Genomic DNA, 115,343 nt, shown 5'->3' with positions numbered 1-115,343 from the left:
CGGCAAGCTCACCGCGCTGCGCTGGCCGGAGCGCGAACTGGTCGACGTACCGGCCGAGCGGGTCTGGTACGAGCCGCTGAAGCCGCTGCGCAGCGAGGCGCCCGGCGGGCACGACGGCCGCCCGCTGGACCTGGCGGACGTGCAGGGCCGCCGGGTCGTGGAGACCCGGTACCAGGGGCGCGTCGCGGTCCGCGAGGAGAACGCGGCGGCGGCCCTGGAGGTCATGAGCCGCTTCGCGGTGGACCCGCGGCTGCTGCCGTACCTGCCGCCGACCATGGCCCCGACGGCCACCAGTCACATCGACGGCTACCTGGAGCACCCGGCCGAGGCCTTCGCCCAGTACGAGCGGGACGGCGTCGCCCGGGTCGTGTGCGAGGAGAAGCACATGGGCTCGCGGGCGGTGGCCCTGGTGTGCCGCGACGCGGAGACGGCCCGCAAGCGCTTCGGCGCCGGGGACGGCTCCACCGGCTCCCTCTACACCCGCACCGGCCGTCCGTTCTTCGACGACGGCACGGTCACCGAGGAGATCCTCGGCCGGCTGCGCACGGCGGCCGGCGAGGCGGCCCTCTGGGCGGACCTGGACACGGACTGGCTGCTGCTCGACGCCGAGCTGATGCCCTGGTCGCTGAAGGCGTCCGGGCTGCTGCGGTCGCAGTACGCCGCCGTGGGCGCCGCCTCCGGCGCCGCGCTCCCGGACGCGCTGGCCGCGCTGCGGGGCGCCGCAAAGCGGGGCGTGGACGTCTCCGGCCTGCTGGCCCGCACCGGCGAACGGGCGGCCGACGCCGAGGCGTTCACGGCGGCCTACCGCCGCTACTGCTGGACCACCGACGGCCTGGACGGCGTGCGCCTGGCCCCGTTCCAGATCCTCGCGGTCCGGGGCCGCAGCCTTGCCGCGCTCCCGCACGACGAGCAGCTCGCCCTGCTCGACCGGCTCGTCGAGCACGACGGCAGCGGCCTGCTCCGGACCACCCGCCGCCTCTACGTCGACACCGGCGACCCCGAGTCGGTGCGCGCCGGCACCGACTGGTGGCTGGAGATGACCGGCCGGGGCGGCGAGGGCATGGTCGTCAAGCCGCTCGGCGCGCTCGTCCGCGACGGTCGGGGCCGCCTGGTCCAGCCCGGCATCAAGTGCCGGGGCCGCGAGTACCTGCGGATCATCTACGGCCCCGAGTACACCCGCCCGGAGAACCTGGCCCGTCTGCGCTCCCGGTTCCTCAACCACAAGCGCTCCCTGGCGATCCGCGAGTACGCACTGGGCCTGGAGGCGCTGGACCGCCTGGCGGAGGGCGAGCCGCTGTGGCGGGTGCACGAGGCGGTGTTCGCGGTGCTGGCGCTGGAGTCGGAGCCGGTGGATCCGAGGCTGTGACGATCGGTTCCGGTCGGGCGTCCCACCCCAGGGGTGCTCGACCGGACGGCCCCCGCTCCCGCACCGACCGCGCCTGCCGGCCGGATCGTCGAGCGGGCCGTGCCCGGACGGGGGCGGGCGACGCGCCGTCTGCCCGCGCGGCCCCGGCTGCTCCGGCCGCTGCCCGGCGGGTGACCCCGCGACGCGCCGTTGTCGTCAGGCCGACGCGAACAAGAGTGCGCGGAAACGTGCGAGGAGCGCGTCAAGACGGCCTCGGGTGGTCAGGATGGAGGCATGGCATACCACGTCCACTCCGAGGCCGGGCGGCTGCGCCGCGTCATCCTGCACCGGCCGGATCTCGAGCTCAAAAGGCTCACCCCCAGCAACAAGACCTCGCTGCTCTTCGACGACGTGCTGTGGGTGCGCAGGGCCCGTGCCGAGCACGACGGGTTCGCCGACGTGCTGCGCGACCGGGGCGTCACCGTCCACCTCTTCGGTGACCTGCTGGCCGAGACGCTGGAGTTCCCGCAGGCCAGATCCCTCGTCCTGGACCGGGTCTTCGACGAGAAGGAGTACGGCCCGCTGGCCACCGACCACCTCAGATCCGCCTTCGAGCACCTGCCCGGGCGGGAGCTGGCCGAGGTGCTGGTCGGCGGCATGACCAAACGCGAGTTCCTCGACGTGCACCCGGAGCCCGCCTCGGTGCGCTTCCACGTCATGGAGCTGGACGACTTCCTGCTGGGCCCGCTGCCCAACCACCTGTTCACCCGTGACACCTCCGCCTGGATCTACGACGGCGTCTCCATCAACGCCATGCGCTGGCCCGCCCGGCAGCGCGAGACCGTGCACTTCGAGGCGATCTACCGGCACCACCCGCTGTTCCGCGAGGAGGACTTCCACGTCTGGTCCGAGGGCCAGGCCGACTACCCGTCCACCATCGAGGGCGGGGACGTGCTGGTCATCGGCAACGGGGCCGTGCTCATCGGCATGAGCGAGCGGACCACCCCGCAGGCCGTGGAGATGCTCGCGCACAAGCTGTTCGCCGCCGGGTCCGCGCAGACGATCGTCGCCCTCGACATGCCGAAGCGGCGTGCCTTCATGCACCTGGACACCGTGATGACGATGGTCGACGGCGACACCTTCACCCAGTACGCGGGCCTCGGCATGCTCCGCTCGTACACCATCGAGCCGGGCGTCGGCGAGAAGGAGCTGAAGGTCACCGACCATCCGCCGGAGCACATGCACCGCGCGATCGCCGCCGCGCTCGGCCTGAGCGAGATCCGCGTGCTGACCGCGACCCAGGACGTGCACGCGGCCGAGCGCGAGCAGTGGGACGACGGCTGCAACGTCCTCGCGGTCGAACCGGGCGTCGTGGTCGCCTACGAGCGGAACGCCACCACCAACACCCATCTGCGCAAGCAGGGCATCGAGGTGATAGAGATCCCGGGCAGCGAGCTGGGCCGGGGCCGGGGCGGGCCGCGCTGCATGAGCTGCCCGGTCGAGCGCGACCCCGTGTGAGGCGGTCGGGGCTGCCAGGCCGGCCGCGGCTGCCGGACCCGCCCGGGTCGCCCGTATAGGCATGCTGAGTTTCGTATAGTATTCCAGCAGTCCGCGTCCCCGTATCCCTGGAGCGCCCCCATGGCGACAGTCCCGACCGCCCTCGCCGGCCGTCACCTCCTCAAGGAGCTGGACCTCACCGAGGAGGAGTTCCGCGGTCTGGTCGAGCTGGCCGCCGAGCTGAAGGCCGCCAAGAAGGCCGGGACCGAGACCCCGTACCTGCGCGGCCGGAACATCGCGCTGATCTTCGAGAAGACCTCCACCCGCACCCGCTGCGCGTTCGAGGTCGCGGCCGCCGACCAGGGTGCCTCGACCACGTACCTCGACCCCTCCGGCTCCCAGATCGGCCACAAGGAGTCGGTCAAGGACACCGCGCGGGTGCTGGGCCGGATGTACGACGCGATCGAGTACCGGGGCGACAGCCAGCACAAGGTGGAGGAGCTGGCCGCGTTCGCCGGGGTGCCGGTCTACAACGGGCTCACCGACGACTGGCACCCCACCCAGATGCTCGCCGACGTGCTGACCATGACCGAGCACTGCGCCAAGCCGCTGACCGAGATCGCCTTCGCCTACCTCGGCGACGCCCGCTTCAACATGGGCAACTCCTACCTGGTGACCGGCGCCCTGCTCGGCATGGACGTCCGGCTCGTCGCGCCGAAGGCCTACTGGCCCGCCGAGGAGGTCGTCGACCGGGCCCGCGCCCTCGCCGAGAGCAGCGGCGCCCGCATCACACTCACCGAGACCCTCGACGAGGGGGTGCGCGGCGCCGACTTCGTCGCCACCGACGTGTGGGTCTCCATGGGCGAGCCGAAGGAGGTCTGGGCCGAGCGCATCACCGCCCTCGCCCCGTACGCGGTGACCATGGACGTCCTGCGCGCCACCGGCAACCCGGACGTGAAGTTCCTGCACTGCCTGCCCGCCTTCCACGACCTCGGCACGAAGGTCGGCCGGGAGATCCACGCGGCCCACGGCCTGGAGTACCTGGAGGTCTCCGACGAGGTCTTCGAGTCGGCCCACTCGGTCGTCTTCGACGAGGCGGAGAACCGGATGCACACCATCAAGGCGGTCATGGTGGCGACCCTCGCCTGAACAGGCCGTGACAACCCTGGCCTGAACAGGCCGTGACAACCCTCGCCTGAACAGGCCGTGACAACCCTCGCCTGAACAGGCCTTATGCTGACCGGCGGCCCGGAGCCACCCGTACTCCGCGGCCGCCCGCGCGACACACCCGTCGCACTCCCGCACCACCAGAAACGAGCACCACCCGCATGCCCCGCTACAAGTCGTCCCGTCTGCTGGTGGCCGAATCCGGCGCCGACCGCGAAGGCCACGGCCTCAAGCGCACGATGGGCCTCTTCCAGCTCGTCTGCTTCGGCGTCGGCGCGATCGTCGGCACCGGCATCTTCGTCGGCCTGTCCGACTCGGTCGCCCAGGCCGGCCCGGCCGTCGTCGTCTCCTTCGTGCTGGCCGCGATCACCTGCGTCTTCACCGCGTTCGCCTTCGCCGAGCTGGGCGGCGCGATCCCGGTGTCCGGCTCCTCGTACTCCTTCGCCTACGCCGGACTCGGCGAGGGCACGGCCTTCCTCGTCGGCTGGTGCCTGCTGCTGGAGTACGGCGTGTCGGTGTCCGCCGTGGCGGTCGGCTGGAGCCAGTACGTCAACGAGCTGCTCGACAGCCTCGTCGGACTGCGCCTGCCCACGGCCCTGTCGGCGGGCCCGGCCGAGGGCGGGCTGATCAACCTGCCGGCCGTCGTCGTCATCGCCATGGCCGCCGTCCTCCTGGTGCGCGGGGTGCGCGAGAGCGCCCGGGCCACCGCCGCGATGGCCGTGCTGAAGATCGCCGTCCTCGTGGCGTTCCTCGCCATCGGCTTCACCGCCTTCCGGGACGGCAACCTCACCCCGTTCTCGCCGGCCGGCCTCGCCGGCATCGGTGCGGGCACCACCGCCGCCTTCTTCTCCTACATCGGCTTCGACGCGATCACCACGGCCGGCGAGGAGGCGAAGAACCCGCGCCGGGACATCCCCGTCGCGATCCTCGTCTGCATCGGCCTGGTCACCCTGCTCTACTGCGCGGTCGCGCTCGCCGCGATCGGGGCCATCGGCGGCGACGCGGTCGGCGGCCGCCCGGCGGCGCTCTCCTACGTCGTCGACCGGGTCACGGGCTCCGGGGTCGGCGGCGGTGTGATCGCCTTCGGCGCGGTCGTCGCCATCGCCTCGGTGGTGCTCGCCGTGATGTACGGCCAGACCCGGATCCTGATGTCCATGTCCCGCGACGGGCTGATCCCGCGGGTGTTCGAGAAGGTCTCCCCGAAGACCTCCACGCCCGTCGCCGGCACGCTGATCGTGGCGGTGGTCTTCGCGCTCCCCGCCGCCTTCGCGCCGCTGGACGCGGTGGTCAACCTGTGCACCATCGGCACGCTCGCCGTGATGGCCGTCGTCAACATCGCCGTGATCGCGCTGCGCCGCCGCGAGCCGGGCCTCGCCCGCACCTTCCGGGTGCCGCTCTACCCCGCCACCCCGCTGCTCGGCGTCGTCTTCTGCCTGTACCTGATGTACGAGACGGGCCCGGCGACCTGGATCCAGTTCGCGGTGTTCCTCGCGGCGGGCATCGCCCTGTACGCGTGCTACGGGCGCCGGAACTCCCGGCTCGCCCGGGTCACGCCGACGGACGCCGCTGAGCCGGAACCGCAGCCAGCCTGAACCACACCGCCTTGCCGGAGTCGGTGGGCCGGTGCCCGCACGAGGAGCTCAGGGCGCGGATCAGCAGCAGTCCGCGCCCGTGCTCCTGCCAGGGGTCGGGCGGCCCGCCGGCCGGACGGGTGAGATCGCCGGGCGGAGCCGGGTCGGTGTCGTGCACCTCGACCTGGCAGCCGGACGGCATCAGCTCCACCACCAGCTCTATCGGCTTCTCCCCGGAGGTGTGCTCCACGGCGTTGGCCACCAGCTCCGCCGTGAGCAGCTCCGCGGTGTCGCAGTCCGCCCCGTGCTCCAGCTCGGCCAGCGCCGTACGGACCAGGGCGCGGGCCACGGGCACCGCCGCTGTGGTGTGCGGCAGCGCGATGCGCCAGGAGGCGGGGGCTGAGGGGAGTTCGTACAAGGCGGGTCCGTTCCTGCAGCAGGACATCCTGCTTTCAACCTGATGAATGGTACGGCGCCGCTTTTCCGAGGCGTCCGAGGGGCACCGTCGGGGGCGCCCTCGCCCCCTCGCGGACGGCTTACCCAGGTGAACGCGGTGCCGCGCACAGCAGGTCCCGCCGTTACGTCCGTGTCGAGGATCTGTGACGGATGTGACCGGCCCGGGTCGGTCCGGTCCGCACCGGATTCCTACCCGGAGGGTCTATCGCGTACTCGTGACGACAGTCACGGATGAGTGATAGCTTCGTGGGGTAGAGCTCAGTGAGGCAGTGCCCGCCCGAGGAGGCCGCGCGTCATGAGTCCCTTCACCGGCTCCGCCACCCGCACCCCCAAGTGGGAGCACCTCCGCGTCGACCTCACCGACGGCGTCGCGACCGTCACCCTGGCCCGCCCCGAGAAGCTCAACGCGCTCACCTTCGGCGCCTACGCCGACCTGCGCGACCTGCTCGCGGAGCTGTCCCGGGAGCGCGCGGCACGGGCGCTGGTGCTGGCCGGCGAGGGCCGTGGCTTCTGCTCCGGCGGCGACGTCGACGAGATCATCGGCGCCACCCTCTCCCTGGACACCGCCCGGCTGCTCGACTTCAACCGGATGACCGGCCAGGTGGTCCGTGCGATCCGCGAGTGCCCGTTCCCGGTGATCGCCTCGCTGCACGGCGTGGCGGCGGGCGCCGGGGCGGTGCTGGCCCTGGCCGCCGACTTCCGCGTCGCCGACCCCAGCACGCGCTTCGCGTTCCTCTTCACCCGCGTCGGCCTGTCCGGCGGCGACATGGGCGCGGCCTATCTGCTGCCCCGGGTCGTCGGCCTGGGACACGCGACCCGCCTGCTGATGCTGGGCGATCCGGTCCGCGCCCCCGAGGCCGAGCGCATCGGCCTGATCAGCGAGCTGACGGAGGAGGGCCGGGCCGACGAGACCTCCCGGCGGCTGGCCCGGCGCCTGGCGGAGGGCCCGGCCCTCGCCCACGCCCAGACGAAGGCCCTGCTCACCGCCGAGCTGGACATGCCGCTGGCGGCCTCCGTGGAGCTGGACGCCTCCACGCAGGCCCTGCTGATGACCGGGGAGGACTACGCGGAGTTCCACGCGGCGTTCACCGAGAAGCGCCCTCCTCGATGGAGCGGACGGTGAGGGGATCGCCCTCGGGGGCGCGGCCGGCCGCCGACGGCCCGCACCCGCGGCCCGCGCCGGGCGGACCCCTGCGCGTCGCCGTCATCGGCGGCGGCCCCGGCGGCCTCTACGCCGCCGCCCTCCTCAAGCGCCTCGACCCCGCCCGTGACGTCACCGTCTGGGAGCGCAACGCCCCCGACGACACCTTCGGCTTCGGCGTGGTCCTCTCCGACGAGACCCTCGGCGGCATCGAGCACGCCGACCCGCAGGTCTACGCGGCCCTGCGGCGCGACTTCGTCCGCTGGGACGACATCGACATCGTCCACCGCGGCGTCCGCCACACCTCCGGCGGCCACGGCTTCGCCGCCCTCGGCCGCCGGCGCCTGCTGGAGATCCTGCACGCCCGCTGCCACGACCTCGGCGTGCGGCTGCGCTTTCGCACCGAGGCGCCGAAGGACCTCGCGCACACCCACGACCTGGTCGTCGCCGCCGACGGGATCCACAGCACCACCCGCGAGGCCCACGCGGACGTCTTCCGCCCCCGCGTCACCGCCCACCGCTGCCGCTACATCTGGCTCGCCGCCGACTTCCCCTTCGACTCCTTCCGCTTCGAGATCGCCGAGACCGAGCACGGCGTCATGCAGCTCCACGGCTACCCCTACGCGCCGGACGCCTCCACGGTGATCGTCGAGATGCGCGAGGAGGTGTGGCAGGCGGCCGGATTCGGCGACCTCGGCGAGGCCGAGTCCGTCGAACGCTGCGCCAAGATCTTCGCCGAGGCCCTGCGCGGCCGCCCCCTGAAGTCCAACAACTCCGCCTGGACGACCTTCCGCACCGTCGTCAACGACCGCTGGTCGCACGGCAACGTCGTCCTCCTCGGCGACGCCGCCCACACCGCCCACTTCTCCATCGGCTCCGGCACCAAGCTCGCCGTCGAGGACGCCCTCGCCCTCGCCGCCTGCCTGCGGGAACGCGACTCCCTGCCGGAAGCCCTGGCCGCCTACGAGACGGAACGGCGCCCCGTCGTCGCCTCCACCCAGCGCGCGGCCCGGGCCAGCCTGGAGTGGTTCGAGAACCTCGCCCTGTACCTGGACCAGCCGCCCCGCCAGTTCGCCTTCAACCTGCTCACCCGCAGCCGCCGTGTCACGCACGACAACCTGCGCCTGCGGGACGCCCGCTTCACGCAGGCGGTGGAGCGCGAGTTCGGCTGTCCGCCCGGCACGCCCCCGATGTTCACCCCGTTCCGGCTGCGCGGACTGACCCTGCGCAACCGGGTCGTCGTCTCGCCCATGGACATGTACTCGGCCGTCGACGGCGTCCCCGGCGACTTCCACCTCGTCCACCTGGGCGCACGGGCGCTGGGCGGGGCCGGGCTGGTCATGACCGAGATGGTCTGCGTCAGCGCGGCGGGCCGCATCACGCCCGGCTGCGCGGGCCTCTACACCGGACGGCAGGCCGAGGCGTGGAAGCGGATCACGGACTTCGTGCACGACCGGGCACCCGGCACCGCGGTCGGCGTCCAGCTCGGCCACAGCGGCCGCAAGGGCTCCACGAAACCGATGTGGGAGGGCATGGACGAACCGCTGGAGGAGGGCAACTGGCCCCTGGTGGCTGCCTCCGCGCTCCCCTACAAGGAGTCCGGCCGGATCCCGCGTGAGCTGTCCCGCGCCCAACTCACCGACCTGCGCGAGCAGTTCGCGGCAGCCGCCGGTCGTGCCGCCCGCGCCGGCTTCGACCTGCTGGAACTGCACTGCGCCCACGGCTACCTGCTCTCCGGCTTCCTCTCCCCGCTGACCAACCGGCGCACCGACGCCTACGGCGGCTCCTTGCGCCGGCGGCTCCGCTTCCCGCTGGAGGTCTTCGACGCCGTACGGTCCGTGTGGCCGGGGGAGCGGCCCATGACGGTCCGGATCTCCGCCACCGACTGGGCGGAGGGCGGCACCACGGCCGAGGACGCGGTCGAGATCGCCCGCGCCTTCGCCGCGCACGGCGCCGACGCGATCGACGTCTCGACGGGCCAGGTGGTGGCCGAGGAGCGGCCGGAGTTCGGACGGTCGTACCAGACCCCCTTCGCCGACCGGATCCGCCACGCCACCGGCGTCCCGGTCATCGCGGTCGGCGCGATCTCCTCCTGGGACGACGTCAACTCCCTGATCCTGGCGGGCCGTACGGACCTGTGCGCCCTGGCCCGCCCCCACCTCTACGACCCCCACTGGACCCTCCACGCGGCGGCCGAGCAGGAGTACACCGGCCCGGGCGCCGTCTGGCCGGCCCCCTACCGGGCGGGCAGCCGCCGCCCCCGGACGGGCCGCCTCGACGCCCCCAAACCACGGCTGAGCCTGTGACGCCGTGACGCCCTAGCGGTCGTCGGCCCGCGTGAACCCGGTCTCCTTCGTCGTGACGATCCGGGCGCCCATGTTGCGCTCCATCATCTCCAGCGCCGCCGAGGCCAGGTGCGGATGGATGGAGGCGACGGCGTCCCGGGGCACCGTGACCTCCAGGTGCCGGATGTGCGCGTCCAGCGCGGAGTAGAGGATGCACTGCTCGGTCACCTGGCCGGCCAGCACCACATGGCCGACCCCCAGGCTCCACAGGAGGTAGGCGAGGGGGGTCTCGTAGAAGACGGAGTGGCGTGCCTTCATCACGAACAGCGACTCCTCGTCGGGCCTGATCGGCTCGATCAGGTCGGCGCGCGGCCGGGCCAGCGCGGCCTCGACCAGCTCTCCGTGGTGGGAGCGCCACCGTCCGAAGTTGTCGTTCGCGTAGATCACCGGCACGTCCGCCTCCCGGGCGCGGGCGATCAGCTCCGCGACGACGGGCACGACCCGCTCGACGGACGGCACGAGCAGCTCGGCGTCCTGGTGGTCGTAGGTGTTGATCATGTCGACCACGATCAGAGCCGTCCGCCGCGGACCTTCCTGTCGTTCCATGCTCGTCTTCTCCGTGCCTCGCGTTTCCCGGGTGAGGCGTGTGGTGGGGGTCCGGGAACGCGCTGACGAGTACCCGGGGTGCCCGAGTGCCTAACCGGGGGCGGTGCGGCTCCGCTCCCGCCGCGTCACAGCCCCACGAAGGCCGCCCCGGCGTCCCGCAGCCGCTCGTGCAGTTCCCGGAACACCGCCGAGGAGCGGACGCCGGGCCAGTCCGGCGGCAGCAGCTCCGAGGGGAGCCCGGGGTCGGCGTAGGGCAGGTGGCGCCAGGAGTCGAGGGCGAGGAGGTAGTCGCGGTAGGCCTCCTCGGCGGGGGTGTCGTCCCGCTCGCGCCAGTCGTGCAGCACGCGCTCGTGACGGTCGAGGAACGCCTCGTGCTCCTTGGCGACGGCGGCCAGGTCCCACCAGCGGGCGACGGCCTCGGCGGTCGGGGCGAAGCCCAGGTGGTCGCCGCGGAAGAAGTCGACGTAGCCGTCGAGCCGCAGCCGCTGCAGGGTGTGCCGGGTCTCCTCGTAGAGGCGCGCGGGCGCGATCCACACGCCGGGGGCCGCCGTGCCGAAACCGAGGCCCGCCAGACGGGAGCGCAGCACGTGCCGCTTCTGGCGCTCCGACTCCGGCACCGAGAACACCGCCAGCACCCAGCCCTCGTCCCCGGGCGGCGCCGAGGCGTAGACGCGCCGGTCGCCGTCGTCGAGCAACTGGCGTGCGTCCGGCGACAGTTCGTACCCGGCCGCGCCCTGGGCGGTGCGGGCCGGCACGAGCAGTCCGCGTCTTTTCAGCCGCGACACCGAGGAGCGGACGGACGGGGCGTCCACGCCGACCGCGGCCAGCAGCCGGATCAGTTCGGCGACGGGCACGGGGCCCGGCACGAAGCGGCCGTACGCGCCGTAGAGCGTGACGATGAGAGACCGTGGTGCATGCTGGTCGGACACGTTGATCATCTTAGGTCGTACGGGTCAGTCCCGGTCGCCACCGGGGTCGCCGGCCGGAACTCCGCCTCCCGCGCGCAGCCTGAACCGCTGGAGCTTGCCGGTGGCCGTGCGCGGCAGCGCGTCCAGGAACACGAGCTCACGGGGGCACTTGTACGGGGCCAACTCGCCCTTGACGAAGGCGCGCAGTGCCTCCGCGTCCCGGCGCGCGCCCTCTTTCAGGACGGTGTAGGCGACCACCACCTGTCCGCGCGCCTCGTCCGGCCGCCCCACCACCGCCGCCTCCACCACGTCCGGGTGCCGCAGCAGCGCGTCCTCGACCTCCGGGCCGGCGATGTTGTACCCGGCCGAGATGATCATGTCGTCGGCGCGGGCGACGTACCGGAAGTACCCGTCGGGCTCGCGGACGTAGGTGTCGCCGGTGATGTTCCAGCCGCCGCGTACGTACTCCCGCTGCCGCGGGTCGGCGAGGTAGCGGCAGCCGACCGGGCCGCGCACGGCGAGCAGACCGGGTTCGCCGTCGGGCACCGGCTCGCCGTCCGCGTCCTGCACACGCGCCTGCCAGCCCGGTACGGGCAGGCCCGTCGTACCGGGCCGGATCCGCTCGTCGGCCGCCGAGATGAAGATGTGCAGCAGCTCGGTGGCGCCGATGCCGTTGATGACGCGCAGGCCGGTGCGGTCCCGCCAGGCCTGCCAGGTGGCCGCCGGCAGGTTCTCGCCGGCCGAGACGCAGCGGCGCAGGGACGAGACGTCGTGGCCGTCGAGCTCGTCGAGCATCGCGCGGTACGCCGTCGGGGCGGTGAACAGGACGGAGACCCGGTGCCGCGCGATGGCGGGCAGCAGCTGCCGGGGCCCGGCCTGCTCCAGCAGCAGCGCGCTCGCCCCGGCCCGCAGCGGGAACACCACGAGACCGCCGAGCCCGAAGGTGAAGCCGAGCGGAGGGCTGCCGGTGAAGACGTCGTCGGCGTGCGGGCGCAGCACGTGCCGGGAGAAGGTGTCGGCTATCGCCAGGACGTCCCGGTGGAAGTGCATGCAGCCCTTGGGGCGGCCGGTGGTGCCGGAGGTGAAGGCGATCAGCGCCACGTCGTCGGCCGCCGTCGGGACGGCCTCGTACGGTGTGCCGGGCGCCGGGCGGTGCAGCAGGTCGTCCGGGGCGTCACCGCCGTAGGCCGTGATCCGCAGGTCCGGTATCCCGGCCTTGGCGAGGTCGTCCACGACCCGGATGTCGCACAGGGCGTGCCGCACCCGCGCGATCTCGCACAGGGTGCTCAGCTCGTGCGGGCGCTGCTGGGCGAGGACCGTGACGGCCACGGCCCCCGCCTTCAGCACGGCCAGCCAACAGGCCGCGAGCCAGGGCGTGGTGGGGCCGCGCAGCAGCACGCGGTTGCCGGGGACGACACCGAGGTCGCCGGTGAGCAGGTGCGCGATGCGGTCGACGCGGGCGCGCAGATCGCCGTACGTCCACGGCGCACCGGCCGGAGTGAGGAAGGCGGGGCGGTCGTCCGGCGGGCCGCTCAGCAGCGCGGCGGCGCAGTTGAGCCGTTCCGGATAGCGCAGCTCCGGCAGATCGAAGCGGAGGTCGGGCCACTGCTCCGGGGGTGGCAGATGGTCCCGGGCGAAGGTGTCGACGTGGGCCGTGCCCCGTGGATGCATACGGTTCGCCCCCTCGGCGTGGTGGGCTCGCCCCTGGAGCGTATCGTGTTGGTGACGACAGTCAACGGTCCGCGATAGCCTCGGAGTGACCCGGCCGGAACGCAGGGTGGCGGAGAAGGGACCGGCGATGACCGCATTCTCGCTCGAACCGGCACAACTGGCCTGGTGCGCCGAGCTGCGCGCACTGGCCGCGGACCGGTTCCGCCCGCTGGCCGACCAGGGCGAACCCGGGCGCGTGAACCGGCCCCTGGTCGCCGAGCTCGGCCGGACGGGCCTGCTCCGGCGCCTGTTCGCCTCGGGCGCGCTCGACCTGTGCCTGATGCGCGAGTCCCTGGCCCACGGCTGCACGGAGGCGGAGACGGCCCTCGCCCTCCAGGGCCTCGGCGCCCACCCCGTCCACGCCCACGGCACCCGGGCCCAGCGCGCCCGCTGGCTGCCCCGGGTCTGCGACGGCACCGCGATCGCGGCCTTCGCGCTGAGCGAGCCGGGAGCGGGATCGGACGCGGCGGCCCTGGAACTCAGGGCGGAGCCCGCACCGGACCCGGCGGATCCGCCCGCCGCCCACCTGGACGCCACCCCCGACGGCCCCGCCCGCTGGCGGCTCACCGGCGAGAAGTGCTGGATCTCCAACGCCCCCGAGGCCGACTTCTACACCGTCTTCGCCCGGACCACCCCCGGCGCCGGGGCCCGGGGCGTCACCGCCTTCCTGGTCCCCGCCGACCGGCCGGGACTCACCGGCACGGGCCTCGACATGCTCTCCCCGCACCCCATCGGCGCCCTGGACTTCGACGCCGTACCGGTGACCGCCGACGACGTGCTCGGGGAGACCGACCGCGGCTTCCGGGTCGCGATGGGCACGCTCAACCTGTTCCGCCCCAGCGTCGGCGCCTTCGCGGTCGGCATGGCCCGGGCCGCTCTCGACGCGACCCTCGCCCACACCGCCGCCCGGGACGCCTTCGGGGGCAAGCTGAGGGACCTCCAGGCCGTCTCCCACCAGGTGGCCGAGATGGCCCTGCGCACGGAGGCGGCCCGGCTGATGGTCTACGCGGCGGCCACGGCGTACGACGAGAAGGCCCCGGACGTCCCCCGGCGCTCCGCCATGGCGAAACTGCTCGCCACGGAGACCGCCCAGTACGTCGTCGACACGGCCGTCCAGCTGCACGGCGCCCGGGCGCTGCGGCGCGGTCATCTGCTCGAACACCTCTACCGCGAGGTGCGCGCCCCGCGCGTCTACGAGGGCGCCAGCGAGGTGCAACGCGGCATCATCGCCAAGGAGTTGTACGCGAACCTGGAGGCCGAGTGAGCAGCGAGCGCGTCAACCCGCCCGGCCTCTCCCCGCCGGCGGGCTTCACCCACGCCGTCGTGGCCCGTGGCTCCCGGGTGGTGTTCCTGGCGGGGCAGACCGCCCTGGACGGCGAGGGCAAGGTGGTCGGGGAGAGCCTGCCGGAGCAGTTCGAGCGGGCCCTCGCCAATCTGCTGGCCGCCCTCACCGCCGCCGGCGGCACGGCAGCCGACCTCGCCCGCGTCACCGTCTACGCCACGGACGTCGCCGCCTACCGCGCGCACGCCCCCGAACTCGGCCGGGTGTGGCGGCGGCTGGCCGGCCGCGACTACCCCGCCATGGCGGTCGTCGGGGTCGTCCGGCTGTGGGACGAGGAGGCGCTGGTGGAGCTGGACGGCTTCGCGGTGCTGCCGTAGGGCCCTCAGGCCGCGGCGGCCAGTCGCGGTGCCGTCACCCGGTGGGGCTCCACCACGCGGCCGTCCGGGAGCAGTTCACCGGTGTCGTCGAAGGCGATCACCCCGTCGCAGCGCAGGTACCAGCCCTGCTCGGGGTGGGCGGCGACGACGTGCGCGCCGGGGGAGTCGTTCGCGGGGCACTGGGGCTCGTGGGCACACATGGCGCACCTCCACGTCGGTGGGACATCCGAAGGGTTCACAGGACTCCTACGGACCGACCATGCTCCCGTCTCGAACCCACCGGAACGGGCCTGCGTGAAGCGTGACACGCCCCGGACATTCCCGGGACCGTTCCACGACGGCCGGGGCGGACTCGCCACCGAAGGGGTGAGGGTCACGGGCGGCGGCCCGGAGGGCCGGTACGAGTGGGGTCCGGTCATTCCACTCCTTTCGGGAGGTTCCCCCCATGCGTGTACGTCCCCTTCTCGGCGCGGCGACCGGTGCCGCGCTGCTCCTGCTCACCGGCGCGGCAGCCGCCCCCGCCGGCGCGCACGCCCCCGCCGCGGCCCCCACCGAGGCCGTGACGATCGACGCCGTGGGCCGCATCGCCGCCGACGGCACCGTCACCCTGTCCGGCACCTACCGCTGTGCCGGCTCCAGCGGCCCGGTCTTCGTCAGCTCCTCCGTGAGCCAGGGCGCCTCCACCACCCGCCACGGCGTCGGCGACAGCCGCGCCGTGTGCGACGGCGCCGAGCACCGCTGGGTGAACACCGGCCGCACCGCGCCCGGCGCGCTCGTGGCCGGCGCCGCGCACGTCGAGGCGGCCCTGCTGGAGCTGCGCACCTTCAGCGGTCTGCCGCTGCCCAGCTTCCACGCCTCCTCGGCACGGGCGGTGACCCTGGTCCAGGGCTGAGACCCACGCCGAACGGACCGGCGGGCGCCCCGTCTTCACGGGGCGCCCGCCGGTCCGTTGCCCTGCCGGGACGTCAGTGGTCGTCCCAGTGACCGTCGTGGGCGGCGTGCCGGTGGCCGTCGTGCACGTAGTCCGTGTGGTCGCCGTGCCGTACGGCCAGATGGCCGCAGTCGTCGCCGTGCTGGTGGTCGTGGTTGCGGTGCGTGGTGTGACCGCTGTGCGCGCACTCGTCGACGTGGTCCCCGTGCATCCGGTGGATGTGGCCGTCGTGGGCGTAGTCCGTGTGGTCGCCGTGGGGGAACGCGACGTGGCCGCAGCCGTCGCCGTGGGCGTGCGCGTGACCGTCGTGGGTGATGTGCTCGGCGGTGGTCATGAGGGTGCTCCTCGCGTGCGGGGTGCTCGCCGCGGTGCCGGGGTCGGGCTGCCCTGACGGCACGGACGTACGGCGATCTCTGCGTCCATGGTCCGGCGGCCCGCCCCGGCCCACCACTCGGCGGCGCGGCGGGGTGAGACCCGGGGAGGGCTAGCGCACCGCCACGACCACGCAGCTGTCGCCGTACTGCCAGACCGGTCCCGCCTGGCTGAAGCCCGCCTCCCGGAGCAGGTCCAGATGGGCGGAGAGGGGGAGTTCGGCCGGGCGGGCGGCGTCGACGGGGCTGACGCGGCGGCGGCGCTCGGCGAGGAGGTCGGTCAGCTCGGGGTCCCGGGCGACGGCGGCCCACCAGGAACCCCAGTCCTCGTGCGTGAACACCCGCTGCCGGCCGGCGTGGCACCGCCCGACGTGGGCGGCGATCGCGGCCGGGCCCGTGTGGTCCTGGGGGAGGTGGTCGCCGTTGACGAGGACGCCCCCGGGGCGCAGCAGGACGGCGAGCTGCCGGTAGGTGCGCAGCAGGGTCTCGCGGTCCAGGTAGTGCAGGGCGGTGGTGGAGACGGCCGCGTCCAGGGGGCGGTCGAGGCCGAGGGTCCACACCCAGCCGGGTGCCCCGATCTCGGCGTCGACGTAGCGGGCCGCGTCGGGATGGTGGGTGCGGCCCAGCTCCAGCAGCAGCGGGTCCCGGTCGACGGCCACGATCTCCGCGTCCGGCAGCCGCCGGACCAGCCGGGCCGCCAGCGAGCCCGGCCCGCAGCCCAGGTCGACGACGAGGGGCGCGGCGGAGCGCCCGGCGGTGACGTGCTCGACGACGTCGGCGATCACCGTGAACCGCTCCTCGCGGTCGACGGCGTACCGCTGCTGCTGGAGCTCCCAGCGCTCCACCCATCGTTCCGCCGTCTCCAGACTCAGCCCCATCGGGTCGTGCCACCTTGCCGTCTCGCCCGTGAACTCCTGTCGGGCCCGAGCCTACAGGTGGAAACGGTTCCCATTACGCCCAGCGCGTGCGGTCACGAGAGTGATGTGAGAACGGACAGCAACCGGTCGACTTCCTCGACGGTGTTGTACACGTGCAGACTCACCCGCACCGAACCGGTCTTCTCGCCCGCGTCGCCCTGGCAGTGGTGGTCGGAGCGGACCATGAACCCGTGGCTGAACAGGATGAAGCCCAGGTCGCCCGAGTCGATGGCCCGGTGCCGCAGGGTGACGATGCCCTGCCGCCGCTGCACCGCCGAGCCGGCCGCCAGGCTGAGCGGGCAGCCGAGGACCTCGTAGGCGTCCAGCCGCCGCAGCCCGTCGGTGAGCCGGGACGCCAGATCGGCCGTCCACCGCTCGATGCGCTCCACACCGGCCGCGTCCAGCCAGTCGAGGGCCGCCTCCAGCGAGGCGATGCCCACGGTGTTCGGGGTGCCGCTCCACCCGCCGGGCGTGAACGCCGGACCGCGCGCCTGCCGTGCCCAGATCGCCCCCGAACCGGGCAGCGCCAGCGCCTTGTGCCCGGAGAAGACGACGAAGTCGACGTCCAGCTCGGCCACGGACACCGGCAGATGGCCTACGCTCTGCGCCGCGTCCAGACAGATCACCGCGTCCGGGCCGACGGCCTGCCGGATGCGGTGCACGTTCATGTCGCCGCCGTACACGTGGTGCACATGGGTGGTGGCCACGAACCGGGTGCGCGGCCCCGCCCGTTCCGCCAGCACCCGGTGGTCGTAGTCCCCGGAGCCGCTCTGGTACGGCATCGGCACCACCCGCACCCGCACACCCTGGCGGGCGAGCGACTGCCGGGCCTCCAGCCAGGGCACGATGTTGGCCTGGTGGTCGGCGTCGGGCACGACGATCTCGTCGCCGTCGCGCAGGAACCCCGGCAGCCAGTCACGGGCGATCGTGCGCAGTCCCTCGGTCGTGCCGCCGGTGAAGTGGACGGACCCGCCCTCCGCCCCGGGGTCCCCGAGGAACCGGGCGACCCGCCCGCGGGTGCGCTCGACCAGCTCGGTGGTGCGGTTGGCCCAGGTGTAGGTGCCGCGCGCGGAGTTGGCGTTGGACGTCGTCAGATACCTCTGCACGGCGTCCAGCACGGCCCGCGGCTTCTGCGCCGTGGCCGCGCTGTCCAGGTACGCCAGCTCCGGGTGCGCGGTGACGATGGGGAACTGCTCACGCAACTCCCGCTGCCAGGCGCTCAGTTCGTCGATCCCTGCCGGTGCGGTCATGGCGGTCAGTCCCGCACCAGGGGGGCGCCCGCGTCCCGCCAGGCGATGACGCCGCCGGCCAGACTGCGCACGTCCGGATGGCCCATGCGGGTCAGCAGCGCCGCGTACCGGGCGGACTGCTCGCCCACCGGGCACGCCAGCAGCACCGGCCGGCTCCGGCTGAACGGCAGCCCGCCCCGCACGAGTTCGGCGAACATCTCGTCGACGATGTTGACCGACCCGTCGATGTGCAGCGCCGCGTACGCGTACGGGCTGCGCAGGTCGACCACCAGCGGCCCGTCGGTGTCGATCCAGCGCCGGGCCTCGGCCACCGTGACCGACGGCGCCTGCGCGACCTCGGTGTCGGACAGGTCGGCCGGGGAGTTCTTCCGGGGCGGCCGGCCCAGCAGGTCGGGTCGCCGCTGCCGGACGTAGCTCAGATAGCTCTCCACCCGGTCGCAGACGATGAACACCGCCGTCCGCCGCTCGGGCGACTCCTCGTCCGGGGCGCTCAACTCCTCGTCCAGAGCGCGCAGATGACGCACCGCCCCGAAGTAGGCCGCCCCTCCCGTCGGCCCGCCGAGGATGCCGCAGCGGCGGTTCAGCGTCAGCATCCCCTCGATCGCCTCGTCGGCGCTCACCGACTCCATCACGTCGTACGTCTCCGGGTCGAACAGGCCGACCTCCTGCACCTCGTCGATGGTGCGGATCCCGGGGATGAAGTCGGACTTGGCCGCGACCAGCCCGACCACCCGCACGGAGGGGTCCTCCTCGCGCAGCGACCGGGCCACGCCCGTGGAGGAGCCGGCCGTGCCCACGCACGCCACGAACCAGTCCGGGACCCGGCCGTCCAGGTCCTTCACGATCTCCGGGCCGGTGCCGGTCAGATGGGCCTCGGTGTTGCGCGGGTTGAAGTACTGGTCGGTGTGCAGATAGGCGCTGCCGGAGGCGGACAGCGTCCGGTGGAAGAGGGTCAGCGGGTCGTCCGTCGCGGTCGGGTCCAGGCACTCGCTCTGGCCCGGCAGCTCCTCGATCTCCGCGCCGAGCAGCAGCAGGAGGTCCTTGATCTCCGGGACCCGCATCCGGTTGGTGACGCTCTTGAAGCGCAGGCCGTGCATGCCGGCGACCACCGCCAGCGCCTTCGCCGTGTTGCCGCTGGACAGCTCCACGACCTGGCTGCCCTGCCGCACCGCCTCGGGCAGCAGCGGGCCCGCCATGCTCCAGGCCGCCCGGTCCTTGACCGAGCCGAAGGGGTTGAGCATCTCCAGCTTGGCGTACAGGTCGATGTGGCGCAGACCGTGCACGGCCGGGTCGATCCGCACCAGCGGGGTGTTGCCTATCGCCTCGGTGACGCTGTCGTACCTCACTGAACTCCCCCCGAGGGCGTGATCGGCCAGAACTGCTCGTCGAGGCACCACCGCCAGCGGTCGCCGTCCTGCCAGGCGGCGACCTTGCGGGCGGCGGGCAGGTGCTGGGCGCCCGTGGCGTGGAAGTCCATCGCGTACCCGGCGGTGTTGGCGAAGACCAGCAGGTCGCCGGGGGCCGGGCGGCGCGGCAGGAACACCGTGCGCCGGGTGATCAGGTCGCTCTCCAGGCACAGGCTGCCGAAGAGGTGCACGGCGACGGGCCCGTCGTCCGGCCCACCTCCGCCTCCGCCTCTCGGGACGAGCACCGGGTCCATCAGCACGCCGTGGTCCTCCAGGGCGATGTCGTCGGCCTTCGCGGCCAGCCGTACCAGCAGCGCGCCGCCGGACGGCGGGCTGCGGACCTCCAGCACGCGGGCCAGCGTCAGCCCGCACTGGTCCAGCAGCGCACGGCCTGGCTCGGTGTGCAGGTCGTAGAGGTGCTCCAGCAGCAGCGCGGCCAGAGGGCGGCCGCCGAGGGAGGGGGCGGGCTGGGACAGCAGCTCGTCCAGGTAGGCGGCGCCGGCGACGGACCGGTGGGCGGGGTAGAGGCCGAGCGTGCCGCGCAGGGTGCCGGAGTCGTTGCGCAGCCCGTAGCCGTGCCCGCCCCACGTCAGCGGCGGGCGACGGCCCAGCACCGCCGAGGTCAGCTCGCTCGTGTACGTGTCCCACTGCTCCCGCTCGGCGAGGTAGCTGATGCCGAACCCGCCCCCCACGTCCACCGCGCGGGGCCGCAACCCCCGGCTCCGGCAGGCCTCCAGGGCCGCCAGGCACCCTTCCAGGGCGGTCGCCTTCTCCACGACGCTCGTGGTGTCCAGATGGAAGGCGACCCCGGTCAGATCGACCGCGTCGGCGTGCCGCTCGACCGCCTCCAGCAGCGGCTCCACCTCCCGCACCGGCGTGCCGAAACGGCTGCGCCGGCTCAGCACCCGCACCCCCGACGCCTCGAACCCCGACAGCCGCAGCAGGACCGGAACCCGGTCGAGCGTGTACTTGCGCACCAGCGCGGCGAGCTGGTCGAGTTCGCCCGGGCCGTCGACGCTGACCGTGACGCCCGTGCGGGCCGCCAGCCACAGGAACTCCGGGTTCTTCGGACCCGTGGCCGTGATCCGGCCGGCCGGGAAACCGGCGCCCAGCGCGTGCTGCAGCTCGCCCAGCGACGCGACGTCCACCCCCGCGTCCGTGGCCGCGAGCCGGCGCAGCAGCGCACTGGACCGGTTGGCCTTGTGGGCGTAGAAGACCTGCCCCGGCAAGTGGTGCGCGCGGTACACCGACCGGAACCGCTCCACGTTCTCCGCGATCTGGTCCGGCACCACCACGTGCAGCGGCGAACCGAGCGCGTCGGTGAGCGAGTGCACCGTCTCCGTCGCCGCCACGAGCGACCTCAGCCGTGGCTCCAGCCGCGGTTCGAGATACAAGGGCCGGCCGGCCATGCGCGCTCCTCCCCTGAAGCCGCTGCGCCCGGCATCCGGGCCCGTCGGAAACTCCCCGCGTTACGCCGTATAGCCCATATCCATTCTTCGGTCGCTTTACGCCCTGTACGGCCGCGTCCTGTTCCGCCCGGAGCGGGACGCCGACCGCGGACCGACCGGACGGAACGCGCCAGGGGGCGCGACCGCGGCCGTGGCCGCCCGAGCGGTCGGCACGGCCCGGAGCGAGGGACCACACCCCTGCGACCAGGGACGACGCCGTTCACGGCCCCTCGGCGGGCGGCGGTGCGGACACACCGGAGACAACCGGACGGCCACCGGGTCCCGGACCGCCTACGGGCCGCTCCGCCACCGTCCCCACAGCGTGCGGCGTCCAGTGTGCGCCCGCGCCCGGGTCCGCGCACCCCGCGCACCCCGTGCGCCCCACGCGCCCCGGCGGACGGTACGAAAGCGCCGTCACGGGTACCCGATGCCCCCGCGTGCGCGGCGGCGGGTGGCGTCCGCGGGCACCGTACGCCGCCGGTCCGCACCGCCGAGAGCGAGGAACCGCCATGCACAGCACCGCAGGGCCGCGCCCCAGCGCAGCGGCAGCCCCCGGCTCGCCCCTGCGGGGGCGCGTCGCCGTCGTCACGGGAGCCGCCCGGGGGATCGGCGAGGCCCTCGCACGGCGCCTGTCCGCCGCCGGCATGCACGTCGCGCTGCTCGGCCGCGAGGCACACACCCTGCACGCCGCCGCGTCGTCGCTCACCACCCCCAGCCTGTGCGTGGAGGCCGACGTCACCGACCAGGACGCACTCGACGAGGCCGCGCGGCAGGTGGCGGACCGCCTCGGCGACGCGTCCGTGGTCGTGGCCAACGCGGGCGTCGCCGCCGGCGGCCCCTTCCGGCTGACCGACGCGGACCTGTGGCGGCGCGTCGTCGACGTCAACCTGGTCGGCTCGGCCAACACCGCCCGCGCCTTCCTGCCCCAACTCGCCCGCACACGCGGCTACTTCCTGCAGGTCGCCTCCACCGCGGCCTTCGGGTCCGCGCCCATGATGAGCGCCTACTGCGCGTCCAAGGCGGGCGCGGAGTCCTTCGCCCAGGCCCTGCGCGGCGAGGTCGAACCCGACGGGATCGCGGTGGGCATCGCCTACCTGCACTGGACCGGCACCGACATGATCAACGACATCGACGACCACCCGGTGCTGCGCGCCCTGCGCAGCCACCAGCCCTGGTTCGCCCGCCGGGTGCACAGCCCCGACCAGGTCGCCGACTGGCTCGCCACCGGTGCCGAACGGCGCGCCGCGCACATCTACGCACCGCCCTGGCTGCGCTGGTGCCAGCCGCTGAGGCCGCTGTTCCCGGTCCTGGTCAGCCACGTCGCCCGCCGCGAGATGCGCCGCACACCGGCCGCCGACCTGGCGGCGGGCACGGGGGTGATGGGCGCGGGCGGGCGGGCTGACTGGGAGGCGTACACGTCGGTGGGGCGAGGCCGCACACCCCCGCCATCGCCGTAGCGCCACGCCCGGCCGGGGGGTCGACCGATTTCGATTTTTTACGTCGTCGGCGCGGCCCACTGCGGCCACCGTCCCCTTGCAGCGGTTGGGCGGACGCCCTCAGCGGTTGCGGCGGACGATCGAGGCGTTCAGCGCGGTCGCGAAACAGCACCAGGCCGCGTACGGCACGAGGGCCCGCGCCGCCGTGCGGTCGACGCGGGAGGTGCGCCGCAGCAGGTCGGCGTTGCTCAGATCGAGCAGCAGCGTGCCGGCCAGCCCGGCCCCGGGGCTGCGGCGGGCGAAGAAGAGCACGTTCCACCCCGCGTTCAGGGCGAGATTCGCCGCCAAGCTCCCCACGAGCGCCCTGCGCGCGGGCCCGGCCTCGACCCGGCCGAGCGCGTGTCCGGCCGCGTAGGCGATCGTCCCGTACAGAGGCGTCCAGACCGCGCCGAACGCCCAGGGCGGCGGCTGCCAGTCCGGCTTGCGCAGCGCGCGGTACCAGGCGCTGTCCGCGTCGACGGCACTGCCCCCGGCCACGGCGGCCGCTGCCACCGCCGCCGCGGCCGCACCGTAGCGCAGCCCGGCGCTGGGCCGGGGACGGTGGCTGATCGCCTCGGTGAGCCTCATGACCGACGAGTGCCCGTGCGGCCGCGTTCTTCACGCGTCCGCGCACCGGCCGGCTTTCCCCGTCAGATGTCCCGGAAGAGACCAGCGGACGCCGTGACCTGCCGCGATGACGGTCGTGCGTCGCCGACCTGCACGAATGGCCTTTCGACTGCTTCACGCTCGTACCCGTTGGTGTAGCCGGAAGTCCCAGAGAAGTCCCAGGGAACTCCGACTGTCCGTAGGAGCTCTCTCGGCTAGCGCAGGGCGTACGGGCGTGGTGTGGGCTGATGTCGTGCATCGGTGGTTCGCCCTGGATGAACGGCAACGCGCGCTCCTTGAACGGGTCGCGCCCAGTGAAGATGACGCGGCCGCGGAGCCGGGTGGCTGGCGGTCGGCTTATGCGACCGCGACCGTGGGCGGCAGGTGCTCTGGCGGGGGCGTGCGAGGTCATCGAGGCCGGCCGCTTCTGCCTTCGGCATGGCCGTCATCCCGACGACTCGACGTTTGCAGGCAGTGGCGACCAGGCGGTGTCCGCCGACACGGCGCCTTCGGCGGCAAGCGCCGGGTGGCGCGGTTCCGCAGAACGGCCGAGGCGCACTCGATGCCTTACAGCGAACGGCCTGTGCCCACTGCAGCCGGTCGCAGGAGCCGCACGTCGAGGGAAATGCGTTTGCTTGCGGTCGGTGACCTTGGCGAAGGAGGTGAAGCAGCGCGCTTGATGCGAGCGGAGCAGCGAGAGCGGCCGGGTACCCATGTGCAACTCGATGCGGAATTCACCGGAAACTATCCCCCTGGTTCGATTGGATGGCACTGCCAGCAGAGGCTTCTGGCAGGCGCAGGGCTGTGCACGAACGAGGGGGAACAGCCATGACATCGATGTGGGTTGCCGCGGAGTGCGACCGATTCAGGTCGGCCGTAATCGCCCTGACCCGGCGGCGAGTCGAGATCTACAGGGACGCGGGCGAGACATGGCGGTTCGCCGAGAGCCTCAAGTCCGTGAGCGAGGACACCGCCCAGGAGTACGAGGGCCGCACGATCCTCGAACTCGTCCAGAACGGCCATGACGCACTCGGTCAAGCCGCCCCGGGAAGGATCGCCGTCCTGGCGGTCACCCGTGAGGACGGCGGCGTCCTCTACGTCGCCAACGAGGGGGCCGTTTTCGCTGAGAAGAACTTCCGCGCCATCACCGAGCTGGCCCTGTCCAGTAAGACGGCGGGTGAGGGGATCGGCAACAAGGGCCTCGGTTTCCGCAGCGTGCTGCAACTGACGGACTGGCCGGAGATCTACTCGAAGTCCTCACCCGACTCCCAGGTATTCGACGGCTATTGCTTCCGCTTCGCCAGGCCCAAGGACGTGCGCACCCTGGTGGACGACCCGGCACTCGCGGCCCGGGTGATCGAGGACATCTCCCCGCTGGCACTACCGGTACCGGCCGACGTCACCGACCCCGTGCTCAAGGAATTCGCCGAGGACGGGTACTCCACGGTCGTACGGCTGCCGCTGCGCGACCGGCACGCCTGGGGACTCGCCGTGGCGCAGGCCGAGGGCGTGGTGAACGGCGAGGCGCCGCTCCTGCTCTTCCTCGACCGGGTGGCCGAACTCCTCGTCGAGGTGCGTGACGGCCCCGACACCGCTTTCCGGCAGGCCCTCTCGCGTACGGAGCGCACATCGGACCTGGTCACCGCAAGCGACGACGATTGGGTGCGGGAGGTCGATCTCGCCGGGGCGGGCCGTTACCTGCTGGCGCGTCGCACTCTCGATCCCGAGGCCCTGAAAGGAGCGATCAGCCGCAGCGTCCAGGCGCGCGAGATCGACGCCGCCTGGGAGAACTGGGACGCCGAGGCATGGGTGGCGGTCGCGCTGCGCCTCGACGTACCGCTCCCCAACGGCCGCATGTACACCTTCCTGCCGATGGCTGAGGGCGTCCACGCCCCGTTCCCTGGCCACGCCCATGCCCCGTTCTTCACCAGACTGGCCCGCCTCGACATCAGCGAGACGGTAGCCCTGAACGCCTTCCTCCTCGACCAGCTCGCGGTACTGACGGTGGAACTGAGCAGGCGTATCCGCTCGGAGGCCCCGCACCTTCTCGCCGCGGACCTCGTGCTTGACCTCATGTGCTGGGACGTACCGGACCGGCTCGAAGCGGCCCTGGACGGGAGGCTCGCCGCCGAACCGATCGTGCCCCTGCACGGCAGGGAGGCGTGGGGCTCGTTGCAGGACTCCTATGGATGGCCCGACGGCAAGCGCTCCTGGCGGGTAGTCACCACCGAGGCACTCACCAGGGCCGGAGCCGACCTGCTGACCCCGTTTGTCGGCCCTGTCCGCCACACGCGTCTGGACAAGCTGTGCCGAGCCGTCCTCTCCAGGCCCTTCCGTCCGTCGGCGCTGCTGGCCGCCGAGTGGGCCGAGATCGTCGCCCGGTCACTGCTCAGCGGTACGGAACCGGCAGGACAGGTATGGGCGGACTTCTACAGCGACCTGTCCCATGCGTTCGCCCGGGACCAAGGCGTGTTGCGGGGCCGACGCATCATCCTCGACCAGGACATGCGGCTGAGAAGCGCCCTCGGCGGCGGGACCGAGTCCGGTAGGCAGGACGCGACCGTCTTCTTCCACCCCGAGCCCGACGACATCACGGACGGCGCCGCCGCCACCCGGGTCCCGGGTGATCTCAAGGCACTCAGACGCCGTATCTCATTCACTCACCCGGCGATCGCCTGGGACAGCGCCGGGCGCGGATTCCTCGAGCGTAACGAGTTGGTGCGTCCCTACCAACTGGACCGCGTCTTCGACGCACTGGACGACCTGCTCTCCGGCCACCCTTCGGAGGCGCTCGGCCGCGACGCCCTTACTTTCGCCTTCCGGCAGTACCCGCTGCTCACCCAGGCCCAGCGCCAGCGGCTGGCCCGCATTCCCTTCCGGCTGCCGCTGGCTGACACTGGCCGGTGGGGCCGGGCCGCACGCTGCTCCTTCTCACCCACCTGGGGCACCGAAGGAGCGCGGCGGCTGGAGCGGTTCCTCGCCGAGGGAGGATCCCGGATCCCCGCGCTGGCCGCGCAGCGGGACCAGTGGATCAGTGGCCCAGACGACTGGCCGGCGCCGGTGCGAGACCGGGCGGCCTACACCGAGTTCCTGGAATCTCTCGGTGTGTGCGACGGCCTGAGGCCGGGGGCCGTCGGGGAGCGACTCGAAGCCCGCCAGGGACACGAACTGCGGCTCATGGGACTCGCCACGGGCTTCGGGTTGGGGGATGCGCTCACCGACGCCTGGTGTGCCGATGTCAGAAGCGGGTGGACCAGATTTCAGCACCCTTACACGCTCTACGAGTTCACCCACCCGCCTGCCCACCTGGCGGGAGCGACCGAGGTGGCCGGGCTCGGCCCCGCCGCCCGGCGTGAGTTCGCCGAGCTGTTGGTGCACGGACTGCGCACCTGGGGTGAGGAGGTCTTCACGGTCACCGTGCACAGGCCCACCTACTCCTTCAAGGACGCGCACACCTGGCCCACTCCTCTCGCCTCCTACCTCCGAGGCATGGCCTGGCTGCCCGTGGAGGAGCCGGATGGCCCGTCCTTCGTCGCACCCCAGCGGGCGTGGTTCAGCATCGACGGTGAACTCCCGGCCTTCGTGCCCGCGTTGCCCTTGTCGACGCGCCGTCTGCTCACCGACAGGGGTGTCGTCGAGCGGATGCTCCGGCTCGGCCTGCGCAGGTGGGACGATCCGCAGCACGCCGGGGCGGCGGTGAAACAGCTCGCTGACGTGCTCGACAAGGGCGACGTGCCCGAGTACCTCAGCGTCTCCTTCAAACGGCACTACGAACGGGCGTGGTCGAACATCGTGCGGACCGGTCAGTGGCCCTGGGCGCCCGATGAGGTGGCCCGTCTCGTGGTCAGCCGCACCAACGTGCTCGGCACCTTCAGCCCGTCGTCCGAGGAGGTGCCGGTCATCGTCTGCGACGAGGCGGATCCACTGAAGGAAGCGCTCATCGAGCCGGCAGGGCATCCTGTCCTCGTTGCCCCGGCGGAGTCCGGTGACGCCGTCGTCCGCCTGGCCGAGGCGAACGGGCTGAGGACGCAGCGCACGTCGGCCACCCACGTGCAGGTACGTCATCGTGGCGGGGCCTCCATCACGCCGTCGGGTCAGGCGGCGGTGTTCATCCGGGGGCGGGAGTGGTTGGTCACCGTGGTCGCGCTGGCCATGGAGCTCAAGTCCGGGGCGTTCGTGCGCCGCAGCGAGCGCGGTGTCCGTGCCGCGCTCGAACGACTTCGCGCTTTCCGCGTCGTACACGCCGACGATGTGGAGATCACCGTCTCCGGGACGCCGGCCGAACCGCCGTCGTCGACGCGAGCCCTGCCGCTGCCGGACCACGACAACCCCACGGTGGTCGTCTGGAGAAGCGACGAGGGTTGGGACGAGCTACAGGCGGCGACGCCCGCCGTCGCGCAGCTGCTGGACAGGCCGTGGTTGCAGGATGCGCTGGAACTGGTCCTCGTCAAACTCGAGCGGGCCTTCGGCGGTGGCAACCCGACGCTCGTCGACGACGGCGTCCTCGCCGCGGCTCTGGACACGACCGAGGCCAAGGTCGCCGAGATCCGGCGCAACCTCACCGGTGACGTGCAGGACACGGTGCGACTGCTCCGCCCGGTGCTGGCATGCCTGGCCGCCGACGCATGGAGCGAGGAGGCCGCCCACCTCCTCGGTCGTGCGGCCGGCGAGCGAGAACTTGTCGGGATCATGGACCGGCTCGCGCCCGGTCTGCCGCTGCCATCGGCCGAGCTGGTGGCCCTGGCCCGCTCCTGCACGAAACCGGCGGAGCTCAGGGACGAACTGGGACTCGACTTCCAGCAGTTCAACGCTGCATTGGTCGCCCTCGGGTATTCACCGGAGTACTACCCCGACCGCCACGAACAGGTCTTCGGTGACTTCGTACGTGCTCGCTTCGGAATCCTCCTCGACCGACTCCGCGAGCGATACGCCGTCGCCGCTCAGCAGGGTGAGGACATCTCCAGCTACGCCGCGGCCCGCGGTCTCCACGACCTTCAGCCGGACCCGGACTGGCTTCCCCGATTCATCACCCCGCCCGAGGATGCGATGCGCGACAGGGTGCGGGAATGGCTCCGGGCGCACGGAGCCGACGACGACCTCGAGCGGCCCACCGAACTCGAGGCCGTCGACCGGCTCCGGGAACACAACACGGCCGCACTGGACGCGCTCGTGCCGGCGCTGCCCCCACTGGTGACCGCCTGGTGCCGCCGTCACGGCGTCCAGGTGCCCGCGGGGTGGCACGGGGCGGTGCTGTTGGAATGCAGGAGTTTCATCGACGGAACCGGGCTGGGTGACCTGCTGCCGCTGAGCGAGGGCAGTCTGCTCGACGCGGTGGGACGCGCCGTGGGATGGCCTGCCGGAATGCCTCACTCCGCGGACCCTGCAGCGCTGGGCCTCACCGACAACGACTTCGCGCAGACGGCGACGCGCGCCCGGGATTCCGTTGTCTCCACCACCGTCGCTCCGCGCACGATCGCCATTGGGGATGCCGAGGTCAGGGTCGGAAGCGACCAGTTCGCCACCATCGCGGACATCGCATCGAAAACCATCGACGAGGCCTTCCTCGCCCAGTCGGGCAGGGTGCGCCTGGACACCGTGGCGGGTGTGCCCCGGCCACGAAGTGGAGGCGGACCCTCCGTCAAGCCGCGCATCGTCGTCGCAAAGACGAAGCGGACCACCGAGGACCAGCGCTCCGCCATCGGCCTCGTCGGGGAGGTGGCCGCGCGCGCCTGGCTTCAGCGCCACTACGCCGACGTGCGGTGGACCTCGGGTTACGCGGCCGTCGTCAACGGCGACGACGAGGCGTCCGACTCCCTGGGCTACGACTTCGAGGTCACCTGGCGTGACACCACCCGGCTGTACGAGGTGAAGGCACTGAGCGACCGGTGCGCCGAGCGGGTGGAGTTCGAACTCGCACCGTCCGAGGTGGAGGCGGCCCGACGCCATGGCCGGGGCAACCGCTACCGCATCCTGTTGATCACCTCGGCCCTGGTCCCGGAGGAGCGCCGCGTCTTCGACCTGCCGAACCCGTTCTCCGCCCAGGGGCGTGACCGCTTCAGGATGGTCAGCCGGGGGGTGCGGTATCAGTGCTCGCCCTTGGGGAGGGGGTAGCGCGTCCGATCCGCAGGGTGTGAGGCGGCCTTGCTCCACCGTGCTCATGAATCGTCATGAGCACGGGGTTGGAACTTGTAGATGTCGTACGACAGGGGCGACCCGCGGCTGCCGAGCGACCACGGCGGGGAAGTGGAAACCCGGAGGGCGGTGGCAAGGCCCGCGTCATTGGACGTTCGAGAAGCGTGTCGGCTCCGCCAGAACGGCGCCGGCACCGTCGAAGTCGGCGAGCCGCGCCGACAGGGTGGCCACGGCCAGCCACTGGGGGAGCGCCGCCGAGAACTTCAGACCACGCACTGCCCGCTGGTCGACATCGGGCAGGACGAGTGTCGGCCCGGCTGGTACGGCGTCCAACGCGGCGCGCCACATGTCCGGGCTCAGGTCCTCCCGCAGCCGCAGGTAGCAGTCCGTGGGCCGCTGAACCGGGTCCGCGACCGACGACAGTGTCGCGCCCAGCGTCGCGTTGGCCCGGTACCCCGCCCACGTCCACCATCGGACCTCGTTCCCGCGTCGTGCGATCAGCGTCCCGCCGGGGTGGACAAGGTGGGGGGCGTCCTCGTCACGCAACTCCTGGAGGCAGACCTGGGCTCGTGGGGTGAGCGAGACGTGCGGGTCGGCGCCCAGGAGGACGTCGCGCATGGCCCGGGTCAGCGCGTACGACAGTCCGGCGATCGCGCCTCCGGACCATTTGGCGATACCACCGCCTTCGACCGGCTCGACGAAGACCCGCTTGCGCCCCCAGTCGATGAACGTCACCTGCCAGCTGCGGCCTGCCAGCAGCAGCCGACGCGGACCCTGGCGTTCCTCGGTGAGGACGGACGGATCCATCCGTCCGATCTCGGTGCGGCCGGACAGGACGGTGAACTGCGGTGGTGCGGTGAAGGACGCGGTCAGCTCGATGAAGTGGCGCCGTCCGAAACGGCGTTCCGCCTCGGGGCCGATAAACAGCATGCCCCCGTCGGTGTCGAGGAAGCCTTCGTCCGTCAGATGGCGGAGGATCGGAGTGGCTGAACGGTCGAAGGGCGCCAGGTCGTTCCACTGCTCGGGCCATGTCTGATCGCCCAGCTTGTGCTCCTGCAGCGCGGCGGCCAGCAGTTGCTGCGCGACGAGGTGTCGTGGCTCGGGTGGTGCGACGACCGGTTCGACCCAGCCGCGTCCCCACAGGAGCAGCAACGCGGCGGCCTGCAACAGGGTGTCCTTCTGGGTGGCCAGGAACAGGCAGTTCCGGGTGCTTCCGGCGCGGCGCCCCGTCCGGCCGATGCGCTGGAGGAACGAGGCGACGGTCCCAGGAGCGTCGATCTGGATGACTCGGTCGAGGTCACCGACGTCGATGCCCAGTTCCAGGGTGGACGTGGCCACGATGACGCAGTCACGCGCCTCGGCGAACGCCTGCTCGGACCGGGCCCGTTCGTCGGCCGAGAGGGACGCGTGGGAGAGGAACACGGTGACGTCGCGTGCCCGCAGCGCCGCGCCCAGTTCCTCGACCTGCCGCCGGGAGTCGCAGAACACCAGTCGCTTCTCACCCTTGTGCAGGGCCGCGACGACCTTGGCGGCATTGGACAGGGAGCCGACGTAGTCGAGTTCGACCTCCCCCGGCGGAGGACCGGTCGTGTCGCTCGCAGGCACTCCAGCTGCTCCCGTCCGCGAGTACGCCGTGAGGTCCGGGGCGACGACTCGGCCCGGACGCCGGCCGGCACCGGACCCCTGCAGCCAGGTGAGCAGATGCCGTGGATTGCCGACCGTCGCCGACAGCCCGATCCGCTGAATGGGACGCTCGGTGACCCGTTGGAGGCGTTCGAGGACCGCGAGGAGGTGCCAGCCCCGGTCGTCGCCCGCGAAGGCGTGCACCTCGTCGGCGACGACGGCCCGGACACCGCCCAGCAGGTGCGCGTGATCCGTCTTCACGCCGATGAGCATCGCTTCCAGCGACTCGGGTGTCGTCAGCAGGATGTCCGGCCTGTCGGTACGGATGCGTTGACGCTGTGACTCCTGCGTGTCCCCGTGCCACAGGGCCGCACGCCGGCCCAGCCATTGCGCGTAACCGTCGACGCGGGGCACCAGGTTGTTGAGGAGCGCCTTGAGCGGGCAGAGGTAGAGGACCGAGATGCCGGTCCAGCTCTGCGCGGACATGGCCGACAGGATCGGCAGGCAGGCCGCCTCGGTCTTGCCGCCCGCGGTGGGAGCGAGCAGCACGACGTCCTCGCCGTCCATCACGGGGTCGATCGCGGCCCGCTGCAGCGGCCGCAGATCCGGCCAGCCGAGTGTGTTCACAACGTGGTGCAGGATGACGGGGTCGAGCCGCTCGACGGGGTCCGCGGGTGGCGCCATCACAGCTCCAGATCGATGTCGCCGGCCGATGTCGATGCGGATGCGTATGCGGTCAGGTTCCTTTCGACGTCGGTGAGTTCCTTGCTGTCCACGGTCAGGCGGTAGTGCTGCCGCGGGTCGAAGTCCGGGAACTGGTCGATGCGGTCGAGCACGTCTCCGATCAGCTTCTTGAGGAAGAGCCGGGGTGCCACGCCGACCTTCCCTCCGAGGGCTCCGCCCACCGCACGGGCGAGGTCGGCGATGTACGTGTCGTCGGCCAGTGTTTCGATCCGGCCGGGTGCGTCGGCCCCGGAGGCGTAGAGATCGCGGATGGTCACCCCGAGCCCGGTCAGCGACTCCAGGGTGAATCCCGGCAGGCGCACTTGGACCGCACGCGGGTTGTCGAAGCGCGGGTCGGTGGTGAAGTCGGTGGCGAGGCGCTGGGCGAGCGGTGGGAGCCGCTGCACGCCCTGCTGGCCGTCGTAGAAGGCGGGGGTTCCGGTGATGACCAGGTAGATGCCGGGGAACCGTCCGGAGTGGACTTCGTCGATCAGCTGCCGGAGCGCGTTGAGTGCCTTGTCGCGGGCGTCCGACCGCACTCTCTGCAGGGTTTCCACCTCGTCCAGCACGACGAACAGTCCCCGGTGGCCGGAGTCCCGCAGGACGGTGAGCAGCCCCTGCAGGAAGCCCAGGGCGCCGAAGTGGTCGAGGTCGCCACGCACTCCCGCCGCTCGACGGGCCGCTGCCGCCACGTGGGGCTGGCCGCCGAGCCAGGCGAGGACGGCCGCCGCCGTCGCTTCGTCGCCGTCGGCCAGCGCGGAACGGTATCCGCGCAGCGCCGCCGCGAAGGACGGGGCGTGCCGTGACACCTCGGTCAGGCGGGCGGCCAGCAACTGCTCCACCGCGCCGCTCAGGTCATCCTCGTCAGCTCCTGCCGCGAGGGCGTCCTCCTCCAGGGCGTAGAACCAGGCGTCCACGACGGGTCGCAGCGCGCTCGGAGGGAAGCTCGTCGTGGCCAGCCGTTCGGTGAGGCGACGGTAGACGGTCTCCAGTCTGTGCAGCGGCGTTTCCGTCTCCGAGACCTGGATCTCGGAGACGGCGAAGTTGCGCTGCTTGGCGCGTTCCCCGAGCCATCGGGTGAAGAACGTCTTGCCGGAGCCGTACTCGCCGCGCACGGCCTTGAAGACCGAGGCGCCGGAGGCGACCGCGTCGAGTTCCGCGTCGAGGGCGGACTCGAAACGGCCCAGTCCGGTGGCGAGGAGATCCAGGCCGCTCTCGGGCACGGCACCGCGGCGCAGCGCGTCGATGGCGGTGCGCCGCCGGGCGGCGGAGACGGGAGAGGGACGAGGGTCGATCACCTGCCCATTCTCCCATCCCCGCCCGGCCGCGGGCCCGCGCGCTGCAATCACCTGCGGTGGAGGCTGCCGTATCCCAGCTCAGTCGTGAGGTAGGTGACGAAGTCACTGCTCTTCGCAGTTTTATCGGGACCCGACCGCTGCCGCTGCTGGTAAGTGTCGAAGTGTTCCTGGAGCGACGTCCACAGCGACCGTAGGCGCGCGGGATTGGGGAAGACGTCCTCCCGGGCGGCGTTGTTCAGGGCTTCCGGCTTGCTGAAGATGCGGCCCACGAGGTCGACGGCGCCGAGCATGGCCAGGTGGAAGCGGAGGTTGGTGTGCAGCGACCGGGAGACGGGATCCGACGACGCCTGAAGGAACTCGTCCGCCTGGCGCTGCGCCTTGGCCAGCCACAGGTAGACGGCGAGTTCCGTCTTGTCCGAGAAGACGCGCCGGTAGTCCACGTCCGACTTCAGCAGGCTCGACGGACGGGCTCGGGCGTAGTCGGGCCGTCCCAGCGCCATCGCCATCACGGACTGGGCCAGCAGGGGGATGCTGACGATACGGTCGGTCGGCTTGCCCTGGTTGCGGTAGAAGTTCTTGCGCCGGTCGTAGAACCAGTCGTGTTCCAGAAAGTACGACTCGATCTGCCGCTGGATGTCGTCCGTGGCCCGCAGGGAGGCGACGGGCACGCTGGTCTGCCGGTTGGTGGCGCGGATGACGGAGTCACGGGCGGCCTGGTCCACGGTGACGAGGATGCGCACCTGCACCAGTCTGTCGAACACCGAGTCGGCAGGGTCGGTCACGTAACGGTCGCGCAGCGTCTCGTGCAGGGTGTAGGAGGTCTGCAGGCCGTTGACGATCTGGACGTCGGAGAGACTGAGCCGCTTGCCCACCGAGGTCGCCTGCGAGCACACGATGGTGATGCCGTTGTTGAGCCACCAGAACTCGGGCGCCTCCGGGTTCTGCAGGGAGCTTGTGATCTCCCGGTTCACCTCGACGTTGCCCTGGTAGTCGCGGACGTTCCAGTCGAAGATGTGGGACTTGATCGCCCCGGTCTCGTCGCTGAGGAAGTCGATGTACTCACCCAGGCCGACGAGCGCGATGTGGCTGGTGCCGTGGGTGATGCTCTCCCGGTAGGGGAGTTCCAGGGTGTACGAGGGAAGGGTGCTGGCACGCTTCCAGAGCTCCGCGGGGCCCAGGAACTCGACCTCGCCGTTGGAGATGGCGAAGGCGCTGGAGAACTGGCTCTCAAGGATCTTGGCCTTCGCCTGCACCTTGGGGTGCACCTCGCTCGCCGAGCCGCGTGTCACGTACGAGAATTTGATCAACACGGTGGGATGGCGGGTGAGGAGCTTCTTCAGGGCTTCCCTGAAGAGGCGGAAGCGGGCGAGGAGGTCCTCGCTGTACAGCAGGCCGACGGTGGCCTCGTCGGCCTCCATGTCCAGAAGGTTCTTACAGGTGGACGCCACCTTGTCGATGGCGACCTCGGAGAAGCCGGGGCTGGTCTTCGCCTGGACGAGCCAGAGCGTCAGCTGGGTTCCCTGCTCCACGTTCGCGACGGCGGACTGCTGCTGGAAGATCTCACTGTCCTCGTGCAGAAGACGCCCGCCGAGGAAGACGTAGGCCCCGTCGATGCCGCCGTCGTCCGCGCCGCCGATCACACCGCCTTCGATCTCCTCCTCGGAAAGGCCGAAGCCGTGCAGGGCGTGTTCACTGGCGAACCGCTCGAACTCCGCGTCGAACGAGAGAGGGACGGCGCGGGCGTTGCGCCGTTCCTCGATCATCTGGTTGATCAACACACGGTCGTTGGCGCTCATGGCTCCCGGCTCATCGGTATGGGATACGGCTGACCGTTCGTCAGCCCAGGTCGAACTGCATGCGGAGCAAGGCGAGATCGAGGCGGACGGTCCTGCCGTCCGGCAGCGTCTCCAGGACCTGCACTCCGTCGTAGTTGAGCAACTGGCGCAGGATCGCGGCGAACCCGTCGGCGCGGGTGGCCGGGTAGGACACACGCTGGGCGAGTGCCGTCACCGGAAGCGTGCCTCCAGCCTCGATCAGAGCCCGGATCGCGCCTTCCACCTTCTCCATCGGTGGTCTGCGCGCGAGCAGGCCGATCTGCCCCTGGAACGTCTCCGAGGCGAAGAGGGCTGTGACAAGGGCGTCGTCCGGGCTCACCGCGGCGGTGGTCACCAGAGTTCCGTCGTCCTCGGGCGAGGGGACCACGGCGACGTCGAACAACGCGTCGTGGGTGCGGGCGAGACGGGCCTGGGCCTTGGTCGGCCGCTGCCGGGCGGCCCGTTCGCCGGGGGCGGTGCGTTCGGGCGGGGCTGGGACGGCGTGCCGGGGAGTCGGGTCGTCCAGTGACCACCACGCCGGCCGCTGGTCGCCCAACTCGCGCCAGGACGAGGGAGGGGACGCTCCGAACGGCAGAAAGGCCAGGACGGGGATGGTGAACTCGGCCAGCGAGGCTCCGCCGTGGTAGCCGGCCTTGCGGGCGGTGTACCGGGAGTCGGCGTCCCAGAGGGCGACGATCGAGCCGCCCGGTTCCGGGGCGACCACGCGCGTGCCGTGCAGCTCCACCTCGGCAGGTCCCACCTCGCCCCCGGGCTCGCGATGGCGGGCGGACAGCGGTGAGCCGGTCTCCACCTTGGCACCGTGCCGGTCGACGACGTGTCCGTGGTCGCTGGTGATCACCACCGCCATGCCCTGCGAGGCGGCGATCCGCAGCAGGTCCGGCAGGCCCGGGATGTGCTCGGCCCGCCAGGCGCCGTCGCCCAGTTTCTGCTCCTTGGCCAGCCGGTCGTCGATCGCGTTGAGGACGACCGCCACATGCGTACGGCCGTCCATGAGCGCTTCGGTGAGCGCGGACCCGAAGGTGTCCCCGGCGCTGTCGGCCCGCAGGTCGTCCTTGTGGAACACGGCGGCGGGCGCCCCGCTCCACAGGGGCAGGGCGGGGAACAGCTGCGCCTCGTCCTTCTGCGAGCCCCGCATCAGCCTTCCCGCGAACAGCGACGTGCGCGAGACGGAGGTGAGGGTGGGCAGCGCCGCGGCCATGGCGCGACGCCGCGGAGCGCCCTCCGCGGCCAGGGGGTCGAACTCGGCCCAGGAGGAGCGCAGTTCCTCCGCCAGCTCGGTGGCGATGGCCGCGCTCATCCCGTCCAGGACGATCAGGAGCACGCGCCGGTCGTCGGCGTCCCGCACGACCGGCTTCACCACCCGCTCCAGGAACGTCTCCACCGTCAGCATGCCGCCGGGATCGGTGCCGGCCGCGGTCCAGGTCGCCAGGGTGCGGGCGAAGTCGCGGTCGATCCCGTGCCGCTGTCGGCGCACGCGCGCGGCCAGTGCGTCGTAGGCGGTCCTCAGCCGGTCGTCGGGGTCGCCGCCCGCTTCGATGTGCTCCACAGCGCGGTCGACCCAGGCGGTCTCCTCCATGTGGCGACTGATGGCCGCGCCGACGTGCGACACCTCGGCCGCCGGGTCGGTGGCCAGCCACTGAACGAGCCGCTGACCCATCCGGGCCCGTTCGATCCGGGCCCGCACCTCCGGCCCGTCGGCCCGCCGGTGCTCGCTCAGGGAACGGACGGCCGCGTCCAACCCTTCCGGGTCGCCGGCCGCGAGGGCCTCTCCGACCGTGGTGAACCTGGCGTCCAGGCCGGCCGGCAGCAGGGGACTGGTCCGGGCGGCTGCCTCGGCCCCGAACTGCCGGACCAGCGCCGAAGCGCGCTCCAGCACCGTGTCGCTCGTCCGGCGGGCCTCGCGAGCCTCCTCCGACACCGGGCTGCCGTCCCGCTTCGCCCCGGCGAGCAGCGTGCCGACGTAGTCCTCCGTGGCCCGGCCGAAGGCGGCGACCATGGCGTCGAGCTGTTCGCCCCGCATCGGGGGGCGGTCTCCGAACCATCGCTCCGCGCGGCCGCGCGCCGTGTATACGGCCGCGTCCGGCTCGGCATGGCACCACAGGGCCGCGCACAGCAGTCCGAAGGCCACCGCGTCCGGCCCGTGCTCGGCCTCGACCAGGGCGAGCAGGGCGCGTCCCGCGAGGCCGGCCTGGTCCTCCTCCCCGAGGAAATCCGCCAGGCCCGCGCGTTCGGGGCCGCGCAGCGCCAACAGCCGCTCCGGCCCCCCGGGGATCAAGGACCAGCCCAGCAGGGTGTGGGTGTCGAGCCGGTCGGCGGACGTGGCGTTGTCCTGGCGGGCCGTCTCGTCCTCGTACCGTCCCAGTCGCAGGCGGCGCAGCGCGAGCGCGGTCAGGGCGGTGCCACGGGAGAGCATGCCGCCGCCGAGCCGGGGCCAGCCCCCTCCCGGGGGCGCCGCCTCCAGGAGGGCCTCCGCGGCCCACTTGTCGTCCTTGAGCCTCGGGTCGACCTGATGGGCGCCGAAGGCGTCCCGTACGACATCCCAGGTGTCCACCGTGTCCACGCGCTGTTTGTGGGCGCGGGCCAGGATGGCGGGGTCCAGCTCGTTCTGCTCGCGGTCGGTGAGGACGACGAGCACGGCGGGTCCGGTGGCCGTTTCCGACAGGTGACCGAGCACCAGCTCGTGCACGGCGAGCGGGGAGGGCGCCGCCGCGATGCGGGCGGACTGCCCGTCGCCCCAGGAGTGTTCGGCCGGGCCGTCCCACCGGGGTGCGGAGCGCAGCAGCACGGCCCGTCGCCGGTCCCGGCCGGCCAGGGCGTCGGCCAGCGAGGTCTGGGCGGACAGGTACTGGGTGAGGGTGGCGAGGTTCAGCCGCACCGCCATCGCGCCGGTCGTCGCTGTGCTCATCCTTCGACGACCTGCCAGGTGATCTCGACCGTGGCGCCCGGTTCCCGGGCGGCCAGCTCCGCGATCTCCGCCTGGAGTTCGGCCACGGCCCTGGCGGCGGTCGTCCGCCCGCCGCCGGAGCGCTTCACCCGGCCCGGCGTGGACGGGCGCGTGCCGGGCGACTGCTCGGGCACGGGCGGGTGGCTGGACGGTGTGTCGAGAGGGACGTCACTCGGACGCGGGGCCGGGGGCGCGGGCGGCGCGGGCGGTGTCGCGCGGTTCCGCTTGACCAGGGCCAGCACCTCGCGCTGGGTCCGGGCCAGCGCCTCCTTGAGGTCGTTGGTCCGTTGGTCGCTCTGGGCGGCGTTGCGCAGGGAATCCAGCAGGGCCTCGCCCTCGGGGCCTTCCGAGGTGGCCAGGTCGAGCGTGGTCCACGACGTCGAGTCCAGTGCCTGCGCCACGGCTCGGGCCTGCTTGACCGAGGTCCCGAACCGGTCCGCGCCGACCTCGCCGAAGTCGAAGGCGGCCAGCGACTCGACGGTCTTCCTGGCGCCGGCGGCGCCCTGACCTGCGGACCGCGTCAGCTCCCGCAGCAGGTCGACGGCGCGGCGCGCGACGGCGAGGCGGCCGTTCTCGGCGGTCTCGTCGAGGCGGAGGAACCCGGCGTGCCGCTCCAACTGCGTCACCAGCTCCCGGGCGGCCTCCTGGTGGGCGCCCGCCTGCTGGACGATCTGCCGGGCGAGCTGGTTCACCATGCGGCCGCGCCGCAGGGTGGGGGCCGTTTCGCCGAACAGCGCCGTGAACCGCTGCCGGGCGGCCGACCAGTCCTCCTCCGAGGGCAGCGGCTGGCTGCGCAGCGCGTCGTGGTCCTTGATCTCGTTCAGCGCGGGCGCGGGGTCGAGCGGCGTGCCCGCGCGCACCCACACCCGGTCGTCCATCTCGGCGAACGAGGCCACCACCAGCCGGGCGAGGAAGCCCGGCAGACCGCGCGGCGCGGGCCGGTCGGTCCAGTCGGTCAGCGTGATCAGGCTGAGGTCGCCGGTGACGCCCTGCTCGCGGGCCAACTGCCGGAAGTGGTCCGCCCAGTAGTGCGACAGCTCGAAGTACGCCTCCTTCTGCTGCCCGAGCCGCAGCGGGGTCGCGACCCGCCGCATCAGGTTCCGGTCGGCGGCGGGCACCTCGGCGCGTCCGTCACGGGCCTCGGCGGCGGCCTGGACGTGCGTGAACACCTTCTTCACGTCGGCGGGCCTGACCACCGTGCCGTTCCCGTCGGGGTCCAGGTCCGGATGGTCGGGGAACTGGCTCACGAGCAGCCGGCTCGCGATGTGCCGGACGCCGTCGCGCAGCGACTGGCCGAACGACAGGGTCAGGCCGTCGACCTCACGCAGCGACTCCAAGTGGTCGGAGAAGCCGAGTTCCACGTCGGTGGCCTTCTTGTCGGCCAGGCCGTACGCCTGCTTGAAGGCGGCCTTGACGTTCTTGAGTAGCGACTCGCGCTGGGTCTCCAGGAGGCCCTTGGCGCGGGCCCGGTTGTCGGGGCTCAGGTGGCCGGCGTACTGGCCGTCGAACCGCCGGCTGTCGGAGAGGGCCTTGTCGATGACGACGAGACGGCGGAAGTCGGCGTAGCGCTGGCTGGAGAGGTGGGTGGGCAGCCAGGCGACGGTCCGGGACGGCTCGCCCTGCCGCTCGCGCAGGCGCCGCATCCGGTTGGCGTCCTCGACGGCTCCGTACTCGCTGTCGTCGAAGGGCAGGTCGATCACGAGCCGCCAGAGTCCGTCCTGCTGGGGCATGAGGTCGTGGTCGGGCAGCTCGTCCTCGTCGGCGACGTTGCCGAAGACCACCTCGACGCTGCGCTCGGTGCCCCGCCACACGAACTGCAGCTGGTCGACCAACTGGCCCTGGACGATGCCGAGCTCCTCGACGAGGATGCGCCGGGCGAGGGCCTGGCGGTTGCCGGGGTTGTCGTTGACGTTGGCGTTGGCGATCACCGAGTCGACGTCGACGCCGGACAGTTCGAGCCGGACGCCCGGGTTGGCCTCGGTGCCGGTCTCCTTGATCTCGGGGAATCGGCCCGCCCACTCGGCGATCTTGTTCTTCAGGATGCCGTACTCGCGCCCCGGGATCGGGGCCACGACCGAGCCGTAGTTCAGCGCGGACAGGCGGCGGACCGTCAGGTCGGACAGGGCGGGGACGCTGGGGGCGAGCGCCGACAGCAGCAGCGTGCCGATGATCCGGTTGTCCCCGGTGAACTGCTTGATCCGGGTGCGCAGCGCGGGGTCGGTGATGCTGTCGGGACGGTTCGCGTACTGCTCTATGTCCTCCTCGGACACGTTGTGCGTGAGGAGGAGGTAGGGCCGCAGCTTGGTCCGGTACAGCTTGTCCGCGGCCTCGAAGACCACCTTCAGGCTGTCGGTGAACGGCTTGTCGCCGCCCGCCGTGATCAGCGGGTACAGGTCACCGACCGGGATCAGATCGCCCAGCCGCAGCTCGGCGCGGTGGTCGGCGAGCAGCTGGCCCATCAGCTTCATGCCGGTCCGGTTGCGCTGCAGCGCGGAGGACACGTGCACGAGGGTGTCCATGAACGCCGGCGAGAACGGGTACGTCAGCCGGAAGCTCTCCTCGTCCGCGCCGACCCCGTCCGCCCCGCGGTCGGACCCCAGGAGCGTGTCCCACACCTCCTGGCGGATCTTGCGGGTCTTGTCGAACTCCGCCTCGATGAGGGCGGCGGCCTCCGCGTCCTTGGGCTTGAGCAGTCGGGCGTGGGCGACCTGGGGGAGGTTGCGGTCCTCCAGAGTGATCTTGTCGAAGCGTCCGGAGGCCAGGTTGAGCGTGTCCTGGATGGACGCCTCGGCCGCCCCGGAGACCTCTTCGCCGACCAGCTCGCGCAGGTCGCGCTGACGGGCGATGAAGGAGATGACCGGGATGGCGCGGCGGGCGTCGCCGCCCTCCACGAAGTTGGTGATCTTGCCAGCTTCCCGGGCCACGAACTTCTGGTCGTGGATGAGGGTGGCCAGCCACAGGATCAGCTCGTCCATGAACAGGATCAGCCCGTCGTAGCCGAGTGACTTGGCGTGCTCGGCGATCACGGACAGGCCGGCGTCCAGCGAGACGAACCCGTGCTCGTCCTCGGCGGCGTTCTTCGCGAAGCCGGGCAGCAGGTGAGTGCTCGCGTCCTGGACGAGACGCGCCCGCAGCTCGGCGGGTGTGGACGGACTGACCAGGTTGAGCGCCTGCCCGCCCTCGTGGACCTCCTCGGCGGCCAGCGCGGTGTCGAGCAGCGCGGGCGCCCAGCCGAACGCCTCGCCCCACTCGTCCTCGTCGTCCGTCCCGCCGCCGTCCGGCGAGGTGAGCCCGGCGATGACGGCCGCGTCGCCCATCCGGGACCGCATCGCCCGGATGTCCTCGAACAGCGCGTCCGTCCGGTACACCTGCGGCGTCGGCGCCTCGGGGTGCAGCTTCTTGACGTGGCTGACGTATCCGCCGAGGACCCGCTGCTCCAGCGCCTTCGCCCCGAGCATGTGGTACGGCACGAGCAGGAACCGCTTGCCCTCCGTGCCGAGCCACTCGTGCTTGGTGAGCACCGGGTCGAGGTCCGTCCGGGAGCGGGCTGCCGGGCTGCCACTGAGCAGCGCGTGCAGCACGGCCATGAAGTGCGACTTACCGGAACCGAACGAGCCGTGCAGGTAGGCCGCCTTCGACGTGTGCCCGTCGAGCGCGGCCTTGATCAGTCCCAGCGCCTCGTCGAAGTTCTCCAGCAGCCGCTCCGTGACCACGTAGTCCCGCAGGGCGCGCTCGGCGCCCTCGGGGGTCGTCGCCTCCGAGAGCTGGAGGACGAAGTCCGACGTGGAGATGGACTCCTTGATGTCGATGACATCGCGGAGCAGGGGCGGCTGCTGGGCCATGAACGATCACTCTCCGACGGGCGGCTGCGCGGGCTCATCCGATCGTATGGCGTACCACTGACATAGGATGACCACTTTTCGCACATGCCCGACTACACGAGCGCGGGCGCCTCCACGCCGGACGCGGGGTGGACGAGCGACCGCAGTTTCTCCCGCGTCTCCGGGTCGGTCGAGTAGATGATCGTGCCGACCATGCCTCGCGTCAGCAGCACCTTGTACGTGTTGCGGATCAGCCGGTCGATCTCGCTGTCCGGCGTCGCCTTGGTGAAGATCGGGTCCTTCGACGCCGACCGGTCCACGACCCACCGGTCCGTCCGCCACACCAGGTCGGGACCGATGATGACGCCCGACCAGTCGTACTCGAAGCCCTGCGCGGTGTAGACGCAGCCGACCTGGCCGAAACCTTCCGGTTCGGTGGCCCACAGGGGCGCGGGCGGGGCTCCGAAGACGGACCGGTCGCCGTACACGTTCCACGGCCGTGCCCAGTCACCGATGACGACGTCGCGGGGGAGTTCGGTCATCTCCGGCGTGATCTTGCGCGTCCACGTCCAGCAGTAACCGGCCGACATCCGCGCGCCGTAGCCCTCCGCGCGCTTCGCCACGAGGAAGTCCTCCAGCTCCTGCGGGCTCTCGGCGGTCCGCAGCTCCAGTTTGCCGTCGGGCTCCCACGGGCCGGGCGTGCCTCCCTCCAGACCGAGCAGGTCGACCACCCACTTCTCGTACGCGTCGCTGCCGCCGCACCGGAACTGGCCGTCCAGCTCGATCACCGTGCAGTCGAGCCCTTCCGCGGCGGCGGCCCGCCGGATCTCCTCCTTCGTCCCCATCTCGCCGGGCCGCACCACCTGGTGCTGGTCGAGCAGGAACACCGGCACCCTGGCCGCGTCGATGAGTTCCGAGACCTGCGGCCGACCGGTGCGCAGCTCGGCCTTGGTGTAGCGGTTGGCGGAGGTCTTCCGCAGCCGGTGTGCCTCGTCGCAGATCAGCACGTCGAGGTCGTTCGGCTCGACGTCCATGAAGCTGTTGAAGTACATGAAGAGCTTCTGCACTTCGCGCTTCTTGTGCCCGGCGACCTTGCGCATCGTCTTGGTGAACGACGCCGACCCGGTGGCGTGCAGAGCGGTCTCCCCGCGCCGGTACAGCTCACCCAGCAGGGACATCGCGATGACGCTCTTGCCCGAGCCGGGACCGCCCGTCACCACGATGACCTTCTTGTGGTTGCCGCGCTTGGCCTTGCGCACGGCGGACATCACCATCTCGTAGGCGACCCGCTGCTCGGCGAGGAGCACGAACTGCTCGCGGTCGCGGATCTCGGCCGCGGCGACCGCCATCAGCTGCTTCGACGGCCGGATCCTGGCGTCCTTCAGCATGTCGGCGGCCTCCGCGCCGGACTTGGCGGCCAGCCGCGACCGCAGGAAGTCCAGGAAGGCCCCGCGCTGGTCGGCCGTGTACATCCGGCCGTACTGGTCCTCCGCGACGCTTCGCAGCCCCGCGATCCGGGACTCGGTCGCGTTGTGCAGGAACGCCACCCCGGCCAGCGACCCGGGCATCCGCTCCAAGGCCGCGTTGAACGACAGCAGGTACTCGCAGTAGCCCCGCACCTGTTCGATCGGGTTGAGGACGGGCTGCGGGTAGGCGTCGAGCCGGCACAGGAGAGGGTCGTCCTCGTCCGGGTGGGCCTCGCTCCACTGCTTCAGCTCGACGACGACGTACGACGGCTGCCCCGTCGTCGGGTGCACGCCGGCCAGGACGGCGTCGGCGCGCTTGCTGGTGAGGGGCAGGCTGCACTCGATGATCACCTCGACCTCGCCGAGCCCCGCTTCCATGAGGGCGTTGACGAGAGCGGGGAGGCTGCGTTCCCAGGACCGTATCTCCGCCTGTCCGGGCCTGCGCCCGTGCAGGTGACGGAAGTTCTCGGTCAGATGCAGCGCGAGCGACCCTTCGAGGATGCGGGTAGCCACGGACGCCGCGGACTCACGGAACAACAAGGAAATGCCCCCAGGCAGCACGAAGAAGACTCGTGCGGGTGGGGGCATGTCCTGCGGCGTCCGCCACGCGCCGCCGTGGAGCGGGTGCGATGGCGAATCAGGAAGCCCGTCGGGCCGCTGAGATGTGGTGTCGACATCCTAGGTGAGCGCGGCGATCAAGAGGAGGGGGTTCCGTACGGGTTCGGCCACGTCCGGTGACGGACGGCACGGTCACTTGGTGCTCTGACGGGAGCGGGCGTTGACCTCGGCGACGAGGGCGCTCAGCAGCTCGTCCTGGCTCAGTGTCCGGACGTGACGCGGGTCGGCATCCCACTCGCGGCCGCCGTCGAGCGGCCGGACCTGGAGGTACGGGCCTTCGTGGCCCATGACCCGGCCGACCCGGTCGCGGGTGGTGTCCCGTACGGCCTCTCCCACGGCCGGGACCTCGCTCGGGGTTCCGGCCCGGTCGTCGTCCTCCGTCACGTGCTGATCCCCTTCAGGATCACGTCCGCGAGCATGAGGGCCACGGGAGCCGAGCACACCCCGAGGTGGACGAGCGCGTACCGGGCATCGTCCTCGCGGTCGTCCACCCACGGGGTGCGGATGTCCATCGCAGGGAGCTGGATGCCTGCCTGACTGAGCGCGTAGGCGAGGGCGTCACGGGCGGCGAGGGCCTCCTGGACCTTCGGAGCGGTGGGTGGCGGGCCGTCCGCGACGGCTGGGTGGTCGATCGCCGTCGCGTGGTCCGGGTGTCGCGGTGTGGGGGGCATCGTCGTCCTCATCGGTCCAGTCCTACGGATTCCAGGACCCGGCTGCGCTGGGTGGATTACGCTGCGTAGTCCGGGCGTTACGAGGATGCGCCGGGATCTGAGCGGTCAGGCCGTGGACGGGGTCCTGCTTCCCCGCGTCCCGGAGGTCGTTCCACACCTTCCACACCGTCCGCACGAGCTTTTCGGAGGGGAGCCAGGCGTATGCCGCAACGACGCGTCATCACCGGCCGCAGCCAGGAACCACGTCAGCGCTTCGCCGAGGAACTGCGCACCCTGCGCGCGGGCAGCGGGACGAGCCTGCGGCAGCTCGGGGAACGGCTGGGCTGGGACTGGTCCCTGTTCGGCAAGATGGAGAAGGGCGAGACGCTCGGCAGCCCGGAAGTCGTCCAGGCCCTCGACACGCACTACGGCACGCCGGGACTGTTGCTTGCGCTGTGGGAGTTGGCGGCCGGGGACCATACGCAGTTCCGCGAGCGGTACCGGCGGTACATGGCGCTGGAGGCGAAGGCGGTGAGCCTGTGGCACTTCGCGGTGAGCGTGCTGCCGGGCCTGCTGCAGACGCCGGGGTACGCGCGCGAAGTACTGGCGGCGGGTGGGTTGAAGGGGAAGGAACTGGAGCAGCAGGTCGAGGCGCGGATGGGGCGGCGGGAGTTGTTGGAGGGGGAGGACGCTCCGCCGTTCCGGACGATCCTTTCGGAGGCGGTGCTGCGGACGCCGTTGCGGGATGTGGGGGAGTGGCGGGGGCAGTTGGAGCATGTGGTGGAGTTGGCGGAGCGGGCGAATGTGACGATGCAGGTGCTTCCGCTAAGTGCTGGCATGCACGGTCTGGACAGCACTGCACTGATGTTCCTACGGCTCCCGGGCGGGACTACCGTGGCGTATACGGAGAACGCACACCGCGGCGAACTCATCGAAGAGGACGCGCCAGTTGAGCGACTGCAGCGTGCGTACGATGCGATGCGAGACCTGGCGTTGTCCCCGGCCGAGTCGCAGAAGTTCGTCCTGGCCATCTTGGAGGAAGTACCGTGCGAGGCATCGACCTGAGCGCCGCTAGTTGGCGCAAGAGCTCCTACAGCAACTCGGACGGTGGCGAGTGCGTCGAAGTCTCCGACGACTTCGCCGGTGTCGTCCCCGTACGGGACAGCAAGGTTCTGCACGGTCCGGCACTCGTGTTCCCAGCTGGCGGGTGGTCGTCCTTCGTGGCGGCCGTCAAGAGCGGTCGCCTGAGCGACTGACACGGAACGTCGACGGCCCTCGCGGTGATCCTTACCGCGAGGGCCGTTTCGTTGCCGCCCTGCCTACTTCTTGGCCGGACGCCAGGCGCGCAGGTCGTCGTCGGTGAGACCGTGCTTGCCCTGTTCCATCTGCCGGTCGCCCTCGAAGAACTTCGCGGGGGTCGGGGCAAAGAGGGGGTCGGGCTCGTTGTGCCACTGGTCCAGCCACGGCTGGAGTTCAAGCAGCCCGGCGAGGAGCGGGGTGACCTCCTCGGTGGTCAAGCCCTCGTGGGTGGCGATGTAGGTGTCCAGCGCGATGGCCTGCTCGCGATGGTCCCAGCCGGCCCAGCCGTAGAGGGTGGGGGTGGCCGCGTTGGTCCGCCCGTACGAAATGAACCGCTCCTTGGGCACGTCCAGCTTGCCGCGCGCCCGCCAGTAGGAGGGACGCAGGAAGTCGGCCGAGGTGTACTTGGGCGGGACGGGGATGGTGTCCCGGATCTTCCGCTTGGCGGGCTCGTCCTGGGCGGCGTCCTCCTGCCGCTGAAGATCCCAGACGTGCTCCCAGTCCGCACGCTTCTTGAGCCCAGAGGGCTTGTAGCGCAGGGCGGAGAGGAAGGGCACGTGCTCGGTCGTCATCAACTCAGCGACAACGGTGTGCAGTTCCTTATGCGGCGAGTAGATCTTGGTGACGGAGACGAAGTCCTCGTCACGGGACAGGTTGTCGGTGAGACGGGAGAGGGTGACGAGGGCGGGCATGCCGTTTTCGTCGAACCAGTGGGAACGGTCCTCGATCCGATCGAGCAGCCAGCCCTTGAGCGCCTTCTCCTGAAGCGCGTCCCACCCTTCGGTGGCCCAGCGCCGCTTGTATTCCGGCCGCTCGATCATGTCGATGGCGCGAGACGACTCGATAGCGTCGATCCGCTTCTGAACGACCTCGCGGTACGCGGCGGGCCAGTGGGCGGGAATTTCGGTAATGGGCGTGGCGTTGTGACGGTCAAACCAGACAGTATCTGTATCCCCGCTTTGGACCCTTCGTGCAAGCGAAATCTCGAATGCTCGCTCACCAAGTTCGAGCTCCAGGATGGCAGATGCTTCGGGTTCCCCGGAGGTGCGCAGGTCTTCGCCACGCAAGCCATACAGGGAGTAAACGTGCCAATCCAGCTCTTCTTGAAGATAGATCATTTGGGCTCGAGTCGACTCATAAAGTGAGCGAGTTTCACGAAGTGTCGCCTGTGTGGGTGCCTCGCTGGAGCTCACAACTGCCGAGGGGGATACGCTTGCAAGGGTTTGAGCTAGATGATCGAGCTGAGCGGCTAGCTGAGTGGGCAATTCGGCAGGGACAGGGAATTCCTTAAGTTTGGTGCTGGTGAATTCGTAAAAGCGTTCCCACTCGTCATGCATGAATCCGCCCGTGCCTGACTGACTCCCCTTGTCATGGCATACCTGCTTAAGCCAGAATCCTGCAGTGGAACTGTTGAGAAGTCCCAGTAGCCCCAAGTGTTGTTCTATAGGCGCATCTTTGTGCAGCTTTACGACGGTGGCGGAATCCTTTGACGGAATTACTTGATGCTGCATGTAGAAATGATTGTGTGTTGCAACCTTGGTGAAGGCGATAAGCTTTTCCGCTGATACGCGGGAGCGATACACTTCACGCCACTCGAACCAAGGGACCCCGCGGTCAAGCAGGGTTACGCTGAATTTCCTCCTGAGCTGCATAATGCGGCGTAGTGGCCACAAGAATTTAAGTAGGGGGCGATTCTGTTCCTCGGAAGCAACTGCGTAGTCGGATGTGTAGGGGGTGGCGAGCCATGTAGACCCCTGGAGGGTCCAGTCGCGCAGGTTGGCGCCATCAGCGGCAAGGGCTACTGGCACGCGATGGCTGATAAGGGCCTGTGTCAGCTCCAACTCAAATGCCTGGTCCTCGCCTGTAACGATGGAGAGACCGACTTCATCAGCTACATTGCGGAGCCTTTTCGGGGTGCTTTCGAGTGCATGCATGGCGTCCACGGCGGCTCCGCCGGCAAGACTCCAAGGGTGTTTCGACATGGCTTCTCGTGATGTGTCGACCGTGCTGATCCAAGGGCTCTCTGACCCCGGGTAGTCGATTTGGTTTACGATGGCTCGCCAGACCAGTCCCTTGCTAGGGTCTTTGGGCGTTGAGGGTTCACCCTGGATGCTGCGAACTGTTCGCACCGTCGCGGAGCGCGCGCTTCCCGCGAGCCTGCGGCCAACGAGGATAACTGTGGGTGTGCTGTGGCCTGGGATGTATGCGCTGGACGTATCGACTACTTCTGTCAGTTCCACGCTATTGCGAAAGTATCCCTCGATCAGCTTCTTGCCGAACTCCCGCTTCATGAAGGAGTTAGCTGTAATTTGCCCGACGAGGCCATAACCGTGTGACTCTGAGTCCTCCCTCTTGGCTAGCTCAAAAAAACGCTGCGCAAATGGCACGGAGAGTGAATACTCGCGATGGCAGGCGCTATAGAGATCTCGATATAGATTTCCGAGTGTTTTGTCCTTGACTGTAATGTATGGCGGATTTCCCACGACCACGTGATATCGTCCGGGCTCTAGGATGCCTGGGTGTTCATGCACGTCCTCTGGCGTGTAGGTAAAAGACGCCACGTCGTTGCCTACGCCGTCGATGATGTCCGATTCGCCGAACAGGGCATCCTGTCGGTACTTGATGAGTGAATCGCCGATGGCCAAATGCATTGGCCATTCATACCTATTGGCTTGCTCCAGCGTCCGCACACCACTTGCCGCCATAGCAGCGACCAACAACCGGAACCGCGCAATAGCCACCGCGAACGGGTTCAAGTCCACCCCGTGCACAGAGTCCAGCGACTCCCGCACCCGCTCATGCACGTCTTTGCCCGGCCGGCCATCAGCCCACAGCCGAACCAACCGCCGGAACGCCCCGAGCACGAAGTGCCCCGACCCGCACGTGGGGTCGATCATCTTCAGGCCCTCGTACCCGAACTCCCGCACCGCAGGCTCAAACGTCCGGTCGAGGATGAACTCCTCCACGAACTCCGGCGTCTGGAGCAGCGCGTACGTCTTGCGGGCCGCCTCGCTCAGGTCCTGGTACAGGTCGCCCAGGAAGCGCGTGTCCCAGCCTCGCGTCCCGTCGCCGTCCTCCTCCAGGGGATCCCGGAAGTCGTGGACGAGAACACCTTCCTCGTCCCTCACCCGCCAGAAGTCCACCAGGTCCCGTGCCCCGTCGTGCGACAGCGGGATCTGGTACAGCGGATTGTGCCGCCGGTCGAACAGCAGCCGTCCCGCCTGCCCCGCGCCCAGTTCCTCGAACGCCTGCTCAAGCCAGCCCCGGTACGTCGGGTCGTCGGAGCGCGCGACGTACTCCTCGAACCGCGCCAGCGCCAGGTCGCGCCGGTCGTCTTCAGGGGCCGTCAGGTACGGCTCCGGGATCAGGCGGTTGTCCTCGCAGAAGCGGACGAAGACCGTGCCCAGCACCCACGCCACGGCGACCTGCGTGACGCGCTCGTCGAGCCAGGAGTTCCACGTCGCCGCCGTACGGCCCAGCTTGCGCGCACGGTCGTACTCCGCGCGCAGCTTCTCGCCCTCCGGCACCACCTTCACCTGGCGCCCCAGGTCGGCCTCGACCGCCTTGACCTGCCCCTTCAGGTCGTCCAACAGGGCCTTGCGGTCGATCACTTGGCGTCTCCCTCGGTACCGTTCGTCATCTTCGTTCCCGCCCCCACCGCGCCGGCCCGGTGGGCGTTGCGCACCCACGAGTCCGGCAGCTCTATCCACTCGCCCAGGCCCGCCTGGTACGCCACCGCCACGTGCCCCAGCCGCGGCTCGCGTGCCGGGTCCGGCTGCGGCACGAGCAGCCACAGTCCCCGCCCGCCCTGCCGGGCCGCCTCCGCCAGCCGGTCCAGGACGCCCATCGCGTCGTACCGGGCGAAGACCGCCACCTCCGTCAGGAGCACCGGACCCGAGCCTGCCCCGGGCGCCAGCAGGTCACGCACCCGGGGTTCGACCGTGCCCCACGCCGTCCGCGCGTACTCCGTGAACTTCATGGCCCCCCGCGATCCCGGCTCGGCCACGTCCGCCTTCAGCAGGGTCTCCCACGTCGGCTTCGTGCCCGGCGGGACCAGCGCGTGCAGGGACTCCAGGAAGAGTTCCGTCACTGACACCGGCTGCGCGCCGATGCGGGCCGCCGTCAGCTCCCGTACCGCCTCCACCGTGCGGCCGTGGTGCACGGTCAGCACCCGGTAGCCGTCGCGCCGGGCCGACGCCAGGAGCCGTTCGTCCGCGCGGACCGCGCCCGCGAGCAGCGGATCGTCCGAGTACCGGGTCGCCGCGCCGACGAAGGTGGACTGCCGTGCCGCCACGCCCGTGAGGTAGCTGGACGCGTCGTCCATGCGCGTGGGCAGGTAGCGCGGCTTCCCGGAGTCCTCGTGCGTCGACAGGGCGAGGTCGAAGCCGGCCTCGCGCAGCGCCTTGGTCAGCGGCCCGCCGGTTGGCAGCTCGTGCGTGCTCCTGCCCCGGGCGTCCTGGACGACCAGCTCGGGGAAACGGGCCCGCACCCGCTCGTGGATGTCCTCCGGACGCAGGCCCGGCTGCCACGCCTCGGGAACCCCCGGGTTCAGCCGGACCAGTCCGGCCTGCGTGAGGCGCAGTGCCCGGACCAGCGGCAGGTCGCGCGGGTAGATCTCCAGGCGGGGTGTGGCCGCGGCGTTGACGGACGCGGCGGCGGCCAGCTCGACCAGGCGGCGCTCGTCCCAGTCGACCACACCCGGCGGCGGGGTCAGCGCGCCCAGCTCGTTCAGTACCGTCGTCGCCGTAGGCAGCGTCTCCAGGCGGGCCAGCCGGTCGGCGGTCCTGCCCAGACGGGTGGCGTAGTCGAGGAGGCCGGGAGCCGTCGGGGTGTCGGGGGCGTCGCCCTCGCGGACGTCCAGCGCGAGCAGCCCGGCCGCCAGCGACTCCTCCGTCGCCCTGCGGTTCGGCTGGTGCTGGAACTCGGCTTCCTCCGGCTGGAGTTGCTCCACCTCCACTACGGCGCGGACTGCCGCCAGGGCGAGTGCGCGCCGCTGCTCGCGCTCCGGAAGCTGCGTACCGCGCCGTACGGCGAGCGCGTCCGCGATCTCCACGGCGGAGGCGACCCGGCCGAGGTCCACCAGCAGCCCGACGATCTCGTCCCGCAGGGCCTGGACCGCGGGCAGCTTCTTCCAGCGCTTGCGCTCCTCCTTCAGCATCTGCGGGATGCGGCCCGCGGACAGCCCGAGCGCCTCGGCCACGTCCTTCTGCTTGGGCCAGACGCCGATGCCGGGCAGCTCCCCGTGCTCGTCCGGCAGCCGCAGCAGCAGCCGGACCATCTCGACCTTGTTGGCGTTGGAGCGGTTGTTGTTCAGCTCCGGGACGAACAGCGTGGCGAGGGTGTCCAGGCTGACCGAGCGCAGGGCGGACTCCGTCAGCCCGGCCGCTCCCTCGCCCACCGCGAGGGTCCCGGCGACGGCCGACTCGGCGGCGGTGAGCTGGGCCAGCTCCTCCTTGGCCTCCGCCCGGCCCTTCGGGGTGAGCGGGGAGAGCGGCGTCTCACGCAGCAGCCTGCCCCACTGGCGCTGGCGGCGCTGCACCTCGGTGCGGGTCCTGGTGCCGAGGCCCGGCGCGTTGAGGAGCTTGCTGCGGCTGTAGTCGAGGAGTCCGCCCACGGTGGTGATGCCCAGGCCGTAGAGGAAGGACTCGGCGGCCGGGGTGAGACCTGCGGCGGACAGGTGGGTGTCGCGGGTGACCGCCGCCGCGAGGCGCTCGCGCTGCTCGTCGGCGCTGAGGGGTTCGGCGTCGGCGATCGACGCCGGGCGCCCACCGGCCGTGGCCGGCTGCGGGGCGGGCTCGGGGTGGCGGGAACGATGGCTGGACGGCACCGCCTGCGAGGCGTCCAGGAAGATCCGCTTCCAGGCGTCCCGCATCGGCTTCAGGTCGGGGAAGCGCTGGGCCACGTCCCGGTGCAGGGCCTTGCGGAAGAAGGCGACCAGCCCGTCCCGCACGGCGGGCTCGAAGGCGTCGGCCTGGACGGTCGGGTACGGGAACTCCTTCGCGTCCGTCATCCGGGGCGGGACCGAGCCGTCGCCCCACTTCGGCAGCTCGCCCGAGGCCATCTGGTGCAGGGTGACGGCGACCGCGTACCGCTCGGCGTGCGAGTCGTACGCGGTACGGGTCAGGGTCCCGATGAACGGGTCGAGGTAGCCCTCCGTACCGGCCTCGTGGTCCTTCGCCGGGTAGCCCGCCAGCGAGAAGTCGATGAGGACCAGCTCGCGGGTGCGGTTGGGGCGGATGCGGATGGCGATGTTGTCCGGCTTGATGTCGCGGTGCCAGACCCCCTCGCCCTCCAGGAAGTCGACGGCGCCGAACAGGTAGTCGCCGTATGCCTCCAACTGGTCCATCTGCAGGCGGCCGTGCTCGCGCAGCTGGCGCGCGACCGTCTCCTCGCGGCGGCGGGTGCGCGTACGGGTGCCCGTCTCGGGGATCTCGGGGTCGTGGTCGAGGCCCTCCCGCTCGTCGCCCACGTACTCCAGGGCGAGGACGGTGCGGTTCCCGATGCGCAGGGGCTCCGGCTCGACCAGCCGGATCACCCGGGAGTCGGGGCGCAGCCGGTTCATCACCTCGGCCTCCTGGACCAGGACCTGGCCCCTGCTGTCCGAGAGGGCGACCTTCAGCACCGCCAGCGGCCGGGTCCTGGGCGACTCGGCCTCGAGGTCGCGGACGAGGAACGCCCGGCTGGTGGAGCCGGTGCCCAGGCGGCGGCGCACCTCCCAGCGCCCGCCGAGCACGTCACCGGCCACCGCCTCCAGGGGGTCCTTCTCCGCCTCCTCGGGGGAGTCGGCGGGCTCACGTCCGGCGGCCGAGGACGGCGCGGTCAGACCGTCCTCGACGATCTCCAGCATCTCCAGGAACTCGTCCACCGACGACAGACGCTGTCCGGGCCGGTAGGCGGTCGCCGCCTGGACGAGGAAGTCGATGTCCTCGGACAGGCCGTCGACCAGGGAACTGGGGCGCAGGCCCTCGCCGGCCTCCAGACGAGCCAGCAGCTCGGCCTGGCTCGCGGCCGGAGCCTTCCCGGTGACCAGCAGATAGGTGAGGACGCCGAGGCCGTACACGTCCAGGTACACCGGGTCGGCCTTGAGCGCGGTCAGCTCCGGGGCGAAGTACGGGTCGGAGCCTTCCGACAGGTGCATCGCCGACAGTGCCGTCGGGGCGAAGCGGGTCACGCCCTGGCCGCTGCCGCCCTCCGAACCGGACGCACGCTGGGTGGCGATCTGCCAGTCCGAGATCTCCAGGCGGGGCGTGAGCCAGGCGGCGTCCTCACCGACGGCCTGCCCACGGCGGCCCCGGTCGCGGGGGACGACGTGGACGGCGCGGGCGGCCAGCGCCCGGTGGTGGATGCGGGCGGAGTGGGCGGAGCGCATCGTCTCGGCGAGCTGGCGGACCAGTGCCATCCGGCCGAGGATGTCCAGGCTCTTGCCGTGCTGGAGCAGGTACTCGTCCAGGCGCAGGGTGCGCGGGTCGTAGTCGAAGATCAGCGCGGGGCCCGCCGCGTGTCCCGACGGGTAGTACTGCTTGAGCTGCACCACGCCGGGGTGCTTGAACCGCTGCAGCACCGCCGCCTCGCGGCGGGCGGCGTTCTCCACCGACCGCCGGATCGACGCGTCCGACCCGCGCTCGCTCAGATAGACGCGGACCCGGGCCACCTCGGGCAGCTCGCTGTGGTGCGCCTTGTAGTCGGCCCAGGTCGGCCCCGAGTCGAACGACTTCCGGTCCAGCTGGTACGGGCCGACCTTGTACTCCGCCTCGCTCCTGCGGATGCCGATCCGGTCCAGCGCGGTCTTGATCTCGCGGGATTCGACGGCCGTGATCCGGCGCCGCTCGTCGCGCGGCGGCCGCTTCAGCATCGCGACCAGTTCGTCGACGGTGTGCACGCCGTTCTGGTCGTGGGCGGGCAGGCGCACGCGCAGACCGCCGTCGGTGAAGCAGACGGCCTCGCCGACCCACACCCGCCTGCCGTGCTGGCCGAGCAGGGAGGCCAGCTCCTTCGCCTTCTTGTTGACGAGGTGGAGGGGGTTGCCGTGCGGGCGGCGGTGACCGCCCGGGGTGGTCTGGACCCAGGTGCCGTTCTCGCTGGTGACGGAGCCGTGCCAGTCCTTCAGCTCGATCATGTGGACGCCACCGGGGGCGACGACGAGAAGGTCCACCTCGCGGACGTGACCGGTGTGGGCGGTGAAGGTGAAGTTCGACCAGGCCCGCCACGGATCGGCGTCCGGCAGCTTCTCCCGGATGGCTTCCAGGCCACGGTGCTCATGGTCGAACTCGGACTCGGTGACCGTGGTCCACCGGCCTTCCCGCATGCGCCGTCCCCGCCTCTTGCACTCCGACTCCAGTGGGCGTCCGCTCCTGGTCTCCCGGCCTTTCGCACCGTTTCCACCATGTCGCGGACCCGGTGAATCCTAGTCGTGGCCGCCGACAGCGGGTACGTCCCGGACGGCGCACCAGGAGAGGAGGGGGGGGAGGACGCTCCGCCGCGAGCAGCCGAGGATCGGACGCCCGAACCGTGGCTCCTCGTCCGCCAGGCGCCGCCGAGGGTGACGCTGCGGCCGGCGCACGTCCGTGCCCGTCCGGAACGACACGGAACCACTCCGAGGAAGAGTGATCCCGCCGCGGCGCAGTTTGACTACTTCCACACCGGCGCCGAATCGCTCGACCTACGATGTGACCGGGGGGATCTCGGCGTCCCGGCGTGCGCGCCGACAGCCGGAACTCGGCATGCCGTGTGAGCTCCTCCGCATGACCGAGACCCTCAGCAGCCAGCCAGGAGCGCCACGTGCCGTACACGGCCGAGATCAGCCGCAGCAATCCGACGAGCATCATCTTCCTCGTCGACCAGTCGACCTCCATGAGCGACCCCATCGGCGGGGAGGTCCCCCAGCAGAAGGCGGACGTCGTCGCCGACGCCATCAACCGCCTCCTGACGGAACTCTCGGTCAAGTGCGCCAAGGAAGAAGGAGTACGGGACTACTTCCACGTCGCCGTCATCGGATACGGCGCCACGGTGGGCTCGGCGTTCGCGGGCTCGCTCGCCGGCCGTGACATCGTCCCGCTCAGCGAGGTGGCGGACAATCCGGCCCGCGTCGACGAGCGGAGCAAGAAGGTGCCCGACGGCGCCGGAGGCCTCGTGGAGACCGTGGTCAACTTCCCGCTGTGGATGGACCCGGTCGCCCATGGCGGAACCCCGATGAACCGGGCCCTCCAGTACGCCGAGAACCTCGTCGCCGGCTGGACGGAGCGCTACCCGGCCGGCTTCCCGCCCATCGTCATCAACCTGACGGACGGCGAGTCGACCGACGGCGACCCCACCGCCGCCGCCGAGGCCATCACCTCGCACGCCACCGCCGACGGCGCGGCGCTCCTGTTCAACCTGCACGTCTCCGCAGCGGGGGGAACCCCCACCGCGTTCCCCGACACCGCCGACGGGCTCCCCGACGCCTACGCCCGCACCCTCTTCAACATGTCCAGCCCGCTGCCCAGCCACATGCGCTCGTACGCCGCCTCCCAGGGCCAGCGGGTCAGCGAGACGACCCGAGGCTTCGTCTACAACGCGGACATCACCACGGTCGTGCAGTTCCTCGACATCGGCACCCGAGCCACCGAACTGCGGTGACGACTCCGCTCTCCTGCGTGTACGTCACGCACCTCGTGGCCCCGAAGCACGGGAGTACCGAGGACGAATGCGAGGACGCGGTCGCCGTGCTCCCCAGCCGCTCACACGACGACATGCTGCTCGAACCCGTCACCGCGGGCGTCTGTGACGGTGCTACGGAAAGCGTCCTGGCCAAGGACTGGGCCCGGCTGCTGTCCCGCGCGGCGGCTGAAAGCGCCCTGCAGCGACCGGACCTCCTGTCCGGCGGAACCGCCTACGAGGAGTTCGCTTCGTCGGCGGTGGCCCAATGGGATCCCTGGCTGGCGCAGTACACACAGGCGCGCACCGCGGCAGGGCGGCCGCTGAAGTGGTACGAACACACCAAGCTGGCCGAAGGCGCCTACGCGACGCTGCTCACGGTGCGCGTCGATCCGGACTCCGGTGTCGAGCACGAAGCAACTGAACCGGCGTGGCGGTGGAGGGCTGCCGCCCTGGGGGACAGCTGCCTCTTCCATCTGCGGGACGACCGGCTGGTACAGGCCTTCCCGGTGCAGGCCGTCGAGGAGTTCGGCACCACCCCTGACCTCTTCGGCAGCCGCAACCACGACGCGGCGCTGCTGGCCTGCCGTACGCGCTTCACCGAAGGCCGGTGCGTGCCCGGCGACCGGCTGCTCCTCATGACCGACGCCCTGGCCGCGTGGTTCCTGTCGGCCCCGGACCAGGAGGGCGCGCTGCGCCAACTGCTGGAGTTCGCCGGGCCCGACGACCTGGACGGGTTCAAGGAGTGGCTGAACGGCCTGCGGGGCGGCGGACACCTGCGCAACGACGACGTGGCGGTCGTACGGATCGACTTCGAAGGACGGTGAACATGGGCTCGGCCACCGGTCCGCAGAGGCAGTTCCCCAGCGGCGGCGACTACGCGGAGGCACTGCAGCACACGCACCTGTGCTTCCGGCATCCGGAACTCAAAGGCGCCCGGCCGGAACTGACCAAGCTCGGTCTGCCCCGCGCCATCTCCGGCGCCTTCGCCAGCGTGTTCTCGCTGACCTCCGCCACGTCGGGCCAGCGGTACGCGGTCAAATGCTTCACCCGCCACGTTCCCGACCAGGAACGCCGTTACCAGGCCATCAGTTCCCGGCTCGCCCAGCTGGACCCGGCCGGGCTCTCCCAACCGTGGGCTCTCGGCTTCGAATACCTCCCCGAAGCGATCAGCGTCGGGCAGGAGCGCTATCCGGTCCTGAAGATGGAGTGGTGCGAGGCCGTCACCCTGTCCTCCTGGCTCGATGACAACCACGCCGACCGGTTCGCCGTCGGCCGGCTGGCCGACCGGTTCGAGGCTCTCACCCGAGACCTGGCGGAGCATCAGATAGCTCACGGTGACCTCCAGCACGGCAACCTGCTCGTCGCGAGTGACGACACCCTGCGCCTGGTCGACTACGACGGCATGTACGTGCCCGCACTGGCCGGTCTGGACGGTACCGAGCGGGGACATCGCAACTACCAGTCGCCCCTGCGGGGGAACGACGACTTCGGGGACAACCTGGACCGCTTCTCCGCGTGGGTCATCTTCCTGTCGCTCAAGGCCATCGCCGCCGACCCCGCACTCTGGAACCGGCTGCACGAGCCGAAAGGGGAATTCCTGCTGCTCACCGAGGAGGACTTCAAGAGTCCGGGCGGTTCCACGGGTCTGCAGACTCTACTGTCCCACCCCGACCGCATGGTGAGCAGCCTCGCCGACCAGGTGAGGTCACTGGCCTTTCAGCCGCTGGACGTGCTCCCTCCGCTGGCCGGGACGGTCCCCGGGCAGCGCACCGCCCCGACGGGCGTCACGCGAACGGCCGCTTCCGGCGCGGGCACTGCCCCCGCCCCCGCTGCGGGTGGACTGCCCGGCTGGATGGCAGGACACGTCGCTCAGCCGGCCGTGCCGCCATCGACCGGACCCATGGTCACCTCACCCGACGGCTTCCGCGCCCGGACGCCGCTGGACATCGTCACGGCCGTGCTCTGGCCCCTCGTGTTGGCCGTGACGGCCTTCATCGTCGTCGCGGGACTCTCGGCGCCGTTGATCGGGCCGGGTGTGCCCGTTGCCGCCGCCGTCGCGTTCACCGCGTTCGCCCGGGGCCGCCGCGTGGAGCGCGCACAGTCGCGGGCCGCTCTGGCCCAGCTGACAAACGAACTCGCTCAGCTCGGGGACCCGGTCAAGGCAGCCGAGAAGTTGCGCGAGGACCGGGCGAAGTTCGACGCGGCCGAGACCAAGCGGATCGCCGCCCACCCGCGAGCCCAGGACAAACTCACAGCCCGGTACCACGCCGAGTTGAAGGAGGCCGAGAAGCGCAAGGTCCGCAAGCAGCGCGACCTCGACAAGAAGATCGACGGCCTTGCGGAGGAACTGCGCAGGGCCTTGGTCAAGGCACTCGCCGACAAGCAGTCCGCATACGTGCGGGATCAGCTCAGCCGTCGGCTGATCGCCCAGTCGCCGCCGCACGGCATCGGGCCGACGCTTGCCGCTCGTCTCGCGGCAGCGGGCATCCGGACGGCAGCCGACTTCAAGGGCTACCGGTCCGTGCAGAACACCAACTACAACAGCACCGGCGCCGTACTCGTGCTGAACAACGGCCGGGTGGTCGATGTCCACGGCATCGGCGAGGCCAAAGCCATCGCTCTCGACGTCTGGCGTAAAAGTCTGGTCGCTTCCGCAGAAGGCCGGCAGCCGACCACGCTCAGCACGTCGGAGCGGCAGTCGATCGAGCAGGGCATCGACCGCCGTCGGTCCCAGCTCACCACCCAGCGCAAGGCTGTGGAGTCCGAGACCGATGCCTTGCGTGCCAAGGCGCGAAAGGAACTGGAGGACGGTCAGGAACGGCTCAGCCGGGAGAACAGGCGCGCGGCTGACCGAGCCCGGCAGCAGCGGCAGGAATTCAGTCGGCGCGTGATCGAACTCCAGCAGAACAGCACGCTCCATGGCACGCTGAGTGCCTCCCTCGAGGCCGCCAAGCTCAGGCAGCGCGAGCTCTCGTACACGAGGTACCTACGGTTCCTCTACCTCGGTCACTGAGGTCGCGTCCCACCAGCGGGGAACTGGGCATTGCCGAAACGGGCGGCGCTCCCGTTGGACGCGCACAGGCCTGACGTCAGAAAAATCCAGAGGGTCGGTCCGCTGCGTCAGCCCCGACGGACTGGCGGCGGCCGTCGTCGCCCTCACCGGCCCGGTCGTACTCCACGCCGAGACACGGAACAGGGAGGAACGGGCCTGGGAGGAGGCGTACGCCCCACTGAGCACCCTCGACGCTGAGCTGGCCCGCTGGGCCGAGCGGATCCGCCGTGACGGTCTCGTACGGCGCCTCGCCCGTACGCCGGAGGCCGCGGGCCCCCTGGTGGAGGCTGCCGTGCGCGCGTTGCGTGCGCTGCCCGCGTCCCCGCCGACGTCGCGGGCGACGTTCGCGGCATGAAACCCTTCGGGCGCCCATGCCCTGGACGAGGGGACGCCGCTCGCCACCTTCGTCCTGTCCGGCATCCGTCGCCTCACCGGCTTCCCCGACGGCTCCGGTGCGCAGTGGCGGCGGGAGGTGTGGGCCTCGGCGGGCTTGCTCAAGGACGACCTGTCATCGACCGTCCTCACCCTCAACCTGCGCGGCACTCCACCCCTCGACTGGATCGCCGACGCGGGGGAGCCGGCTGTGCTGACGCTCCGCTCCCTCACCCGTCGCGCACCGGTTGCCTCCGTTCCGACGCCGTGCGACGTCTATATCTGTGCCAGTACTCTCGGCCCGGCGTGCCCTCCCATGGTGTGCCTTCAGGGGCAGCCGTCGGCCGCCGCGCTCACTTTGCTGAGCGACCTGTTTATGCGGGGAGCTCACCTTCTCTACCACGGCGATTTCGACTGGGCCCTGTGCGCATCGCCGCGGCACTGGCGCGAAGCGGCCCTCGGCGGGCGTGGCGTTACACGGCCTCCGATTACCGAGCAGCAGTGACCGCCGTGGCCGAAGCCCCGGAACTGACGGGCCAGCCTGCCGCAACTCCCTGGGATTTGGCCCTGGCCATCGCTCTCACCGAGCGCGGTGTCAGGGTCGAGGAGGAAACGGTGCTGGACGACCTGCTCACCGACCTTGAACCGGGGTCCCGCTGATGCGCATGTGGAAGCGCAGCGGGCGCAGAATCGGACGAGTACCGAGTCAGGGCTGTGTCACCTCGGGAAAGTTCCGGGGACGTACCATGTTGAATCGCGCGGTGACCGGAGGCCTTTGGTCCCGGCCGAGGTCCCAGAGAAGTCCCACAGGCGCCGCCACCTCCCGTCTCGCCGGACGTGACGGCGCCCTTTCTGAGAACTTCAGATATCCCGAAAGATCTCGATCTGCGCCCCGATCGAGTTCAGCCGCTCCGCCAGGTCCTCGTACCCCCGGTTGATGACATACACGTTGCGCAGCACCGACGTGCCCTCCGCCGCCATCATCGCCAGCAGGACGACCACCGCGGGGCGCAGGGCCGGCGGGCACATCATCTCGGCGGCGCGCCAGCGCGTGGGGCCCTCGACCAGGACGCGGTGCGGGTCCAGGAGCTGGAGGCGGCCGCCGAGGCGGTTGAGGTCGGTCAGGTAGATCGCGCGGTTGTCGTAGACCCAGTCGTGGATGAGGGTCTGGCCCTGCGCGACCGCCGCGATGGCCGCGAAGAACGGGACGTTGTCGATGTTCAGGCCGGGGAACGGCATGGGGTGGATCTTGTCGATCGGCGCCTCCAGCTTGGAGGGCCGGACGGTGAGGTCCACCAGCCGGGTGCGGCCGTTGTCGGCGAAGTACTCCGGCGTGCGGTCGTGGTCCAGGCCCATCTCCTCCAGGACCGCCAGCTCGATCTCCAGGAACTCGATCGGGACGCGGCGGACCGTCAGCTGCGACTCCGTCACCACGGCCGCGGCCACCAGGCTCATCGCCTCGACCGGGTCCTCGGAGGGGGAGTAGTCCACGTCCACGTCGATGGTCGGCATGCCGTGCACGGTGAGCGTGGTGGTGCCGATGCCGTCGACCTTGACGCCGAGGGCCTCCAGGAAGAAGCACAGGTCCTGGACCATGTAGTTGGAGGAGGCGTTGCGGATGACGGTGATGCCGTCGTGCCGGGCGGCGGCCAGCAGCGCGTTCTCGGTGACCGTGTCGCCGCGCTCGGTCAGCACGATCGGGCGGTCGGGGCTGACGGAGCGGTCCACCTGGGCGTGGTACTGGCCCTCGGTGGCGGCGATGTCCAGGCCGAACCGGCGCAGCGCGATCATGTGCGGCTCGATCGTGCGCGTGCCGAGGTCGCAGCCGCCGGCGTAGGGCAGCTTGAAGTGGTCCAGGCGGTGCAGCAGCGGGCCGAGGAACATGATGATCGAGCGGGTGCGGCGGGCCGCGTCCGCGTCGATCGACGCGAGGTCCAGCTCGGCCGGCGGCACGATCTCCAGGTCGACGCCGTCGTTGATCCACCGGGTGCGCACGCCGATGGAGCCGAGCACCTCCAGGAGGCGGTACACCTCCTCGATGCGGGCCACGCGGCGCAGCACTGTGCGCCCCTGGTTGAGCAGTGAGGCGCACAGCAGCGCCACGCACGCGTTCTTGCTCGTCTTGACGTCGATGGCACCGGACAGCCGGCGCCCGCCGACCACCCGCAGATGCATCGGACCGGCGTAGCCGAGGGAGACGATCTCGCTGTCGAGGGCTTCCCCGATGCGCGCGATCATCTCAAGGCTGATGTTCTGGTTGCCGCGCTCGATCCGGTTGACGGCGCTCTGACTGGTGCCGAGCGCCTCGGCCAGCTGCGACTGCGTCCAGCCCCGGTGCTGCCGGGCGTCGCGGATGAGCTTGCCGATGCGTACGAGGTAGTCGTCTGCCATGCGGTTGAGGTTATCTCAGATATGAGATGGCATCCGACCGGGGGGTCCAATCGGGTGACATGGCGTCAAAACCGCCCGAAAGCCTCAGTGTCGCTTCGCGTGCGTGGTGCGCCGCCATCCGAAGGGCCCGGGCAGGTCCATCGATGTCGTACGGCGGCCCGTGCTGCTGCGGGTGTACCGCGGGCCGTTCTTCCCGCCGCCGGTGGTGATGGACCAAGAGCGCTTGTTGATGTTCAGTCGCACCCCCGGAAGGATCCGGAAACTCTTGCGGAATGTCAGCGGCATGCCTGTGTCCTCTCTCCGTTCCTGGCGTCGTTCCGTGGTGCGGATACCCCGGACGGAGATGTACATGACCGCGTCATGGGCGCCGGGGCATGACCATCCGGCCCTCGTGTACTAGAGTTATCTCGACATCGAGATATCTACCGAGGAGCACCGCAGCCGCACGCCGTCATCCAGTCCGACGGTAAGGGTTACCTAACTTAGCCTTACCTTAGCGGATCGGCCGAGATGCCGTGGCGGCAGGATCGTGGTGGTACGCGCACATCAATGAAGGAGACTGTCGTGTCGGCGAACAGCTTCGACGCCCGCAGCACGCTGCAGGTGGGCGACGAGTCGTACGAGATCTTCCGGCTGGACAAGGTGGAGGGCTCGGCCCGCCTTCCGTACAGCCTCAAGGTCCTGCTGGAGAACCTGCTCCGCACCGAGGACGGCGCGAACATCACCGCCGACCACATCCGCGCCCTCGGCGGCTGGGACGCGCAGGCCCAGCCCAGCCAGGAGATCCAGTTCACGCCGGCCCGCGTGATCATGCAGGACTTCACCGGCGTGCCCTGTGTCGTGGACCTCGCCACCATGCGCGAGGCCGTCAAGGAGCTGGGCGGCGACCCGGCGAAGATCAACCCGCTGGCCCCGGCCGAGCTGGTCATCGACCACTCCGTCATCGCCGACAAGTTCGGCACCAACGACGCCTTCAAGCAGAACGTCGACCTGGAGTACGGCCGCAACAAGGAGCGCTACCAGTTCCTGCGCTGGGGCCAGACCGCCTTCGACGAGTTCAAGGTCGTCCCGCCCGGCACCGGCATCGTCCACCAGGTGAACATCGAGCACCTGGCCCGTGTCGTGATGGTCCGCGACGGCAAGGCCTACCCGGACACCCTGGTCGGCACCGACTCGCACACCACCATGGTCAACGGCCTGGGCGTCCTCGGCTGGGGCGTCGGCGGCATCGAGGCCGAGGCCGCCATGCTCGGCCAGCCGGTCTCCATGCTGATCCCGCGCGTCGTCGGCTTCAAGCTGACCGGCGAGCTGCAGCCCGGCACCACCGCCACCGACCTGGTGCTCACCATCACCGAGATGCTGCGCGAGCACGGCGTCGTCGGCAAGTTCGTCGAGTTCTACGGCGAGGGCGTGGCCGCGACCTCCCTGGCCAACCGCGCCACCATCGGCAACATGTCGCCGGAGTTCGGCTCCACCGCCGCGATCTTCCCGATCGACGACGAGACCATCAGCTACATGCGGCTCACCGGCCGCAGCGAGCAGCAGCTCGCCCTGGTCGAGGCCTACGCCAAGGAGCAGGGCCTCTGGCTGGACCCGAAGGCCGAGCCGGACTTCTCCGAGAAGCTGGAGCTCGACCTGTCCACGGTCGTCCCCTCCATCGCCGGCCCGAAGCGCCCGCAGGACCGCATCGTCCTCGCCGAGGCCGCCCAGCAGTTCGCGAAGGACGTCCTCAACTACGTCGACGCGCCCGTCGCCCAGCAGCCCGGCGCCGCCGCCTCCCCGGTGGACGAGGCGAGCGCCGAGTCCTTCCCGGCCTCCGACGCCCCGGCCTACGGCAGCCAGGAGAACGGCGCCGGCGCGCCGCAGCACGCCGGCGGCACCGGTGCCGCCGTCCCGTCCAACCCGGTCACCGTGACCGCCCCCGACGGCTCGACCTACGAGATCGACCACGGCGCGGTGACGGTCGCGGCCATCACCTCCTGCACCAACACCTCCAACCCGTACGTCATGGTCGCCGCCGCGCTGGTGGCCAAGAAGGCGGTGGAGAAGGGCCTGACCCGCAAGCCGTGGGTCAAGACCACCCTCGCCCCGGGCTCCAAGGTCGTCACCGACTACTTCGAGAAGGCGGGCCTGACCCCCTACCTCGACAAGGTCGGCTTCAACCTCGTCGGCTACGGCTGCACCACCTGCATCGGCAACTCCGGCCCGCTGCCGGAGGAGGTCTCCCAGGCCGTCAACGACCACGACCTCGCGGTCACCTCGGTCCTCTCCGGCAACCGGAACTTCGAGGGCCGGATCAACCCCGACGTCAAGATGAACTACCTGGCGTCCCCGCCGCTGGTCGTCGCCTACGCGCTGGCCGGCTCGATGAAGGTGGACATCACCAAGGACGCCCTGGGCACCGACCAGGACGGCAACCCGGTCTTCCTGAAGGACATCTGGCCCTCCGAGGCCGAGGTCAACGACGTCGTCGCCAACGCCATCGGCGAGGACATGTTCGCCAAGTCCTACAGCGACGTCTTCGCCGGTGACGCCCAGTGGCAGGCGCTGCCGATCCCGACCGGCAACACCTTCGAGTGGGACCCGCAGTCGACGTACGTCCGCAAGCCCCCGTACTTCGAGGGCATGACGATGGAGACCACCCCGGTCTCCGACATCTCCGGCGCCCGCGTGCTGGCCAAGCTGGGCGACTCGGTCACCACCGACCACATCTCCCCGGCCGGCGCCATCAAGGCCGACACCCCGGCCGGCAAGTACCTCACCGAGCACGGTGTGGAGCGTCGTGACTTCAACTCCTACGGCTCGCGCCGGGGCAACCACGAGGTCATGATCCGCGGCACGTTCGCCAACATCCGCCTGCGCAACCAGATCGCGCCGGGCACCGAGGGCGGCTACACCCGCGACTTCACGCAGGACGGCGGGCCGGTCTCCTTCATCTACGACGCCTCGCAGAACTACCAGGCCGCCGGCATCCCGCTGGTCGTCCTGGCCGGCAAGGAGTACGGCTCCGGCTCGTCCCGCGACTGGGCCGCCAAGGGCACCGCGCTCCTCGGCGTCAAGGCCGTCATCGCCGAGTCCTACGAGCGCATCCACCGCTCGAACCTCATCGGCATGGGCGTCCTGCCGCTGCAGTTCCCGGAGGGCCAGTCGGCCTCGTCCCTCGGCCTGACCGGTGAGGAGACCTTCTCCATCTCCGGCGTCACCGAGCTGAACGACGGCACCACCCCGCGCACGGTGAAGGTCACCACCGACACCGGCGTCGAGTTCGACGCGGTCGTCCGCATCGACACCCCGGGTGAGGCGGACTACTACCGCAACGGCGGCATCATGCAGTACGTGCTGCGCAGCCTGATCCGCAAGTAGGCGCAGCGGCAGGGCGGTTCGAGGGCCGCGTCCCCGGGTGACCGGGGGCGCGGCCCGCGCCGTCCCCGGGTGCGGGGCGAGGCGGCGGAGCCGCCCGGGCCCCTACTCGCCGCGGTACTTCGCCGCCGCTGCCTGGGCCAGGTCCTGCGACTTGTCCAGCGCCGTGTCCACCGACTGCTGCCCCGCGATGGCCGCGGCGATCTGCTGGGAGACCGCCGTGCCGAGCACGGCGAACTCGGGGATGCCCAGGAAGCTGATGCCGGTGTAGGGGCGGGGGCCCACGCCGGGGTTCCTCGGGTCGGCGGAGCCCGTCGCCGCCGTGTACTCCTGCCGGTACCAGGCGTGGGCGGCCTGCTGGTACTTCGGGTTGGAGTACAGAGACTTGCGGTTCCCGGCCGGCGCCGACGTCCAGCCCAGCTCACGGCCCACCTGCTCCTGGTACTCCTTGGAGGAGGCCCAGGAGATGAACTTCCAGGCCGCGTCCTTCTTGTCGGAGGCCTGCTGGATGCCCCATGCCCAGGTCCACAGCCAGCCCGCCTGCTCGGTGCGCTCGTGCGGGGCGGGGACGTAGCCCACCTTGCCCTTGACCGAGGAGCCGTCGGCCTCGATGGAGGAGGCCAGCGACGTGGCGTCGTACATCATGGCGCACTTGCCCGCGACGAAGCTGTCGAGGATCTCCATCACGCCCATCCGGTCGGCGCCGGGCTGGCCGTGCGAGCGCAGCAGGTCGACGTAGAACCCGACGGCCTTCCTGAACTCCGGTGACGTCAGGCGGGCGTTCCAGTCCATGTCGTACCAGGTGCCGCCGAAGGTGTTGACGACCGTGTTGATCGGGGCGAGGTTCTGGCCCCAGCCGGGCAGGCCGCGCAGGCAGATGCCGCTCGCCCCGTCGATGCCGTCGGCCCGGGCGGCGAGGTCGGCGACCTGCTGCCAGGTCGGCTCGGCCGGCATGGTCAGGTGGCCCTTGCGGAACAGGTCCTTGCGGTACATCAGGAAGGAGCCCTCGCCGTAGAAGGGCTCGGCGTAGAGCCGGCCGTCGTCGCCGGTCAGCGATGCCACGAGGTTGGGGAAGACGTCGTCCTGGTGGAAGTGCCGGTCCGTCCTCACATAGGAGTCCAGCGGGGCCAGCCAGCCGTTGTCCGAGTAGATCGGCACCTCGTAGGCGCTGACGCTCGCCACGTCGTAGTTCCCCGCCTGGGTCGCGAACTCGCTGTTCATGCGGTCGCGCGCCTCGTTCTCCGGGAGCAGCGTGTAGTCGACGCTGATGCCGGTCTCCGCGGTGAAGTGCTCCTTGGTGAGCTTCTTGAGCGTCTTCATCTGGGGCGCGTCCATCGCGAGCACCTTGATGTCGGCCCGCTGCTCGCCACCCGGCGCGTCGGTGCCACCACACCCGGCGAGGGCCAGACCCGTGACGACCGTGACGACCACGGCCCCTCTGGCGAGGCGGCTCCGTTTCATCGCATCACGGCCCCTACCCACCTTTGTCATCCTTTAGGCATATACGCGCAAAAAGCAGGAATCAAGGTCTGTCCCGTCGCGCGACCGCCCGTCTGGAGAGCGCGTCGGCCGCCACGGCGGCCAGCAGCACCCCACCGGTGATCATGAACTGCACGGCGTCCTCGACCCCCAGCAGCCCCATGCCCGAGGCGATCGACTGGATGACCAGCACCCCGAGCAGCACCGACCAGGGCGAGCCCCGCCCGCCGAACAGACTCGTCCCGCCGATGACGGCCGCGGCGATCGCGTTGATCAGCAGCATCCCGGAACCTGCGGCCCGGGCCGTCGTCGGGCTCGCGGAGGTCAGCCCCGACGCCACGAACAGCCCGCCGACCGCGGCCAGCGTCCCCGACACCATGAACATCGCGATCCGCACCCGCTCCACACCGATGCCCGCGCGCCGCGACGCCTCCACCCCGCCGCCGAGCGCGTACACCCGCCGCCCGTAGCGGGTGCGGCGCAGCACGTAGTCCGAGACGACCAGGACCACCAGGAAGATCAGCAGGGCCAGCGGCAGCCCCTGGAACCGGTTGAGGGTGTAGGCCGCGGCGAAGGCCACCACCGCGAGCAGCGCGGTGCGCAGCCAGAGCACGGCCTCCGGCCGGTGCGGCATCCCGGCGGCCCGGTGGCGGCTCTGCCGGCGCCGCGCGGCCAGGAAGTACCCGGCCGTGCCGAGCGCCGCGACCGCGTACGCCGCCAGGTCGTCACCGAAGTGGCGGCTGGTCAGCGAGGCGACCAGCCCGTTCTCGTCGATGTTGAGCGTGCCGCTCGCGCCCAGCAGGTACAGAGTCAGGCCGTTCCAGACCAGCAGCCCCGCGAGCGTCACCACGAACGCCGGCACCCCGATCCAGGCGAAGAAGGCCCCGTGGAAGGCGCCCACGGCCATGCCCACCCCCACCGCCACCACCACGGCGAGCCACTCCGGCATCCCGTGGTTGACGTTCAGCACGGCGAACGTGGCGCCCGCCAGGCCGCTGACCGAGCCCACCGACAGATCGATCTCCCGGATCAGCAGCACGAACACGATGCCCACGGCCACCAGGCCGGTCCCCACGATGTCCACGCTGAGGTTGGACAGGTTGCGCGGCGAGAGGAACTTGTCGTCCAGCGCCTGGAAGACGATCCAGATGACGATCAGCCCGGCGACCACCAGCAGCGGCCCGCGTCCGCCGTCGCGCACACTGCCGCGGACCTCCTCGGCGTACGCGCGCAGGCTGTCCTGCCAGCTCCGGCCGCGCGGCTCCGCGGCGACCGGCCCGGCCGGCCCGCCGTCGCGGTGCTGGCCGCCCCCGATCACGGCCACGCCTCCTCGTCGCCCTTCACCCGGTGCGCCACGGCGTTGTCAGCGGCCCCCGTGACGGCGGAGATGATCTGCTCCTGGGTCACGCTGCTCACGTCGAACAGCCCGTTGTTGCGGCCCAGCCGCAACACCGCGACGCGGTCCGCGACGGCCTTGATGTCGCCCATGTTGTGACTGATGAGGATGATCGCCATTCCCCGGTCGCGCACCTCTTCGATCAGGTCCAGCAGATGGCTGGTCTGCTCCACGCCCAGGGCGGCGGTGGGCTCGTCGAGCAGCAGGACCTTGGGCGCGGCCATCAGCGAGCGGGAGATCGCGACGGCCTGCCGCTGCCCGGCGGACAGCGCCGCCACCGGCATCCGCACGTCAGGGATCCGGATGGACAGGGTCCGCATCAGGTCGCGGGCCTGGCGCTCCATCTCGACCTCGTCGAGGATGCCCACCCGGTCGATCTCCCGGCCGAGGAAGAGATTGCCGACCACGTCGAGGTTGTCGCACATCGCCAGGTCCTGGTACACGGTCGCGATGCCCAGCGCCTGCGCGTCGTGCGGGCGCTTGATCTGCACCGGGCGCCCCTCCCACTCGATGACGCCGCGGTCGGCCGGACCGACCCCCGAGATCACTTTGATCAGCGTGGACTTGCCGGCGCCGTTGTCGCCCGCCAGGGCCACCACCTCACCGGCGCGGACCCTCAGATCCACGTCCACGAGCGCCTGGACACCGCCGAAGCGCTTGGTGATGCCGCGCAACGCCAGCACGGGCGGACGGGCCACGGGGATCACCCTCCTCACCGGGTCAGCCCGATCCGGTCGCAGTCCGGCCGGAGACTCGGGGTGCAGATCTCGTCGACCGTGTAGACGCCGTCCCGAACGAGCGTCCGGCCGATGTCGTCCCGGGTGACCGGGACCGGGTCGAGCAGGATCGACGGCACGTCCTCGGTGGTGGGACTGTCCACGCTGGTGGTGACGAGCGAGCCGAGATCGTTGCCGCGCGCCAGGGCGACGGCCATCGCGGCGGCCGCCCTCGTCTCCTGCCGGAACGGCTTGTAGACGGTCATGTACTGCTCGCCCTCGACGATCCGCCGCACGGCGTCCAGGTCGGCGTCCTGCCCGGTGACCGGCGGCAGCGGCGAGACCCGGGCGCTCTTCAGCGCGGAGATGACCCCGGCCGCGATCGCGTCGTTGGCCGCCAGCACCCCGTCGATCCGGCTCGGCCCGAGGGAGCTGATCGCGGAGGACATGCGGTCGTGCGCGTTCTCGGCGCGCCACCCGAGGGTGCTGTACGACCGGAGGATCCGCACCCGGTCCCCGAGGGCCGCCCGGGCCGCGTTCTCGTACCAGGCGGCGTTGGGGCTGGACGGGTCGCCGTTCATCATGACGACGCCGCCGCCGTCGGCCCGGGCCCCCATCCCCTTCAGCAGCGCCTCGCCCTGGAGCCTGCCGACCTTGGCGCCGTCGAAGCTGACGAAACCCGAGATCGGGCCCTCGGCGAGCCGGTCGTAGGCGATGACCGGGATGCCCTCCCGATGCGCAGCCCGCACCGAGGAGCGCAGCGCCTTGGGATCGACGACGTCCAGGATCATCGCCGCGACGCCCCGGGTGACCATGGTCTCCATCTGCTGCCGCTGGCTCGCCGCGTCGTTCTCCGCGTTGGCGTACAGCACCGTGCAGTCGGAGCACAGCTCCGCCACCCGCTTCTCGATCATGGGCTTGTCGGACTGCTCCCAGCGGGGCAGCGCGCGGCTCGGCAGCAGCAGACCGATGGTCGGCCCGTCCTCGCGCTCCGCGCCGTCGCCGGCGCACGCCGCGAGGGACCAGGTCAGTACGGCCGCCATCACCGCGACGGCGGTCCGCCACGCACGTCCGTTCACCGCGGACCTCCCTCGTCGGAGCGGCGCCTGCCCCGGCCGAAACCCCAGCCACGGCTCTGCTCCCGTTCCCTGCCGCGACCGCGCCCGCGGCCCTCGCTCGCGTCCGAGCCACGGGGCCGGGGGGTGTCCGGGGGACCGTCGTGGTGGTCGTCGTGGCGGGTGTCCCCGCCGCGGTCCCCGTCGCGGTCACCGCCGCGGTCCCCGTCGCGGTCCCCGTCGCGGGCACGATCGCGGTCACGGTCGCGATTCCGGCCCCGGCCGCGGCCCATGCCCCAGCCGCGCGTCCAGCCCCGGTCGGAGGCGGCTCCCGGTTCCGGCCCGGGCTCGGGCCGGCGGCCTGGTCCGGTCTCTCCCGCGGCCTTCGCCCCGGCCTTCGCGCCGTCCCCCGCCCCGCCCTCGCTCCCGGCTCCTGACCCGACCCCGACCCCGAGCCCGCCCCCCGCCCCACCCCAGACCCCGGCGCCCGGCTCCCCGCCGGGGACGGGCTCCGAGGCCGGCTGCGGTGCGGACACCACGATCTCGCTCCACACCTGCTTGCCGCCGCCGACCGGCACCGAGCCCCAGGCCGCCGACATCGCCTCGACGAGGAACAGGCCCCGGCCGCCCGTCGACTCCCAGTCCACGACCACCGGCTTGGCCGGCGCACGCGGTGAGGAGTCGCTCACCGTCACCCTCAGCCGGTCCGCCGCCAGGGTCAGATCCAGCCGCACGGCGCCCTGTGTGTGCACCAGCGCGTTGGTGACCAGCTCCGACACCACCAGCAGGACGGTGTCGGCCTCGTCCACCACGTTCCACGACCGCAGCGTGCGCGCGCTGAACCGGCGGGCGTGCATCACCGCGTCCGGCAGCCGCCACACCACCCAGCCGGCCCGCACCGGCCGCACCCGCATGCCGTCGTAGCGCAGCAGCAGCAACGCCACGTCGTCCTCACGCCGGCCGGCCTCGCCCAGCAGGCTGTCGGCCATCCGGCCCGGGTCGGACGGGTCGGCCGCGGCGAGCGCCTCCCGGACCAGCCGCATGCCCTCGTCCAGGTGCAGGTCCGCCGACTCGACCAGCCCGTCCGTCACCAGCGCGAGCACCGAGCCCGGGGCCAGCGCGAGCGCCGTCAGCGGGAACTCCGCGTCCGCGAGGACACCCAGCGGCAGCCCGCCCTCGACCGCGATCTCCTCGGTGCCGCCGTCGGGGAGGCGCACCAGCGGCGCCAGATGCCCGGCCCGCACGAACAGCGCGTTGCCCTCCTCCATGTCCAGCTCGACGTAGCAGCACGTGGCGAACAGGTCGGTCTCCATGCCGACGAGCAGCCGGTTGGCGTGCGCGACGACCACGTCCGGCGGGTGTCCCTCGACGGCGTAGGCGCGCACGGCGGTACGCATCTGCCCCATGATCGTCGCGGCCCCGGCGCTGTGCCCCTGCACGTCCCCGATGACCAGGGCCACCTTGGCCTCCGACAGCGCGATCACGTCGTACCAGTCGCCGCCCACCTGCAGCCCGCGCCGAGCCGGCAGATAACGGGCCACGGCGATGCCCCCGGGCAGCCGGGGCAGGCGGCGCGGCAGCAGGCTCCGCTGGAGCATGGTCGCCAGTTCCTGCTCGGCGTCGTAGGCGTGCGCGCGCTTCAGGGCCTGGCCCACCAGCCCGGCGGTCGCCGTCAGCAGGGCCCGCTCCTCGGGGGCGAAGGTGTGCGGCGCGTCCCAGCCCACCAGGCACACCCCGGCCACCCCGCTCTTCGCCGGCAGCGGCAGCACCGCGAGGCCGCCGGGGCCGATGCCCGCGAGTCCGGGCTCCAGCGTGGCGCCCGCCGGCCACAGGCTCATCCGGCCGTCGCGCAGCGCCGCCTGCAGCGTGGGCAGGGCGGTGACGGGCGCGTCGGGCCACTCCGAGCGCCACTCCGTGCGCCACAGCTCCGGCCAGGCGTCCGCGCCCGGCGGATCCAGCACGGTCACCGCCAGCCGGTCCTCCAGCAGCTCGGCCAGCGCCACCCGGTCGGCGTCCAGCGGCTCGCGCAGCGCGGCGACCACGACACGGCTGACGTCCCGTACGGTCGTCGCGTCGTCGAGCGCGGCCGTCAGCCACTGCACCCTGGCGACGTCACTGGCGCCGCGGCGCAGCACCGGCGCCGCGGTGACCACGCCCAGCACCCGCCGCGGGCTGCCCTCGGGTCCTTTCAGCACACGGCAGCTCAGGCGCAGCCAGCACAGTTCGCCGGTGGGCCGGCGGATGCGGAACTCCAGCTCCCGGCGCCCCGGCGTCTGCGGGGACGGTTCGATGACCGACAGCAGGGCGGGGACGTCCTCCGGCACGCTGCACGAGAGCAGGGTGTCGGTCTTGCCGTCGAACCCGGCCTGCGGGATGCCGACGAGTTCGAGCAGGGCCGGGTCCGTCTCCACCAGCCCGGTGCCGGGCGTCAGGGCGAACGAGCCTACGCCCATCGCGCGCAGCGCGGAATCCAGCAGCGGCGAGGGGGCGCACCGGTCGGCCTCGCCGCGCAGCCGCCCGGCGACCGCCTCGGCGTACCGCTCCAGGAACTCCCGCTGTTCGCCCCCGAACCCCTCGCCTTCCTCACCCACCACGACCAGACACCCCAGCCACCCGCCCGCCGCCCCCAGCGGCAACGCCCCGAGCGGTGCGGAGCTCCTGCCCTCCCGCGTACCGGTGAGCACCGTGCTCCTCGGCCACAGCGCCCGCCCCTGCCGGAACGCCTCGGCGACAGCGGCCGCGCCGCCCGGCGCCTCACCCGCCGCCCCGGCGGAGCCGGAACCGCTCGCGCGGGGGAGGGGTGCGCCCCGGCCGGGCACCGCGTCCGTGCCGCCGGGCATCGCGTCCGTGCCGCCGGGCATCGCGTCCGTGCCGCCGGGCATCGCGTCCGTGCCGCCGGGCACCGTGCCCGTGCCGCCGGGCCCGCGATCCGGCGCACCCGGGAGTAGCCCTTCCGGCAGGCCCGGTGATCCCTCCGCCACCCGCACGTGACGCGGCAGGCCCCACAGCTCCGGCTCGCTCCCGGCCGATTCGACCGCCCTGAGTTCCGTGCCGTCCGCGCTGCGGACGTACACCGCCGCCAGTGTCACCCCGGCGAACGCCAGGATCCGCTCCCTCGCGGCACGCTCCGGCGCCGGACGAGGCGGAGCGCTGCCCCCGTTCCCCGGCGCCCGAAGACCGGGAACCGCGGCCCGGGCATCGCCGTCATGAGGCATGTCCGCATCCACCTCCCGTCCATGCCGAAGCCACCGGCAGGTGGGAGTCCCCGGAACTCAGGCGACGGCGACGCGGGCACGGGGCCGGCGGCGCCGGGTCACGCCGTCATGGCGAGCCACGCCGCGCATGAGCGGCAGGGCACCCACACATCAGAATCGCACACCTGGATATCCACGACATATGGGGCGGACGGACTCGCCTGGCCGGGATCACGACGGGCCGGAGGAACCGGCACGGGTGGGGGCGGGGTGGGGGTCCGTCGAGAGCGGGTTCCGGTCCGCCGTTCGTGGGAGCGCTCCCACCCCGCCTGGTGCGGAAAGCTATCGCCGGACGGCGCACTTGTAAACGCCTGAGCGGCGAGGCGCCCCCGAAGAGGACGCCGGGCGGCGGGCGACCCGCGAACCGCAGCACCTCGCTCCAAGGGGCCCGGAGGGCCCCGTCGTCCCGCCGTCGCCTACCGCCCCCCTGCCCCCGAACCGCCGGCAGGCCTCGGCCCTCTCCCCGTGCGCCGTCTCCGCCGGCGGGCCGGATCCCCTGAGCAGGGTCCGGCGGCCGCCGACCGCCCGGAGGGTGCCGGGCGGCGGCGAGGCCGGGTCGGCACCCTCGGGCAGGACGGGCACGGGAAGCGGCACGAGGCCTGCAACCCGACTGCTCAGCCCAGCAGTTGCACCTCCGCCAGCGTCGCCTCACCGTCGAGGACCAGGCGGTACCTCTCGTACGAACCCGGTGACTCCACCGAGAACGCGCGGGTCTGCCGGTCCCAGGCGAAGGCCTCCCCGGAGCGCTCGTCGAGCGTCTGCCAGGTCTCACCGTCCGAGGAGCCCTGCAGTGTCCAGCCGGCCGGTGCCTTCGCCCGGTCCGCCGACGACGTCAGGGTGTACTGGACGGCCTCGGCGCCCTCACCGACCGGCAGGTCCACGGACGTCACCGTCGCGTCCGTCGCCGACGTGTCGTCGAACAGGGCGCCCTCCCGCTTCAGCAGGTCCGCGCGCGGTGCCGGCACCTCGTCGTCCTGGGTGATCGACACGGGCGCGGCGTCCTTGCCCGTGCCCCACGACGACGGCCTCGGGCCCATGTCGAACTCCAGGACACCGCCCCTGGCGACCACCGAGTGCGGCAGCGAGGTCTTGGACCAGGTGCGGCCGTTGACCTTCAGCCCCTGCACGTAGACGTTCTTCGCGCTGTTGCGCGGCGCCTTCACCACCAGCTCGCGCCCGTTCTCCAGGTGCACGGTCGCCTTCGTGAACAGGGGCGATCCGATCGCGTACTCGCCGCTGCCCATCACCAGCGGGTAGAAGCCGAGCGCGGAGAACAGGTACCAGGCCGACTGCTCGCCGTTGTCCTCGTCGCCGTGGTAGCCCTGCCCGATCTCGCTGCCGGTGTACAGCCGGGACAGCACCTCGCGGACGTTCTTCTGCGTCTTCCAGGGCTGCCCGGCCGCGTCGTACATGTACAGGGCGTGGTGCGCGACCTGGTTGGAGTGCCCGTACATGCCCATCCGCACGTCCCGCGCCTCGGTCATCTCGTGGATGACACCGCCGTAGGAGCCGACGAACTCGGGCGAGGCCGTCTCCGGGGTGGACAGGTACTCGTCCAGCTTGTCGGCGAGGCCCTTGCGCCCGCCGTAGAGGTTGGCCAGGCCCCGGCTGTCCTGCGGGGCGGTGAAGGCGTAGCCCCACCCGTTGGTCTCGGTGTAGTCGTGGCCCCACACCCGCGGGTCGTACGTCGCGGACTCGACCCGCCAGTCGCCCTTCGCGTCGCGGCCCTGGAAGAACCCGGCCTTGTCGTCGAAGAGGTTCACGTAGTCGCGGGCCCGGTCCAGGAAGTACTCCGACTCCTCCTTGTAGCGCCGCTCACCGGTCTCCTCGTACAGCTTCCGTCCCATGCGGGAGATGCCGTAGTCGTTGAGGTAGCCCTCCAGCGCCCAGGACAGGCCCTCGTGGGTCTCGGTGCTCGTGTAGCCGAGGAAGGGGGAGGTGGCCATGCCCTTGCGGCCGACGCCCGAGTTCGGCGGCACGACCGTCGCGTTCTTCACGGCCGCGTCGTAGGCCGCCTTCGCGTCGAAGCCGACGCCCTTGACGTACGCGTCCGCGAACGCCACGTCCGAGGAGGTGCCGGTCATCAGGTCCGCGTAGCCGGGGGAGGACCAGCGCGACGTCCAGCCGCCGTCCTTGTACTGCTGCACGAACCCGTCGACCAGCTCACCCGCCTGAGAGGGCGTCAGAAAGGAGTAGGCGGGCCAGGTCGTGCGGTAGGTGTCCCAGAAGCCGTTGTTGACGTACACCTTGCCGTCGACGATCTTCGCGCCGGTGTGCGTCGGGGTGTCCGGGTTCGGCATGCGGGAAAAGGGCGAGGCGTACTGGTACTTGCCGTCGACCTTCTCGAAGCCGGAGTTCGGGTACAGGTACAGCCGGTACAGGCTGGAGTACAGCGTCGTGAGCTGGTCGGGGGTCGCGCCCTCGACCTCCACCTTGCCGAGCAGCCGGTCCCACTGCCGCTGGGCGCTCCTCTTCACCGCCTCGAACGACCTGTCCTGCGGGATCTCCTGGCGGAGGTTGTCCTTGGCCTGGTCGACGCTGATCAGCGAGGTCGCCAGGCGCAGGGTGACGGTCCGGTCGTCGGCCTCGAAGCGCAGGTAGCCCTTGACGCCGGACGAGTCCCCTTCGGTCACGGGCTTGTCGAACTCGCCGTAGACGAACAGCCGGGTCGCGCCCGTCGACAGCCCGGACTTCACGTCCGAGTAGCCGGTGACGATCCCGTTCTCCTTGTCGAGCGTGAGCCCCGCCTGGTCGGTGACGTTGTCGAACAGGACGCTCGCGTCGTCACCGGGGTAGGTGAAGCGCAGCGCCGCCGCGTGGTCCGTCGGCGCCATCTCGGCCTTCAGCCCGTTCTCGAACCGCACCCCGTAGTAGTACGGCCGCGCGATCTCGTTCTCGTGCCGGAAGGCCAGCTCCCGTGCCTCCCGCCCGTACTCCGGGGTCCCGCCGGCCGCCGACGGCATCAGCTGGAAGGTCTGCCGGTCGCCCATCCAGGGGCTCGGCTCGTGGCTCGCGCTGAACGCCTGGATGGTCGGCAGATTGTCCGCGTTGTTCGCCCGCGCGTAGTCGTACAGCCAGCTCAGCGAACCGGCGTTGGTCACCGGCGTCCAGAAGTTGAAGCCGTGTGGGACGGCCGTCGCCGGGAAGTTGTTGCCCCGGGAGAAGCCGCCGCTGGATTGGGTGCCGCGGGTGGTCACCGCGTAGTCCGACAGGTGCGCCTTCGGCCGCTCGGGCGCGACGGAGGTGATGCTCACGTCGTCCAGCCAGCCCCGGAACTTCGCCGGGCCCTTGGGGGAGTCGTAGGCCACCAGGATCCGGTCCACGGTCTTGCCGGCCGCGACCGAGCCGATCCGCGAGGCCACGTTGTTCCACTGGTTGACGTACAGGATCTTGGAGGCGCCCTGGCCCTGCGGGGTCAGCGGGAAGCCGTGCTGGTCGGTGGCGCGCAGCTCGCTCAGGTGGGTGCCGTCGGTGAAGGCGAGGTCGACGGAGACGTTCGTGGCGTCGTAGTCGAGGTCGCCGTCGGCCATCGACGGGAAGATCCGGTACGACAGCTGTGTGTTCCGGCCGACGGCCACGTTCACGTCGAAGACCTTGTTGTACGAGTACGCCCGCCCCTCGGCGGTGTGCCGGCCGGCGTACCGCAGCGCCCGCTTGCCCGTGAACCCGGCGCCCGCCTTGGCGGTGGGGGAGCCGCTCGGACCCCGGTCGACCAGGGAGAGCATGTCCTGCGGGACCGGCCCGTCGCTGCCGCCCGTGGACAGCTGGAGGTCGGCGAGCTGCAGGATGCCGCCGCCGTTGTTGCGGGTGACCTCCAGCCGGAAGTGCCGGTACTCGGCGGGCTCGGCCAGGTCGTAGGTCTTCGTCTGGAAGCGCTCCGGGAAGGACTCCCCGGAGCGGGTGTCGAGCGTGGTCCACTCCTTGCCGTCGGCCGACCCCTTCAGGGTCCAGTCCTTGGGATCGCGCTCGGCGGCGTCATTGGCCGACGTCAGCGCGTAACGCACCAGTTTGACTGGTTTGTCCAGGTCGAACTCCACCCAGCCGGTGGGCTCGAAGGCGAGCCACTTGGTGCTCGGCTCACCGTCGACGAGGTTCTCCTTCACCTCCCCGCCGCCCGTGTTCTCCGCGCTGGCCCGGACGTCCGTGACCTGGTCGGTCACATTGCCGGGTATGCCGCTGCTGTAACCGCCGTCGACCCCGGAGGCGCGCTTGCCGCCGTCGGGGCCGGTGTCGACGGTGTTGAGCCAGTCCGGAACCGGGTCGTCCGCCTCGAAGGAGGACATGAACCCCCGATCGGGTCTCTCCGGGGCCTGGGGCAGTGCGATCGCAACTCCCTGCGAACTCAGGGCCAAAGCGAAGGCGGTCGCCGACACGACCGCCGAACCCCATCTGTGCCGAGCTTTCCGCTGCATCAACGGGTACCCTCCCTGCGCAGTGGACAACGTTGTCACCTTCGATGCGCAAGGACCAGTAGTTGCTCAAGTGCCGGGTGGTGTCAAGGGTGTTGCCTGTGGCATTCGGGCGCGGCGACCGGGATTTTTCCGGCGTGAAACACACAGGCCGCTCATACTTCCGCGAGGTCTCAACTCGGATAAGACCCGCGGCCAACCTTGTGTTCGATCTTGCTCCGCTGGCGGGAAGTGGACTATACCTGTCGGGCGATTCACACGATGTGCACGTCACCACCCGCACTTTCCTGCACGACCCAGCTTGACCCGATCGCGGTGCCGGCGAGGATCCGGTTCACCGCCTGAGTCCTGGAGAAGGCGAGGACTTGAGCATGGGATCCACTTCCGCCGAGAACCCCGGCACCGAGGGTGTCGGCCGCCGTGATCTGATCAGAAGGTCCGCCGCGCTCGGGCTGATCTCCGTCCCCACCATGAGCTTCCTGTCCGCCTGCGCGAGCAGCGGCGGCGGCGACAGCGGTGACAAGGCCAAGGCCGGCAAGAAGACCGCGAAGAACCCGCTCGCGGTCAACGACACCGCCGGCATGGAGTTCGTCCTGTTCGACGGCGGCTTCGGCAAGGAGTACGCCGAGGACGCGGTGAAGATCTACGAGAAGAACTTCCCCAAGGCCGCGGTGAAGTTCTCCGCCACCCAGAAGATCCAGTCCACCCTGCAGCCCCGCTTCAACCAGGGCACCCCGCCGGACCTCATCGACAACTCCGGCGCCGAGCAGATGGACATGGGCGTCCTGGTCGGCAAGAACCAGCTCAGCGACCTCACCCCGCTGCTGGACGCGCCCTCCTACGACGACCCGGCCAAGAAGGTCCGCGACACGCTGCGCCCCGGCATCGTCGAGATGGGCCAGTTCGACGGCGAGAAGGTCTGGATCCTGTACTACGCCTACACCGTGTACGGCGTCTGGTACTCGCAGAAGGCGCTGGACTCGCTCGACGAGCAGTACCCCGAGACCTGGGACCAGATGCTCGCGGTCTGCGCCAAGGCCAAGAAGAAGGGCATGGCGGGCTGGACGTACGCGGGCAAGTACCCGTACTACATCCCCTTCTCGCTCTACCCGATGATCGGCAAGGTCGGCGGCCGCGAGGTCCTCGACGCCATCGACAACCTGGAGCCGAACGCCTGGAAGCACCCGGCCGTCAAGGACTGCTTCGAGGCGTACTACGAGCTCTACAAGAAGGGCTACGTCCTCAAGGGCACCCCGGGCCTGGACCACATCCAGTCGCAGACCGCCTGGGCCGAGGGCAAGGCGCTGTTCCTCCCGAACGGCTCCTGGGTGGAGAACGAGTCGGCGAACGTCATCCCCGAGGACTTCGGCCTGGCCGTCTCCGCACCCACCGGACTCGACTCCTCCGACAAGATGCCGTTCGGCACCATCTGGGCCTCCGGAGGCGAGCCCTTCATCGTCCCGGCCAAGGCGAAGAACGCCCCCGGCGGCATGGAGCAGCTGCGCATCATGCTCAGCGAGGCGTCCTCGAAGAACTTCACCAGCAAGGTGAAGTCGCTGACCGCGTACAACGGCGGCACCGACGGCATCCCCCTCACCCCCGGTCTCAAGTCGGGTGTCGCGGCACTGGAGAAGGCCGGCGAGAACGTGGTGAACCCCCGTCTGCAGGACTGGTACGTGCAGTTGCAGAAGGAGAAGATCGGCGTGTCCGGCCTGGGCGAGATGATGGCCGGCCGCCTCACCCCGGCCGAGGCCATCAAGAAGATCCAGGGCTTCGCCGACGAGGCCGCAAACGACGACTCCATCAAGCACTACAAGCACCAGTAACGGCACCGGAAACCCAATTTCCGCAACGGCACCGGAGTGGCGATGCAGCACGGCAAGTACCGGTTCATCGTGGGCTTCCTCGCGCTGCCCCTGGGACTGTACGCGCTCTTCGTGGTCTGGCCGTTCATCCAGTCCATCTATTACTCGTTCACGGACTGGACCGGCCTGAGCCCCGAATTCAAGATGGTCGGTTTCGGCAACTACAGCCGGATGCTCGACGACGAGATCTTCTGGAAGTCGTTGCAGCACAGCCTGCTGTTCGCCCTCCTGCTGCCGGTGGTGACGATCGGCCTCGCCCTGTTCTTCGCCTTCATGATCAACGTGGGCGGCAGAAAGAGAAGGAACGGCCCGGTCGTCACCGGCGTCCGCGGCTCCGGGTTCTACAAAATCGTCTACTTCTTCCCGCAGGTCCTCTCGATCGCCATCGTCGCGCTGCTGTTCGCGTTCGCGTACAACCCGGACAGCGGCGCGATCAACTCGATGCTGCGCGGCATCGGCCTGGACGGCGTCCAGCCGCTGTGGCTGGGCGACCCGGACCTGGCGCTGTGGGCCGTGATGGCGGTCCTCGTCTGGTCCACGGTCGGCTTCTTCGTCGTCCTCTTCTCCGCCGGCATGGCCTCCATCCCGGGGGAGATGTACGAGGCGGCCCTGCTGGACGGCGCGAACCGCATCACCACGTTCTTCCGCATCACCCTGCCCCTGCTGTGGGACACCGTGCAGTCCGGCTGGGTCTACATGGGCATCCTCGCCCTGGGCGCCGAGTCGTTCGCGGTCGTGCAGATCATGACGACCGGGCCGGGCGGCCCCGACTACTCGACCACCGTCATGGTCCTGTACGTCTACCAGAAGGCGTTCCGGGACGGGCAGGCCGCCTACGCCACCACCATCGGTGTCGCCCTGCTCGTCGTCACGCTGGCCTTCGCCGCCGTGGTGATGCGGCTGGGCCGTCGCGAGCGGCTGGAGTACTGATGAAGACCACCGAAACCCCCGCTCCGCTCCCGGCCGGGTCCGGCCCGGTCCTCACCAAGGAGGACCTGCCGCCGGCCCCGCCGCGCAAGGAGAAGAAAGAGGGCACCGTCCTCAACGTCTTCTCCCACGGCGTCCTCGTCATCTGGGCGATCATGGTGGTCATGCCGCTGCTCTGGGCGGTCATGACGTCCTTCAAGGACGACCGCTCCATCTTCAGCTCGCCCTGGTCCCTGCCGGACTCGCTGCACTTCGACAACTGGTCGCGGGCGTGGACCCAGGCCAACATGAGCGACTACTTCCTCAACACCGTCCTGGTGGTGGGCGGTTCGCTCGTCGGCACGCTCGTCCTCGGCTCCATGGCGGCCTACGTCCTGGCCCGCTTCGACTTCCCCGGCAACCGCTTCATCTACTACCTGTTCATCGGCGGCATGAGCTTCCCGATCATGCTCGCGCTGGTCCCGCTGTTCTACGTCGTGAACAACATGGGCCTGCTGAACACCATCCACGGCCTGATCCTGGTCTACATCGCCTACTCGCTGCCGTTCACGGTCTTCTTCCTCACGGCGTTCTTCCGCACCCTGCCGACCTCGGTGGCGGAGGCGGCGTTCGTGGACGGGGCGTCCCACAGCCGCACGTTCTTCCAGATCATGCTGCCCATGGCCAAGCCCGGCCTGATCAGCGTCGGCATCTTCAACTTCCTGGGGCAGTGGAACCAGTACATGCTGCCGACGGTGCTGAACACCGACCCGGACAAGCGCGTCCTCACCCAGGGGCTGGTGCAGCTGGCGGTGAGCCAGGGGTACAAGGGCGACTGGTCGGGCCTGTTCGCGGGGCTGGTGATGGCGATGCTGCCGGTGCTCGCCGCGTACATCGTCTTCCAGCGGCAGGTGGTCCAGGGGCTGACGGCGGGCGCGCTGAAGTAGCCGCCGCCCGGACGGGTCAGTCTCGCGAGCACCCCCGGTCCGCCTTCTGCAGGCTGCGTGTGAGGGCACAGTGCCCGAGAGCCGGTCATCCCGGAAGGATCACGCATGTCAGCTCGCCGAACGGGCCCGTGGTGGAAGGGCATCGCCGTGGCAGCGGCCGTGGCCTGCGCCCTGCCCGCCTCCACCCCGGCAGCGGCCGGCGGTCGGACCGCCCCGGCCGCCGTCCCCGCGCTGGACTGGGGCCCCTGCCCGGACGCGCCGGGCTTCTCCTGCGCGACGGCCGCCGTCCCGCTCGACCATCGGCGCCCCGGCGGGCGCACGATCGAACTGGCCGTCATCAAACGACCGGCCACCGACCCGGGCCGACGCGTCGGTTCGCTGTTCTTCAACCCCGGCGGCCCCGGCAACGCGGCCGCCGGGACGGCGGCGCTGCCGGTGGCGTACGAACTCCTCCCGCGCGCGCTGCGCGAGCGGTTCGACATCGTCAGCTGGGACCCCCGCGGCGTCGGGCGCTCGACGGCCGTCAGGTGCTTCCGCTCCGCGGAGGAGTTCGCGGCCTGGGCCGAGCGGGTGCCGGACGGCTTCCCCGCCGGCGCCCGCGAACGCGGGAACTGGATCCGCGCCTTCGCCGAGCTGGGCCGGCTCTGCGAGCAGCGCGTCCCGGCGCTGCTGCGGCACGTCTCCACCGCCGACACCGCCCGCGACCTGGACCTGCTGCGCCGGGCGGTGGGCGACCGCAGGCTCAGCTATCTGGGCGTCTCCTACGGCACGTTCCTCGGCGCGACCTACGCCGGCCTCTTCCCTGACCGGGTCCGCGCCATGGTCCTGGACGGCAACGTCGATCCGGTCCGGTGGGTGCGGATGCGTCCCGCCCTGCCCACCGAACTGCGGCAGGGAGCCGACCTCGGGTCGGCCCGGACCCTGTCCCGCTTCCTCGCCCTGTGCGGCCGTACGACAGCCGACCGCTGCGCCTTCTCGGCCGGCTCCCCGCGGGCCACCCGCGACAAGTTCGAACGGCTGCTGCGTCGCCTGCGCGAGCGCCCCCAGGGGGAGGCGACCTACGCGGCCACCGTGGGGGCCGTCGTCAACGGGCTCTACGTCGTCGACCCGGGGTGGACCGAACTCGCCGAGGACCTGCAGGACCTGTGGGAGGGCGGCACGCCGTCCCTCCGCGGCGCCACCGGCGCCACCGGGGCGCTCCGGGCTCCGGCGCCCCCGGAGGGCGACGGGGAACCGGCGTACCCGGAGGTGGAACCGGCCTACGCCGTGGAGTGCTCGGAGAGCCCCGTCCCACGCGATCCACGGCGCTACCACCACTTCGAGCGGTACGCCCGGGCCCGGTCGGGCGACGTCGGGCGGTACTGGGCCTGGCTGCCCGAACCGTGCGCCACCTGGCCCGCGCGGGCGGCCGACCCCTACACGGGTCCGTGGAACCGCTCCGCCGTCCCCGTCCTCACCGTCAACACCACCCACGACCCGGCGACCCCCCACCGGGCCGCGGTGGCGGCCACCCGGCACCTGGGCAACGCCCGCCTGCTCACCGTCCGCGGCCACGGCCACACCACGCTGCTCAACCCGAGCGCCTGCGCCGCCCGGCACGAGGTCCGCTACTTCCTCACCGGTGCGCTGCCACCCCGGGGCGCCGTCTGTCGGCAGGACACCCCGCCCTTCGCGGCCCCCGCCGGGAAGTGACCCGGCGAAGCCGCGCCGCGGTGCCTTCCGCCCCGGCCGGGCCGGCTGAGCGCCGGTACGCCCGGCGGGCCGGACCGGGTTGCTCCCCAGGGGTGGCCCGGGTCCCCGCCCGTGGCCCTGGCCGCCCCGCCGAGCCGGCTGCGCCCTCGTGCGCCCGGTGGGCCGGACCGGTGGCGCGCTGACGCCCCGGGGCGCCGTCTCCCGGCAGGACATCCGGCTCTTCGCGGCCCCCGCCGAGAAGTGAACCGGCGAAGCCGCGCCGCGGTGCCTTGCGGCCCGGCCGGCCCGGCCCGGGTTGCTCCCCAGGGGTGGCCCGGGTCCCCGCCCGCCGCCCCGCCGAGCCAGCTGTGCACCCGTGCGCCCGGTGGGCCGGATCGGTGGCGCGCTGTTACCCCCGGGGCGCCGTCTCCCGGCAGGACATCCGGCTCTTCGAGGCCCTCGCCGGGAAGTGACCCGGCGAAGCAGCCCCGCGGTGCCCCGCCGCTCCGCCGCCGCGCCGAGCCGGCTCAGCGCCCGTGCGCCCGCCCGGTGGGCCGGCCCGGGTTGCTCCCCAGGGGTGGCCCGGGTCCCCGCCCGTGGCCCCGACGGGCCAACGGACCGCTCGCGGGCGGGCGGCCCGTCGGCCGCTGACCCATCCTGTGCTCGGGGGGCCACCCGAATCCCGAGGAGCGTATGCCCATGCCCGCCCCCGCCCGCACGGCGAGCCGCGACCGCGCCGCCCCCGCCCGCACGGCGAGCCGTGACCGCGCCGTCCCGGCTCCGAGCCGCGCCCGCGCCCTGCCGCTGCCCGTCCCCGTCGTCCCCGCGCTGCTGCTGACCCTGCTGCTCTCGCTGCTGGTGCAGCTCGACGCTCCCCGGGCGCACGGGCGGGAGGGGAGCACGGACCCGGTCGTCGCCGCGCTCACCGAGGCCGCCCGCCCGCTCGCCGGGACCGAGCCGTACGGGGACCTCCGCGACCTGCGCCCGCTCGGCCGGGCCGTCGGTGACGCCGTGATCGTCGGCGTGGGCGAGGCGACCCACGGCTCGCACGACTTCTTCACCTTCCAGCACCGCGTCTTCCGCCACCTGGCCCGGGAGAAGGGCTTCACCTCCTTCGCGCGGGAGGCCGGCTGGAACGCCGGGCTGCGCATCGACCAGTGGGTGCTCACCGGCGAGGGCGACATCCGGCAGATCATGCGCGAGGTCCTCCAGAGCGAGGACCGCCTGTGGAACAACCAGGAGTACCTGGACCTCTTCCGGTGGATGCGGGAGTACAACACCCGGCACGACCGGAAGGTCCGGTTCGTGGGCGACGACATCGTCCCCGTCGAACCCGAGCTGTACGACCGGGTGCTGGACTACGTGGCACGCCACCATCCCGACCGGTACCGCCGCTTCTCCGAGCTGTACCGGGACCACCCCGCCGGGAGCGTGCTGGAGGCCACCCGCGAGTTCAAGAGCCGTCCCCAGCAGCAGCGGCTCGACCTGGCCCGCCGCGCCCGGCAGGCCCACGCGCTGCTGCGTTCGCTGCCGCCCGGCCCGGACCGCCGGGAGTTCCGGCTCACCGTCCAGCACGCCCGGGTCATCGCGCAGAACACCCGCTTCTACTCGTTCGACACGGACGACGAGGAACAGCTCGTCCAGCAGGACCTGTACCGGGACGAGCAGATGGCCGCCAACCTCACCTGGTGGCACCGGTTCACCGGCGACCGGATCCTCCTCGCCGCACACGACGGCCACGTGGCGCTGGTCAGCAACAGCCCCGAGTACCCCCGGCCGCAGGGCGCCTTCCTCCGGGACCGCTTCGGCGGCGGCTATGTGAGTCTGCGCACCAGCTTCGGCCGGGGCTCCTTCGTCGCCTACGGTCCGGAGAACACCCTGCGGACCTTCACGGTCGGGCCGCCGGCCCCCGGCACCAACGAGCACACCCTCGACCGGGTCCCCTTCCGGGACTACCTGCTGGACCTGCGCACCGTCCCCGAGCCCGCCCGCCGGTGGCTGGACGTGCCGCGTCCCACCAGGGAGATCGGCACCGTGTGGCCCGTCCCGCTGGCCCCGACGGCGCTGCGGCCCAGTTCCGATCTGCTGGTGCACCTGCACCGGGTGGACGCGGCCCGGCTGCTGCCGGAATGACGGCCGGGCCGGCCGGCCCCCCGCTCCGTCCGTAGCCGTACGCGACGGTATGCGCACACCCCGGAATCAGTTCAACCTCTTGACGGGAGGCAACCCGAACGGCTCAGCTTAGAGTTCACTAGTTGGACATAGACGGGGTCTCATCGAAGCGGCCCCGCGCGCAGGAGGTCGTCGTGGAGACTCCGGGGTCTCAGTCATCGCTGCACCGAGCCAACCTGGAGCGGGTCGTACGAGCCGTCCGCCTGGCGGGTTCCCTCACCCAGGCGGAGATCGCGAGGACGACGGGTCTGTCGGCGGCGACGGTCTCCAACATCGTCCGGGAGTTGAAGGACAGCGGCACCGTGGAGGTCACCCCCACCTCCGCCGGCGGCCGCAGGGCCCGCAGCGTCTCCCTCAGTGGGGACGCCGGCATCGTCATCGGCGTCGACTTCGGCCACACCCACCTGCGGGTCGCCATCGGCAACCTCGCGCACCAGGTCCTCGCCGAGGAGTCCGAGCCGCTGGACGTCGACGCCTCCTCCACCCAGGGCTTCGACCGCGCGGAACAGCTGGTCACACGCCTGGTCGAGGCCACCGGCGTGGACCGCTCCAAGATCGCCGGGGTCGGTCTCGGCGTGCCCGGCCCCATCGACGTGGAGTCCGGCACGCTCGGCTCCACCGCCATCCTCCCGGGCTGGACCGGCACCAAGCCCGCCGAGGAGCTCCGCGGCCGCCTGGGCGTCCCGGTGCACGTGGACAACGACGCCAACCTCGGCGCCCTCGGCGAGATGGTCTGGGGCAGCGGCCGGGGCGTCCGCGACCTGGCGTACATCAAGGTCGCCAGCGGTGTCGGCGCCGGTCTGGTGATCAACGGCAAGATCTACCGGGGCCCCGGCGGCACCGCCGGAGAAATCGGGCATATTACACTCGACGAATCCGGCCCCGTGTGCCGTTGCGGAAACCGCGGCTGCCTGGAGACCTTCGCGGCCGCGCGCTACGTGCTCCCGCTCCTCCAGTCCAGTCACGGCACCGATCTGACCATGGAAGGCGTCGTCAGGCTCGCACGGGACGGAGACCCGGGCTGCCGTCGCGTGATCGCCGACGTCGGCCGCCATATCGGCAGTGGGGTGGCCAACCTCTGCAATCTGCTGAACCCGAGCCGTGTGGTCCTCGGCGGTGATCTCGCCGAGGCCGGTGAGCTGGTGCTCGGGCCCATCCGGGAGTCCGTCGGCCGCTACGCCATCCCCAGCGCGGCACGCCAGTTGTCCGTTCTCCCCGGTGCCCTCGGCGGTCGCGCCGAGGTCCTCGGAGCGCTCGCTCTCGCCCTCAGCGAGATGGGCGATTCGACACTCTTGGACGGAACTGCGGCCGGGGCGCTGCAGGCGGCGGCGCCTGCCTTCACTTAGAGAACGGATGGCACCGTTGCCATCTCGTTAAGGATTTACTTCTTGACGTCGCACGTGTGGCCGAGTTGACTTCCAGCCACCTCGGCCGCAATGTCGCGGCCTCGTCAGGGAGGTTTGTGAAGTGAACACGCGTATGCGTCGTGCCGCCGTTGCTGTTGCCGCAGGTGCGATGGCTGTTTCGCTTGCTGCCTGTGGCAGCGCCAAGGAGTCCGGCGACAAGGCCGACTCCTCCGGGTCCGCCAAGAAGGGCGACGACATCAAGGTCGGCCTGCTCCTTCCGGAGAACGCGACCGCCCGTTACGAGAAGTTCGACCGTCCGCTCATCGAGAAGAAGGTCAAGGAGCTCACGAACGGCAAGGGCGAGGTCGTCTACGCCAACGCCAAGCAGGACGCCAGCACGCAGAACCAGCAGGTCGACACGATGGTGACCAACAAGGTCGACGTGCTGATCGTGGACGCGGTGGACTCCAAGGCCATCGCCGGCTCGGTGAAGAAGGCCAAGGACGCGGGCATCCCCGTCGTCGCCTACGACCGCCTGGCCGAGGGCCCGATCGACGCCTACACCTCGTTCGACAACGAGACCGTCGGCAAGACGCAGGGCGAGGCCCTGCTGAAGGCCCTGGGCGACAAGGCCAAGGACGGCCAGATCGTCATGATGAACGGTTCCTCCACCGACCCGAACGCCGCCCAGTTCAAGAAGGGCGCGCACTCCGTCCTCGACGGCAAGGTGAAGATCGGCCGCGAGTACGACACCAAGGAGTGGAAGCCGGAGAACGCCAACGCCAACATGGAGGGCGCCATCTCCGCCCTCGGCAAGGACAAGATCGTCGGCGTCTACTCCGCCAACGACGGCATGGCGGGCGGCATCATCACCGCCCTGAAGGCCGCCGGCATCGCCGACATCCCGGTCACCGGCCAGGACGCCGAACTCGCGGGTGTGCAGCGCATCGTCACCGGTGAGCAGTACATGAGCGTCTACAAGCCGTACCCGCAGGAGGCCGACGTCGCTGCCGAGATGGCCGTCGCCCTCGCGCAGGGCAAGTCGCTCGACTCGCTCGCCAAGGACAAGGTCGACAGCCCGACCACCAAGGGCATCCCCTCGATCCTGGTCCCGGTCGTCTCGCTGACCCAGGACAACATCAACGACACCGTCATCAAGGACGGCATCTACACCGTGAACGAGATCTGCGCGGGCAAGTACAAGGCCGCCTGCGACAAGATCGGTCTCAAGTAAGCAGCCACCGGGTCCCTCCGGGGCCGAGGGAGCCCGCACCGGGCTCCCTCGACCCGCACGGGACGCGGTGCCCCGAGTTCCTCCGGCGCCCCGCCACACCAGCCCCGCAAGCTCCGCGGGGCGCCGGACGGATCACTCCTCCCACACTTCTGCACAACCTCCCGCCGGGTCAGGCGGCGAAGGAGATGGTTCACGTGTCCGCTACGCCCGTGCTGGCGTTGCGCGGGGTCTCCAAGCGGTTCGGTGCCGTACAGGCGCTCACCGACGTAGAGCTTGAGGTCCACGCCGGTGAGGTGGTCGCCCTGGTCGGCGACAACGGCGCCGGAAAGTCCACGCTGGTCAAGACGATCGCCGGCGTGCACCCCATCGATGAGGGCGTCATCGAATGGGACGGCAGGTCCGTCCAGATCAACAAGCCGCACGACGCCCAGAACCTGGGCATCGCGACCGTCTACCAGGACCTCGCGCTGTGCGACAACATCGACGTGGTCGGCAACCTCTACCTCGGCCGGGAGATCCGCAAGCGCGGCGTCCTGGACGAGGTCGAGATGGAGCGCCGCTCCCGGGAGCTGCTCGACACGCTGTCGATCCGCATCCCCAGCGTGCGCATCCCGATCGCCTCCCTCTCCGGCGGTCAGCGCCAGACGGTGGCCATCGCCCGGTCCATGCTCGGCGAGCCCAAGCTCGTCATCCTCGACGAGCCCACCGCCGCCCTCGGCGTCGAGCAGACCGCGCAGGTCCTCGACCTCGTGGAGCGGCTGCGCGAGCGCGGCCACGCGGTGATCCTCATCAGCCACAACATGGCCGACGTCAAGGCCGTCGCGGACAAGGTCGCCGTGCTGCGCCTCGGCCGCAACAACGGCGTCTTCGAGGTCAAGTCGACCTCGCAGGAAGAGATCATCTCCGCCATCACCGGCGCCACCGACAACGCCGTGACCCGCCGTGCGGCGCGCACGAACGGGGAGGGTTCCAAGTGAGCATCGACAAGACCTCCGCGGCCACGGGAGCCCCCGACGAGCACGTGGTGGAGAACCCCGAGGCGGCCAAGGCCGCCGTCACGGTCGTCGACCCCCGGCTGCTGGTGCGCGAGCAGGGCCTCGCGGGCTACGTCACCGAGTTCCGGCGCAAGATGAAGTCCGGCGACCTGGGCTCCATCCCGGTCGTCATCGGCCTGATCATCATCTGGGCCATCTTCACCAGCCTGAACTCCAACTTCCTCACCGCGGGCAACCTGTCCGACATGTCCGTCGCCATGGTCGGCACGGGCATGATCGCCGTCGGCATCGTGTTCGTGCTGCTGCTGGGCGAGATCGACCTGTCGGTCGGTTCGGTCAGCGGTGTGGCGGGCGCGAGCTTCGCGGTGCTGAACGTCAGCAACGGCATGAACGAATGGCTCGCCTTCGTGCTGGCCATCCTCACCGGCACGGTCGCCGGCGCGCTGCACGGCTTCTTCTTCGCGAAGATCGGCGTCCCGGCGTTCGCCGTCACGCTGGCCGGCCTGCTGTTCTGGAACGGCTTCATGCTCCAGATCCTCGGCGACAACGGCACCATCAACCTCGACGCGGACGGCGTCGTGGCGCAGCTGACGAGCTACTACTTCTCCGACGTGGCCGCCGCGTACGGTCTGGCCGCCGTGGTGACCGCCGGGTACTTCGTCAGCTCCTTCCTCGGCAACCGGCGGCGCGAGGCCGCGGGCGTGCCGTCGCGGCCGCTGAGCGAGACCATCGTGCGCACGGTGCTGCTGGCGGTCCTCGCCTTCGCCGTCGCCGTCGTCTTCAACCAGTACAAGGGCCTGCCGCTGGCCGTGGTGATCTTCATCGTGGTGCTGCTGGTGACGGACTTCGTGCTGCGGCGGACCTCGTACGGCCGCAAGGTGTTCGCGCTCGGCGGCAGCGTCGAGGCGTCCCGGCGCGCCGGCATCAACGTGGAGATGGTCCGGATCTCGGTGTTCGCGATCTCCGGCACCTTCGCCGCGGTGGGCGGTCTGTTCATCGCCTCGAAGATCGCGGCGGCGAACCAGGGCGCCGGCGGCGGTGACCTGCTGATGAACGCGATCGCCGCTGCGGTGATCGGCGGCACGTCGCTGTTCGGCGGCCGCGGGCGCACCTGGAACGCGCTGCTCGGTGTGCTGGTGATCGTGTCCATCCAGTACGGGCTCGCCCTCGAGGGCATCGCCTCGCCGGTGCAGTACATGATCACCGGTGGTGTGCTGCTGGCCACGGTCGTGATCGACGCGGTGACCCGCAGGACGCAGAAGACCGCCGGTCGCGCGTAACCGCGGGAGAAGGACCCCTGTGCCCGGCGCCGGAAGGTGCCGGGCACAGTCATGTCGTAGGTGGGGCACAAGATGGGTACAGCCGATTGCGTGACGTATGACCCACGGCCGCGGCGCGGTCCCCTGGAGCGGAACATTAGACTCGACACGCCCGGCAACAGCTCGAACAGCTCTACTGCAAGGAGGCACGGGTGCCGCTGCTGACCCGTATCAGGGGACCGCGCGATCTGGACCGGCTCAGCCTGGAAGAGCTGAACCAGCTGGCGGAGGAGATCCGGAGCTTCCTCGTCGAAGCGGTCTCCAAGACCGGCGGTCACCTCGGCCCCAACCTCGGCGTGGTGGAGCTCACCATCGCCCTGCACCGGGTCTTCGAATCGCCCAAGGACAAGGTGCTCTGGGACACCGGCCACCAGTCCTACGTCCACAAGCTGCTCACCGGCCGCCAGGACTTCTCCCGGCTGAAGATGAAGGGCGGCCTGTCCGGCTACCCCTCGCAGGCCGAGTCCGAGCACGACGTCATCGAGAACAGCCACGCCTCCACGGTCCTCGGCTGGGCCGACGGCCTGGCCAAGGCGAACCAGCTGCTGAAACGCGACGACCACGTCGTCGCGGTCATCGGTGACGGCGCGCTCACCGGCGGCATGGCCTGGGAGGCGCTGAACAACATCGCCGACGCCAAGGACCGCCCGCTCGTCATCGTCGTCAACGACAACGAGCGCTCCTACGCGCCCACCATCGGCGGCCTCGCCAACCACCTGGCGACCCTGCGCACCACCGACGGCTACGAGCGCTTCCTCGCCCGCACCAAGGAGGTCCTGGAGCGCACCCCGGTCGTCGGCCGGCCGCTGTACGACACCCTGCACGGCGCCAAGAAGGGCCTGAAGGACTTCATCGCCCCGCAGGGCATGTTCGAGGACCTCGGCCTGAAGTACGTCGGGCCGATCGACGGGCACGACCTGGAGGCCCTGGAGTCCGCCCTGGCGCGGGCCAAGCGGTTCGGCGGGCCGGTCATCGTGCACTGCCTCACCGAGAAGGGCCGCGGCTATCAGCCCGCCCTCCAGGACGAGGCCGACCGCTTCCACGCCGTCGGCAAGATCCACCCCGACACGGGCCTGCCCATCGCCTCCTCCGGCGCCGACTGGACCTCCGTCTTCGGCGAGGAGATGGTCAGGCTCGGCGAGGAGCGCGAGGACGTCGTCGCCATCACGGCCGCCATGCTCCAGCCGGTGGGCCTGGACAAGTTCGCCAAGCGCTTCCCGGAGCGGGTCTACGACGTCGGCATCGCCGAGCAGCACGGCGCGGTCTCCGCGGCCGGCCTGGCCACCGGCGGTGTGCACCCGGTGTTCGCGGTGTACGCGACCTTCCTCAACCGCGCCTTCGACCAGGTGCTGATGGACGTCGCCCTGCACAAGTGCGGGGTCACCTTCGTGCTCGACCGGGCCGGGATCACCGGCACCGACGGCGCCTCCCACAACGGCATGTGGGACATGTCGATCCTCCAGGTCGTGCCGGGGCTGCGGCTGGCCGCGCCGCGCGACGCCGACCAGGTCCGCGCCCAGCTGCGCGAGGCCGTCGCCGTCGACGACGCCCCGACCGTGGTCCGCTTCTCCAAGGGCGCCGTCGGCCCCGCCGTACCGGCCGTGCGCCGCGTCGGCGGCATGGACGTGCTGCGCGAGCCCGGCACCGACCGGCCGGACGTGCTGCTGGTCTCCGTCGGCGCCCTCGCGCCGATGTGCCTGGAGATCGCCGGGCTGCTCGACAAGCAGGGCATCTCCACGACCGTCGTCGACCCGCGCTGGGTCAAGCCCGTCGACGAGGCCATGGCGCCGCTGGCCGAGGGACACCGCGTGGTCGTCACCGTCGAGGACAACAGCCGCGTCGGGGGTGTCGGCTCGGCGATCGCGCAGGCGCTGCGCGACGCGGGCGTCGACGTGCCGCTGCGCGACTTCGGCATCCCGCCGCGCTTCCTCGACCACGCCTCGCGCGCCGAGGTGCTCGCCGAGATCGGCCTCACCGCGCCGGACATCGCCCGGCAGGTCACCGGGCTGGTCGCCAAGCTGGACGGCCTTTCCGACGCCGTGGACCCGGTGGAGAGCGCGCGCGACTGACGCGGGCGCGCCGCCGAACGAGTGCCCAATGGGCCGGTTTCCCCACCATGAGGGTGGTGCAACCGGCCCATTGGCGTGAATGCGCCGGCGCCTGGGCATACGCAGGGTGCCACCTCTCGATCATGTCGAGGACGACGAGCGTGGGAGGTACCCATGAGCAGCACCCTCTTCCGGACGAAGAAGGTCGAGCAGTCCATCCTCGATACCGAGGAGCCAGAGCACGCCCTCAGAAAGTCCTTGTCCGCGCTTGATCTGACCGTCTTCGGCGTCGGTGTGATCATCGGCACCGGCATCTTCGTCCTCACCGGCACCGTCGCCAAGGACAACGCCGGCCCGGCGGTGGCCCTGGCGTTCATCGCGGCCGGTGTCGCCTGCGCGCTGGCCGCGCTCTGTTACGCCGAGTTCGCCTCCACGGTCCCGGTCGCCGGGTCCGCCTACACGTTCTCGTACGCCTCCCTCGGAGAACTGCCCGCCTGGATCATCGGCTGGGACCTCGTCCTGGAGTTCGCGCTCGGCACGGCGGTGGTCGCCGTCGGCTGGTCGGGCTACATCCAGTCGCTCATGGACAACGCGGGCTGGCAGATGCCCGCGGCCCTGGGCAGCCGTGAGGGCGCCGACGGGTTCGGGTTCGACATCCTCGCCGCCGCGCTCGTCCTCGTCCTGACCGTCATCCTCGTCCTCGGCATGAAGCTGTCCGCGCGGATCACCTCCATCGTCGTCGCGATCAAGGTGACGGTCGTGCTCGTGGTGATCATCGCGGGCGCGTTCCTCATCAAGGGCGACAACTACGACCCGTTCATCCCGGAGGCCAAGCCGGTGGATGCGGGCAGCAGTCTCGACGCCCCGCTGATCCAGCTGATGTTCGGCTGGGCGCCGTCCAACTTCGGCGTGATGGGCATCTTCACCGCCGCGTCGGTCGTGTTCTTCGCCTTCATCGGCTTCGACGTGGTCGCCACGGCCGCGGAGGAGACCAGGAACCCGCAGCGGGACATGCCGCGGGGCATCCTCGGCTCGCTGCTGATCTGCACCACGCTGTACGTGCTCGTCTCGATCGTCGTCACCGGCATGCAGAACTACAAGGAGCTGTCCGTCGACGCCCCGCTCGCCGACGCCTTCAAGGCCACCGGGCATCCGTGGTTCGGGGGCTTCATCAGCTTCGGCGCCGCGGTCGGCCTGACGACGGTCTGCATGATCCTGCTGCTCGGGCAGACCCGGGTGTTCTTCGCGATGAGCCGCGACGGACTGCTGCCGCGGTTCTTCTCGCAGGTCCACCCGCGCTTCAAGACGCCGCACCGGCCGACCATCCTGCTCGGTGTGATCATCGCCGTGCTGGCCGGGTTCACGCCGCTGACGGAGTTGGCCGCCCTGGTGAACATCGGCACGCTGTTCGCCTTCGTGGTCGTCGCGATCGGCGTGATCATCCTCCGCCGGACGCGGCCCGACCTGCACCGGGCGTTCCGCACGCCGTGGGTGCCGCTCGTCCCGATCCTCTCGGTGTGCGCGTCCCTCTGGCTGATGATCAACCTGCCGGCGGAGACCTGGGTGCGGTTCGGGATCTGGATGGCCGCCGGTTTCGTCGTGTACTTCCTCTACGGCCGCACGCACAGCCGGCTGGCCAAGGGCGAGCGGGCGGAGGCCGGGGGCCGGGGCGCCTAGCCGCGCACACGCGCACGGGAGCCGGACCGCTACGGGCGCACCGTACGCGGCCCGGCCACCTCCGCGCCCACCTCCGCGACCCGGCGCCGCAGTTCCCGGTCCGCCGTCACGACCAGCACCGGGCGCCCACCGGCCGACGCGACGACCTCCACGATGTGATCGTCCCCACTGCCCGGCGCCGACGACACCGTCACCCCCGGCACCGACTCCACCCCCCGGGCCGCCCCCTCCACCACCAGCACGATCTCCACCGGCCCGGCCACCCCGGGCACGCCGTCCGCCGCCAGCCGGTCACGCAGCCGCTCCGCCGCCCCCTTGCGGTCCCGCCACCAGCCGTCGGGCACGGACCCGACGACGTTCGCGGCGTCGACGACGACGAGGAGCGGAGTGGTGTCGTTCATCCGGCCAGGGTCGCACGCGGACACCGCCGGGGCAGGGGGTGGGCCGCACGTCCCGCCGGAGAGGCCGCATAAAGTGAACTGGTGAACGGCGACTGGCTCATCCGCGGCCGTGACGGCCGCCTCACCGTCTACCTGCCCTCCGGCGACGCCGTCCTGTGCCGCGCCGAACGCGGCCCCGGCGGCCCCTGGGAGGACGCCCCCCGCACCGTCGGCGGCACCCAGAAGCTGCTCCCGGGACCGGCGGTCGGCCAGGGTGGCGACGGGTACGCCCACCTGGCCGCGTGGCGGCCCACCGTGCCGGGGGAGTCGGGGCTCGTGCACTCCACGCACTTCCGGCCCCGTCTCGCACCCCTGGACTGGATCCCGATCGGCCACCCGGACAAGAAGGGCGACCGCACCGGCCCGCCCGCCGTCACCGTCGACGGCGCGGGACGCGCCTACGTCTTCGTGCGCAACGGCGGCGGCGGAGTCAGTCTGCGCAACCAGAAGGTGAAGGGCGGCTGGGGAGCCTGGCACGACCTCGGGGGCGACGGCGTCGAGGGAGAACTCGCCGCGGTGACGGGGGAGTCCGGGCTGGTCGAGGTGTACGCCGCGGCGTCCGGCCGGATCCTGCGCTGGCGGCAGGAGGGGGACGGCAAGAAGCCCGAACCGGCCGAGGGGGTCGACGCCCCCGTCCGTCCCGGCACCCTGCGCGCACTCGCCACGTCCGCCGGGCACACCACCCTGTTCTTCACGGACCTGTCCGGAGACCTGTGCGCCTGGCGCCCCGGGGACAAGCCGGTGACCCTCCTCGCCTCCGCCGGACCGGGCCCCGTCTCCGCCGTGCGCTGCGTCATCGAGGGGCACGACTGCACCGTGCTCGCGCAGCGGTCGGCGAGCGGCCGGGTCGCCTTCGCCGCCTACCCCACCGAGCGGGAGACGGCCGGGGCGTGGTGGACGGAGTCCGGACCGCCGCTGCCCTCCGGCGCCCTGGTGTCGGTGGCGCTCGACGAGCACGAGGAGGTCGTCGCGGCGTCCCTGTCGCCCGCCACGGGGACCGTGCGCCTGACCCGCCGCAAGGACGAGCCGGGGCTCGCCCTGGAGGCCTGGCGGGAGATCTGAACCGCTACCCGCGTGCCGCCCCGCGACGGGCTCAAGGCGCGCGGGGCACCGGTCGATAGATGCGGGTATGCCACACTCGCACGCACGACGCCGCACGGTGCTCACCGGCGCGGCCCTGCTCACCGCCGGCGGAGCGTCGCTCCTGGGGTCGGCCACCGCCCATGCCTCGGGGCGGGTCGTCGCACAACGACGCCTGGACGAACGGCTCATCGAGCTGACCCTCGACTCCCGGGCGCTGGGCGGCCCCAGCCGGGTGGCCCTGCTCACCCCCCGCGGCTGGGACCGCCGCGGACCCGGTGACCGCTGGCCCACCCTCTACCTGCTCGCGGGCGGCGACGGCGACCACACCACCTGGACGACGATGTTCCGCGTGCAGGAACTCGCCGAACTGCTCGACGTCCTGGTCGTGATGCCCGGCATGCCGCTGTTCGGCTTCTGGACCGACTGGTGGAACCACGGCAGGCAGGGACCGCCCCGGGTACGCACGTACTTCCTGCGCGAGGTCGTGCCCCTGCTGGAGCGCAAGTACGGTGCCGGGACGCGCCGGGCGGCGGCCGGCGAGTCGCAGGGCGGCTTCGGCGCCCTGGGGATCGCCGCCCGCAACCCCGGCATGTTCGGCGCGGTCGCCGCGTTCGGGGCGCCGGTGCACCCGATCCGGCACCCCGAGATGTGGCTGTCCGGCGCGAAGTTCGTGGGGGTGGACGGCTACGCGATCTTCGGGGACCCCTGGAAGCAGTGGAAGGTGTGGCTGGACTGGGACCCCTACCGCCATGCCGAGGGCCTGCGCCGCACGCCCGTCTACCTCGCCTCCGGCGACGGAACCCCCGGACCTCTCGACGGTGCGGACCCCGAACCGCACATCCCGGGCACCGAGAAGTGGGTCGCGCTGGCGGGCGGCGACGTCGTCTCCGTCACCGAGGCCGTCTGCGCGGAGGAGACCCGGCTGCTGAGCGACCGACTCACCTCGCTGAGGGCCCCGGTGACGACGCACCTCTACCCGGGGACCCACACCGGCACCTACGGCTACCGCGAGCTGCGGCACGCCCTGCCGATGCTGCTGACCGCCCTGCACGGCCGCCCGCACCGGTAGCCGCCGCCTTCCGCACCGGGTGGAGCGCGGCTCCGGCCACCGGCCACGGCCGAGGGGGGCGGGTGCACGGCTGGTCACCGTACGCCCGCCCCCCTCGGGGGTCACGCGTTACGCCGGGACGCTCGCCACGCCCGGAGCCAGGAACCTCTTGCCGTTCACGCGCTCGGAGACACCCTCGCGGTCCAGGTACGGCGTGATGCCGCCCAGGTGGAACGGCCAGCCGGCGCCCGTGATGAGGCAGAGGTCGATGTCCTGCGCCTCGGCGACGACGCCCTCGTCGAGCATGATGCCGATCTCCTGCGCCACCGCGTCCAGGACCCGCTCGCGGACCTGCTCCTCCGTCAGGACGGTGTCGCCCTGCTTCAGCAGCGCGGCGACCTCGGGGTCGAGCTCGGGCTTGCCGCTGTCGTAGACGTAGAAGCCGCGCTTGCCCGCCTCGACGACCGCCTTGAGGTTCGGGGAGACCGTGAAGCGGTCCGGGAACGCCCTGTTGAGCGTCTCGGAGACGTGCAGGCCGATGGCCGGGCCGACCAGCTCCAGCAGCACCAGCGGCGACATCGGCAGACCGAGCGGCTCGACGGCCCGCTCGGCGACGTCGACGGGGGTGCCCTCGTCGATGACGTTCTGGATCTCGCCCATGAAGCGGGTCAGGATGCGGTTCACGACGAACGCCGGGGCGTCCTTGGTGAGGACCGCGGTCTTCTTCAGCTTCTTGGCGACGCCGAACGCGGTGGCCAGGGAGGCGTCGTCGGTCTTCTCACCGCGGACGATCTCCAGCAGCGGCAGGACCGCGACCGGGTTGAAGAAGTGGAAGCCGACGACCCGCTCGGGGTGCCGCAGCTTCGACGCCATCTCCGACACCGACAGCGAGGAGGTGTTGGTGGCGAGGATCGCGTGCGCCGGGGCGACCGCCTCGACCTCCGCGAACACCTTCTGCTTGACGCCCATCTCCTCGAAGACAGCCTCGATGATGAAGTCGGCGTCCGAGAAACCCTCGGCCTTGTCCAGGACGCCGGTCACCAGCGCCTTGAGGCGGTTGGCCTTGTCCTGGTTGATCCGGCCCTTGCCGAGCAGCTTGTCGATCTCGGCGTGGACGTAGCCCACACCCTTGTCGACGCGCTCCTGGTCGATGTCGGTCAGCACGACCGGCACCTCCAGGCGGCGCAGGAACAGCAGCGCGAGCTGGCTGGCCATCAGACCGGCGCCGACGACACCGACCTTGGTGACGGGGCGGGCCAGCGACTTGTCCGGGGCGCCGGCGGGGCGCTTGCCGCGCTTCTGCACCAGGTTGAACGCGTAGATCCCGGCGCGCAGTTCACCGCCCATGATGAGGTCGGCGAGCGCCTGGTCCTCGGCGTCGTAGCCCTGCTGCAGGTCGCCGTTCTTGGCGGCGGCGATGATGTCCAGGGCGCGGTAGGCGGCCGGGGCCGCGCCGTGCACCTTGGAGTCGGCGATGAAGCGGCCCTTGGCGACGGCCTGGTCCCAGCCCTCGCCGCGGTCGATCACCGGGCGCTCGATCTCCAGCTCGCCCTTGAGGACGGCGGAGGTCCAGATCAGCGACTGCTCCAGGAAGTCCGCGCCCTCGAAGATCGCGTCGGCGATCCCGAGCTCGTAGACCTGCTTGCCCTTGAGCTGCTTGTTCTGGTTGAGGCTGTTCTCGATGATCACCGAGACGGCCTTCTCGGGGCCGATCAGGTTCGGCAGGATCGTGCAGCCGCCCCAGCCGGGGACCAGGCCGAGGAACACCTCGGGCAGCGAGAACGCCGGCACGGCCGCGGAGACGGTGCGGTAGGTGCAGTGCAGACCGACCTCGACACCGCCGCCCATCGCGGCGCCGTTGTAGTACGCGAAGGTCGGCACGGCCAGCTGGGACAGCCGCTTGAAGACCTCGTGGCCGCCCTTGCCGATGGCGAGGGCGTGCTCGTGCTCCTTGAGGATCTCCACGCCCTTGAGGTCGGCGCCGACCGCGAAGATGAACGGCTTGCCGGTGATGCCGACACCGACGATCTCGCCGTCCGCCGCCTCCTTCTCGACCTGGTCGATGGCGGTGTTCAGGTTCGCCAGCGAGGCCGGGCCGAAGGTGGTCGGCTTGGTGTGGTCGTGGCCGTTGTCCAGGGTGATCAGGGCGAAGCGCCCGGCACCGAGGGGGAGGTCGAAGTGGCGTACGTGCGCACTCGTGACGACCTCGTCCGGGAACAGCTCGGAAGCCTGCTTGAGAAGCTCGGCGGTGGTGCTCACTTGTCCCCCTCGAAGTGCGGGTTCTCCCAGATGACCGTCGCGCCCATGCCGAAGCCGACGCACATGGTGGTCAGGCCGTAGCGGACGTGCGGCTGCTCCTCGAACTGGCGGGCCAGCTGCGTCATCAGGCGGACGCCGGAGGAGGCCAGCGGGTGGCCGAAGGCGATGGCGCCGCCGTACTGGTTGACGCGCTCGTCGTCGTCGGCGATGCCGTAGTGGTCGAGGAAGGCGAGGACCTGGACGGCGAAGGCCTCGTTGATCTCGAACAGGCCGATGTCGGAGATGGACAGGCCGGCCTGGGCCAGCGCCTTCTCCGTGGCCGGGATCGGGCCGTAGCCCATGACCTCGGGCTCCACACCCGCGAAGGAGTAGGAGACCAGGCGCATCTTCACGGGGAGGTCGTTCTCCCGCGCGAACTCCTCGGAGGCGATGAGGGAGGCGGTGGCGCCGTCGTTCAGACCGGCCGCGTTGCCCGCGGTGACCCGGCCGTGGACGCGGAACGGGGTCTTCAGGCCGGAGAGGTTCTCCAGGGTCGTGCCCGGGCGCATCGGCTCGTCGGCGGTGACCAGGCCCCAGCCCGTCTCACCGGCCTCGGGGGAGGTGCGGCGCACCGAGATCGGCACCAGGTCGGCCTGGATCTTGCCGTTGGCGTACGCCTTGGCGGCCTTCTCCTGGGAGCGCACGGCGTACTCGTCGGCGCGCAGCTTGGTGATCTGCGGGTAGCGGTCGTGCAGGTTCTCCGCCGTCATGCCCATGAAGAGGGCCGACTCGTCGACCAGCTTCTCGGAGACGAACCGCGGGTTCGGGTCCACGCCCTCGCCCATGGGGTGGCGGCCCATGTGCTCGACACCGCCGGCGATGGCGATGTCGTACGCGCCGAAGGCGACGGAACCGGCCACCGTGGTGACGGCGGTCAGGGCGCCGGCGCACATGCGGTCGATGCTGTAGCCCGGCACGGACTGCGGGAGCCCGGCGAGGATGCCCGCGGTGCGGCCGATGGTGAGGCCCTGGTCGCCGATCTGCGTGGTCGCGGCGATGGCGACCTCGTCGATCTTCTTCGGGTCGAGGCCGGGGTTGCGGCGCAGCAGCTCCCGGATCGCCTTCACGACGAGGTCGTCGGCTCGGGTCTCGTGGTAGATGCCCTTCGGGCCCGCCTTGCCGAACGGGGTGCGGACGCCGTCGACGAAGACGACGTCCCTGACGGTACGAGGCACGATGGCTCTCCTCCAGGGTCAGGATCTGCATTGCTGCTGCGATGCGCTGAGCGCGCGCTCAGTCCCATGCTACTTGTGGGTAACGTAGCTGCACAGTCCTGACCCGTCGAGCGGCGAAGGTCACACCATCGGCGGAGCCGTCGAACCCCGGGGCGTCAGCACCGGCGTGGGCACGGGGTGCGACCCGCCCTCACCGCCGGTGATCACCGAGAACAGCGTCCGGGCCACCTCCGCGCCGAATCCGTGCACGTCATGGCTCATCGCGGACAGCGTCGGGTGGGTCAGCCGGCACAGCTGCGAGTCGTCCCACGCCAGCAGCGACACGTCCTGAGGCACCCGCAGCCCCATCTCCGCCGCCACGGACAGCCCGGCCACGGCCATGATGTCGTTGTCGTACACGATCGCCGTGGGCCGGTCCGGCGCCGCCGCCGTCAGCAGCGACCGCGTCGCCCGCGCCCCCGCGTCCCCCGAGAAGTCCGTCGCCACCTGCCACGCCCCGGCCAGGCCCAGCGCGCCCGCCGTCTCGTCGAACGCGGCCGTCCGGATCGAGGTGTGCCCGAGGTCCGCCGCCCCGCCCACCCGCGCGATCCGCCGGTGCCCGAGCGCGGCCAGATAGCGCACCGCCTCCGTCACGGCCGTGGCGTCGTCGGTCCACACGGACGTGAGGCCCCCGGTCAGCGACGGATGCCCGACGGCGACCACCGGCAGCCCCAGCCGCTCCGCCAGTTCCACCCGGGGGTCGCCGTCCCGGAAGTCGACCAGGATCGACCCGCCGACCTGCCGCCCCCTCCACCACGCCTCCTGGACCCCCACCTCCTCCTCCAGGGTGTGCACCAGCCGCAGCAGCAGGGAGCAGGAGTGCTCGGCCAGCACGCTCTCGACGCCCGAGACGAACTCCATGTACCAGGGCTCCAGACCCAGCATCCGGGCCGGCCGGCACACCGCGAGCCCCACCACGTCCACGCGGGAGCCCGCCAGCGTGCGCGCCGTGAGGTTCGGCGCCCACCCCAGCTCCCGCGCCGCCCGGAAGATCCGGTCCCGGGTCGCCTCGGACAGGCCCGGCTTGTGGTTGAAGGCGAGCGACACGGCACCCTTGGACACACCGGCGCGCGCGGCGACGTCCTTGATGGTGACGCGAGGGACAGGCGTTGCCGTCATCGGGTGGGCTCCACGCAGTACAGGGCCGAACGGGCGGTCTCCGCGTCCGGAGTCTTCCAGCCGCGCACCCCGATGGTCACCTCTTCGCCCGGCAGCAGTGTCACCAGCCCCCGGTCCGCCCGGGCGCCCGGGTCCAGCCGGTCGGCCTGGAGCAGCAGGTCCCGCACCAGGGTGCGCGCCGTCACGGTGACACCGCCCGGCGCGAGGGCGACCTCGAACTCGGGCACGGGGTAGAGGACCTCGCGGTCGGGCACCGGGAAATGCAGGGCCCGCAGCCCGCCCGCACCACCGGCGCCGGCGCCGTCACCATCCGCCTCCGCCTCCGCGTCCGCCTCCGCCTCCGCATCCGCGACGAGGAACTCCTTCGGCCCGGCGGGCGCCAGCTCGCGCGGCACCCCGAGCCGGGCCACGGTCCGTGCCCCGGCGGCCAGCCGCACCTCCGCCCGTCCCAGCACCTCGCCCTCGACGGACATCCGCCGCAGGGTCAGCGTCCCCGCCCAGTCGTCCGCCGCATGGTTGACGGCGGCGAGCTCCAGCCCGCCGTCCGCCTCGCGCAGCGTCAGCAGCCGGTCCGCGTACAGCCGCCGCAGCTCGTGGTACAGCGGCTTCTCCCGGCCGTCGCCGTCGATCGCCGCCCACGACGTCACCGGCCAGCAGTCGTTGAGCTGCCAGACGACCGTGCCCGCGCACACCGGCCAGTGCGACCGCCAGTGCTCGATCCCGGCCGCGACCGCCCGCGCCTGGTTGAGCTGCATCAGGTAGTGCCACCGGCCGAAGTCCCCGTCCGGCACGGCGAAGTGCCGCGCCAGCCCCCGGTGGAGCTTGCCGTTGCCGTCGTCCGCCTTCTGGTGGTGCAGCATGCCGGGGGAGTCCGGGGCGAGCTCCTCGCCCGGCAGCGCCCGGCGCAGCGTGGCGTACGCGGGCGGCGCCTGCCAGCCGAACTCGGCCACGAACCGCGGCACGCTGCGCCGGTAGGCGGCGTAGTCCTCGCGGTTCCACACCTCCCACGAGTGGTGCGTGCCGTGCGCCGGGTCGTTCGGGTGGTGCCGCCACGACCCGGACCAGGGGCTGCCCGCCGTGTACGGCCGGGTCGGGTCCAACTCGGCCACCACCCGCGGCAGCAGGCCCAGGTAGTAGCCCTCGCCCCAGGAGTCCCCGGCCAGCCGAGGCTCCCAGTCCCAGTCCCGGAAGCCCCACAGGTTCTCGTTGTTGCCGTTCCACAGCACCAGCGAGGGATGCGGCATCAGCCGTACGACGTTCTCCCGCGCCTCGGCCTCCACCTCGCCGCGCAGCGGCTGCTCCTCGGGGTAGGCCGCGCACGCGAACGGGAAGTCCTGCCACACCAGCAGGCCCAGCTCGTCGCAGGCGTCGTAGAAGTCCTCGCTCTCGTAGATCCCGCCGCCCCAGACCCGGACCAGGTCCACGCCCGCGCCGGCGGCCTGCTCCAGCCGCTCCCGGTAGCGCGCGCGGGTGATCCGGGAGGGGAAGACGTCGTCGGGGATCCAGTTCACGCCCCGCGCGAAGAGCCGTTCGCCGTTGACGGCCAGGGTGAAGCCGGTGCCGTGGGCGTCCGGTGAGGTGTCCAGGCCGACGGTCCGGAAGCCGACCCGCCGCCGCCATGCGTCCAGCGGCTCGCCGTCCCGGTGCAGCAGCCGCAACTCCACCTCGTACAGCGGCTGTCCGCCGTAGCCGCGCGGCCACCACAGCGCCACGTCCGGCACCCGCAGCCGCACCACCCCCTCGGTGCCCTCGACCTGGGCGCGGGCCCGCACCCCGCCGACCGTCGCCTCCAGGGTGAGCGGCGCCTCGACCCGGGTCCGCTCGACGTCGACGGCCAGCTCGACCACGCCGGTGCCCTCCTCGACCGCGACCAGGGGGCGGACCCGGGCGATCCGGGCCGTCGACCAGTGCTCCAGGCGCACCGGCCGCCAGATCCCGGCCGTCACCAGGGTCGGCCCCCAGTCCCAGCCGAACGAGCAGGCCATCTTGCGCACGTACTGGTACGGCTCGGCGTAGGCGCCGGGCCGCTCGCCCAGCCCGCCCCGGACGGCCTCCGCCTCGGCGTAGGCGGAGACGAACCGCACGGACAGCCGCCCGGCCAGGCCCGTCACGTCGAACCGGTACGAGCGGTGCATGTTCCGCACCGTCCCCAGCAGCCGCCCGTCCAGGGAGATCTCGGCGACGGTGTCCAGCCCGTCGAAGACCAGGTCGGTCTGCTCCTGCGCGGACCGGCCGTCCAGCTCCCGCTCGTACGTCCAGTCCCGGCGCCCCACCCAGGCCACCTCGCTCTCGGCGCGGCCGAGGAACGGGTCCGGGATCGCCCCGGCCGCCAGCAGGTCGGTGTGCACGCAGCCCGGGACGGCGGCCGGCAGCGTGTCCGACTCGTACCGCAGGGTCCATCCGTCGCCGAGCGGTGTGGCCTCCAGCATGCGCACTCCCTTAACCGGTTCAGTGAAGAGTCGTGTGTCGGTTTCGCATCGTTGGCGCGATTGGGACTTTACCGGTTGAGCTGACGCTGTCAGAGTGCCGAACCAGCCATACCGCACGTGCTCGTCCGTCCCGAGTCCCTCTCCGCGAACGGAGCTGACGCACATGAACCGCCGTACCCTCCTCGCCCTCTGTGCGGGCGCCGCCCTGCTCGCCTCCGGCTGCACCGGCACCGGGGGCAGCGCGAAGGGCGCCGACGCCGAGGCGCCCGACGACCCGTCCAAGGTCACCGGGACCATCACCGTCCTCACCCACCGCACCGACCTCGTGCAGGACGGGACCATGAAGAAGTACGCAGCCGAGTTCAACCGGACCCACCCCCGCGTGAAGGTCGAGTTCGACGGCATCACGGACTACGAGGGCGAAGTCAAGATCCGCATGAACACGGAGAACTACGGCGACGTCCTCATGATCCCCGGGGTGATCGAGAAGAAGGACTACCCCAAGTTCTTCGCGTCGCTGGGCAGTCGCGCCGAGCGCGGCGAGAAGTACCGCTTCACCGACTACACCACCGTCGACGGCAAGGTCTACGGCCAGAGCCCGCTGGGCGCGGTCCCCGGCTTCGTCTACAACAAGAAGGTCTGGCAGAAGGCCGGCGTCACCGACTGGCCGACGACCCCGGCCGAGTTCCTCGACGACCTCAAGGCGATCAGAGCCAGGACCGACGCGATCCCCTACTACACCAACTTCAAGGACATGTGGCCGCTCACCCAGTGGACGCAGGTCAACGGCTCGGTCAGCTGCGACGAACAGGCCACCACCCGGCTCGCCGAGGGCGATCCCTGGGCCGAGGGCGCCGATCTGCGCGTCGCCGACACGCTGCTGCACGACATCGTGCGCGGGGACCTGATCGAGAAGGACCCCACGACCACCAACTGGGAGGCGTCCAAGCCGAAGATCGCCAAGGGCGAGATCGCCACCATGTGGCTGGGCTCCTGGGCCGTCATCCAGATGCGGGCCGCGGCCGAGCAGGCCGGCGCCGACCCCGCCGACATCGGGTTCATGCCGTTCCCCGCCCAGAAGGACGGCACCTTCTGCGCGGTGGCGCTGCCCGACTACAACCAGGCCGTCAACGTCCACTCCGGGAACAAGCCCGCCGCCCGCGCCTGGATCGACTGGTTCACCGAGAAGTCCGGGTACGCGGCGGACAACCTGGCCCTGTCGCCGCTGAAGTCCGCCCCGCTGCCCGAGGTGCTGAAGCCGTACGAGGAGGCCGGGGTGCGGATCCTCGATCTGGACGACACCAAGGGCGCTCAGGTGAAGGCCATCGACAACCAGTCCGAGGTCGGCATCAACAAGCCCGACTACCGCCAGGACCTGGTCGACCTCGCCCGCGGCGCCACCCGGGGCAGCCTGGACGACTTCCTGGACGGTCTCGCCGAGAAGTGGACCGAGAGCCAGAAGTCGCTGGGGTCCTGATGACGGACACCACCGCGAAGGCGGCCGCCGCCCCGGCGCCGGGGCCGGCCGCCCCCGGAACGGCTCCCGCCCCGCGCCCGGCACGCCGGTGGCGCGGGGCCACCCCGTGGCTCTTCCTGCTCGCCCCGCTGACGCTGCTGATCGTCTTCACCTACGCGCCGATCGCCAACATGGTCGCGTACAGCTTCACCGACTGGGACGGCGTGAGCCCCGAACTGCACTACACGGGCACCGGCAACTACGCCGAACTCTTCACCCGCTCCGACCTGTTCGAGGTGTTCTGGGTCAGCGGCTACTACCTGGCCGCCTCCGTCGTCCAGATCGCCGCCGCCCTCTACTTCGCCACGGTCCTGAGCTTCAACGTCCGCTTCCGCAACTTCTTCAAGGGCGTGCTGTTCTTCCCGTACCTGATCAACGGGGTGGCGATCGGCTTCGTCTTCCTCTACTTCTTCCAGGACGGCGGCACCCTCGACTCCGTCCTCGGCCTGCTCGGCGTGGAGACGGACCGCGCCTGGCTCGGGACCCCGGCGTCGGCGAACACCTCCCTGGCCGCCGTCTCGGTCTGGCGCTACCTGGGCCTGAACTTCGTGCTCTTCCTCGGCGCGATCCAGTCGATCCCGGGGGAGCTGTACGAGGCGGCCGAGCTGGACGGCGCCAACCGCTGGCACCAGTTCCGCCACATCATCGCGCCCGGCATCAAGCCGGTGCTGTCCCTCACGGTCATCCTCTCGATCTCGGGTTCCCTGTCGGTCTTCGAGATCCCGTACATCATGACCGGCGGGGCGACCGGCACCGAGACCTTCGTGATCCAGACGGTGAAGCTGGCCTTCCAGTTCAACAAGACGGGACTCGCCTCGGCGGCCGCGATCGTGCTGCTGCTGATCGTCCTGGCGGTGACCTGGATCCAGCGGCGCCTCGTCCCCGACGACAAGGTGGACCTCGTATGACACGCCGCGCAGTCGCCCGCGCCGCGATGTACCTGTCCCTGATCGCCGCGACGGTGGTGGTCCTGCTGCCGCTGACGGCCGTGCTGCTGACGTCGCTGAAGACCGAGCGCGAGATGGCCGACGACAGCGGGGCCCTCGCCCTCCCCGGCGACCCGCTGAACCTCCACAACTACGTGACGGCGTTCCAGGACGGCCGGATGCTCTCGGCGTTCGCCAACACGACGGTGATCCTGCTCTTCGCCATCGGCGGCACGGTCCTGATCGGCTCGATGGCCGCCTACGCCATCGACCGCTTCACCTTCCGCTTCCGCAAAGTCGTGGTGGCGCTGTTCCTGATCGCCGCGCTGGTCCCCGGCGTCACGACCCAGGTGGCCACCTTCCAGATCGTCAACGGCTTCGGCATGTTCGACAGCCTGTGGGCGCCGATCGCCCTCTACATGGGCACCGACATCGTGTCGATCTACATCTTCCTGCAGTTCGTCCGGTCCATCCCCGTCTCCCTGGACGAGGCGGCCCGCCTGGACGGCGCCAACGCCTTCACGGTCTACCGCAAGATCATCTTCCCGCTGCTGAAGCCGGCGATCGCCACGGTGGTGATCGTCAAGGGCATCACCACCTACAACGACTTCTACATCCCGTTCCTCTACATGCCCTCGGAGGACCTTGGCGTGATCTCGACGTCGCTGTTCCGCTTCAAGGGCCCCTTCGGCGCCCACTGGGAGACGATCTCGGCCGGGGCGATCCTGGTGATCCTCCCGACCCTGATCGTCTTCCTGTGCCTCCAGCGCTACATCTACAACGGCTTCACCCAGGGGGCTACGAGGTGACGGAACGCCCGCTACGGCGCCGTGGCGGACAGGGCGGCCACCAGTACGGGCGTGACCTGCTCCACCTGCCACGGCCGGGCCCCGTGGCCGGCCAGCGCCGCCGCGACGGAGTCCGCGTCCACCACGGCCGGCGGCTCCCAGCACACCCGCCGCACGGTGTCCGGCGTGATCAGGTTCTCCTGCGGCATGGCCAGCTGCTCGGCCAGCGCCGAGACCCCGGCCCGCGCCGCGGACAGCCGGGCCGCGGCCGCCGGGTCCTTGTCGGCCCACGCCCGGGGCGGCGGCGGGCCCGTCACGGGCTGCCCCGGCTGCGGCAGCTGCGCCTCGCTCAAGCCCTTCGCCCGGTCCACCGCCGCCTGCCACTGCTCCAGCTGCCGCTTGCCCATCCGGTGCCCGAAACCGTTCAGCGCGGAGAGCGCCTGGGCGTCGGCCGGGAGCGCCAGCGCTGCCTCCACGATGGCCGCGTCCCCGAGCACCTTGCCGGGCGAGACGTCACGCCGCTGCGCGATCCGGTCCCGGGTCTGCCACAGCTCCCGGACCACGGCCAGCTGCCGCCGGCGGCGCACCTTGTGCATGCCGGACGTGCGCCGCCAGGGGTCCTTGCGGGGCTCCGGCGGGGGAGCGGAGGCGATCGCGTGGAACTCCTGGCGGGCCCAGTCGAGCTTGCCCTGCCGGTCCAGCTCCTTCTCCAGCGCGTCGCGCAGGTCGACGAGCAGCTCGACGTCCAGCGCCGCGTAGCGCAGCCAGGGCTCGGGCAGCGGCCGGGTGGACCAGTCGACGGCGGAGTGGCCCTTCTCCAGGACGAAGCCGAGCACGCCCTCGACCATCGCGCCGAGGCCGACCCGGGGGAACCCGGCGAGCCGCCCGGCCAGCTCCGTGTCGAACAGCCGCGTCGGCACCATGCCTATCTCGCGCAGGCAGGGCAGGTCCTGGGTGGCCGCGTGCAGCACCCACTCGGTGCCGGACAGGGCGTCGCCCAGGGCGGAGAGGTCGGGGCAGGCGACGGGGTCGATCAGTGCCGTGCCGGCGCCCTGGCGGCGCAGCTGCACGAGGTAGGCGCGCTGGCCGTAGCGGTAGCCGGACGCCCGCTCGGCGTCGACGGCGACCGGGCCGGTGCCCGCCTCGAAGGCGGCGATGGCCCGGGCCAGGGCGGCTTCGTCCGCGATGACGGGCGGAATGCCCTCACGCGGCTCCAGCAGAGGGGTCGGCGCCTCCGTAACAGAAGATCCGCCGTCGTCCGGAGGAGCGCCTCCGGTGGTTCGCAGTGGGCTGTCTGCTGCGGTGTCGTGGGCGTCGGTCACCTGTCAAGGGTATCCGTGGATGGACGGCGCCCGCCGACGGAACGTTCCGTCGGCGGGCGCCGTGGGGTCGCAAACCAGTCACGCCGGGGAAGCAGCGGGTTCGCGAACCGTTCATAGGGGGCGGGGGACCGGGTCACCGGCCCCTTTTCCGGTGAGGGAGTGATCACAAGGGGTGGGAGGGGGAGCGGGTCAGTGGATGATTCCGGTGCGCAGGGCCACCGCCACCATCCCGGCCCGGTCGCCCGTGCCGAGCTTGCGGGCGATGCGGGCGAGGTGGCTCTTGACGGTCAGGGCGGACAGGCCCATGGAGACGCCGATCGCCTTGTTCGACTGGCCCTCCGCGACCAGCCGCAGCACCTCGACCTCGCGACCGGACAGCTCGCGGTAGCCGCCCGGGTGACTCGGGGCACCCGGGGGGCGGCGGTGCAGACGCGCGGCGGCGGCGCCGATGGGGGCGGCGCCCGGCCGGGTGGGGAGCCCGACGTTGGTGCGCGTGCCGGTGACGACGTAGCCCTTCACACCGCCCGCGAGGGCGTTGCGCACGGCGCCGATGTCGTCGGCGGCGGAGAGGGCGAGCCCGTTGGGCCAGCCCGCGGCGCGGGTCTCGGACAGCAGGGTGAGGCCGGAGCCATCCGGCAGGTGGACGTCGGCGACACAGATGTCGCGGGGGTTGCCGATGCGGGGACGAGCCTCCGCGATGGACGAGGCCTCGATGACGTCGCGTACACCGAGCGCCCACAGGTGGCGGGTGACGGTGGAGCGGACGCGCGGGTCGGCCACGACCACCATGGCGGTCGGCTTGTTCGGGCGGTAGGCGACCAGGCTTGCGGGCTGCTCGAGGAGAACGGACACCAGGCCTCCTGGGGTGCGGGACGGGGCCGGCTCGTGGGGGTGAAGCCGGGACGAACCGTGCTTTCAAGGTCACAGTCGTCTTCGGCAGCAGGTCGCTCCGCCTTTAGAGAATGATCACGAATCGGTGATAACAATGCGCGCAATTCGGACACGCGGTCGATCATTCGAAGGCCGAACGGTTTCGGTCTGCGTCGGTACGGCTTCGAAAGTGGCCGTATCGACAAAGTGATTCGGCCAAGAGGGGGACCGGGGTGTGATCGTCGGCAGGAAAGCGCTGACCGCCCCGCGCAGGCTCGATCAGCGCGGGGCGGTCGGGGTTCGGTCAGAGGCCGGTCAGCGGGACTGCGGCCCTCGCCGCTGGGGCAGCGTCACGACCGACGCGTCGCCCGGCCCGGCCGGCGGCAGCCCCGCGACCTGGGCGAGCAGATCGCACCAGGACGCCAGGTGGGCCGCCGTGTCCGGAACCCCGCCCAGACCCTCGCGCGGCGTCCACGACGCCCGGATCTCGATCTGCGAGGCCGCCGGGCGCGCGGACAGGCCCCCGAAGTAGTGGGAGCTCGCACGGGTGACCGTGCCGCTGGGCTCGCCGTAGGTCAGCCCGCGCGCCTGCAGCGCGCCGGTCAGCCAGGACCAGCACACCTCCGGCAGCAGCGGGTCCGCGGCCATCTCCGGCTCCAGTTCCGCGCGCACCAGCGTCACCAGCCGGAAGGTGCCCCGCCAGGCGTCGTGCCCGGCCGGGTCGTGCAGCAGCACCAGGCGGCCGTCCGCCAGGTCCTGGTCGCCGTCCACGACCGCCGCCTCCAGCGCGTGGCTGTAGGGGGCGAGCCGCTTCGGCGGGGGTGTCGGCTCGATCTCGATCTGGGGCCGCAGCCGCGCCGTCCTCAGCGCGTCGACGGCGGCCCGGAAGGGCGCCGGGGTCGTGTCCGTCCCCCGCCCGTTGTGCTCGGTGTCCTTCGCTTCGTCCATTCCGCCAGCGCCGTCCGACCTTCGTCCCTGAGCCGCAGCCATGCGGGAAGATTACGGTGACCGGGCGCCGGGTGCCGGGCTAGACACCCCGCGCCTGCCCAGGGGCTGGATCACGCCGTCGGACGGCGTGCGAAACTTGGCCCGTGAGTGCCAACGACGCCCCCCGGGCCCAGCAGCCGTCCGCCCCGTACGACTCCGCCTTCCTCAAGGCGTGCCGGCGCGAGCCCGTCCCGCACACGCCGGTGTGGTTCATGCGGCAGGCCGGGCGCTCGCTGCCGGAGTACCGCAAGGTGCGCGAGGGCGTTCCGATGCTCGAGTCCTGCATGCGGCCGGAACTGGTCACGGAGATCACCCTGCAGCCGGTGCGCCGGCACGGCGTGGACGCGGCGATCTACTTCAGCGACATCGTCGTGCCACTCAAGGCCATCGGCATCGACCTCGACATCAAGCCCGGCGTCGGCCCGGTCGTCGAGCGCCCGATCCGCACCCGCGCCGATCTCGACCGGTTGCGCGACCTGACCCCCGAGGACGTCTCCTACGTCACCGAGGCCATCGGCCTGCTGACCCGCGAGCTCGGCGCCACGCCCCTGATCGGCTTCGCCGGCGCCCCCTTCACCCTCGCCAGCTACCTCGTCGAGGGCGGCCCGTCCCGCACGTACGAGAACGCCAAGGCGATGATGTACGGCGACCCCGAGCTGTGGGCCGACCTGCTCGACCGCCTCGCCGGCATCACGGCCGCCTTCCTGAAGGTGCAGATCGAGGCGGGCGCCTCGGCGGTCCAGCTGTTCGACTCCTGGGCCGGCGCCCTGGCGCCCGTCGACTACCGCCGCTCGGTGCTGCCGGCCTCGGCGAAGGTCTTCGAGGCGGTGGCCGGTTACGGCGTGCCGCGCATCCACTTCGGCGTCGGCACCGGCGAGCTGCTGGGCCTCATGGGCGAGGCCGGCGCGGACGTCGTCGGCGTCGACTGGCGCGTGCCGATGGACGAGGCCGCCCGCCGTGTCGGGCCCGGCAAGGCGCTGCAGGGCAACCTCGACCCGACCGTGCTGTTCGCCCCCACCGAGGCCGTCGAGGCCAAGACCCGCGAGGTGCTGGACTCCGCGGCCGGCCTGGAGGGCCACGTCTTCAACCTCGGCCACGGCGTCATGCCGTCCACGGACCCCGACGCGCTCACACGGCTCGTGGAGTACGTCCACACCCGGACGGCCCGCTGACCGGGCCCTCCCGCCCTCCGGACCGCGCCGCGCAACACCGTCACCAGGTGGGCCGGGCCTGCCTGCCGAACAGGATGCCGCGCGGTTCCGGAGGGGGCGGCGTGCCCCGCCGCAGCGGCCAGGCGATCAGCATGCCGGCGAGGAAACCGGCGACGTGCGCCGTGTACGCCACCGTGCCCGCGTCAAAGACGCCCCCGCCCGCGGAGTACACCGCCTGCAGCACGAACCACAGGCCCAGCACGATCCAGGCCGGCAGCCGCAGCGGCAGGAAGATCAGGAACGGCACGAGCACCCAGACCCGGGCCTTCGGGTACAGCACCAGATAGGCGCCCAGCACCCCGGCGATCGCCCCCGAGGCGCCGATCAGCGGGGCGCCCGAGCCGGCGTCCAGGAGCGCGAAGGCGTAGGACGCCGCGTAGCCGCAGACCAGGTAGAACAGCAGGAACCGCACATGTCCCATGCGGTCCTCGACGTTGTTGCCGAAGATCCACAGGAACAGCATGTTGCCCAGCAGGTGCAGCCACCCGCCGTGCAGGAACATCGCCGTCAGGACGCTCAGTTCCGGCGACTTGGCGTAGGGCGGCGGGCCCACCACGCAGCCCGGGCCCTGCGGGCCGACCCCGACGTCGCCCGTGGGCACCAGCCGGGGCATCTGATGGTGGATCAGCTCTCTCGGCACCGCCGCGTACTGGTCCAGGAACGCCTGGAGGCGGCACAGCTGCGCCAGGCTGCCGTCGCCCGTCACGGAGCCGGCCATGCCGGGAGTGAGCAGGAACGCGACGACGCAGGCGGCGAGCAGCGCGTACGTCACCCACGGGGTGCGCCGCGCCGGGTTCACGTCATGGACGGGGATGACCACCTCACACAGGTGCCCGGAGCGCCGCCGGTGAATCGGTGCGACGGTGAATCGGAGCGGCCGGTGAACGCGGCCGTCCGCGCGTGCGTATGTGTCGGCAACCGCTCGCGGCGCGGGGAAGGCGTGCCGCGGGGCCGACGTGAGGAACAGGCGATGAACGACCGAGTGACTCCTCCGATGCACGCGCTGCCCGACGGTGAGGCGGAGCTGACGCTGGTGGTGCGGCTGCCCTGGGAGGACGTGGCGCGTCTCGGCCAGGAGGCGGGGCGGCTGGCCTCCCAGATGCGGCGGCCCGTGACCCTGGACGAGGCGGTGAGCCACCGGCTGCGGTCGACGCGGGTCGCCGCGCACGCCAAGCCGGCGGGCGAGCAGCCCCCGGCGGTGACGGCCGCGCCGGCGTCGGTGTCGTCCCTGCCGTCCCGGCCGCCCGCCGAGCAGGCCCGGCAGGCGATCGACCGGATCAACGGCACGGCGGGGACGGCCTAGCGGACGGCGCCGGTGCCCTACGCGGAACCGCGGACCTTCGCCGCCGCCTTGCGGGCCGCCACCAGGACCGGGTCCCAGACCGGGGAGAAGGGCGGGGCGTAGCCGAGGTCCAGGGCGGTCATCTGTTCCACCGTCATGCCCGCCGTGAGGGCCACGGCCGCGATGTCGACGCGCTTGCCCGCGCCCTCCCGGCCGACGATCTGGACGCCGAGGAGGCGGCCCGTGCGCAGTTCGGCGAGCATCTTGACCGTCATGGGGGAGGCGTTCGGGTAGTAGCCCGCGCGGCTGGTCGACTCGATGGTGACCGCCTCGAAGCGCAGGCCCACCCGGTGGGCGTCCTTCTCGCGCAGGCCCGTGCGCGCGATCTCCAGGTCGCAGACCTTGCTGACCGCCGTGCCGACCACGCCGGGGAACGTGGCGTAACCGCCGCCGGCGTTGGTGCCGATGACCTGGCCGTGCTTGTTGGCGTGGGTGCCGAGCGGGATGTGCCGCTCCTGACCGGAGACCAGGTCGAGGACCTCGACGCAGTCGCCGCCGGCCCAGACGTTCCCGTGGCCGCGCACCCGCATCGAACGGTCGGTGAGCAGCCCGCCGTGCGCGCCGAGCGGGAGACCGGCCGCGCGGGCGAGGGCCGTCTCGGGGCGGACGCCGATGCCGAGCACGACGACGTCCGCCGGGAACTCGTCGTCCGCGGTGGCCACCGCGCGGACCCGGCCCCCGTCACCGGTGAGGATCTTCGTGACCTCGGCGTCGTTGACCATCGTGATGCCCAGGCCCTCCATGGCCCGGTGCACCAGGCGCCCCATGTCGGGGTCGAGGGTCGACATGGGCTCGCTGCCGCGGTTGACGACGGTCACCTCGTAGCCGCGGTTGATGAGCGCCTCGGCCATCTCGACCCCGATGTACCCGGCCCCCACGACCACCGCGCGCCGGCCGCGCGTGCGGGCCAGCGTGTCCAGCAGCGCTTGCCCGTCGTCCAGCGTCTGCACGCCGTGCACCCCGGCCGCGTCGGCCCCGGGCAGGTCGGGCCGGATCGGCCGCGCGCCGGTCGCGATCACGAGCTTGTCGTACGGCGTCCAGGACTCCGCACCGGAGTCGAGGTCGCGTGCGCGGACCCGCTGCCCGTCCAGGTCGAGCTCGGTGACCTCGGTGCGCAGCCGCACACCGATGTCCCGCGCGCGGTGCTCCTCGGGCGTGCGGGCGATCAGCCGGTCCCGGTCGGTGACGTCGCCGCCCACCCAGTACGGGATGCCGCACGCCGAGTACGACGTGAAGTGGCCCCGTTCGAACGCCACGATCTCCAGTTCGTCGGGGCCCTTCAGCCGACGGGCCTGTGACGCCGCGGACATGCCCGCGGCGTCACCGCCGACCACGACCAGTCGCTCCCTGCGCGTACGGCTCATGCTCATGCGAACACGCTACGGGAGCGCGGCATTTCAGTCCTGCCCGTCCGGCCGCGGGGAGTGCGCCTCGGGCGCCGGGCGGGCCACCGGGAGCGAGCCGGTCGTGGCCGTCGCGGGCGCGGGGCTTGGGCGGCGCGTCAGGCGGGGGCGTACGACGCGCAGCCACAGCAGCGCGAGCACGGCCGCCACCGCCGCGAACGGCAGGACGGCGCCGAGGACCACCGCGAGCCAGCGCAGCATCGTCAGGAACGCGTCCCAGCCGCCCGCGAGCGCGTCCAGGAAGCCCGGCTCCTCGTCCTCGGCTTCCCGCGTCACCGGCGTCTCGGACAGCGACAGCGTGATCGTGGCGAGGCTCGTGCGGTCCTTCAGGGACTCCTGCCGGGCGAGCAGCGCCTCCAGGTCGGCCTGGCGGGTGCTCAGCTCGCCCTCCAGGGTCACCACGTCGCTGAGCTTGGTGGCGCGGTCCATCAGCTCGCGGATCCGGGCCACGCTGGTGCGCTGGGACTTGATCCGGCTCTCCACGTCGACGACCTGGTCGGTGACGTCCTCGGCCTTGGCGTTGCGGTCGAGGAGCTTGCCGGCGCCCTCCAGGCCGGTGAGGACCTCGTCGTACTTCTCCACGGGCACGCGCAGCACCACCCGGGTGCGCTCGTGTCCCTCCCCGTCGCGGCTGGTGGTCTCGTCGGCGAGGTAGCCGCCCGCGTTCTCGACGCTCGTGCGGGCCTCGGCCAGGGCCTTGGGGACGTCCTTGACCTGCACGGTCAGCGAGGCCGTGCGGATGATGTGGTTCGGGGTGAGCTTCGGCGGCGCGGTCGCCCGGGCACCGCCCCCGGCCGCGCTTCCGGCGCCGCCGGGTGCGGCCTCCTTCGCTCCGGCCTTGTCGTCCGCCTGGGGCGCGGCGAGCCCGCGGTCGGAGGCGGAGCTGCCGGCGGAGTCCTCACCGGCGCTGCACCCGGTGAGGGCGAGGGCCGCGGCCAGCAGCAGGGCGGCCAGGGCCGGGACGGGTCGTCGTGTGCGCATGCGGGCATCCCCCGGGTTCGGTTCGGCTGACGTCTCTTGGACGCCCGGACGGCCCCGGACGTTTGGCGCGGGACGGTTCCGATGCGGTCACGGTCGGGACTCGCGGCGGACACCGGGGCGCGGCGGCGGCGCTGCCGGCGGGGTCTGAGAGGCTGGGGTCATGCGCGAAGGACGAGCCCGTGCGGGCGTGGGTCAGGTCGTCGTCATCGGGGCGGGTGTCGCGGGGCTGGCCGCGGCGCACCGGCTGCTGGACAGCGGGGCGCGGGTCACCGTGCTGGAGGCCTCGGAGCGGGTGGGCGGCAAGCTGCTGCCCGGGGAGATCGCGGGCGCCCGCGTCGACCTCGGCGCCGAGTCGATGCTGGCCCGCCGCCCCGAGGCGGTGGAGCTCGCCCGGGAGGCGGGCCTCGCCGACCGCCTCCAGCCGCCGGCCACCGCCACGGCCTCGATCTGGACCCGCGGCGCCCTGCGCCCCATGCCGAAGGGGCACGTCATGGGGGTGCCCGGCACCTCCGCCGCCCTGTCCGGCGTGCTGTCCGACGAGGGCCTGGCCCGCATCGACCGCGACGCCGACCTGCCCCGCACGGAGATCGGCGACGACGTGGCCGTCGGGGAGTACGTCGCGGAGCGCCTCGGCCGCGAGGTCGTCGACCGCCTGGTGGAGCCCCTGCTGGGCGGTGTGTACGCGGGCGACGCCTACCGCATCTCCCTGCGCTCGGCCGTCCCCCAGCTCTTCGAGGCCGCCCGTACCCACGCCTCCCTGACGGAGGGCGTCCGCGCGATCCAGGCCAGGGCGGCCGCCGCCCGGCAGACCGGCCCGGTCTTCACGGGCATCCGGGGCGGCGTGGGCACCCTGCCGCTCGCGGTGGCCGAGTCGGTCCGCGCCCGCGGGGGCGAGATCCTCACCGGGACACCGGTGACGGAGCTGCGCCGCACCTCGGAGGGCGGCTGGCGGGTCGCCGTCGGGGACCGGCAGTGGCGGGCGGACGCCGTGGTCGTCGCCGTCCCCGCCCCCGCCGCCGCCCGGCTCCTGCGCGCCGAGAGCCCGGGAGCCGCCGCCGAGCTGGACACCGTCGAGTACGCCTCCATGGCCCTGATCACGCTCGCCTACCGCCGGTCCGAGGCGGCCCTGCCCGAGGGCAGCGGCTTCCTCGTCCCGCCGGTCGACGGGCACACCATCAAGGCCTCGACGTTCGCCTCGCGCAAGTGGGGCTGGATCGCCGACGAGAACCCGGACCTGACCGTCGTGCGCACCTCCGTCGGCCGCTACGGCGAGACCGAGATCCTCGGGCGTGACGACGCCGAGCTGGTGGACGTCTCCCGGCACGACCTGAAGGCCGCCACCGGCCTGGACGCCACCCCCGTCGCCACCCGCGTCACCCGCTGGGACGGCGGCCTGCCCCAGTACCCGGTCGGCCACCACGCGCGCGTGGCCCGGATCCGCGAGCACGTCGCCCGGCTCCCCGGGCTCGCCGTCTGCGGCGCCGCGTACGACGGCGTCGGCATCCCGGCCTGCGTCGCGAGCGCGTACGCGGCCGTGGACCAGATCCAGGGCGACCTGCGCCGTGTGCAGGAGCTCACCGCCCACCCGGTGCAGAGTCTGCACGGCGGAGCAGGAGAATGAGGACATGAGCAACGACGCCCCTTCCCCCGAGACCGGCAGGATCCCGAACAAGGGCAAGCTGGCCAAGGACCTCAACGAGGTCATCCGCTACACGCTCTGGTCCGTCTTCAAGCTGAAGGACGTGCTCCCCGAGGACCGCGCCGGGTACGCCGACGAGGTCCAGGAGCTGTTCGACCAGCTCGCCGCCAAGGACGTGACCGTCCGCGGCACGTACGACGTCTCGGGCCTGCGGGCCGACGCCGACGTGATGATCTGGTGGCACGCGGAGACCAGCGACGAACTGCAGG

At 71.5% G+C, this 115,343-nt stretch carries 78 protein-coding genes and 2 pseudogenes (2 of these 80 only partly in view); 40 read left to right on the top strand and 40 right to left on the bottom strand.

Annotated features, from left to right (window positions below; translation table 11 throughout):
* The 4 genes from ABZY20_RS10365 to ABZY20_RS10350 form a co-directional block, all read left to right on the top strand.
* A protein-coding gene (locus tag ABZY20_RS10365) for a polynucleotide kinase-phosphatase (protein ID WP_356439412.1) crosses the window boundary here: on the top strand, nt 1–1,366 show its 3' portion. It extends 1,178 nt beyond the left edge of the window; only the last 1,366 of its 2,544 coding nucleotides appear in the window; its start codon lies off the left edge, out of view; its stop codon occupies nt 1,364–1,366.
* Between the two features lie 273 nt (nt 1,367–1,639).
* Nucleotides 1,640–2,863, top strand: a complete 1,224-nt coding sequence (locus ABZY20_RS10360; RefSeq protein WP_356439409.1) for an arginine deiminase — start codon at nt 1,640–1,642, stop codon at nt 2,861–2,863.
* Between the two features lie 120 nt (nt 2,864–2,983).
* Nucleotides 2,984–3,991, top strand: coding sequence for an ornithine carbamoyltransferase (argF, locus tag ABZY20_RS10355; RefSeq protein ID WP_356439406.1), 1,008 nt, complete (start codon nt 2,984–2,986; stop codon nt 3,989–3,991).
* A 179-nt stretch (nt 3,992–4,170) separates the two neighbouring features.
* Complete coding sequence (locus tag ABZY20_RS10350; protein ID WP_356439403.1) at nt 4,171–5,601, top strand: amino acid permease; 1,431 nt, start codon at nt 4,171–4,173, stop codon at nt 5,599–5,601.
* Here the strand turns inward: ABZY20_RS10350 and ABZY20_RS10345 are convergent.
* The gene (locus ABZY20_RS10345) at nt 5,558–6,025 is read right to left on the bottom strand and encodes an ATP-binding protein (protein ID WP_356439400.1); all 468 of its coding nucleotides are present in this window, start codon (nt 6,023–6,025) and stop codon (nt 5,558–5,560) included. The two genes, ABZY20_RS10350 and ABZY20_RS10345, sit on opposite strands and share 44 nt — an antisense overlap.
* Nucleotides 6,026–6,331: 306 nt before the next feature.
* Here ABZY20_RS10345 and ABZY20_RS10340 point away from each other — a divergent pair, with 306 nt between their 5' ends.
* Both ABZY20_RS10340 and ABZY20_RS10335 read left to right on the top strand, forming a co-directional pair.
* Entirely contained in the window at nt 6,332–7,159 is an 828-nt protein-coding gene (locus tag ABZY20_RS10340) for an enoyl-CoA hydratase family protein (RefSeq protein WP_356439397.1), read from the top strand.
* The gene (locus tag ABZY20_RS10335; RefSeq protein ID WP_356439395.1) at nt 7,144–9,483 is read left to right on the top strand and encodes a bifunctional salicylyl-CoA 5-hydroxylase/oxidoreductase; all 2,340 of its coding nucleotides are present in this window, start codon (nt 7,144–7,146) and stop codon (nt 9,481–9,483) included. Before ABZY20_RS10340 ends, ABZY20_RS10335 begins: the two co-directional genes overlap by 16 nt.
* Before the next feature lie 12 nt (nt 9,484–9,495).
* Here the strand turns inward: ABZY20_RS10335 and ABZY20_RS10330 are convergent, their stop codons facing one another.
* The 3 genes from ABZY20_RS10330 to ABZY20_RS10320 form a co-directional block, all read right to left on the bottom strand.
* The gene (locus ABZY20_RS10330) at nt 9,496–10,068 is read right to left on the bottom strand and encodes an isochorismatase family cysteine hydrolase (protein WP_356439392.1); all 573 of its coding nucleotides are present in this window, start codon (nt 10,066–10,068) and stop codon (nt 9,496–9,498) included.
* Between the two features lie 125 nt (nt 10,069–10,193).
* The gene (locus ABZY20_RS10325) at nt 10,194–11,006 is read right to left on the bottom strand and encodes a PaaX family transcriptional regulator C-terminal domain-containing protein (RefSeq protein WP_356439389.1); all 813 of its coding nucleotides are present in this window, start codon (nt 11,004–11,006) and stop codon (nt 10,194–10,196) included.
* Nucleotides 11,007–11,021: 15 nt separating this feature from the next.
* Nucleotides 11,022–12,647 (bottom strand): AMP-binding protein, encoded by a 1,626-nt coding sequence (locus tag ABZY20_RS10320; RefSeq protein WP_356439386.1) that lies wholly within the window; start codon nt 12,645–12,647, stop codon nt 11,022–11,024.
* A gap of 127 nt (nt 12,648–12,774) precedes the next feature.
* On the opposite strand from ABZY20_RS10320, the gene ABZY20_RS10315 reads away from it, so the two are divergent.
* Nucleotides 12,775–13,950, top strand: a complete 1,176-nt coding sequence (locus ABZY20_RS10315) for an acyl-CoA dehydrogenase family protein (RefSeq protein WP_356439383.1) — start codon at nt 12,775–12,777, stop codon at nt 13,948–13,950.
* Entirely contained in the window at nt 13,947–14,345 is a 399-nt protein-coding gene (locus ABZY20_RS10310; protein ID WP_356439377.1) for a RidA family protein, read from the top strand. Before ABZY20_RS10315 ends, ABZY20_RS10310 begins: the two co-directional genes overlap by 4 nt.
* Before the next feature lie 5 nt (nt 14,346–14,350).
* Here ABZY20_RS10310 and ABZY20_RS10305 read toward each other — a convergent pair whose 3' ends face one another.
* The gene (locus ABZY20_RS10305) at nt 14,351–14,545 is read right to left on the bottom strand and encodes a DUF5999 family protein (protein ID WP_356439374.1); all 195 of its coding nucleotides are present in this window, start codon (nt 14,543–14,545) and stop codon (nt 14,351–14,353) included.
* Between the two features lie 245 nt (nt 14,546–14,790).
* On the opposite strand from ABZY20_RS10305, the gene ABZY20_RS10300 reads away from it, so the two are divergent.
* Complete coding sequence (locus ABZY20_RS10300) at nt 14,791–15,237, top strand: DUF6299 family protein (RefSeq protein ID WP_356439371.1); 447 nt, start codon at nt 14,791–14,793, stop codon at nt 15,235–15,237.
* Nucleotides 15,238–15,310: 73 nt separating this feature from the next.
* Here the strand turns inward: ABZY20_RS10300 and ABZY20_RS10295 are convergent, their stop codons facing one another.
* The 5 genes from ABZY20_RS10295 to ABZY20_RS10275 form a co-directional block, all read right to left on the bottom strand.
* Nucleotides 15,311–15,610 (bottom strand): hypothetical protein, encoded by a 300-nt coding sequence (locus ABZY20_RS10295; protein WP_356439368.1) that lies wholly within the window; start codon nt 15,608–15,610, stop codon nt 15,311–15,313.
* A gap of 150 nt (nt 15,611–15,760) precedes the next feature.
* A complete protein-coding gene (locus ABZY20_RS10290; protein ID WP_356439366.1) occupies nt 15,761–16,525 on the bottom strand; it encodes a class I SAM-dependent methyltransferase in 765 nt (254 codons plus the stop codon).
* Between the two features lie 92 nt (nt 16,526–16,617).
* Nucleotides 16,618–17,814, bottom strand: a complete 1,197-nt coding sequence (locus ABZY20_RS10285; RefSeq protein ID WP_356439363.1) for an aminotransferase class V-fold PLP-dependent enzyme — start codon at nt 17,812–17,814, stop codon at nt 16,618–16,620.
* Nucleotides 17,815–17,819: 5 nt separating this feature from the next.
* The gene (locus tag ABZY20_RS10280; protein WP_356439360.1) at nt 17,820–19,160 is read right to left on the bottom strand and encodes a pyridoxal-phosphate dependent enzyme; all 1,341 of its coding nucleotides are present in this window, start codon (nt 19,158–19,160) and stop codon (nt 17,820–17,822) included.
* Nucleotides 19,157–20,629, bottom strand: a complete 1,473-nt coding sequence (locus tag ABZY20_RS10275) for a Y4yA family PLP-dependent enzyme (protein WP_356439357.1) — start codon at nt 20,627–20,629, stop codon at nt 19,157–19,159. Before ABZY20_RS10275 ends, ABZY20_RS10280 begins: the two co-directional genes overlap by 4 nt.
* Before the next feature lie 548 nt (nt 20,630–21,177).
* On the opposite strand from ABZY20_RS10275, the gene ABZY20_RS10270 reads away from it, so the two are divergent.
* Nucleotides 21,178–22,125, top strand: a complete 948-nt coding sequence (locus tag ABZY20_RS10270) for an SDR family oxidoreductase (protein ID WP_356439355.1) — start codon at nt 21,178–21,180, stop codon at nt 22,123–22,125.
* A 99-nt stretch (nt 22,126–22,224) separates the two neighbouring features.
* Here the strand turns inward: ABZY20_RS10270 and ABZY20_RS10265 are convergent, their stop codons facing one another.
* The gene (locus ABZY20_RS10265) at nt 22,225–22,731 is read right to left on the bottom strand and encodes a TspO/MBR family protein (protein WP_356439352.1); all 507 of its coding nucleotides are present in this window, start codon (nt 22,729–22,731) and stop codon (nt 22,225–22,227) included.
* Nucleotides 22,732–23,706: 975 nt separating this feature from the next.
* Between ABZY20_RS10265 and ABZY20_RS10260 the strand changes: the two genes are divergently transcribed.
* The gene (locus ABZY20_RS10260) at nt 23,707–28,860 is read left to right on the top strand and encodes a hypothetical protein (protein WP_356439349.1); all 5,154 of its coding nucleotides are present in this window, start codon (nt 23,707–23,709) and stop codon (nt 28,858–28,860) included.
* A 165-nt stretch (nt 28,861–29,025) separates the two neighbouring features.
* Here ABZY20_RS10260 and ABZY20_RS10255 read toward each other — a convergent pair whose 3' ends face one another.
* From ABZY20_RS10255 to ABZY20_RS10220, 8 genes are all read right to left on the bottom strand, one after another.
* Nucleotides 29,026–31,188 (bottom strand): DEAD/DEAH box helicase, encoded by a 2,163-nt coding sequence (locus tag ABZY20_RS10255; RefSeq protein ID WP_356439347.1) that lies wholly within the window; start codon nt 31,186–31,188, stop codon nt 29,026–29,028.
* On the bottom strand, nt 31,188–32,525 hold the full coding sequence (gene brxD, locus ABZY20_RS10250) for a BREX system ATP-binding protein BrxD (RefSeq protein ID WP_356439344.1): 1,338 nt from the start codon (nt 32,523–32,525) through the stop codon (nt 31,188–31,190). Before brxD ends, ABZY20_RS10255 begins: the two co-directional genes overlap by 1 nt.
* Before the next feature lie 47 nt (nt 32,526–32,572).
* On the bottom strand, nt 32,573–34,321 hold the full coding sequence (locus ABZY20_RS10245) for an AIPR family protein (protein ID WP_356439341.1): 1,749 nt from the start codon (nt 34,319–34,321) through the stop codon (nt 32,573–32,575).
* A gap of 40 nt (nt 34,322–34,361) precedes the next feature.
* Nucleotides 34,362–37,265: a BREX-2 system phosphatase PglZ gene (gene pglZ, locus ABZY20_RS10240; protein WP_356439339.1), complete on the bottom strand. Its 2,904-nt coding sequence runs from the start codon at nt 37,263–37,265 to the stop codon at nt 34,362–34,364.
* Nucleotides 37,262–41,146, bottom strand: coding sequence for a phage resistance protein (locus tag ABZY20_RS10235; RefSeq protein ID WP_356439337.1), 3,885 nt, complete (start codon nt 41,144–41,146; stop codon nt 37,262–37,264). The genes pglZ and ABZY20_RS10235 overlap by 4 nt, the downstream gene beginning before the upstream one ends.
* Nucleotides 41,147–41,238: 92 nt before the next feature.
* On the bottom strand, nt 41,239–43,179 hold the full coding sequence (locus tag ABZY20_RS10230) for a DUF2075 domain-containing protein (protein WP_356439336.1): 1,941 nt from the start codon (nt 43,177–43,179) through the stop codon (nt 41,239–41,241).
* 162 nt (nt 43,180–43,341) lie between these two features.
* The gene (locus ABZY20_RS10225; protein WP_356439334.1) at nt 43,342–43,593 is read right to left on the bottom strand and encodes a hypothetical protein; all 252 of its coding nucleotides are present in this window, start codon (nt 43,591–43,593) and stop codon (nt 43,342–43,344) included.
* On the bottom strand, nt 43,590–43,880 hold the full coding sequence (locus tag ABZY20_RS10220; protein ID WP_356439331.1) for a hypothetical protein: 291 nt from the start codon (nt 43,878–43,880) through the stop codon (nt 43,590–43,592). The genes ABZY20_RS10225 and ABZY20_RS10220 overlap by 4 nt, the downstream gene beginning before the upstream one ends.
* A gap of 201 nt (nt 43,881–44,081) precedes the next feature.
* Between ABZY20_RS10220 and ABZY20_RS10215 the strand changes: the two genes are divergently transcribed.
* Together ABZY20_RS10215 and ABZY20_RS10210 are read left to right on the top strand one after the other, a co-directional pair.
* On the top strand, nt 44,082–44,924 hold the full coding sequence (locus ABZY20_RS10215) for a helix-turn-helix transcriptional regulator (protein WP_356439328.1): 843 nt from the start codon (nt 44,082–44,084) through the stop codon (nt 44,922–44,924).
* Entirely contained in the window at nt 44,906–45,115 is a 210-nt protein-coding gene (locus ABZY20_RS10210; protein WP_356439325.1) for a DUF397 domain-containing protein, read from the top strand. Before ABZY20_RS10215 ends, ABZY20_RS10210 begins: the two co-directional genes overlap by 19 nt.
* Nucleotides 45,116–45,178: 63 nt before the next feature.
* Here the strand turns inward: ABZY20_RS10210 and pglX are convergent, their stop codons facing one another.
* Both pglX and pglW read right to left on the bottom strand, forming a co-directional pair.
* The gene (pglX, locus tag ABZY20_RS10205; RefSeq protein ID WP_356439322.1) at nt 45,179–48,769 is read right to left on the bottom strand and encodes a BREX-2 system adenine-specific DNA-methyltransferase PglX; all 3,591 of its coding nucleotides are present in this window, start codon (nt 48,767–48,769) and stop codon (nt 45,179–45,181) included.
* Complete coding sequence (gene pglW / locus ABZY20_RS10200) at nt 48,766–53,463, bottom strand: BREX system serine/threonine kinase PglW (RefSeq protein ID WP_356439319.1); 4,698 nt, start codon at nt 53,461–53,463, stop codon at nt 48,766–48,768. The genes pglX and pglW overlap by 4 nt, the downstream gene beginning before the upstream one ends.
* Before the next feature lie 473 nt (nt 53,464–53,936).
* Between pglW and ABZY20_RS10195 the strand changes: the two genes are divergently transcribed.
* The 6 genes and pseudogenes from ABZY20_RS10195 to ABZY20_RS10170 all read left to right on the top strand — a co-directional run bounded on the left by ABZY20_RS10195 (nt 53,937) and on the right by ABZY20_RS10170 (nt 58,878).
* Nucleotides 53,937–54,773 (top strand): vWA domain-containing protein, encoded by an 837-nt coding sequence (locus ABZY20_RS10195; protein WP_356439316.1) that lies wholly within the window; start codon nt 53,937–53,939, stop codon nt 54,771–54,773.
* Entirely contained in the window at nt 54,770–55,618 is an 849-nt protein-coding gene (locus ABZY20_RS10190; RefSeq protein WP_356439313.1) for a hypothetical protein, read from the top strand. The genes ABZY20_RS10195 and ABZY20_RS10190 overlap by 4 nt, the downstream gene beginning before the upstream one ends.
* Before the next feature lie 2 nt (nt 55,619–55,620).
* Nucleotides 55,621–57,807, top strand: coding sequence for a hypothetical protein (locus tag ABZY20_RS10185; protein ID WP_356439311.1), 2,187 nt, complete (start codon nt 55,621–55,623; stop codon nt 57,805–57,807).
* Nucleotides 57,725–58,327 (top strand): annotated as a pseudogene (locus tag ABZY20_RS10180) (TIGR02679 domain-containing protein); the annotation flags it as partial. The gene ABZY20_RS10185 and the pseudogene ABZY20_RS10180, both read left to right, overlap by 83 nt.
* Nucleotides 58,328–58,336: 9 nt before the next feature.
* Entirely contained in the window at nt 58,337–58,723 is a 387-nt protein-coding gene (locus ABZY20_RS10175; RefSeq protein ID WP_356439672.1) for a DUF2399 domain-containing protein, read from the top strand.
* On the top strand, nt 58,642–58,878 hold the full coding sequence (locus ABZY20_RS10170; RefSeq protein ID WP_356439309.1) for a DUF2399 domain-containing protein: 237 nt from the start codon (nt 58,642–58,644) through the stop codon (nt 58,876–58,878). The genes ABZY20_RS10175 and ABZY20_RS10170 overlap by 82 nt, the downstream gene beginning before the upstream one ends.
* A 201-nt stretch (nt 58,879–59,079) precedes the next feature.
* Here ABZY20_RS10170 and ABZY20_RS10165 read toward each other — a convergent pair whose 3' ends face one another.
* Nucleotides 59,080–60,609, bottom strand: a complete 1,530-nt coding sequence (locus ABZY20_RS10165) for a UDP-N-acetylglucosamine 1-carboxyvinyltransferase (protein WP_356439307.1) — start codon at nt 60,607–60,609, stop codon at nt 59,080–59,082.
* 84 nt (nt 60,610–60,693) lie between these two features.
* Nucleotides 60,694–60,894, bottom strand: coding sequence for a DUF4236 domain-containing protein (locus tag ABZY20_RS10160; protein WP_356439304.1), 201 nt, complete (start codon nt 60,892–60,894; stop codon nt 60,694–60,696).
* 264 nt (nt 60,895–61,158) lie between these two features.
* Between ABZY20_RS10160 and ABZY20_RS10155 the strand changes: the two genes are divergently transcribed.
* Nucleotides 61,159–63,972, top strand: coding sequence for an aconitate hydratase (locus tag ABZY20_RS10155; RefSeq protein WP_356439301.1), 2,814 nt, complete (start codon nt 61,159–61,161; stop codon nt 63,970–63,972).
* A gap of 102 nt (nt 63,973–64,074) precedes the next feature.
* On the opposite strand, the gene ABZY20_RS10150 is transcribed toward ABZY20_RS10155, so the two are convergent.
* From ABZY20_RS10150 to ABZY20_RS10125, 6 genes and pseudogenes are all read right to left on the bottom strand, one after another.
* On the bottom strand, nt 64,075–65,430 hold the full coding sequence (locus ABZY20_RS10150) for a sugar ABC transporter substrate-binding protein (protein WP_356439298.1): 1,356 nt from the start codon (nt 65,428–65,430) through the stop codon (nt 64,075–64,077).
* Between the two features lie 61 nt (nt 65,431–65,491).
* The gene (locus ABZY20_RS10145; protein ID WP_356439296.1) at nt 65,492–66,772 is read right to left on the bottom strand and encodes a sugar ABC transporter permease; all 1,281 of its coding nucleotides are present in this window, start codon (nt 66,770–66,772) and stop codon (nt 65,492–65,494) included.
* The gene (locus ABZY20_RS10140) at nt 66,763–67,542 is read right to left on the bottom strand and encodes an ATP-binding cassette domain-containing protein (RefSeq protein ID WP_356439295.1); all 780 of its coding nucleotides are present in this window, start codon (nt 67,540–67,542) and stop codon (nt 66,763–66,765) included. Before ABZY20_RS10140 ends, ABZY20_RS10145 begins: the two co-directional genes overlap by 10 nt.
* Nucleotides 67,543–67,556: 14 nt before the next feature.
* Complete coding sequence (locus ABZY20_RS10135) at nt 67,557–68,639, bottom strand: substrate-binding domain-containing protein (protein ID WP_356439293.1); 1,083 nt, start codon at nt 68,637–68,639, stop codon at nt 67,557–67,559.
* A 509-nt stretch (nt 68,640–69,148) separates the two neighbouring features.
* A pseudogene (locus ABZY20_RS10130) lies at nt 69,149–71,455 on the bottom strand (SpoIIE family protein phosphatase); the annotation flags it as partial.
* Nucleotides 71,456–72,483: 1,028 nt separating this feature from the next.
* Nucleotides 72,484–76,281, bottom strand: a complete 3,798-nt coding sequence (locus tag ABZY20_RS10125) for a GH92 family glycosyl hydrolase (protein WP_356439290.1) — start codon at nt 76,279–76,281, stop codon at nt 72,484–72,486.
* 368 nt (nt 76,282–76,649) lie between these two features.
* On the opposite strand from ABZY20_RS10125, the gene ngcE reads away from it, so the two are divergent.
* From ngcE to ABZY20_RS10070, 11 genes are all read left to right on the top strand, one after another.
* Nucleotides 76,650–78,104 carry an N-acetylglucosamine/diacetylchitobiose ABC transporter substrate-binding protein gene (gene ngcE, locus ABZY20_RS10120; RefSeq protein ID WP_356439288.1) on the top strand — a complete coding sequence of 485 codons (1,455 nt, stop codon included), beginning with the start codon at nt 76,650–76,652 and terminating at the stop codon, nt 78,102–78,104.
* Between the two features lie 42 nt (nt 78,105–78,146).
* Nucleotides 78,147–79,073, top strand: a complete 927-nt coding sequence (locus tag ABZY20_RS10115) for a sugar ABC transporter permease (protein WP_356439286.1) — start codon at nt 78,147–78,149, stop codon at nt 79,071–79,073.
* On the top strand, nt 79,073–79,996 hold the full coding sequence (locus ABZY20_RS10110; protein ID WP_356439285.1) for a carbohydrate ABC transporter permease: 924 nt from the start codon (nt 79,073–79,075) through the stop codon (nt 79,994–79,996). The genes ABZY20_RS10115 and ABZY20_RS10110 overlap by 1 nt, the downstream gene beginning before the upstream one ends.
* 105 nt (nt 79,997–80,101) lie before the next feature.
* Nucleotides 80,102–81,688, top strand: a complete 1,587-nt coding sequence (locus tag ABZY20_RS10105) for an alpha/beta hydrolase (protein WP_356439282.1) — start codon at nt 80,102–80,104, stop codon at nt 81,686–81,688.
* Between the two features lie 678 nt (nt 81,689–82,366).
* Nucleotides 82,367–83,800, top strand: coding sequence for an erythromycin esterase family protein (locus ABZY20_RS10100; protein ID WP_356439279.1), 1,434 nt, complete (start codon nt 82,367–82,369; stop codon nt 83,798–83,800).
* Nucleotides 83,801–83,973: 173 nt separating this feature from the next.
* A complete protein-coding gene (locus ABZY20_RS10095) occupies nt 83,974–85,185 on the top strand; it encodes an ROK family transcriptional regulator (protein WP_356439276.1) in 1,212 nt (403 codons plus the stop codon).
* Nucleotides 85,186–85,318: 133 nt separating this feature from the next.
* On the top strand, nt 85,319–86,419 hold the full coding sequence (locus ABZY20_RS10090; RefSeq protein ID WP_356439671.1) for a sugar ABC transporter substrate-binding protein: 1,101 nt from the start codon (nt 85,319–85,321) through the stop codon (nt 86,417–86,419).
* A gap of 185 nt (nt 86,420–86,604) precedes the next feature.
* Nucleotides 86,605–87,396, top strand: a complete 792-nt coding sequence (locus tag ABZY20_RS10085; RefSeq protein WP_030244550.1) for an ATP-binding cassette domain-containing protein — start codon at nt 86,605–86,607, stop codon at nt 87,394–87,396.
* On the top strand, nt 87,393–88,694 hold the full coding sequence (locus ABZY20_RS10080; RefSeq protein ID WP_356439273.1) for a sugar ABC transporter permease: 1,302 nt from the start codon (nt 87,393–87,395) through the stop codon (nt 88,692–88,694). Before ABZY20_RS10085 ends, ABZY20_RS10080 begins: the two co-directional genes overlap by 4 nt.
* Nucleotides 88,695–88,885: 191 nt before the next feature.
* The gene (gene dxs / locus ABZY20_RS10075; protein ID WP_356439270.1) at nt 88,886–90,802 is read left to right on the top strand and encodes a 1-deoxy-D-xylulose-5-phosphate synthase; all 1,917 of its coding nucleotides are present in this window, start codon (nt 88,886–88,888) and stop codon (nt 90,800–90,802) included.
* Between the two features lie 153 nt (nt 90,803–90,955).
* The gene (locus ABZY20_RS10070; protein ID WP_356439267.1) at nt 90,956–92,458 is read left to right on the top strand and encodes an amino acid permease; all 1,503 of its coding nucleotides are present in this window, start codon (nt 90,956–90,958) and stop codon (nt 92,456–92,458) included.
* A gap of 29 nt (nt 92,459–92,487) precedes the next feature.
* Here the strand turns inward: ABZY20_RS10070 and ABZY20_RS10065 are convergent, their stop codons facing one another.
* Nucleotides 92,488–92,859, bottom strand: a complete 372-nt coding sequence (locus tag ABZY20_RS10065) for an NTP pyrophosphohydrolase (RefSeq protein ID WP_356439264.1) — start codon at nt 92,857–92,859, stop codon at nt 92,488–92,490.
* A gap of 81 nt (nt 92,860–92,940) precedes the next feature.
* On the opposite strand from ABZY20_RS10065, the gene ABZY20_RS10060 reads away from it, so the two are divergent.
* A complete protein-coding gene (locus ABZY20_RS10060; protein ID WP_356439261.1) occupies nt 92,941–93,960 on the top strand; it encodes a hypothetical protein in 1,020 nt (339 codons plus the stop codon).
* 67 nt (nt 93,961–94,027) lie between these two features.
* Nucleotides 94,028–95,050 (top strand): alpha/beta hydrolase-fold protein, encoded by a 1,023-nt coding sequence (locus tag ABZY20_RS10055; protein WP_356439258.1) that lies wholly within the window; start codon nt 94,028–94,030, stop codon nt 95,048–95,050.
* Nucleotides 95,051–95,158: 108 nt separating this feature from the next.
* Here ABZY20_RS10055 and ABZY20_RS10050 read toward each other — a convergent pair whose 3' ends face one another.
* The 4 genes from ABZY20_RS10050 to ABZY20_RS10035 form a co-directional block, all read right to left on the bottom strand.
* Entirely contained in the window at nt 95,159–97,288 is a 2,130-nt protein-coding gene (locus ABZY20_RS10050) for a 3-hydroxyacyl-CoA dehydrogenase NAD-binding domain-containing protein (protein WP_356439255.1), read from the bottom strand.
* Nucleotides 97,285–98,502, bottom strand: a complete 1,218-nt coding sequence (locus ABZY20_RS10045) for an acetyl-CoA C-acyltransferase (protein WP_356439252.1) — start codon at nt 98,500–98,502, stop codon at nt 97,285–97,287. The genes ABZY20_RS10050 and ABZY20_RS10045 overlap by 4 nt, the downstream gene beginning before the upstream one ends.
* A 120-nt stretch (nt 98,503–98,622) precedes the next feature.
* A complete protein-coding gene (locus ABZY20_RS10040; RefSeq protein ID WP_356439249.1) occupies nt 98,623–99,660 on the bottom strand; it encodes a LacI family DNA-binding transcriptional regulator in 1,038 nt (345 codons plus the stop codon).
* The gene (locus ABZY20_RS10035) at nt 99,657–102,089 is read right to left on the bottom strand and encodes a glycoside hydrolase family 2 protein (protein WP_356439246.1); all 2,433 of its coding nucleotides are present in this window, start codon (nt 102,087–102,089) and stop codon (nt 99,657–99,659) included. The genes ABZY20_RS10040 and ABZY20_RS10035 overlap by 4 nt, the downstream gene beginning before the upstream one ends.
* Nucleotides 102,090–102,252: 163 nt before the next feature.
* Here ABZY20_RS10035 and ABZY20_RS10030 point away from each other — a divergent pair, with 163 nt between their 5' ends.
* The 3 genes from ABZY20_RS10030 to ABZY20_RS10020 are packed head-to-tail and all read left to right on the top strand — an operon-like array spanning nt 102,253 to nt 105,340.
* Entirely contained in the window at nt 102,253–103,566 is a 1,314-nt protein-coding gene (locus ABZY20_RS10030; RefSeq protein WP_356439243.1) for an ABC transporter substrate-binding protein, read from the top strand.
* Entirely contained in the window at nt 103,566–104,513 is a 948-nt protein-coding gene (locus ABZY20_RS10025; protein ID WP_356439240.1) for a sugar ABC transporter permease, read from the top strand. The genes ABZY20_RS10030 and ABZY20_RS10025 overlap by 1 nt, the downstream gene beginning before the upstream one ends.
* Nucleotides 104,510–105,340 (top strand): carbohydrate ABC transporter permease, encoded by an 831-nt coding sequence (locus tag ABZY20_RS10020; RefSeq protein ID WP_356439237.1) that lies wholly within the window; start codon nt 104,510–104,512, stop codon nt 105,338–105,340. The genes ABZY20_RS10025 and ABZY20_RS10020 overlap by 4 nt, the downstream gene beginning before the upstream one ends.
* 11 nt (nt 105,341–105,351) lie before the next feature.
* Here the strand turns inward: ABZY20_RS10020 and ABZY20_RS10015 are convergent, their stop codons facing one another.
* The 3 genes from ABZY20_RS10015 to ABZY20_RS10005 form a co-directional block, all read right to left on the bottom strand.
* Nucleotides 105,352–106,641 carry a ribonuclease D gene (locus ABZY20_RS10015; protein ID WP_356439234.1) on the bottom strand — a complete coding sequence of 430 codons (1,290 nt, stop codon included), beginning with the start codon at nt 106,639–106,641 and terminating at the stop codon, nt 105,352–105,354.
* A gap of 189 nt (nt 106,642–106,830) precedes the next feature.
* Nucleotides 106,831–107,493, bottom strand: coding sequence for a response regulator transcription factor (locus ABZY20_RS10010; RefSeq protein WP_003993737.1), 663 nt, complete (start codon nt 107,491–107,493; stop codon nt 106,831–106,833).
* A gap of 333 nt (nt 107,494–107,826) precedes the next feature.
* Complete coding sequence (locus tag ABZY20_RS10005) at nt 107,827–108,501, bottom strand: DUF3000 domain-containing protein (protein WP_356439231.1); 675 nt, start codon at nt 108,499–108,501, stop codon at nt 107,827–107,829.
* Between the two features lie 101 nt (nt 108,502–108,602).
* Between ABZY20_RS10005 and hemE the strand changes: the two genes are divergently transcribed.
* The gene (gene hemE / locus ABZY20_RS10000) at nt 108,603–109,670 is read left to right on the top strand and encodes a uroporphyrinogen decarboxylase (protein WP_356439228.1); all 1,068 of its coding nucleotides are present in this window, start codon (nt 108,603–108,605) and stop codon (nt 109,668–109,670) included.
* Between the two features lie 40 nt (nt 109,671–109,710).
* Here hemE and ABZY20_RS09995 read toward each other — a convergent pair whose 3' ends face one another.
* Complete coding sequence (locus ABZY20_RS09995; RefSeq protein WP_356439226.1) at nt 109,711–110,529, bottom strand: rhomboid family intramembrane serine protease; 819 nt, start codon at nt 110,527–110,529, stop codon at nt 109,711–109,713.
* A gap of 150 nt (nt 110,530–110,679) precedes the next feature.
* On the opposite strand from ABZY20_RS09995, the gene ABZY20_RS09990 reads away from it, so the two are divergent.
* A complete protein-coding gene (locus ABZY20_RS09990; protein ID WP_356439223.1) occupies nt 110,680–111,012 on the top strand; it encodes a hypothetical protein in 333 nt (110 codons plus the stop codon).
* Between the two features lie 17 nt (nt 111,013–111,029).
* On the opposite strand, the gene ABZY20_RS09985 is transcribed toward ABZY20_RS09990, so the two are convergent.
* On the bottom strand, nt 111,030–112,421 hold the full coding sequence (locus ABZY20_RS09985) for an FAD-dependent oxidoreductase (RefSeq protein WP_356439220.1): 1,392 nt from the start codon (nt 112,419–112,421) through the stop codon (nt 111,030–111,032).
* A 27-nt stretch (nt 112,422–112,448) separates the two neighbouring features.
* Complete coding sequence (locus ABZY20_RS09980; protein ID WP_356439217.1) at nt 112,449–113,435, bottom strand: DUF4349 domain-containing protein; 987 nt, start codon at nt 113,433–113,435, stop codon at nt 112,449–112,451.
* A gap of 160 nt (nt 113,436–113,595) precedes the next feature.
* Here ABZY20_RS09980 and hemG point away from each other — a divergent pair, with 160 nt between their 5' ends.
* On the top strand, nt 113,596–115,056 hold the full coding sequence (gene hemG, locus ABZY20_RS09975; RefSeq protein WP_356439214.1) for a protoporphyrinogen oxidase: 1,461 nt from the start codon (nt 113,596–113,598) through the stop codon (nt 115,054–115,056).
* A 4-nt stretch (nt 115,057–115,060) separates the two neighbouring features.
* A protein-coding gene (gene hemQ / locus ABZY20_RS09970; RefSeq protein WP_356439211.1) for a hydrogen peroxide-dependent heme synthase crosses the window boundary here: on the top strand, nt 115,061–115,343 show its start. 449 nt of this gene lie beyond the right edge of the window; the window shows 283 of its 732 coding nt (coding positions 1–283); it begins with the start codon at nt 115,061–115,063; its stop codon lies beyond the right edge, outside the window.

The organism is Streptomyces sp. NPDC006624 (assembly GCF_040611555.1).
Classification (GTDB): domain Bacteria; phylum Actinomycetota; class Actinomycetes; order Streptomycetales; family Streptomycetaceae; genus Streptomyces.
This window is presented reverse-complemented; position numbering and strand designations above follow the sequence as displayed.

What these genes read in the sequence shown, in the direction of transcription:
- ABZY20_RS10360 (WP_356439409.1), top strand. Translation starts at nt 1,640, where the DNA reads ATGGCATACCACGTCCACTCCGAGGCCGGGCGGCTGCGCCGCGTCATC.
- argF (WP_356439406.1), top strand. Translation starts at nt 2,984, where the DNA reads ATGGCGACAGTCCCGACCGCCCTCGCCGGCCGTCACCTCCTCAAGGAG.
- ABZY20_RS10350 (WP_356439403.1), top strand. Translation starts at nt 4,171, where the DNA reads ATGCCCCGCTACAAGTCGTCCCGTCTGCTGGTGGCCGAATCCGGCGCC.
- ABZY20_RS10345 (WP_356439400.1), bottom strand. Translation starts at nt 6,025, where the DNA reads ATGTCCTGCTGCAGGAACGGACCCGCCTTGTACGAACTCCCCTCAGCC.
- ABZY20_RS10340 (WP_356439397.1), top strand. Translation starts at nt 6,332, where the DNA reads ATGAGTCCCTTCACCGGCTCCGCCACCCGCACCCCCAAGTGGGAGCAC.
- ABZY20_RS10335 (WP_356439395.1), top strand. Translation starts at nt 7,144, where the DNA reads ATGGAGCGGACGGTGAGGGGATCGCCCTCGGGGGCGCGGCCGGCCGCC.
- ABZY20_RS10330 (WP_356439392.1), bottom strand. Translation starts at nt 10,068, where the DNA reads ATGGAACGACAGGAAGGTCCGCGGCGGACGGCTCTGATCGTGGTCGAC.
- ABZY20_RS10325 (WP_356439389.1), bottom strand. Translation starts at nt 11,006, where the DNA reads ATGATCAACGTGTCCGACCAGCATGCACCACGGTCTCTCATCGTCACG.
- ABZY20_RS10320 (WP_356439386.1), bottom strand. Translation starts at nt 12,647, where the DNA reads ATGCATCCACGGGGCACGGCCCACGTCGACACCTTCGCCCGGGACCAT.
- ABZY20_RS10315 (WP_356439383.1), top strand. Translation starts at nt 12,775, where the DNA reads ATGACCGCATTCTCGCTCGAACCGGCACAACTGGCCTGGTGCGCCGAG.
- ABZY20_RS10305 (WP_356439374.1), bottom strand. Translation starts at nt 14,545, where the DNA reads ATGTGTGCCCACGAGCCCCAGTGCCCCGCGAACGACTCCCCCGGCGCG.
- ABZY20_RS10300 (WP_356439371.1), top strand. Translation starts at nt 14,791, where the DNA reads ATGCGTGTACGTCCCCTTCTCGGCGCGGCGACCGGTGCCGCGCTGCTC.
- ABZY20_RS10295 (WP_356439368.1), bottom strand. Translation starts at nt 15,610, where the DNA reads ATGACCACCGCCGAGCACATCACCCACGACGGTCACGCGCACGCCCAC.
- ABZY20_RS10290 (WP_356439366.1), bottom strand. Translation starts at nt 16,525, where the DNA reads ATGGGGCTGAGTCTGGAGACGGCGGAACGATGGGTGGAGCGCTGGGAG.
- ABZY20_RS10285 (WP_356439363.1), bottom strand. Translation starts at nt 17,814, where the DNA reads ATGACCGCACCGGCAGGGATCGACGAACTGAGCGCCTGGCAGCGGGAG.
- ABZY20_RS10275 (WP_356439357.1), bottom strand. Translation starts at nt 20,629, where the DNA reads ATGGCCGGCCGGCCCTTGTATCTCGAACCGCGGCTGGAGCCACGGCTG.
- ABZY20_RS10270 (WP_356439355.1), top strand. Translation starts at nt 21,178, where the DNA reads ATGCACAGCACCGCAGGGCCGCGCCCCAGCGCAGCGGCAGCCCCCGGC.
- ABZY20_RS10265 (WP_356439352.1), bottom strand. Translation starts at nt 22,731, where the DNA reads ATGAGGCTCACCGAGGCGATCAGCCACCGTCCCCGGCCCAGCGCCGGG.
- ABZY20_RS10255 (WP_356439347.1), bottom strand. Translation starts at nt 31,188, where the DNA reads ATGGCGCCACCCGCGGACCCCGTCGAGCGGCTCGACCCCGTCATCCTG.
- ABZY20_RS10245 (WP_356439341.1), bottom strand. Translation starts at nt 34,321, where the DNA reads ATGAGCGCCAACGACCGTGTGTTGATCAACCAGATGATCGAGGAACGG.
- pglZ (WP_356439339.1), bottom strand. Translation starts at nt 37,265, where the DNA reads ATGAGCACAGCGACGACCGGCGCGATGGCGGTGCGGCTGAACCTCGCC.
- ABZY20_RS10235 (WP_356439337.1), bottom strand. Translation starts at nt 41,146, where the DNA reads ATGGCCCAGCAGCCGCCCCTGCTCCGCGATGTCATCGACATCAAGGAG.
- ABZY20_RS10230 (WP_356439336.1), bottom strand. Translation starts at nt 43,179, where the DNA reads ATGCCCCCACCCGCACGAGTCTTCTTCGTGCTGCCTGGGGGCATTTCC.
- ABZY20_RS10220 (WP_356439331.1), bottom strand. Translation starts at nt 43,880, where the DNA reads ATGCCCCCCACACCGCGACACCCGGACCACGCGACGGCGATCGACCAC.
- ABZY20_RS10215 (WP_356439328.1), top strand. Translation starts at nt 44,082, where the DNA reads ATGCCGCAACGACGCGTCATCACCGGCCGCAGCCAGGAACCACGTCAG.
- pglW (WP_356439319.1), bottom strand. Translation starts at nt 53,463, where the DNA reads ATGCGGGAAGGCCGGTGGACCACGGTCACCGAGTCCGAGTTCGACCAT.
- ABZY20_RS10185 (WP_356439311.1), top strand. Translation starts at nt 55,621, where the DNA reads ATGGGCTCGGCCACCGGTCCGCAGAGGCAGTTCCCCAGCGGCGGCGAC.
- ABZY20_RS10165 (WP_356439307.1), bottom strand. Translation starts at nt 60,609, where the DNA reads ATGGCAGACGACTACCTCGTACGCATCGGCAAGCTCATCCGCGACGCC.
- ABZY20_RS10160 (WP_356439304.1), bottom strand. Translation starts at nt 60,894, where the DNA reads ATGCCGCTGACATTCCGCAAGAGTTTCCGGATCCTTCCGGGGGTGCGA.
- ABZY20_RS10155 (WP_356439301.1), top strand. Translation starts at nt 61,159, where the DNA reads ATGAAGGAGACTGTCGTGTCGGCGAACAGCTTCGACGCCCGCAGCACG.
- ABZY20_RS10150 (WP_356439298.1), bottom strand. Translation starts at nt 65,430, where the DNA reads ATGAAACGGAGCCGCCTCGCCAGAGGGGCCGTGGTCGTCACGGTCGTC.
- ABZY20_RS10125 (WP_356439290.1), bottom strand. Translation starts at nt 76,281, where the DNA reads ATGCAGCGGAAAGCTCGGCACAGATGGGGTTCGGCGGTCGTGTCGGCG.
- ngcE (WP_356439288.1), top strand. Translation starts at nt 76,650, where the DNA reads ATGGGATCCACTTCCGCCGAGAACCCCGGCACCGAGGGTGTCGGCCGC.
- ABZY20_RS10115 (WP_356439286.1), top strand. Translation starts at nt 78,147, where the DNA reads ATGCAGCACGGCAAGTACCGGTTCATCGTGGGCTTCCTCGCGCTGCCC.
- ABZY20_RS10110 (WP_356439285.1), top strand. Translation starts at nt 79,073, where the DNA reads ATGAAGACCACCGAAACCCCCGCTCCGCTCCCGGCCGGGTCCGGCCCG.
- ABZY20_RS10105 (WP_356439282.1), top strand. Translation starts at nt 80,102, where the DNA reads ATGTCAGCTCGCCGAACGGGCCCGTGGTGGAAGGGCATCGCCGTGGCA.
- ABZY20_RS10100 (WP_356439279.1), top strand. Translation starts at nt 82,367, where the DNA reads ATGCCCGCCCCCGCCCGCACGGCGAGCCGCGACCGCGCCGCCCCCGCC.
- ABZY20_RS10090 (WP_356439671.1), top strand. Translation starts at nt 85,319, where the DNA reads ATGCGTCGTGCCGCCGTTGCTGTTGCCGCAGGTGCGATGGCTGTTTCG.
- ABZY20_RS10085 (WP_030244550.1), top strand. Translation starts at nt 86,605, where the DNA reads ATGGTTCACGTGTCCGCTACGCCCGTGCTGGCGTTGCGCGGGGTCTCC.
- ABZY20_RS10070 (WP_356439267.1), top strand. Translation starts at nt 90,956, where the DNA reads ATGAGCAGCACCCTCTTCCGGACGAAGAAGGTCGAGCAGTCCATCCTC.
- ABZY20_RS10065 (WP_356439264.1), bottom strand. Translation starts at nt 92,859, where the DNA reads ATGAACGACACCACTCCGCTCCTCGTCGTCGTCGACGCCGCGAACGTC.
- ABZY20_RS10055 (WP_356439258.1), top strand. Translation starts at nt 94,028, where the DNA reads ATGCCACACTCGCACGCACGACGCCGCACGGTGCTCACCGGCGCGGCC.
- ABZY20_RS10040 (WP_356439249.1), bottom strand. Translation starts at nt 99,660, where the DNA reads ATGACGGCAACGCCTGTCCCTCGCGTCACCATCAAGGACGTCGCCGCG.
- ABZY20_RS10035 (WP_356439246.1), bottom strand. Translation starts at nt 102,089, where the DNA reads ATGCTGGAGGCCACACCGCTCGGCGACGGATGGACCCTGCGGTACGAG.
- ABZY20_RS10030 (WP_356439243.1), top strand. Translation starts at nt 102,253, where the DNA reads ATGAACCGCCGTACCCTCCTCGCCCTCTGTGCGGGCGCCGCCCTGCTC.
- ABZY20_RS10025 (WP_356439240.1), top strand. Translation starts at nt 103,566, where the DNA reads ATGACGGACACCACCGCGAAGGCGGCCGCCGCCCCGGCGCCGGGGCCG.
- ABZY20_RS10020 (WP_356439237.1), top strand. Translation starts at nt 104,510, where the DNA reads ATGACACGCCGCGCAGTCGCCCGCGCCGCGATGTACCTGTCCCTGATC.
- ABZY20_RS10005 (WP_356439231.1), bottom strand. Translation starts at nt 108,501, where the DNA reads ATGGCTGCGGCTCAGGGACGAAGGTCGGACGGCGCTGGCGGAATGGAC.
- ABZY20_RS09990 (WP_356439223.1), top strand. Translation starts at nt 110,680, where the DNA reads ATGAACGACCGAGTGACTCCTCCGATGCACGCGCTGCCCGACGGTGAG.
- ABZY20_RS09985 (WP_356439220.1), bottom strand. Translation starts at nt 112,421, where the DNA reads ATGAGCATGAGCCGTACGCGCAGGGAGCGACTGGTCGTGGTCGGCGGT.
- ABZY20_RS09980 (WP_356439217.1), bottom strand. Translation starts at nt 113,435, where the DNA reads ATGCGCACACGACGACCCGTCCCGGCCCTGGCCGCCCTGCTGCTGGCC.
- hemG (WP_356439214.1), top strand. Translation starts at nt 113,596, where the DNA reads ATGCGCGAAGGACGAGCCCGTGCGGGCGTGGGTCAGGTCGTCGTCATC.